Origin of the sequence: Shewanella sp. SP1S1-7, from assembly GCF_031932105.1 — a bacterium.
Classification (GTDB): Bacteria; Pseudomonadota; Gammaproteobacteria; order Enterobacterales; family Shewanellaceae; genus Shewanella; species Shewanella baltica.
On record NZ_JAUOEU010000009.1, the window covers coordinates 55,531 to 149,820 of the forward strand.

Sequence of the window (94,290 nt, forward strand, 5' to 3'; positions counted from 1 at the left end):
AAAAGTGATCTTTGATGACAAAATTAACATTAGTCATCATGCACTTGGCTTACATTCCTACGTCGCGCGAGTTCAAGGCAATAAAATCAAAGCTAAGAACGAAATTCGCATCTCTTCACGTTTGAAGCGTGTACCGGAACCCTTATTGCGTATGGTCGTTGTACACGAATTAGCCCATTTAAAAGAAAAAGATCACAACAAGGCTTTCTATAATTTGTGTACTCATATGGAGCCGGATTATCACCAGTTTGAATTTGATTTACGCTTATTATTGACCTGTATCGACGCCAACATATCCCCTTATTCCGCAGATAAAGCCGACACTTGACCTTAGTATATTTTTCGCTCACTTGACTGATAATAGTTTTCATTTAGAATATTGAAGTATCTCACGCTGCAGAATTCAGTAACGACAATGACGAAACAGAATATCGATAAACTTTTGAGCAAGTGGTGTAAAAAACAAGCTAAAAAATTACTCAAAACACAGGCGAGATCTGTTTCAAGTTCAGGAAAAGCGATTCCATCCTTATCTCATCTGAACACACTGACTGATAAATCTTTGACGAATAAAAAAGCTCAGCGCAAGCACCTCACCAAATTACTCACGAAGCACATTTCACAACAAGAATTTGCCCATAGCAATAAATCCGCACTCAAGAAACAGTTAAAACTGGCAAAGGCTACGTTTATTGCCGCTAATGATGCAACATTTTCATCGACTATGATTACTCGGCTCACTCCTTTACCCACAGAACACAGCTTTGCATTACGTCCTTTTAAAAAGTCTCCCTGCGGTAGCTGTCCAGCTCTAAAAGGTAAACTGTGTAAGTGTGCATTAAAAGTGATGCAAAGACGCCAAGCAAGCTGATAGACGCTATTTAACGCTAGGTATTTGGTTCTGTTCAGTCCCTAATAAAGCGTGCTAGTTACTTTAAAGGTCATCAGCTGCCAAATTGAGTCTCTTAACAGTCAAAAGAATAACTCGCTATCAGACCCTAACTGAAGCTCACCACATCCGCTCTATTTATCCCCTTCTGTGTATATCGCTATTACTAGCTTCCTTACAACTTGTAAGAATACTTGTGATAGCAGAAAAATATCTACAACAAGAAGAATGATGGAAACAAAAATGCCGATGAAATTTGCATTTCATCGGCATTGGTAAACTCTTCAAGAAAAGCCAGTACTCTCGTTTATTCAGACTTGGCGAAACTTAGTTCTATTAGCCAAGGTTCATCATAGCTTCACGACTCTTCACCATATTGGTAAATGTGCGTAAGTCTTGATTCGCTAACTTGCTAGACATAGGAATATCCGCTTTCAACGGATCAACAGGTTTACCATTGATATGGAATTCATAATGTAAGTGTGGGCCCGTTGAGCGACCAGTATTTCCTGATAAAGCAATAACTTGGCCTCGTGTTACTCGTTGACCTTTACGCACAAGCGACTTAGATAAATGCAGATAACGGGTACGATACTTACCGCCGTGGTCAATCACAATATACTTACCAGCGAACTGGTGATCAGTCACTAAACTAACAACACCATCACCTGGAGCAATCACTTTAGTGCCGATAGGCACTGAAAAGTCGGTTCCGTTATGGGGTGAAATACGGCCAGTAATTGGATGCTTACGATAAGGGTTAAAACGGGAACTCATGCGCGGTTGTTTAGCTAACGGATAACGCTGGAACGCACGTACTAAACTCTGGCCCTTGGCATCGTAATAACTGCCGTCTGTATATTGAAATGCACTAATTTCAGAACGACCAGTTTTAATACTCACGCCTAAAATTTGGCTACTGCCCGTCGCTTCACCTTCAACATATTGATCATTTACCAAAACAGAGAATTTATCGCCAACACGTAAATCACGCGCGAAATTCAATTTTTCTTTGAGTAAATCTTCAATCCGCTGAATGTCTGCCGCAGCTAAACCCATTTTTTGTGCAGAGACGTAAAATGAACCTTTAATGTCGCCAGATATAATACGATTTTGCCAAACACCTTCAACGTTGACTTCTTCAACATTAAAACTGCCATCTTCATAACGCGTAAACACCACTTGGCGAGCGGCGTTAAAATAAAGTTCTAATTTCTGTAATTGGCCTTCGTTATCGAGCCAAAATTGCATTCTGTTACCGGGCAATAAGGTATCGAGAGCCAAAATATTTAAATCAGCTTCTAACACCTTATACATGGTCTGCTGATCAACACCCGCTTTCGAAAATAACCCACTTAAGGTATCACCAGAAACGATAATTCGCTCAAACTGAGGCGCGTTATTAATAAGAGTCGCTTGGACTTGAACTTCAGGTTCAGAAACTTGAGGGAGAATATTTTCAATATCGAGGACAACTGGGATACGCTGAGCAGTAGGCACAACATGACCATTATTCGGCATTAGCATAGCAGCGCCAATCAACAAACCACCCATTAATAGAATGTTTTTTTGGGTCGATGATAAGTTCTGCAAACGGGTTTGCGATAAGTTGATAAAGTTGGGTTTGCCTGTCTGCAACGCTTTTCACCTTTCGTTAACTTTGCGTTTTATTTTTGAACCAGTCCCTATGAGGGAAGCCCGAATTTTTTCCAACTTATCCCAAAAATCCCATTATGACAAATGCTATTTCGTACTTTTACCTGACTATTAACAAGAAACATGCGTCAGTTGGCATTTTCAACTGACTTTGTGGACATTATCCTAATGTTAAACACGCAGGTGTCACAATAAATAACATATATAAAACAGAATGTTATTTATCGTACACAGAGAGAACGAGCGACTAAGGCAAAACTATCGTCATTTCGCTCCCATGTGAGGTTTTATTGATGTCGATGCGCGTATTTATCTGCTCTTTCATCTCAGAAACGTGCGAGATCACCCCGATCATGCGACCCGAAGACTGCAGATCCATCAAGGTTCGAATCGCCAATTCCAATGAATCCTGGTCTAAACTGCCAAAGCCTTCATCGATAAATAAGGTGTCGAGTTTTATCCCTCCCGCATAAGCTTGCACCACATCGGATAGCCCTAACGCCATGGACAAGGCCGCCATAAAACTTTCGCCGCCGCTTAAGGTTGCCACAGGGCGCACTTTTGAGGTGTAGGCATCTTCAACTTCTAACTCGAGCCCAGACGCCTTGTTACCCTTTGCTCTATCTTCCTTACGCAGCAAGCGATAACGTCCCTTACTCATCAGATGCAGCCTATGGCTCGCTTCGAGTAGCACATCGTCGAGCAGTACGCTTAATACAAAACGCTGCAAACTGATCTTATTGCCTGTTTTCCCATTCGCCACATCGGCAAGCGTGCCGATAACCGCATACTCATCCTCTAATGCCTTAGCTTTCGTGTCTGCAATACTCAATTGAGTTTGGGTTTGTGTGAGTAATACGCTGCGAGTGTGAAGCAACTGCCATGCCTGCTCTGCTGAGTGTAATGCTTGCTGCGCCGACTCAAGCTCGGCAGCGAGCTTAATGCTATCGGGCGGCACTTTATCCTTAAGCTTAAGCGCTAACTGTTCACACTGGGCCTTAGTCAAAGCGCTGCGCTGCTGGTAAGCCTCAATCTCGCTGGCTAATGCATGCAGTTTATCTTCATCTAGCATGGCCGCAAATAAGGCCAGTTGGTCGGTAAATCCCGCTGCGACTAATTGCTGATTGAGTTGCTGCTGGGCACGCGTTTGCTGGGCTAATGCCGCCTCAGCGGTATTTTCGGCACCATTCAATGCTGCTTTAGCTGCAACAAAGGTTTGCCCCGTTTGTTGCTGAAGCGCCCTCACCTCAGCAATCTGTTGTTTGATCTGGTTTATCTGTTGCTGGTTTTGCGTGATAGCAGCAGTTAATGCCTCAAGCGTTGAAAGCGCAGGCGGGACGCTTTGTTGCATGTGTGCTAACTGCCCCTGCAATAAATCCACTTTAGATTGCAGCGCACTATCTTGTGTTTGTCCTTGCTCCAGCTTTTGTTGCAGATGCGTTTCCTGCGCGTGCAACAAGACAATTTCTTGCTGTAACTGCTGTAAATCTTGATGAGCTTGCTCAGCTTGTCTGAGTGCGAAAGCGTATTGCGACAAGGTATGCGTATGTTCATCTAACGACATATCAACCGCAGTGCCCAATTGGGCCGCGAGTTCTTGCGCTTGTTGCTGCAAGGTTTCTAATTGAGTCTGTAATCCGCGATATTCCGCTCTGGCTTTGCTCAGGACTTCTTGGGCCGTTGTTTCAGCGTTTTGGGCCAATTGCAGCGCTTCATCGCTTGGGAGCGGCTCTTGGCTCTGTGCTGGCTGCGGATGAGTTTGGCTGCCACAAACAGGGCAAGGTTCATCTTGCTGTAGTTGCCGCGCTAAAATGGCTGCCTGTCCTTGGTGCCAAGTCATTAATAAAGCTTTATGTGCAAATTGTGCTTGCTGATGCTGGGCATTGAGCTGTTGTCCGTGCGCTTTTGCATTGGCAAGTTTTGCCTGTGTCGACGATACCCTTGCCGCCACTTGCTGCCATTGCTGATAAGTCGACAATAACTGCTGTTGCTGCTGGTGCGCCTGTTGCAATGAGAGGCGAGTGTCGCTGTTGGCCTGCAATGGTGGCAAAGCCAATTCCAATTCACGCCGTTTTTGAATGACTGCGGTTAACTCATTTTTACTGTTCTGAAGCTGTGCTTTAGCCCTAACTAACTGCGCTTGCTCTTGCTCGAGAGTTTTATTGAGTCTATCCAGCTCCCTAAGCTGCGGCCCCAGCGCATTCAGTTGCTGTTTGGCTTGTTCCAGTTCCAATAGCGACGCTTCCAATACGGGCAAGTCTTGCGCTTTGAGCTCGGCATCATCAAAGGCTTGCTTGGCCTGAGTCAACGCCGTTTGCGCATGACTAAAGGCGAGATTGGCGGCTTTTGCTTCCTGTTCACGAGCTAAAAACACCTCAACCATAGGCGCTAAACGCTGCGCTTGTTTGGCTAAGTTCAGCTTATGGGTTTGTGCAGCGATACTTTCTTGCTGCGCCTCGAGCGCTGCTGCGGTTTGAGTTAAGGTATCAAACTGCGCAAATTCAGCCAGTAGATGCTGGGCGGCATCGCTGGCTTTAATCACTAATTGCTGCTGTTGTAATGCCTGTTCCTTAGCACTTTGAGCGAGCGCAAGTTCAGGCGTGAGCTTAGCTAATTCACTGCTTAGCTCGTCATCGGATGCTAGGCCAGCACTTTGTAAAATACCATCGCGGCGACTGCGTTGATCTTTCACTAAGCCGCTAATATCGGCAGCCTTATTTTTTAAGGTATCTTCAATCCGGCGATAAATATGCGTTTGAAATAATTGACTAAATATCAGCTCACGCGCTTTAGAGTCCGCCATTAATAATTCGCGAAACTTACCCTGAGGTAATACCATCACTTGGCGAAACTGCTCCACATCGAGCCCAGTCAAAGCTTCAATCTCAGCGGTAGCCTCGGACACTTTGCTGGCAACTAATAAGCTTTCATTGCCATCGGCGTCAATTTTAAAGAGCTGCGCTTCAGGCTTTTGCACTGTCGAGCCGTCACCGCTTTTCTTAACTCTGTCTTGCTCTGGCACCCGGCGAATACGATAGCTGTTACTACCGAGCAGAAAACTGAAAGTGACTTCTGTTAGTAAACTATCGTCGGCCATATCACAGCGCATCTGGCTGCCTTCACGCTCATTACCTGTGGTTTTGCCATAGAGCGCAAAACAAATGCCATCGAGCAAGGTCGTCTTACCCGCGCCTGTAGGCCCGTTGATTAAAAATAATGGATTGGTTCCAAGGGCGGTAAAATCAAGTGTCTGAGTCGATGCAAAGGGGCCGAAGGCTGACATTGAAAGGCTAAGGGGTCTCATGCTTGGCGCTCCTCATTGTGTAGCTTAGTCAGGAGGTCATCCATCACGGCTTGCTGTGCTTGCGTTAAAGATTCACCAGACACTTGAGAGAAAAAGTCACAGAACATATCCATCTCGCCTTTTTTGATATGATCCCGGCTCAAGGCGACTTGCTGCTGCCCCGCCATCAAGCCTGTACGCTCTAAATGCAGCACATTCGGGTAGATCGCCCTGAGTTTGCCCATAGCGTCTAAAATGGCATGTTTATCGAGGAGCCTGACCATAAGGTAATCTTCACGCTTGATATCCGTTTTACCTTGGGCGAGTAAGGTGTCTAACTCCCCTTCTAAGATGCGAACATCACGCAGCGAGGTTAACGGCAATAAACGGATATCAATCGGCGTTTGCGCGCCTAGTTCAACTAAGGTCACCGATTTGTGTTGATGTTGTTCACTAAAGGAATACTTCAAAATCGAGCCTGAGTAGCGCACATGCTCGGCGCCTTTGTATTGCGGTCCGTGCAAATGCCCAAGGGCAACATAATCAAACTCAGTAAAGAGCTTTGGCGATATTTTATCGGCGCCACCAATACTGAGCGGCCGCTCTGATTCTGACTCACTGCCACCATCCAAAAAGCAATGGCTTATCACCACTTTGGGTAAGCCTTGGCTATCGTGCTGGCGCACTTTTTCCAGTAATACATCCATGGCCATTTCGTGGCTCGATGCCTCACACTCAAACACTTGCCGCACTGTTGCTGGTTCAGCGTAAGGCAAGGGATAAAAAACCACATCACCACTTGTGCTCGACAAAGTAATAGGATGAATGTCAGCACTCAAGGGCCCCACAATATATAAGCCACTTGCCGCCATTTGTTTTGCCGCAAACCCTAAGCGCTCGTGGCCATCGTGATTACCGGCAATCATAATCACTTGCAGGCCTAAATCTTGTACTAAACGGTTGAGTACATCATCTAACAGCGCAACCGCGTTTGCTGGCGGAATCGATCTGTCATAAATATCCCCCGCCACAATCACAGCATCCACCTTGTGCTCAGCTGCTAAGGCAATAATTTGCTCGAGCACAAAGGCTTGATCATCCAGTAATGACTGATTGTGTAACTGACGACCTATGTGCCAGTCCGAGGTGTGGATAAATTTCATAATCGCTCTTTTAAAGAAGTGGTAGCGCTAAACCTGAGCGCATGTGCCGGCACATCAACGCAAAAAAGGCAGACGAGATAGACACAGCACGCATGCAAATCGGGTTAAATCGTATTAAATAAAGACATAGCGTTTAAATGCACATAGAAAAATGAGAAGCCTAAAAAGTGCATTAAAATTGACAGGTTATACTATTCAAAAACCTTGAAAGAGTACACCTATTGCAAAGCAGGAAGAGGCGTTACGGTCATCTTTAGAGGATATTCTAAGCGATATCCACCTCAGCTAAACTTATGAGCCAAGGTGAACGTCACTGATAAGATAAAAATAACTTAAGCTTACGCGCGAAGATTAACTAATCCGCCGTTTAAGGCTGCGCTTATTGATAAGAAACAATCAATTAGAATAAGTGATATTGCGTTGCGAGGAGTTTAAAGCTCATGGCAAGGGACATAGTCACGACCAGTGGCTTGATAATCTTCGTGCCTTTAGTCACAACCAGACGAGAACCCAAAGTTGCGCCAATCGCTTGTCCTGCGAGCATAACCAACCCCAATAACCAAATCACTTTGCCGCCCAAGGCGAAGAAAATCAGCGAAGCTATGTTGGTTGAGAAATTAAGTAGTTTCGCGTGAGCCGTAGCCTTAGCCAAACCAAAACCTGCTAACGATACAAACGCCAGCGCAAAAAAGCTGCCAGTGCCAGGACCAAAAAAACCATCGTACAATCCCACACCTAAAGCAGCAGTAAAAGCAAATGCGGTAGGTGTCAGCACTTGATGCTTATCGTCTTCAGAAATCTTTTTCGAAAATAAGAAGTAACAACCAATTGCCAAAATCAAGAATGGCAACATTAATTCCAGCACTTTAGTATCGACGAGTTGAACGAGAATCGTGCCTAACGCCGCGCCGATAAACGCACAGAACAAGGCTAATTTAACGGATTTAAGATCCACTAACCCTTTGCGGACGAAATACAAGCTCGCAAAAAAACTACCACCACAGGCCTGTAGCTTATTTGTGCCTAAGGCAACCGCAGGCGGCAAGCCTGCCCACATGAGTGCAGGGATCGTCAACAAACCACCACCACCGGCGATAGAGTCGATAAAACCAGCCACCATAGCGACGGCAAAAAGTATCGCTGCGATTTGTAGAGTCAGTTCAAATTCCATAATGATTTATTATTCTTCTGATAAAAAAGGGAGTAATTGCTGAGCATTAGACTGCGTTTGCCAAATAAACGCAAAGGAGTTATTGTCGCCACTGCGTGAGCTAAACTCACGCAAAATCTATAATCCGGTTCGGATTTGCCCAGTTATAGGAGATAAAATGTTGACCGAACTGCCGCCACTCAATTCCCTCCGCGCTTTTGAAGCCGCCGCGCGCTTGCAAAGTATGACACTGGCAAGCAAGGAGTTGCATGTCACCCATGGTGCGGTCAGTAAACAAATCCGAGTATTAGAGGATTATTTGGGTTTTGCGCTTTTTGTACGCCTACATAAAAAAGTCAGTTTAACCGATGAAGCCAAGCGCTATTTACCCCATGTCCAAGCCGCGCTGCAAACCCTGTCAAGTGCAACGAGTGACCTACGTCGTCTGCCATCTAAGCCGCAGACCTTAGCCATCAATGTGCTGCCAAGCTTAACCATTAATTGGCTTATTCCAAGAATGGAGCAGTTTAAATCCCGCCATCCACACCTTTATGTTGATTTGTCGATTGGCGACTTTGCCGTGGACTTTAGTCAAGGCCGTTATGATATTGCGATTCGCAGCTGCACAGCCATTCCTAAGGGCGCGAATTATATCAAGCTGATGGATGAAGATTTGTGCTTAGTTTGCGCGCCATCGTTAGCGCCAAAACTGCAAAATATTGAGGATATCAATCACGTCACCTTACTGAAACACACGACAAGACCCGAACTGTGGGAATATTGGGCAGAAAAAGTGGGCTTAACACTCACTCAAGCGCAATCCTTTGGCGTCGAGCATTTCTACATGCTGAGCCAAGCGGCAGCCAGTGGCATGGGTGCAGCACTAATCCCGCGATTTTTTATCGAAGAGCAATTGGCAAACGGTAGTTTAGTCATCCCCTTCGACGCCCCTTTCACTAGCCCTTATCGATATTACTTACTCACGCCCAAGTCCCCTTGCTTGCCGTTAAAAGCCCAAACCTTTATTGACTGGTTATTAGAAGTGTTTGCCCCTTATCGCCATTAAACAATATTTGGAATTTCACCATTCCAGCAAGGTGCAATAACGCTATATGTGCCAAATAAAGCTATGGTGTGCAGCAAATGGGCGCAAAAAAACGGCAATAAAAAACCACCAAGAAGGTGGTTTCTTAGACTCAAAGGTCAAAGCAAATCAGCATCAGTGATTGCAATGAGCACCGTGAACATGCTCATGGTCATCATCTTCCATAAACTCGTCATCACCGTCTTGGTGTTGCATTACGCCCCAACCGTCGGTCATGCCACCGAATTCGGCAGCAAAATCATTCAACATGACTTCTTGCTCAACCAAAGTATCGTAATCAGGTACCATATTGAGGCAAACAATGATTTCCCACTTGCCCAGCTCATCATTCAGATTCAGCTCAAGCTCGCCTTGCAAGTCAGAATTTGTGAGTTCTTCTAACGCCGTTTCAGCATCACGTTGGTCATCAAAAACCAAAAAGAAATCAACATCTAACTCTTTTGTTAAATCGATTCCTGCTTCAGCCATTGCGGCCAGCATTTTACCATTGTCATCATCTGGAAATTGCATATCTTGCTCCACTGTTTCAGGCTTATTCTGCCGCAATGATTTGAACTGATTCACCATTAAAGCTGACGATATCGCCCGCAATAATTTTTTTACGCTTACGAGTTTCAACTTCACCGTTCACAGTGACTTGACCTTCCTCAATAAAATGCTTGGCTTCGCCGCCGGCATTGCTCATGCCCTGCACTTTTAATACTTTGTACAATTCAATGAAATCTTCGCCAGAATGCAAAGCCAATTGATTAATTTGCGCCACTTAATACACGCCTTCTAAAAATAAACCTGCGGCATTATACCAGCACCGCATAAAATCCGCTGAAGATAATTTGGCTAGAGACGTCTTTCATCGGCAAGTAAACCGAAGACCGATTCATCGAGCCAGTTTTCACCGACTTTGAATTGCTGCCTGAGTAAGCCTTCAAGCCTGAAGCCACACTTTTCAAGAACCCGCGCCGATGCATGATTATCTTTGGCGCAATGACCAACAAATTTATGCACATTAAAACTTAAGCAGGCCCAATCAATAACCGCCATTAAGCTCTCAGTCGCATAACCTTTGCCGTGGCCCTCTGCGGCCAGTAAGTAACCCACTTCGGCACGCTGCTCATCAAGGCTTTGGCAATAAAGGCCTGTTAACCCAACAAATTGGCCTGTATCAACAGTCTCAATTACTAGGGTGAGCCAATCGCCTGAACCGTAAAACCAAGTATTTGAGCGCTGCTGAAACTTACTACGGATCACCTCTTGCGACTCTGGCACTCGCACATAGCGATTAATCTCAGGATCGCTGTGCAACGCATAAAACTGTTCCCAGTCGCTATCTTGTAAGCTCCTGAGTTTCAATCTATCGGTATAGAGTTCCAGCATAGTGACTCCGTGATGAGCAGATAAAACAAAAACGGCAGCAAACGCTGCCGTAAAATAAGCTGTAAAACTTACGCGCGGCTGGTCACTTCAAGCAAATGAAAACCAAACTGCGTTTTAACTGGACCTTGCACTTCGTTTAATGGCGCGCTGAAGACAACTTCATCAAACTCTCTCACCATCATACCAGGACCGAATGACCCCAATTCGCCGCCTTGGGCACCTGATGGGCAAGAAGAGTGCGCGCGAGCAATTTGAGCAAAATCCGCGCCTTCCAATATTTGCTGTTTCAGCGCTTGACACTGCTCTTCGCTGCTGACTAACAAATGTCTTGCTGTTGCCTGGACCATAGTAAAACTCCTGTGAGGATCATGAGACATTTGCCCCAAATATCATTGATATTCCCATTAAAACATCCGTTTTAACAGGTTTTGAATCAACAGTATAAAAACTTTCTGTTGAATAAAAAAGTCTTAAAATGCCGTCATTCACATCAAAGTCAAATAACGGCATATTACGGGCTAAGCCTGTTTAGACGCTATCCAACGGTCAATTTTATTTTCCATAACCGCCATAGGTAATGAACCTGAGGTGAGGATTTGATCGTGGAACGCTTTTAAATCAAATTTATCACCCAAGGCTTTTTCAGCGCGGGCTCGCAGTGCCAGGATCTTCAGCTGGCCGACTTTGTAAGACAAAGCTTGACCAGGGATTGCCATATAGCGCTCCACTTCAGCGACTATGTCACTTTCAGCCATCGGCGAGTTATCTTTCATGTACTGAATTGCTTGTTCACGACTCCAGCCTTTTGAATGAAGACCGGTATCCACCACTAGGCGCATCGCACGCAGCATTTCATCGGAAAGCTTGCCAAAATACTGATAAGGATCAGTAAACAAGCCCATCTCAATACCTAAGTACTCAGCATAAAGTGCCCAACCTTCCTCGAATGCCGTATAACCACTAAAACGCTGGAACTCAGGCACACCAGTTAGCTCTTGCTTGATCGCAATTTGGAAATGATGCCCAGGAGCAGCCTCATGCAAAGATAAGGTCGTCATGCCCCACTTTGGCTGCGCCTTAAGATTATAAGTGTTGATATAGAACACACCTGGACGACTGCCATCCACCGCTGGTGATTCGTAAGAAGCACCCGCTGCAGATTGCTCTCTGAAACTTTCAACTGGCTTAACCACGTAATCAGCTTTAGGCATCACATTAAAGTAGTTAGGGAGCACTTGATTGATTTTATCTTTCAACACCATATAACCATCAATCAAACCTTGACGGTCGCTGTAGAAATACTGAGGTTCGGATGATAAAGAGGCGAAAAATGCCTTTAAATCGCCCTTAAAACCGACTTGCTCACGTACCTTATCCATCTCAGATAAAATTCGCGCCACTTCACTTAAGCCAATTTGATGAATTTCATCCACAGACATAGTGGTGGTCGTATGTGAGTTAGCCAGATGCTGATACCAAGCTTTGCCGTTAGGTAAACCAGACCAACCATCAGTCGCCCGCGACTTAGGTAAATAGGTTTGCTTAAAGTAATCACGCAAGTCCGTCAACGCTGGCACGATACGCTCGGCTATCATGGCTTGATAACGGGTGGTCAATTCGGCTTTATCTTGCTCAGAAAAACTCTCGGGGAAATGTTGAATGGGTGAGTAAAAAATACTCTGAGTCGCATCAGTCGTTAGCATAGCGTCTAACTGGGGAATAATGCGCTCTACTAACACCCGCGGTAGCACCACTTTACTTTCAATGCCTTGATTCATCCGATTTTCAGCAAGCGTTACCCACTTGATAAAACCATCAACCCTCTGTTCCCAATTACGATAATCATCGACAGTATTAAAAGGTTGCGCACTTTCGCCACTACCAAGCTGCACCATAGTAATGACAGTGCTATAGAACTGGCTTATCGGCATAAAACGTGAAGGGAAAGTTTCGTCAACTAACGCCATATCTCGGTCATAGACAAACAGGTCATAACTTAACTGTAGATCCGCGGGCAGTTGTTTTGGATCTATCGCGCGCACCTGGGCTAAATAGTGAGTGTTAAGATCATGGCGAGCCTTGAGGTAATCCTCGGTTAAATCACCGCCGAAATCAGCGTTATAGTCATTAACACCAACAAAAGTAGCGTAAATAGGCTCAAGCTTTAGGTAATCTTTAAAATAAGCATCCACTAGCGATAAATAGCGCTGCTCTGCTGTTTGTGTTTCGCCCTGCTCAGCAACGGCATTTGATTGACTGTTTTCTTGAACTGCCGTGGCTTCAGGCTTAGAACAACCTTGAAGGGCAAAGATTAACGCTATCGATCCTGCCAATAAACCCAATTTCATTTTATTATTTCTCCTTTTTGGCCCGCTATTGCAGAACTGTTTCTATACTTAGTTCAAGGTCTGCTATCGGAGTTAATCTATGATCTACTCGTTCCGCAACTCAGGTTTCAGGGATCCAGAAACTGGAGTCTATAACCAAACCTATTTCATGGAAGTATTCAACCGAGAATGGCATCGTCATATAAGAGAACACCAAAGCTTGGCACTATTGTATCTGTGCCCTCACATTCATGAAACCGTCAAACAACCCCATTTACTCGAATTCTTTACCAAACAAGTGCAAGAAGCACTATTAAGAGCAACAGATATGATAGCTAGACTTGATCATAATCACTTCGCACTGGGTTTATTCAACATAGATGAGGAGGGAGCTGAGGTGGTGTTAAAACGAATAGAACAACAAATTTCTGATTTCAATCAAAATTTTGGTAAAAATCATAAACTGACAATCGATTATAAACTGGCCGCCTGCATTTGCTTACCGACGCAAGAAAACAAAATCGAATCGCTCTTCAGCAATGTCAGCCAACTCTCACAAGATCTTGAAAAAAATCATGATCAATCTCAAGCTTTAATCCGCTTACAGTAAATTTTTGACATTAAATTACATCAAATAAAAAGCCCCTTACGGGGCTTTCAAATCTGATACAAAACTGCCAAGCACTTACAGTGTGATGTTATGCATACGTGCTTTCTCTTTGATATAAGAGATATAGCTTTTTGCACTCTTCTCAGTCTTTTTATCGTTGGCGGCTAATACTGCACGGTTATAAGCTGACTTGTACTGTTTCAAACTTAAATGAGCCAAAGCTAATTCGAAGTTTGCTTCGCCAGGATGATCAATACCCATAGATATGGCTTTTTCAAGCACAGGGATCGCTGCAGTGTATTGTTCATTCAAGTTCAGTAAGCGACCTTGTTTCAAGTAAGTCTTACCATCATTGCTGATAGCTGCAGCTTTACCATAATACTCAGCGGCTTGTTTAAACTCTTTTGCATTCTGATAAAAACCAGCCAAAATCTCTAGAGACTTAGCATCCTCAGCGATCAAGCCCGATTTCATATGCTTCTGATAGACTTTAGCGGCTTGATATGGAGCACCTTTCTGTGCCATCAATTGTGCTAAACGAGTAATGTTACCCGCACTATCTAAGAAACCATTTCTATAAGCTAAATCGTAAGTTGCAAGAGACTTGTCATAGTCTTCAACCATCAGATAAAACTGCGCTAATTGAACCCATAATCTGCCATCATCCGGGAATAATGGCACCATGACTTCTAACACGCCAACAGCTTTCTTATACTTCTTTTGATTGAAGTAAGAAGTTAGCTTCATCTGATATAAGCCTTTATCAGGAGTCTCAGCTAATGAAAGACCTTTATCGGCCACTTCAATCACTTTATCCCACTGTTTTAGCTCAGAGTGTGCAATACCAATACGACGATAAATTTGAGAGTCAGCTTTACAAGTAAAATCCATCCACTTGTAATAGTAAGGAATCGCTTCCTTAAATTTCTTCTCTTGTAACAGTAAATCCGCATAAAGACGCATGGTCGCAGCATGATCCGTTCCACCTAAAATATCAGCTTCAACAGCTTGTTTTAGGTACTTGATCGCAGTATCCATTTTGCCTTTCTCGGCATAAAAGTTACCTAGCATGCGTGCAACATAGGCTTTATCGAAATCGTTCTTTGCATTTGCTTCGAGCAAAATAGCAATGGCTTCGTCCAGCTGACCATTGGTATAAGCTTCAAACGACTTCTGAACTTTTTTCGCAGCGCCTTCACCTACAGCTTTAGATTGACGTTTATCGATCTCACACTTTTCAGCTGCTACCGCAGATGAAACAGATAATCCGCCACAAATAGAAAGCAATAATAGAGCTGCGATTTTATTAACATTACGCATCGTTATTTGCCTCCTTTATCTAAGGTAAAGTCCAGCTGAACCGTCTGACCTGGTTGCTTCAGTGGCTTGCCATCAACAATCTTTGGCTTGTACTTCCACTTCTTCAGTGCTCGGATCGCTTCTTTATCAAATAAACGTTTTGGCTCTGCTTGAATAACTTCAACGTCATCGATACCACCGAGTTCGTTGATAGTGAAGCGAAGTTGTACCCAACCTTCTTTACCATCACGAGCCGCAGCAATTGGATACTGTGGTTCGATACGAACGATAGGCGTTGCATCACCATCGCGAGTCATCATATTGCCTAATTTAAAACCGGTACTTGCACCACCAGCCTCTACACCACCCATATTGAACGACATTGACGTATCAATATTACTTGATGAATCAGGTGGCGTTGTATCAGGCTTCTGTGGTTGCTCTGGTGGTGGTGGTGGCTTAGGCACTACCCTTGGCTTATTCTGTGCTTTTGAATCCTGTCTATCCATAGTGATTTCAATTACAGGGGTCTCGGCCGATGTTTCGCCGCGCTGTGCGCCGCCACCGACCAAGAACGCCATAAAAGCGAACAGACCAAAAGTCACAGCAGCACCAATAATGATCGATACTAGTGCTCTTAGCATATTAATCGTTCCCCGCAGATACCGAAATTTTATCTATACCAGCTGCTTTCACTTGGTCTAGAACTTTAACAACTAAGCCGTGCATTGCGTCTTTATCAGCCTGAATCAATACAGCTGCTTCAGGAGCTTCAGCCAGCATACGCTCAACGTTTGCTGTTACACGTTCGATATCAACCTGACGGTTTTCCATCATGATCACGCCTGTTTTACTGACGCCGATAAAGATGTTAGCCGAAGGCTTTGAAGTCGCTTGTGAAGCTTTTGGTTTGTTGTAGTCCAAACCAGATGGTTTCACGAATGACGTTGTTACAATGAAGAAGATTAGCATGATGAACACGATGTCGAGCATCGGTGTCATATCAATTTGCGCTTCCTCATCTATACTGGAATGCTTTTTACGTGCCATGTTCAATCTCTCTCTAGTGGTGCGGCATGCTGTCTTTTAGCTTTTCTAAACTGATTTTCATTTTGGCATCGAGGCGAGTACTGAAGAATACTCCCGATAATGCTGCAACCATACCTGCCATCGTAGGCATAGTCGCCATTGAAATACCAGCCGCCATCAAACGAGCATTACTCGTCCCCTGAACTGCCATCACATCGAACACTGAAATCATACCTGTTACGGTACCTAACAAACCTATCATTGGACAAATTGCCACTAAGGTTTTAATAATCAGCATACGTGCATTCAAATCTTGCTTCGCTTGGGACATCCAAGCTTCACGGATGCGGTGTGCATACCAAGAGGTCGTTTCCTCTCTTGCGTCCCATGCAGCTATGATTGCTTTATGTTGCTTTGGTGATATCCAATTAAGATACCAATAACGCTCAAGCATCAATACCCACATTAAGAACAGAACACCCGCTACAAGCCAGAGGACGTCGCCTCCGGAGGCCATGAAGCCCCTGACGGAATCCCAAATGTCCATCAGGTATAGCGTCATTAGTCAGCCCTCTTCTCAGCATGTGCTGCGATAATACCAGCGCTTTGCTCTTCAAGGATCTGAACGATTGACTTACTACGGGCAACAACCACTGCATGCATTAACATTAACGGCAGAGCAGCAACCAGACCTTGAACTGTAGTGATAAGCGCCATAGAAATACCGCCAGCCATCAGTTTTGGATCGCCAGTACCAAATAATTGGATACTTTGGAAGGTTGCAATCATACCCGTCACTGTACCTAACAGACCCATCATAGGTGCGATAGCGGCCAATACTTTGATGATTGAAATACGCGCTTCCAATGCTGGAGTTTCTTTAAGAATCGCTTCATCCAATTTCAACTCTAACGTTTCAACATCAACGTCTTTGTTTTCTTGGTAAACTTTCAAGATACGACCTAAAGCGTTATTGCCAGGCTTATCGACGTTCTTACGTTGGCTATTCACGCGAGCACCAATAATCGTCATAGTGACAAGGCGTTCGATAGAGATTAATAAACCAAGTGCCAACAGAGCAATAATGATGTAACCGATAGTACCACCAGCTTCTAAACGATCTTCAAAGCTAGCTTTGTTGGTGAAGATGTTTAGCAGCACGCCGCGTGCAGGATCAACATAGAATGGCGCAGTACCCGAAGTGATTTTTTCCCAGTCAGCAACAGCGCTAACTTGGTAACCTTCTGGTTGTTGAGATAACTGCTGAATTAAACCTAACTCAGGGTTATAAACAACGTACTTGCCATCAGCAGTTAAGTTGTAAGCACCAACACGATGGATAGTCGTTGTTTTAACGCTACCGTCGATTCCAGTAACTGAACCTTCAAACTTAACAACCTTGCCAGACTCAGCCATTTCAAACAGCTGTTCTTGCCAAAATTGCTCTAGCTCTTCAATTTTAGGTAATTGTTTACGTGCACCTAAATCAGCGATGAATTTATCACGATTTGGGTATTGAGCACTGATGTTTGAGCTTGCCAGTTTACCAGCGAAATCACCGGCTTCACCTTTAACAACACCAAACATCTCACCCAAGTCACCTTGAGCAGTTTTCAGATCTTCTTCTAACTGAGCAATTTTACGCTCGTTATCTAAGAACGCTTGGTTTAAATCTTTGCCGCGTTGTTTTTCAGCCGCTAAAGCATCTTTCTCGCGCTTTAACAGTGCAGCTTTATCACCACGTTCAGCTTGGAATTCTTGCTCACGTTTACTGTTGATTTTGCCTTCTGCAGCACGTTCAACTTTAACTTGTTGCAATAATTGGTCAATCGACTTAGGCGCATCTGCAGCGCTAGCCATACCAGCAGTTAAAGAGAAACTTGCAGCCAACACAGCTGTAGTAATTAACTTCTTCATTATTGTGCAGTCTCCGCAGCAGGAATTGGTAACGCAAATAGATCTAGAGCACCTTGTTTACGGGCAATGCGGATACCTTTAGTCAGTTCACGCAAATAGCTGTCATCTAACTTATCCCAACCCTTAGATTCTGGGTTGTACATCCAGCCAGTCTTTTGATCTAAACTCTGTGCATAAAGAGCAACACGACCTAAGTTAAAGAAGTCAACCAACACTTCTTTACCATCTAGGTTTAACTTACCTTGGTTAACAGCAACCGCGCTACCATATTCACGCTCGATGCTATAAGCATCAAGGATTAAACGGTATTTTTCGGCTAAAGTCACTTCAGCAGTATTAAGAAGGTTTTTCAGCTCATTAACACGATTAGTACGTACTTCAGAGTTGAAAGGTAAATCTAATTGAACGAATTGTTCTAATGATTCAACCATTTTAAACATTAATGGCACAACACCTTGGCGAAGTTTATCAACACCATTAATGTCGCTTTGTACTGAATCCATTGTCTTTTGTTGATCAGCAACTAAGCTGGCAACGTAATCGTTATATGATTTCAGTGATTCACGCTCATCCGCGACAGAACCATACTCAAAAAGCATGTCTTGTGCTTGATCGAAATACTTATCAACATTCTTTTGCGACGCTGCAGCATCAGCATGGATCATACTATCCGCTTTCTGCACGTCGGTAAGAGGATCTGCAACCACGAAGTTGCTGCTCGCTAATGCCAGCACGCCAACAAGTGCAGTAGCGATTTTTGTTCTATTGCTTACCTTGGACATAGTTCCCAACCAATTTGAAGTGAATAAAAAGGTTTAACTTACCAGCAACAAAACGAGAAGCAAAAAATGCTCGCCGAAAAAATTACTGTAAGTTCGTCTTTCTCTTGTGATTCTTAGTTTTTTCTTCCCTTTCCTACGCCCTTACAGGCATAGACCCGCTGGCATCATTTCACAAAATGTTGACCTGTGTCAACATTTCGGCCGACTAAAAACTAGTGTAAAGAGGCGCTATGAATAAAAAATTTTACGAAAGGTGTTTTTTTAAACAAAATATCACCGAAAAAGTTAATTTAATTGAGAAGCCAAAATAAAATATCGATAAAAAACATTAAATTTCATAATCTTGAGATAAATCACCTTTGATCCAACTGATTTTATTAATTAACATTTTTCAACATGAAACGAACTCAAGCAGGTCATCTTTACTTGCTTATTGACTTTGGGATAGAGGATTTTGCAGAGGATGTAGAGCACGGATTCATTAATCAAGGCAACCTTTATGTAGCTGTAACCAAGGATAGCTTCTCTAACCTGAACTCTGGATAAGAAAATTTGAACTAATAGCCCTCCAAGTGTTCGGGTCTTTCGACCAAGAGAAACCCGATCACACCGGAGGGCCTATGCATAAATTAGTGGAAGTGTTTTGCGATGTCGATGATTTTTGCGCTGTTTCATTCCAGAATGGGAAAAAACGCTGTTAACCGATGGTACACGTAAGCGCCAACGTGCTGGCCGTATGACGATGAGCGAAGTGATGACCATCATCATACTTTTTCAGATGTCCCACCACCGTGATTTCAAGAACTTCTACATCGGTTATCTGGCTCATTTCTACAAATCCGCTTTTCCTCATTTACTCAGCTATACCCGCTTTCTTGAGATGATGCCCAAGGCTTTAGTCCCGCTTTGCAGCTACTTTGCCAGCCTCAAGAGTAACCCCACTGGCATCGAATTTGTTGATTCAACTAGCATCAAAGTGTGTCATAACCTGCGTATTCATCGCCATAAAACCTTGGCGGGACTGGCGTGCAGAGGTAAAGGTACTATGGGGTGGTTCTATGGCTTTAAGCTGCATTTGATTGTGAATCATCAAGGTGGAATAGTGGCGGCCAAAGTGACCCCTGCGAATTGTACTGGTCAACCCAAACTGGACACTTTTACTTGAGAATTTTCAAACTCTACAGGTGACAGATCGTCATTAACAGAATGCAGCCGCTCCAAGTTGTAATATTTCATGTAAGCAGTCACATCTTGCTTCATAAACTCCCTTGTTGGTTGATTAACTTTAAAAATCCAATCGTGTTTCAAGCTACCAAAGAAACGCTCAACAACGGCATTATCCCAACACGCCCCCACATCACCCATGCTGGCTCGGATACCATAGCTCGATAGCAGCCTACCGAATTGCTTACTGCCTCGGTCACTGTGGAATACCAGCCCTCGCGCTGGTTGTCGCAGGTTGTAGGCTTTTATTAATGCCTTAGATATCAAATCTGTGGTCATGCGTTTATTTATGTGCCATCCCACAATCCGGCGCGAATATAAATCCATCACCACAGCTAAGTACATCCAGTCTTCACCCGTCTTTAAATAGGTCACGTCACTCGCCCAGACCTGATTAGCCGATACTGGATTAAAGTTCATGTTTAACATGTTATCTGCCACTGCATCTGAGTGTTTCCGCTGCGTAGTCACCTTGTAAGCACCTCGCTGGGTTGCTTTGAATCGAAGGCGGTGCATAATTTTACGAACGAGATAGCGACCAAGCTGGTAGCCTTCCTTGCGCAATTTTTTCACCATTTCACTATTCCCTAAGCTGCCTCGACTTTGCTTAAATAACTGTCGAACAAGGCGATAAAGCTTCAGTGTTTCAAGGCTTATCACGTTTGCAGGGCGTTTATGCCAATCGTAATAGCCTGATTTACTTACACTCATTACTCGACATAACAGTGCTACGGGAAACAGGTTGGATTGCCGTTTGATGAAACGAAATTTTACTTCATTTCTTTCGCAAAGAAGGCGCTGGCCTCGGTGTGCCCCTTGGGTATTTTTAGAATTTCTTTCTCCATTCGTAATCCTTTGTTTTCTTTACGTAATCGTTTTAGCTCATCACGCTCAGACTCTTCTAAGGTGACACCTTGTTTCAGGGCTTGGTGTTTTTCCTTCCAGTTGTAAAGCAGGCTCGTGCTAACTCCAAGATAGTTTGCCGCATCGGCAACGCTATAACCTTGCTCTAGCACCATCAAGACAGCTTCATCTTTAAATGCCTGGGGATAACTCTTATGTGATTTCTTCAGACTCATATAGACCTCTTAATTTATTGACCATACTGTCTCAAAATTAAGTGTCCGATGGAATTAGACCAGAACACTTTGAATCTCGTGGGAAGCAAAAAACTTGATATTTCAATCAGATAAAGGCTGCCATCATACCAGCCTGAAATACCATCAGCGGCTGTGGAAATATCAAATCAGCCAGAGCATGAGCCGTCGCGGTAACTGCTGGGATAATGCGCCAATGGAACGGTTTTTCAGAAGTTTAAAAACGTAATGGCTCCCGATACAAGGCTACAAGAGTTTTAGCGAAGCTAAACAAGATGTGACCGATTACATCATTGGTTATTACTGTAAAGTCAGGCCACATCATTACAATGCAGGATTGAGCCCAAATGAATCAGAGCGATGATTTTGGGAAGATTCTAAAGCTGTGGCCAAATTTAGTTGACCAGAACAATTTCCGAGCAGTCGATCAATACGCTTGATATTATGTTTGGGGGCAACGTTACCAGTTATGTTCCGTCCTAACTGGTTTAACGAGAGTTGATTGCCATCGAGTAAAAACTCAGTAGCAAACATCAGAGAATTAAGGCGTTTTTGGTGTATTTGAGGGCATTGTTTTTTGAATAAATCGTGTAATATGTCGATATCATGCATGATGCTGGATCTAGTAGGTTTTTGGCGAAATTGATTAGATAAAACAGCATCATGCATGTCTACTTATTTGAATCCCATAGAATTTATCTGGGAATTCGCTAGAGCTAAACGTTCAGGTAAATCTCGCCAAAGGCAGCCAACACGAAGTCGATAAAGGCTCCCCTCCATAGTATTATGCTCACGCTTGTTATAAACTCTATCTTCAATCAGAATAGATTTTGGCGAAGTAAATTATACGAGATTGCCTTCTTCGTATAAAATTCGAACAAAGATCAACGGACCTTACTAAAAATATAAAATTCAATGAGAATCTTTTGAGAAGAAAACATACCAAGCCAATATATCTCCAGTATTGTTAACGACTTCCTCTACGGAGAATGTTGTGACAGCACTTTGATTTAAAATCTCCCTAAAGGTATCAATGCACTCGAAACTCATTGAAGCCTCAACTAACTCTGTTAATCTCTGCCTATATACTGTGATTTGTTTACTTACAAACGCAAGATATTCTAATTTTTTTTCAATAGACCAAAATAAACCGTTCCTAAAAAAAACATTAACATAACTCAAGATACCAGTTTCACTGAGCGATATCTCATCATAAGCTGCCAATTTAGAAAGTAGAGCATTTATTTCTATACGACTCTTTTCGCATATAGCGCAAGATCTTATTCTAATTAAGTCTTGCCTATTTATCATCTCCCCCATGTCATGAGCCATCACCTTCAAAAGAAACACTAACCTTTCAATTTCAGGATATTGCAAAAAAGAAAGTAGTTTACTATTGTAACGAATAACAACTGACTTTTGATGATGTATAACAGCATGAAATGTCCCCTGGTCTCTCAACACCCGTAAAACCTCAGGTACTGAAATAACCAAATCTGAGTACTCAATTCCAAACTGAGATATGACCGTATCGAATTCAAAATCTGAAAATGGCAAAGATTCTGCTGATGTATTACCCAGCAACTCAATAACCACATTTTTATTTATATGTGAGTTTACAAGAGGGACTAGGTTTATATCAGCATAATCCACCCCTTTCACATTCCCCTCAACACTTAATTTACTAAAATAATCTTGAATTAAAAGTGGTAAAGCCCCATTACCTGTTGCAACATCAAGTACTTTAAATCCCATTGGAAATTGACTAAAAATATTTGACCATATATCTTTCAATTGACCAGTATAATTCTTTTCATAATCGGAACCAAAAGATGTAATGTGTCCTTGTTTCCAATACTCACTCCAATGACCCGTCATCCCCCCCCCTTTATAAAGATTATCATAAAATTATAGTACAACAACGAAAAGATGGCTCATTCATTTATTTATTTATTTATTCATAAAATTAAACGCATATCTTACACTTTTGAAACCACAAAATTTAATAGTTAGCACCCGTAATTGAACTCTTTAAATTTACAATAGCTTATTTGAAGAATAAGTTAATTCATAATTTATTTTATCGATACTACAGACAGCTGTTTTCAATAATTAAAAAGCCAGTTTTAAAAACTGGCTTTTTTATTAAAACCAAATAAACTTAGAATTTAATTGTGTAGCTGGCACGATATTCACGACCATAGTTGTTGTATAGGTCTGCGTTATCATAAACACCTTCATTGAGAATTGGATCTTCATCAGTTAGATTATTAACCATTAAAGTAACTGAGCCAAAATCTCCAGCATTATATGTATAGCTAAGATTATGTATTAACCACGAGTCAAGATCGCCCTCTGGTACCAACACTAATCCTGCAGCATCAATAGCTTTGTCTTTAGCATAAGTACCAGCAGTATAATTCATATTCCAAGCAAATGTATGATCAGAAATTTTATAAGTTGTCGTGATCACGCCCTTATAATCTGGCTGACCTTCCCAACCAGCAGTATTTTGTGCATTAGCACCACCAATTTGTTCTGAAGTGTAATCCAGAACAAATGAGTTATTCCAATTTATTGAAAATTCACCGATTTGAGTTTCAACATTTCCAGTTAAAACTAGATCAATACCTTCAATTTTTAACTTATCACCATTGGCATAACCTGTTCCAACTTTGAGTGCTTTACCTAAAGTACCATCAGTAGTAGGTGCTCGCTCAACATAAAACGTATCATCAGGGGTCAATTGGCCATTTGCTATACCACGCATTACATTTGTAACACTTCGCTGCGCAATTGCATTATCAATATTTAAATTAAAATAATCTAACTTAACAGAAAATTGCTCTATTACATCCCAAGCTATACCAAAATTAATATATTGAGAAGTTTCAGCATCCAATTTATCATTCGATGATATATATGTATCAAACTGTTTTGTAGGGCAAGAAGCTGATGTATTCGAAACACAGAATGGATAATCTTTTCCGCTTTCAGCACTAAAAGTATCTGCCGCATTTAATTGATCTAACCTAGGAGCTCTAAATGCTTCAGAATAAGAAGCTCTAACTACTAAGTTATCTAATGCTTGCCATCTTACCGATGCTTTTGGAGATAAATTACTACCAAAATCACTATATTTATCATAACGTGCAGCTAAGTTAACTTCAACACTATCAACTACTGGTAACGCAGCTTCATAGAATGTAGCAAAAACTTGACGATCACCACTCGATGAGTTTCCAGCACTGCCACCGATTAAACCGGCTTCAGACTGAGCGTCATATACCTCAGAGAAATCTTGAGTAAAATATTCCATTCCAAAATAATGTGCAATCGCTCCGCCAGGCAGTTCAAATGCATCAAAACCTATCCCCCCATTATACTGATGAAATTCTGCACGACTTTGAGTCAGAGTCGTCGCTTTCATGTTTGCAATTCCTTCCTCAGAGCCTAAATCAATTCCATTGGCTATATTATGAGCTAAACCAGCATAACTTAGATAGTACTCACCAATACTTTTATTGTCAGCTTTATTATAGTGATAGTAAAACTCCCAAGAAGCATCATTTAATGATGACAAAGTACCACGTAAACCAGTTAAGTAATCTTGATTATAGTCATCAACATTACCATCACGAGTTCCAATCCCTACCCAACGCCAATAACCAGTTGTTTCCTCACCATATGGATTATTAGGATTATCTGCAGACATCTTATTCCATGCAGCAGCGGGTGGTGCATAGCGACCAAATGAATTATTTTGGGTAAACATTGTACGGCCAAACCACTCTACGTTTTCAGAAACCTCATAATTTGCATCAACGTATACAGTATTACGGTCTATTGATGCTTTATTATATGAAACGTTTGCAAACGCGTACATACAGTAGGTAGAACCTGGCCCCCAATCATCATCTGCAGCAACTTTCTTAAATACATCAGATCCATATTGAGCTGCAAGATCATCACACAATGGCGATGCTTGAGCTTCTGAAAAATCAGGTGATGCAACAGTTGCACCATAGATACTCCAACCTATGGTATCTGTATAAGCTTGAATTATTCCGTCACCATTATTATCAGTCATACTTGCAGCGGTATATGGACGGTCACCATCTGAAATACCTTTGCGGTCTTGATGGTCAAAAGCGAACGTTATGTTACCTTTATCCATCTGATAACCAGCGACAACAGAAAATTCTTTGCTAGTTTGGCCACCATCAGCCTCACGAGAACCACTTCCTACATTGAACTCAATACCTTGGTAGTTCTTCTTCATAATGATATTAACTACACCAGCTATAGCATCAGAGCCATAAGTAGAAGAAGCACCATCAGTTAAAATTTCAATACGCTCAACAGCAGCCATTGGTATTGCGTTTAAATTTGCGGAACCACCGCCTAAAGTAGGAGAACCAGGAAAACGTTTACCATCAATCAGAACGAGAGTTCGATCCGATCCTGCACCACGCAAATCTATAGTTGCTTGAGATTGAGCTGAACTACCAGATCTTTCAGAGAAAGAACCGAAAGTATTCAAATTACTGTTGCGCAAAGCATCTGCAACAGTAAGGTTTCCTTCCATTTTCATATCTTCTGATGAAATGGTTGTTACAGGCGATGCACCTTCTAAATCACTACGTTTAATACGTGAACCTGTAACCTCAATACGCTCAACTTTTGCTCCATCCTCAGCAGCCAAAACTGTAGGAGCATTTAATGTCGCAGCCGCTAAACCGCCAAGCAGAGCGTAACGCACTGAATTAGATAATAAATTGTTCTTGTACATTGTCTATCTCCCTTGATAAATCATGTTTTTCTTATATTTTGCATCTACATTTATGTATAGATAACGTAAATTGCTTTACTGCAACCTTGGTTGCCAATACGTCAACTTCAAGAGCAATAAAATCACATATAAAACACTAAATCAACAAATAACAAACAAATGACACATTATTACTCTAATAAAGATTCATTAGGATGAGAGAGTGGTGATTATTTATACAGAAAGTGATTATAGGAATGGAGATGGCACAACTAAGATCAGAATTGACGTGAGTTTGATTGTAATGAGAGAAAATGCTAAAACTTAAACCATTCAAGACCATATCATTGATTTTAAATACCTTTGCTAATGAATAAGCCCAAAGTTTTACACTTTGGGCTTTGAAGCAACACTTACAACTGGCACAATTCTAAACACTTAAACTTTTGTAATATACAAGGAAGAACTTAAAGTGTGTAACGGATACCGATTGCTACGCCATCAGATTCAGAAAGTGCCATTCTAGCTTCTTGGTCTTTATCTGAACTAGTGAAATCGCTGTAATCTTTACGGGCTTCTATGTACAGAACTGTATTTGGGTCCCATACAAAGTGTAAACCGACAACTAAGAACTGACGTTTGAATTCATCGTTAGGATCGGCATTGAAGTTAGGCTGGATAACATAGTCTTTACCCGCATCAAGCACGTTGTAAGAAATGAATGGACGCAGGCCATTGTCAAACTTGTAAGAAACTAAACTTTCAATACCATAGGCATCTTTGATCAAACGACCAATGTTGTCAGTATCATGGTTTTCTTGTCTGTTAAAGTTTGCAGCAGCATATAAACCATCGTTATCGAAGTTACCCCAAGTGATACCTGCACCGTAGATAAGATCAACCGCTGTAGTTTGTTCGCCGTTACCAAAACTCACATCAAACTCACCACGGTTAACACCCGCAGTTAAAGTCAGCATATCAGTGGCTTTATAGGTCAGCGCGCCACCATAAGTGTAGTTGTACTCAACTTGTTGAGCTGTACGATCACCACTGCTCCATAACTCTTCACAAGCTTGTTGAGTAATATCTTCTGAATCACAAGTATAGAAGCTGCTGTTTTTCAACTGCGCTTGAACTGCGAAGCTAACATCGCCAAAGGCGTTGCGATACTGGACCGTTTTATCACCACGACCCACGCCGTTTACCGCGCCGTCATCTTTGTTATAAGTGTAAACACCTGCAGTGTTGCCGTCCCACACAAAACCGTAGTTAGTGTTGTAAACGACATCGTACCAAGCACCCCACTGCTTACCGATAGTTAGTGTTCCATAAGTGTCATGGGACAGACCTGCGTAACCTAAACGGTTATAGAAGAACTCTTCTTGAACAGATTCGAAGCGATTGTTATAGACGATATCGCTGCTACCAACGGGGTTTACGCCCCACTCTAATTTAGCAAAGGCTTTCCAACCGTCAGTCAACTCACGATTAAAACCAAAATTAATGCGAGATGCACCGTTAACAACCTCAGTTTCCCCTTGAGTGTTGATCACGCGTGCATCAATAAAACCACCGATTTCTACGGCATTTTTATTATCTTTATAGATCTCGATAGCCGAGACTGATGGTACTAAAAAAATTGCTGCAAGCGCAGTTGCTACTAACGTCTTGTTCATTTGGTGCTTAACCTTTTTTTGTTTATGTTCTGCCAACGTCATTCCGTTGTTATATTTCCTTACAATTTCCGCTTAAAGGGTAGCAAATTTTCAATATCCCCTCAAAGCGAAACCTAAAGAATATGTCGATTAACATCACAAAAACAAACCAGTTAACCTCTACAAAACAGGTTAAAACGCTACATTCGCCACCTATCGCAACACATAAGGAACATTAAAAACACTATATTAACAGCAACTGCTTTGACGCAATATCCATGTAGTTTAGTTTCATTATCGAAAATACCGGTTCTGCAATAGGGCCAATTTGCTTATCAATGTAGTATTGGTAATCAATTGGTGACGTTCTGTACAGTAAGGGTTCCGGTCCATTTACAGTAATCAGGTAGTCAATTTGCGCCCCACGCTTGCCAAAAGAGACATCACCTGTTATGCCGCATAGTTGCTGGGCGACTTTAACATGTGGTGAAGATTTAGCTGTGTAATCTTCAATATTGCGCCGCATGCGTTTACGAAATACCAAATCATTATCCAACTGACCATCAAGCAGTTTTTCAAACACGCTGGCTAAATAAACACTGATATCCCTTTGGTTAAACATTCGCTCATAGAGTGACTCTTGGACTTTGCGCGCTAAGGGGCTCCAATCACTACGCACTTGTTCCATCCCTTTAAAGGTGAGCTCAAGTTCATCGCTCGCATTGCGCCACGCGCCAACATAACGTTTTTTACTGCCTTCTAATGAACCTCTTAAGGTTGGCATAAAGAACTGCTCGTAATGCCGCTCAAACTGTAACTCGAGAAAACTCTCAACTTGGTGATCAGCACAGATCTTAGCCTGCCACTTAGCATTGATATCCTGCGCCAGAGTGTTACCTAAGGCGTTAATGTCTGATAGATCAGGCTCGCTGCCAAGCCACACAAAGGTCGAATCCGTATCGCCGTAAATCACTTGATAGCCCATCTCTTCTATCCATGCGCGGGTTTGTTTCATGATTTGATGGCCGCGCATCGTGATCGAACTTGCCAACTTGGCATCATGGAACACGCAGCCTTGAGAGCCTAAAACCCCATACAGCGAGTTCATGATAATTTTTATCGCTTGGGATAACGGCGCATTGTGCTCACGCTTAGCCTTTTCGCGCTGCTCAGATAAGGTTTGAATTAGCTTAGGTAAAATAGGCTGTTGCCGACTGAAACGGCCACCGAGAAACCCCGCAACACATTCAGACTCGGGCAACTGCAAGCCTTCAATCAATCCCTTAGGGTCGATCAAAAAGGTGCGAATAATGGAGGGATACAGACTTTTAAAATCGAACACTAAGATGTGTTTATAAAGACCCGGCACAGAATCCATCACGTAACCACCAGGACTTTCAACGCCCTGACTCACAGGCTCTGCAGGAGCGACATATCCCGCGCGATGTAGATGCGGTAAATACAAATGATTAAACGCCGCCACTGAGGCCCCTACACGTCCCAGTTCTAAACCTGTCAGTTCAGCACGCGCGAGGGCAAAATCCCACAATTGAGTGTGAGTAAAAATATCCCATACTAGGCGGCTATCGGTAAGATTATAATGCGCTAAGGCTTGTTTATCGGTCTTAAACAGCTGGTCAATTTCTTCAACGCGATTATCGACGTTATGAATGGCCTTGCCTTCACCTAATAGTTGCCGCGACACAAATTCCAACGAGAAACGCTCAAAGTGGTAAAAAGCGGCTTTAAGCCAATCGATACCATCGAGTACCACACGGCCCGGTAAGACTAAGGTTTCTGGGCGAAACTTATTGTCAACTTTCCAATCGAGCTTAGCGCCACCGCGGCCAATAGTGAGCGGAATCCGGTGTAATAATGCACGGCGTGACAACAGCGCGAGATCGAAACTCACCACTGACCAACCGATAATAAAGTCAGGATCAAACTCATGGAACCACGCAATTAATCGATGGATCAGCGCCGCTTCATCGGCCACCCATTCAATATATTCGGGGGAGTTTGATTCAGCTTCGCCCACCATAATCACTTTTTCATAAGTCTGCTTGAGGCTGCCTTGCCCCACGTCTCGGCCACTGTCTTGACCATATAGCGCGACCGAATAGAGTAAGCCCTCAAAGCTGCATTCAAAATCCAGTGAGATACAGCGTAAATTCACCGCCGTTAAAGGGGCAATACTCTTAGCCCGCTCGGCGATAAACACGGGCAGCGAGTTAGCCTCAAGACTGTCGCTAGTCGGCGCAGAGAAATGCCCTAAAAATGCCACATCCAGCGCCACAAACCGCTCGATTAAATAACGCTGTTCAGGGCGAATATCCGCTTCAAATAAAGGGATATCGGCATCTTTTGCGATGCGCTGTAAGGTACGTAAGCTGTTGCTCGATTTAGCATAAACTCCACTGACGGAGCCGCCTTTAAAGCTTTTGAGCGCTAACGGCACAAACCGCAATGCTTGACCCGGCGTTTGTAACTGTAAAGCCGCCACATCCGTTTGATGACAAAAACAAATGTGTTCAGTGCCTTGCACTTCCACCAGCACAGGACCTTGGGCGGTCGCCAGATAATACTGCAACACTAAACTCCCATGACGATGAATCGCATGGCGTGTTAAGACTCGACCTTGTACACTAACGGCCGTTGTTGCCTCTGGCTTCATCGCATGGGTTCCCAAATCGTATAGCTACTCAATTTAAATGCCGCCAAATGGCAGAAAAGTTTCTTAGGCTATGCAATCACTGTTATTATGTACAGCATTAATTCGATAAAGTAGTGACGCATGTTACCTGACAATGTAAAAACCCAGATCCGCGCCATCTATAAGGATATCGCTACCGCCTTGCCTCATTTTAGGCCGCGCCGCGAACAAAACTATATGGTGGCGGAAATCTCTAAGACCCTCGCCGGCGACTATGACAAAGATAGACGCATCATAGTGGTCGAAGCAGGGACTGGTATCGGTAAATCATTGTCTTATATTCTCGGTACCATTCCACTGGCATTAGCGAGCAAGAAAAAAGTCTGTATCGCCACCGCGACCGTCGCCCTGCAAGAACAATTACTGCATAAAGACTTGCCCTTCTTCCTTGAGCAATCCGGCTTAAATTTCCGCTTTGGCCTAGTCAAAGGTCGACAACGTTATGTGTGTCTATCGAAACTGGCGATGCTCATCGGTGACGACAACAGTACACAAATGGCCATGTGGCAAACTAAGCCTGACAATAGCCAAGTGGCTATGATGCATGGCCTGTTAAAAGACTATAACGAAGGTCGCTGGAACGGTGAAATCGATACCTTAGCCGTGCCGCTGCCCGATCATCTGTGGCAACAAATCGCCTGCGACAAACACAGCTGTCATCGCCAAGTCGCCAGCCACAGAAATTGCCCGTTCCATAAAGCCCGTGAAGATGTCGATACCTGGGACGTGCTCATCGCCAACCACAGCTTGTTATTTGCCGATTTAGAATTAGGTGGCGGCGTGATTTTGCCCGATCCCGAAGACGTGTTTTATGTTATCGATGAGGCACATCACTTACCCATTGTGGCGCGGGATTTCTCCAGCGCACAGGCCACGCTGAGGGGTGCCTGCGACTGGCTCGAAAAAATTGGCAAAACCTGCGCTAAGTTACAAAACCAAATAAAGAGCAACAACATCATTGCCCCCGCGCAGGCGATGCAAGATCACTTAGGCGATCTTATCGCCCAGCTCAATCAAGTGGCCCACTACTGCGATACCCAGACAAAGCACTTTGCTAATCCTGAAAACCGTCTGCGTTTTGAGCACGGCAAACTGCCTGACTCATTACTCATTCTGGCTGAAAACCTTGCAGTGACCTCTAATCTTGCCCTCAAACAGTTTAATAAAATGCTGTCACTGTTGGCAGAGGCGATTAAAGATGGCGACATTCCTAAACATCAATCCGAAGCACTATTAGCCGAAACCGGATTTATGCTGCAAAGGCTCGAGAATCTACAAAAATTGTGGAAGATGATGGCCAAGGAAGATAAACATAAAGGTGCACCTATGGCGCGCTGGGTTGAGCTCATCACAGGTAAACAAGTGGATTATCTGTTTAGCGCCTCACCTATCGAAGTCGGCTTTATGCTGGAATCCATGCTATGGCAGAAAGCCGCGGGCGTAGTTTTATGTAGTGCCACGCTGCGCGCACTCAATAACTTCGACCATTTTGTGCATCAAGTCGGTTTATCACTCAACGATGGCAGCCGTTATTTAGCCTTACAATCGCCCTTCGATTATCCCAATAACGCGACACTTTATTTACCCAAAATGCGCACTGAGCCGACGGACGATGCCTATACGGCTGAACTTGCGGAGCAAATCGTCACTCTGATTGAAGGAGAAATGGCTACCTTAGTGTTATTCGCCTCCTACTGGCAGATGGAAAAAGTGGTTGAATTACTTGAAGGTAAACTCACCACTGAGCTGCTTATTCAAGGCAATGCGCCACGGCAACAGTTGTTAGAGAATCATAAAGCTAAGTGCGATAAAGGCGAACCGAGCATATTATTCGGCACCGGCAGTTTCTCCGAAGGCCTCGACTTACCCGGCGATTATCTGACGAACTTGATCGTCACTAAACTGCCCTTTGCGGTGCCAACCTCGCCCGTTGAGCAAGCCCATGCGGAATATGTCAAAGTCAAAGGCGGCAATCCCTTCTTGCAACTGACTATCCCAGATGCTTCACGTAAGCTTATTCAAAGTTGTGGTAGATTACTGCGTAAAGAGCAAGATTATGGCCGAGTCACCATTTTAGATAGGCGGTTAGTTACTAAACGCTATGGCAAGTCCTTGCTGGACGCCTTACCGCCCTTTAGACGTGTCATAGAGTAGGATTAAAATTTGGAATTGTTACTCGAGCCCAGTCATTGGGCCCTGTTGGCAGTTATAGGTCTTATCGCTGGATTCATCGATGCCGTTGTTGGCGGCGGTGGCCTATTGTCGATCCCCGCACTGTTAACCTTAGGCATAGCACCGCACACCGTATTAGGTACCAATAAGTTAGCCGCCAGTTTTGGCTCTTCAATGGCGGCTTGGACCTATTATCGTCAGCACCTTTTTAAACCCTCGTTTTGGTACATGGCCTTTATTGCCACCTTTATTGGCGCCGTATTGGGCAGTTTCTTAGTCTATTTAGTCGATACCCAATGGCTCGAAAAAGTCCTGCCGCTGCTGATCATTGGCATTGCCATTTACAGTTTAGTCAGCCCCAATGCGATATCGGACGTTAACTGTCAAGCCCCAACCAGCAAACCACCCGCCAAGCAACAATGGTTACAGGGACTTGCTTTAGGCACTTATGATGGTTTTGCCGGCCCTGGCATTGGCGCGTTTTGGACTGTCACATCCGGCTCTTTGTATAAACTGCCTTTACTGCACAGTTGCGGCCTCGCCCGTGCGATGACCTTCACCAGCAACTTGACCGCATTGACTATCTTTGGCTGGCTTGGGCAGGTAGAGTGGCAAATAGGTTTGTGGATGGGATTGTGCATGATGTTAGGCTCATTTATCGGCGCGCGCTGCGCGATTAAATTTGGTATGCCCTTTATTCGTCCACTGTTTATTTTGATCGTGCTAATGATTGCAGCGAATTTGGCATGGAGCGCATGGTTGTGAACACCCAACAATTACTGGTGATGCTGAAAAATCAGCTCAAAGCGCTAGAGCAAGAAGTACTGCAGCACGATAATCGACTCGCGCCGCCGCAACGTAAACTCCTGCAAGAAACGGAGCGCTTCAATCATTCGCTATTTGTCCAACACGGCGCTCAACTCGGCCCTTGTATTGAACAAATTCGGAGCAGCATTATACAGCTCGAAAAACAAATTAAGCTCAAACTCGCCCCCCAGACGATTGCCCTCAGCTGTGAGCGGATCCAAGACAGATTCACCGCCGTCAAACGGGCCTTGCTGACGACCTCTATCGACATTAAGTCCAAAACTCAGCAACGTGCCAGTAGCCGCGCCCGTTTTGCTCAGCGTCAGAATCAGTCTCACCAAGCCAGTGGTTTCGATTGGATCGCCAATAACGTGATGCAAAATAGTCACGAGATCTATGAAGAATTGAACAAACACCTGAATTGGGCGAAAAAATTTGAACAAAAAATTGAAGAAATGGAATCAAAACTTGAAAACTGTCATAGTGCTGACAAAATAAAATTGCAAAATGACATCCTTTTGATGCATCGTCGTCTAGGAAAATGCAGGCAAGCTATTAGTTATATAGAAGATCGCATTCAAATATTCGAACGTCCGTATCAGAGTAATAATCGTTAAGGAGTAACAATTGAAATCACTTTTGCCAATCAGCAGCCTGCTAGTATTACTCGGTTCTGCTTCAGCTTTCGCCGCAGATCTCAACATTCCGATGTCATTTGAGTACCTTGCACTAGATGGTAAAAAAGTCGAGTCTAGCGTGTTCAATCATAAAAGCAGCTTAGAATTGACACCTGGCACTCATAAAATCGCCATTCGTTACCATGAGATGGTTGAAGACGATTTTAGCGATAGCCAAACCTTTGTTAAATCAGCCCCTTTCATCGTGACCTTAGACGTTGATGGCGACTATCAATATTACCTCCAAGCCGCCGAAGGCAAAGTCGTTAAAAAACCCAAAGTTTACGCGCAAAACCCACAAATCAAATTGACCCGTGGCGATAAAGGCGATGTCAATTTCCAAGTGGTGAATACCAATTTAGAAGAAGAAAGCTTTGTCTCTCGTCTTTTTAGTGGTAATCAAGCCGTTGACGTATCGGGAACTGCCGCGGCAGCAACTGGTGCAGCAGGCGCAGTGGTTGCCGTTGCACCAGCACCCGTGGCAACATCGGCTACCGTTAGCGCGACGTCACTCACAGCTCCTGTAGACACTTCTAAAGCAACAGCTGCCAATCCACAACAAATGTTGCAATACTGGTGGTTACAAGCGGATGAGAAAACACGTAAAGAATTTATGAGCTGGGCAATTTCACAGCTATAACGACTTGCGATAACGAGGTTTAGTCAATATTGACTCTGATCCCACTGGTTTATCACGCCAGCTATTCCAAGCTGGCGCTTTCTCCTCACCACAGATTCCCCACGACCAAGTACGCGAATTTACGGCAGTACTTACTCGATAATCAGCTTGCCACACCAGCCCATTTCCACACGCCAACGGCGATGACAGCGCAGGATGTAATGCAAGTGCATCAACGCGAGTACGTAGAGCAGTTTATCGCGGGCACTTTGCCAACAGCGGCGCTTAGACGGATTGGTTTTCCGTGGAGTGAAGCCTTAGTTGAGCGCACCTTGCATTCTGTGGCAGGCACCACACTCACGGCTTCATTGGCCATAAATCAGGGTATTGGCCTGCACCTAACGGGCGGCTATCATCACGCCCATTACGATTTTGGCAGTGGCTATTGTATTTTTAACGATCTTATCCTCGCAGCCAGAAATGCCATCGCGAGCCAGCAAGTGCACAAGGTACTGATTTTTGATTGCGATGTGCATCAAGGTGATGGCAGTGCAACACTCAGCCAGCGACATCAAGGGATAATCAGTTGCTCGATTCACTGCAAAGAGAACTTCCCGAGTCGTAAGCAGCATTCCCACCATGATATTGAGCTAACCAAAGGCAGCGATGACAATCTGTATCTCGAAACCGTGGAGCAAACACTCGCCCTGCTCATTCGCATCCATCAGCCAGATCTCATTCTTTATGATGCTGGGGTCGATATCCATCAAAATGATGATCTCGGCTTGCTCAATATCAGTCAAGAAGGGCTGTTCAGACGGGATTTAGCTGTGTTATCAATGGCAAAATCGGAAAATATTCCAATTGCAGCCGTGATAGGCGGCGGCTATAGCAGAGACGCACTACAATTAAGCCAAAGACACAGTCAACTTTTTATTGCGGCAAACCATTTGTGGTAGCAAACTCAATGAAAACCGTCATGGAGCATAACGATGCAACTCGAAATCCGTAATTACTACGAAGTTCTTTTAATGGAAATATTGTCAGATGAAGGACTTATGGACGAGCTTCCTGAGGACTATCTCGCCGACTTATGTTGTGTGACCTTAAATCAACTGCCAGTGCGCTACATACGCCACCTCGTCGATACCTACTTCTTTGAAGACTATAACGAGCTGCAAGCATTAAAGCGTGAGATCCAAACCGCACTCGAAAAGTCCCGCGCCTTCCTTAAACAAAATCTGCAAAAAAGATTGCAGGAAGAAGCCGAAGCCAATCGTTAATCTCGCTAAGGTCTGACTTTTGAGGGTATTTTAGCCGTTGCAGTGGCAGGAAAGAGGCAAACAATGGATTATCCCATTGCGTATAAAGTATTCACGCTATAAATGATTAACGGCAGAAAACAGAAATAGTCAGTTAGCTAGTATATTGAATACAATAAATTGAGTAGATATACAGAAGTGAAACGAGAATAAAACAGAGGTATTGCAGAATTGGAGGTTCCCCTAGAGCCGACACCCCGGCACACGAGTCGCTTGCTGCGGTTGCTCCCTTCCGGGCCTGGCCGAGTTCACAAGTTATCATTGCGGGGGGACCCTAGGGTCACCATAACTTCGAGCATTGCTTTGAAAAATATAAACCAAAGTGCTTGCTTGAACGCTGAGGATTATCCCCCATGCCTCCTATGGGATCAAGCGCTAATCGACAAGATCTCTTAATATCCCGCCTAACTGCACAATCTATAAGCAAGTGAAGTGGTTGAAATGATAAAAGCCTGCAAATGCAGACTTTTATAGACATTTCCCTGAGTTTCACTGTGTCAAACTTGGCATATTAAAAATTCAACAAGAGTAAAACTCAATACATAATGCAACTCAATCATCGCCTGAGATAATTACAACTTAATCAAATGACGATTCTGCTCAATCAACTTAGCCCCAACACCCGAGACATTGGCTAAATCATCAATTGCATTGAACTTACCATTTTGGGTTCGGTAATCGACAATCGCTTGCGCCTTAGCGGCACCAATCCCTTTTAGCACTTGTAACTGCTCGGCTGAAGCCGTATTGATGTTGACTTGAGCAGCATCCGGCATAGCTTTCTTCGCATCCGATGCCATATCGCTCGCCTCGGTTTTAGCCTGAGTCTGCATTTTAGCGGCGGCTTTAGTCGGGGTGTCTGCGGCAATTGCTGGCGTTGTTAAAAAAGCCGTTAATGCCATGGCGCTCATAATCGCAGGTATACATTTGGTGATGTTCATAACTCTTCCTCTATTCCATGAATTGCGGCCTCTCTTCCTACTTCCGTGGCCTCAAATCAAAAATAGTCCAAGCTGTTATGAAATACCAAATCGGCGCCACAAATATTCACCCTAGCTAAACTTCACCCTAGCTAAACTTCACCTCTTAACCCGATGAACCTAAACTTAGCCATAGAAAAAGGGATGCTAAATCGCATCCCTTTTATCATTCAAATAGTTGGTGGTTTAAATTAGTGACACTCGTTAAGCTAAACGCGCTAACGCTTGACTCAAGTCAGCGATAATGTCGTCACAATCTTCTAAGCCAATAGAAATTCGCAGCAGATTATCACCAATGCCAGCCGCCGCTCTCGCCTCTGGCGTATAGGGAGAGTGCGTCATCGACGCTGGATGTTGAATGAGGGATTCTGCATCGCCTAGGCTCACCGCAATAGAGAACAAGCTTAAATGCCCCACAAAGGCCATAGCCTCCTCTAAATTTGCCGCCAGTTCAAACGCAATCACGCCGCCGGCACGTTTCATCTGCTGACCAATGAATTTATGCCCTTGGTGAGAGGCAAGTCCGGGATAATACACGCGGTTAATACTGGGATGTTCGGCCAAAAACTCGGCCACGCGCTGTGCACTATCGCAATGGCGCTGTAAACGCACATCTAAGGTTTTAAGGCCGCGCAAGATCAGCCAAGCATCGTGTGGCGATATCACAGCGCCAATATCTTTTAAGATTTCATACTTCACTTTATGGAGCTGTTCTTCGCTGCCACACACTATCCCCGCAATAACATCACCATGACCATTCAGATATTTAGTCGCACTGTGGATCACCAAATCAATACCAAAATCCAGCGGCCTCTGCAGTAATGGGGTCATAAAAGTATTATCGACAATACTGACCAACTGGTGACGTTTGGCAATAGTCGCTATTGCTGCCAAATCAAACACCTGTAAATGGGGATTCACTGGGGTTTCACAGAAAATGACCTTAGTATTGGATTTAATCGCCGCTTCTATTTCTGCTACCGATGAAAAGTCTACTAGGGACACTTCAATACCAAAGCGAGCGAACTGAGTCGTCATTAGCGCATAAGTACAGCCGTATACGGCATTGGATGCCACTAAGTGATCGCCCATCTGCAAGTTAGCCAGTAATGCGGCGGATACTGCGCCCATACCAGATGCGGTTGCAGCGGCAGCCTCTGCACCTTCTAAAATCGCCATTTTACGTTCAAGCTCGGCGGTTGTCGGATTACCTAAGCGCGTGTAAATATAACCCGGCTCATTACCCGCAAATCGCTCACCGCCTTGCTGTGCAGACTCAAACACAAAAGTTGCACTTTGATATAGCGGCGTCACTAAGGCGCCAAAGGCCTCACGCTCATGGCCGCCATGAATAACCTGTGTTGCCGCTTTCCACATCTTGCCTGACTCATCTTGCATACCTAGCTCCTTGTAATTGGCATTGAACTGATCCCTTCTTGATTGATTGTTCGTTTGGGATGCTCAATACCTGCGTTATGGATAATCCAATAGATAAGTTAATGAAACATTAGCCCTATCGAATAAGACCTACAGAATAAGCCCTACCATAACGCGACCAAGCACTTAAGCCAGTAGCATGGCGAAAATAGCAGCGCGCAAAGTGTAATTAACTTGTTACATAGCACTTTTTAGTCGCACTTTGCCATACTCGCTACCTGCAAAAAAACATAAAAAAATGCGCTAAGGAACCAGCCCATTAACGCATCTATGTTGACGACTTTAATCAGTCAATCATTTGATATTAAATAGCATTTACTCTCTAGACTTATCTTTAGTTGACTTAGGTACCTTGTCATCAACATCGGCGAACTGGCCTTTTAATGCGTCGCGGCCTTCCTTAGTAAACAGCTTGCCTGAAAGCTGCTTCAGTTCAATTAACAATTCCTGGTGCACTTTAGACAATTTGGGCCTTTGCTCCTCCCTAAACACAATCGGCCGACACAGTGCCATGGCTTGATATCCAAGGCGCGCAGTTAACATGCCGCCGCCTAAGCCTTGAGCCAAGCGAGCTGACAATTTACCTGTCATTTCAACTGATAACAGCTGTGTCCCTAAATCGGTAACTAATTCACTGGTGCCCGCATAAATAATATTGATGATGATACTGCGGATAAGTTTAATCCGGCTCCAATAACCCAGCTCTATGCCATAACAGCGGGCGACATCACGCAGCATACGTTGATTACGCCAAAGGATGATTGCCATATCGAGCACAGCTAACGGACTGGCCGCCAGTAACACTGCCGACTCAGCCGCATAGCGTCGCACCACTTTTTTGGCCAGTTCATCCCGCTCCGTCAACACTAAGTCCTCGAATAACAAGACTTTCTCGGCATCGTTATGCTCATCTTTTAATGAACGGCGAAGTTGCTGCAAACCTTGGCTGTCGCCATAGTGGCACACTATGTTATCGATAAAGCTGTCTGCTTCACCCATTTGCATGCTCTGCGCCAGCCTAGCGCCCGTTTCTTGGGTATCGGCGACCTGTTTAAGCCGCTTCAGTTTGCGGTACTCACTGACCACCCCTGCCAATGCCCACGCACTGACGACCCCAAGCACCGCACCATAAAAACTGAACAACCAAGGGCTCTCAAGCCAAGCATCCCTCAGTCCTAATCCCGTTTGAACCACCACGAGCAGCAATAAACTCACTGCCGCCATACGAGCAAGCCAAGACCAAGGGCGTGACTTGACGAGCTGAGGCGATACCGATTTGGTATCGATCATTTCTGGATGGGCAGACAGTGTCGCATCCATTAACGCCTCAACATCAGCTTCAATGTCTTGCACAGGCGCAAACGGATCAAAGGCTTTCGCCCCTTTGAGGTCCTCTTTACTGGGTTTAAGCGCCACGACTTGTGGGTCAAACAGCTGCTGCTTTTTCAGCGGCTTTTGTTTAATGGCCTGTTGTTTAACTGCCTGTTGTTCAATGGATTGTTCAGCTGATTGCTCAACCGAGCCTTCAGCTGTTTTGGCAGATGAATTGGCCGCCTGTTCATTTGGGTTATCCGATAGCTTTAGCGTCATTCCAACTTATCTCCCAGTAAGTACTGCAACAGATGATCGAGACGAATATGGTCAAAGTGCACTTGAGAGGGGTCAACATTCACATTGCTCGGCGGTGCAAAGCCGACAAAGTTAAACCCTTGGTCACGCCAAAAATCAGGCTCAGGTAAGCGAGTGGGCACTTCGCCTGGAAACAAGGTCAGGGCTTTGCCATTGAGTCCCGTCCCCTGCACGACTTCGACCTCGCCCTCTTGGGTCGTTACCATGCCATGGCGAGTCGCCTTGATGGCGCTAATCGCCATCGTCTCCACTTTACAACCATCGAAACTGGCAAAATGCTGGCTGTGTTTCAACATATCGGTCAGCAAGGACAAAACATGGCTCTGCTGATCGCGCGTCACATGGTCAACCTTGCTCGCGGCAAACAATAAACGGTCGATACGGGGAGAAAATAAACGCCGTAAATAACTCGATTGGCCAAACTGAAAGCTTTCCATAATGGCATTGAGCGCCGCGCCCATATCCTCAAATTGCTTTTTACCGCGATTCAACGCACTAAAGCAGTCAACTAACACGAGTTGCCGATCAAAACCGGCAAAGTGGTTTTTATAGAAAGGCTTAACCACTTTAGCGACGTATTCTTGATAGCGTTTTTCCAGGACGTGGAATCCACTGTGTTTATCGCTTTGCGAAAGCGCTGCGAACTTTTCATCATTGACCAATAACAGGGGGAAAAAAGCCAATAAGGGAGCGCCCTGCCATTCACCCGGCAATAACATGCGTCCAGGCTGCGCTTGGTAATAACCTTGCACGTGCACTAAATCATTGAGTAATAACTGATATTGATCGGCAATCCGCTTTAATTGCTGCTCATCGGCGCTAGCGGCTAAATCTAATGACATCAAAGATTGTTCAAACTCAGCATACAAGGGTGAGCTTTTAAGATTCTCGATGCGAACTTGTTGGGCACGGCACCAAGTAACGAAGTCTTGGCGCAGCATAGGTAAATCGAGTAGCCATTCGCCGGGGTAATCGACTATGTCCAAATACAGTGTGGCGGTATCAGAAAACTTGGCCAATAAGCCCTTTTGCGGTCGGTATTTAATCGCCAGTCGTAATTCAGAAATAGTGCGAGTGGAGGCTGGCCATGTCGCAGGATCGGAAGTGAGCGCTAACATGGCGCCTTGATAATCAAAACTGGCGATTTCCAGATCCGGCTGCATGGCACGCTTAACCCCGAGCAAACGCTGATCGCGGCTCACCTGCCACAGTGGCAAAGCGCTGTTGTTGCGGGCGTGGGGTAAGGTTGAGACAGGACCAGAATTAAGTAACTGATTGACTAACCCTGCGATAAACGCGGTTTTTCCCGCACCAGAAAGCCCAGTCACGGCCAAACGTAAATGCCGGTCCGCGGTGCGATGTAACAGGGATTGTCCCTTTTGGGTTAATTTATGGAGCGAGGCATCAAGCATTCCCATAGAGACTTCCCTTATGTCGAATGATGTTAACTTATGTCAAGTGATGTTGACTATATACTGGAGTGAAACAGAGATTAAGCAACAAGGGCGGACATGGCCGCCCTTTAGAAGGGTTACAAACTATTGATTTGTCTTTTTAAATCAAAGTTGTCAGAGGTGACGTGACGTTCTAAATTTTGTAGCCTGACTTCCAGACTTCGAAATTGACGACTCACGTCGCTCAGCGCTTGCTTTGCGGGTTCTCCCGACTGCCACGGCTTCTTCTTCACCTCGATATCGTCTCTATCGTAATGCTTTTGCGGCTTGATGTCTAAAATCACCCACAAAGCGACATAGATGATAAACACTACACCTGAGCCGCCGAGTAAGAAGATAGACACCGCCAGTACTCGCACTAACCAAGTTTCAATCGCAAAGTACTCGGCAATCCCTGCACATACACCCGCTATTTTGCCTGACTGGGGAATGCGGTACAAAGTACGGCCATTAGATCCTCTCATGTTTCCCCCTCCATTCGGGCGATTCTGTATCCAGAATGGCCTCTAAGGTCTCGATACGCGCCGCCATTTTATCGGCCTTGGATATCAAGTCATTGAGTTGTGAAAACTCTTCCTCAGTGAGTCCCTGGCTCACTTGTCGCTTACTGCGATAATGAAGAACTAACCATATTGGCGCGACTATCACCATGAAAATAATAATCGGCGCCATCAGTACGTCCATATCCATAACTCACCTCTGAATTGTTATTCTTTTGACTTAGTTGGCGCTTTACCTTTCACCTTGGCTTTTAGCGCTGCCAGTTCTGCATTCACAGAATCTTCCGCTTCTAGCGCCGCAAACTCATCGGCTAAGGTCTTTTTGCTGCCAAGATCGTAAGATTCAACTTGGGCTTCTAAGCCTTCTACACGGCGCTCATATTGCTCAAACTTGAGCATAGCGTTGTCGATCTTGCTTGAATCTAACTGCTTTTTCACTTCTAAGCGTGATGACGCTGTTTGAGTGCGCAAAATAATGGTCTTTTGGCGCGCTTTTGCATCGAGCAGCTTTTCCTGCAACATGCCCACTTCATCTTTCAAGCGTGCGATATGTTCATCGATAACGGCTAACTCTTGATTTAGCGTGTCTGTTAAACCGGTCGCTTTTTGTTTTTCAACTAAAGCGGCTTTCGCTAAGTCTTCACGGTCTTTGGACAGTGCCAGTTCAGCCTTATCCTGCCAATCTTGCACTTGCTCTAACACGCGGTTGATACGACGTTGCAGCTCTTTCTTTTCAGCTAACACTTTAGCTGAGGTAGAACGCACTTCAACGAGTGTGTCTTCCATTTCTTGGATAATCAGTCGAACCATTTTTTCTGGGTCTTCGGCTTTATCCAGCAATGCGCTGATATTAGAGTTAATGATATCGGCGAAACGAGAGAAAATTCCCATAATCCTATCCTCAAATTGATGTTGGTCTCGTATAAGGTAATACACTAACCGTGCCAACTTTAACTTCTCATTAAAATACAATAGGTTAAACAAAACATTAACTTTTACTTCCTTTTACGCTTCAAGCCACTTATTATCATTTTCACCAAATTTTAGCGCGAAAGACTAAAAAATATCGTGGATAATAAATTTCAGCAAGACAACCTTATCGGTCAATCCAACGCCCTACTCGAAGTGTTAGAACATGTGTCGCAAATAGCGCCGCTGTCTAAACCCGTACTGATTATTGGTGAACGTGGCACAGGTAAAGAGCTTATTGCCGAACGCTTACATTATCTGTCTAAGCGCTGGGATCAAAGTTTTATTAAGCTAAACTGTTCATCTTTGAGTGAAAATTTACTCGAGAGCGAATTATTTGGCCATGAGTCAGGTGCCTTTACTGGCGCCAAAGGCAAACACGAAGGTCGCTTTGAGCGCGCCGACGGCGGCACTTTATTCCTCGACGAATTAGCCAATACCTCAGGACTTATCCAAGAAAAGCTTCTGCGTGTCATTGAATACGGCGAATTTGAACGAGTCGGCGGCAGTAAAACCGTGCAAAGTGATGTTCGTTTAATCTGCGCCGCTAACGAAGATCTGCCCTCGCTTGCTGACGCAGGCGAATTTCGTGCCGACTTGCTCGATAGACTCGCCTTCGATGTGATCACTCTGCCACCGCTGCGTTGCCGCCCAGAAGACATAATGACGCTGGCGGAATACTTCGCTGTTGGCATGGCACGCCAATTAAAGCTGCAACTGTTCAGCGGTTTTAGTGCCCATGCGGTCGAGCAATTAATGACCCACGACTGGCCGGGCAATATCCGTGAACTTAAAAACGTGGTCGAGCGCAGCGTTTACCGTAATGGTGGTGAAAATCGGCCCATCGACCATATCACCCTCGATCCCTTTGCTTCACCCTATCGACCTAAAACTCGGATCAAGACCCGCGAACGCCAAATCACCTCAGTCGCGCCGACAACCCTTGCCAGTACGCCGCAATCTGCGCCGATACTTGAGGCTGAAGTACCAGTCAATACTGAGTCTTCGGTGAATAGCTTTAATTTTCCGCTGGATTTTAAAGAACAAACTGAGAAGTTTGAGATGGATCTTATCCAGCAAGCACTCTCAAGCAGCCAATACAACCAAAAGAAAACCGCCGACATGCTCGGATTAAGCTACCACCAACTGCGTGGCATCCTTAAAAAATACAATTTACTTGATAAAGCATAAGCAGATTGCCCATGGGGGAGATGCACTGCTAAAATAGCCGTTCATAGTCGATAAAATAATGATTTATAAATGAGTGTGCTAATTAGACGCCTGTGCCTAACAACTGCAGTTTCTTGCATGAGTTGGTTGTTGGTCGCGTGTGGCCCCCAACGACTCCCTTCCGGTTTGGTGTATTGCTCCGAAGGGAACCCTGAGTCTTTTAATCCACAATTGGTGACGTCTGGCACGACAATCGATGCCACCTCGCACCAAATTTATAGTCGCTTAGTGGATTATGATACCCAGTCAGGCAAGCTTGTCCCTGCCTTGGCGACGAGTTGGGCTATGTCCGATGATGGCTTAAGCTATCGCTTCACCCTCAGGGAAAACGTGCAGTTCCAGCATTCGAAGCGGTTTACCCCAACACGGCCCTTCAATGCCGACGATGTGTTGTTCTCTTTTAAACGTATTATCGATACCCAACATCCTTATCATTTTGTCTCCCGCACGGGTTATCCCTTCTTCCAAAGTATTGGCTTTTCTGAGCAGGTCAAAGGGATAGAAAAGATAAACGATCATGAAGTGGTCTTTTATTTGACCCGCAAAGACGCGTCTTTTCTGTCGAATTTAGCCACCGACTTTGCGGTGATCTTATCCGATGAGTATGCGCAGCAGCAGTTAGCATTGGGTCATCCTGAAAACGTCGACCACTTTGCCATTGGCACTGGGCCGTTCACCTTAGTTCAGTACGCGAAAAACGAATATATTCGCTATCGTCGTCATCCTGACTTTTGGGGCGAACCAGCAAAAATCGATATGCTCGTATTTGATATCACGCCCAAAAGTACCGTCAGACTCGCAAAACTGATCGCGGGCGATTGCAGTGTGTCTGCGCTGCCCAAAGCGGGTGAGCTGCCTGTTATCAAGCAACATGAAAAATTGAATATTGAGTCACAACCTGGACTCAACGTGGCATTTTGGGCCTTTAATACGCAAAAGCCGCCACTGAATGATGTCCGTGTTCGCCGCGCCCTCGCCTATGCGGTCGATAAACAAAATATCCTGCGGGCGGTTTATCAAAATACCGCCATTGAAGCCACAGGCGTTCTGCCGCCAGCATCTTGGGCCTACGACAATAACAAAGGGCTTGTAGATTACAATCCGCAAAAAGCGCGCGACCTGTTAAAAGAAGCGGGCATAAAAAATCTCAGTATTGATATTTGGGCCATGCCAGTCGCCCGCGCCTATAATCCCAATGCGTTAAAAACGGCCGAATTAATTCAATCGGATCTGGCCAACGTAGGCGTAAAAGTGAACATCGTCAGTTACGACTGGAGCGTGTTTAGTCAGCGGCTCAGCCGCGATGACTATGATTCTGTGCTGATTGGCTGGAATGCCGATAACAGCGATCCCGATAACTTCTTTACTCCACTGCTGAGCTGCGCCGCAATGCAGTCGAATAACAATCGTTCGCGCTGGTGTAACCCTGAGTTTGATGCCATCTTAGATAGCGCAAGGGAAGTATCAGATCAGGTCGAACGTAAAGTGATTTATCAGCAAGCAGAAGCCTTTTTGGCCGAACAAGTGCCTATGCTGAGTCTGGCCCATGCCAAACGTGTGGCGTTGACTCGCCATGATGTTAAAGACATGCAACTCACGCCTTTTGGTGGCATTTCCTTCGCCCACACTAGCCAAGCACAAGAGGAGGCGAATTAATGCTTAAATACCTACTGCGCCGCCTCAATTTGTTTCTGGCCACTTCGTTAGTCATGGTAGGTGTCTTATTTTACGCCACCGGCTTATTTCCGGTGGATCGCACCCACGCACTCACTGGCATACATACACCGACGGCGAGTCAACTGGTTCAAATCGAGCAAGACTACAAATTAGATAAAAACCAAGCGTGGCAATTTATCGCTTACCTGCAACAAAGGCTTAGCGGTAATTTAGGTATTTCAGTCACCTCACATCAAGAAGTGGCAGAAGAACTCAGTGCCGTTCTGCCCGCCTCTTTTGAACTCGCTGTAATGGCAGCCATTATTGCAATTTTCTTTGGCGTTCCCTTAGGTGTGCTTGCCTCCCAGAGCCAACATAAACTCACCCAGAATACCATTATGGCGATCACGCTGACTGGCTACTCTGTGCCCGTATTCTGGTTAGGCCTGTATCTTTCACTCTGGTTTGGTGTCGATCTCGGTTGGTTACCGATTTCCGGACAAATCAATTTGTTATATGAAATCAAACCCGTCACTGGCTTTATGCTAGTAGATACCCTGTTATCAGAGTCTGAATACGGCATGTCGGCATTTAAAGATGCGCTGCTGCACATCATTTTGCCTGCCACGACACTCGCCGTGTTACCTTTTACTGTGGTGGTTCGCAGCACTCGTTCGGCGATGATGAATGTAATGAATCAAACTTTTATTCGCGCCGCCGAAGCCAGAGGCATGCATACAAGTACAATTATACTGCGCCATGCACTACCCAATGCCTTGATCCCTGTGCTTAAACATTTAGGGCTCATGCTTGGCTCATTTGCCAGTTATGCCATAGTGGTCGAAATGATTTTCTCATGGCCTGGCGTGGGTTCTTGGCTGGTTTCAGGGATTTACCAACGGGACTACACTGTCATCCAAGGTGGTATTCTGGCCGTAGCCCTATTGATTATCTTCCTAAGTATCTTGATTGAAGTGCTGCACACAGTCTTTAATCCATTGAGCAGAAAAGACCTTTATGCCACCAGTTAAAATTTATCAAGAAGATCAAATTGCCTCCCCGACTATGCGGGTTTGGATTAACTTTTCGGCTAATCCTTTCGCCTTAGCGGGTCTATGGACGATTGCATTTCTGCTCTTGCTAACCCTGTTTGGCCCTATGATTGCGCCCTTTCCGCCAGAGGCACAAGATCCAAGAGCCTTGCTATTGCCACCCTCTTGGGACCCTTCAGGGACAGTGGCGCACTTTTTAGGGACTGACGATCTCGGCCGCGATATTTTCAGCCGATTATTACACGGCGCGCACTTGACCTTTGGCATGGCGCTGCTGATCGTAGTTACCGCTTTATTCACAGGCTTTATCATAGGGTCGTTGTCGGGCATGATGCGGGGCTTAAAATCCAGTATTCTCGGGCACTTACTCGACGCGCTGTTATCAATTCCCTCATTATTGATGGCCATTTTAGTGGTCGCTGTAATGGGACCAGGGCTTGAAAACGTGTTCTGGGCCGTCGGGATTGCCTTAACCCCACAATTTGTGCGCTCCATACACCAGTCAGTGCATGAAGAATTACAAAAAGAATATGTCACAGCCGCACGTTTAGACGGCGCGAACTCGATGCAAATTTTTTGGTATGTCATCATGCCAAACGTGTGGGAAGTGGTGATCATTCAAACCACACTTGCCATTTCGGCCGCCATTTTAGATATCGCAGCCCTCGGTTTTTTAAGCTTGGGGGCGCAGGCACCAAGCCCTGAATGGGGCGCTATGGTCGCCCAAGGTATGGATAATTTATTAACGGCGCCTTGGGCTGTAACTATCCCGGGCTTAGCGATTCTTTTCAGTGTGCTTTCCATTAACTTGGTTGGCGATGGCCTACGGTCGGCGCTTGCGCCCATCAGAAACTAACTTATGCCTTTACTCGACGTACGAAATCTCACGATTGAACTCGATACGCCCCACGGTAGAGTGCGGGCGCTCGAAAAAGTCAGCTTAACGCTCAATGCCGGCGAAATTCATGGCCTAGTCGGTGAGTCAGGCTCTGGACGAAGTTTATTAGCCAGAGCGATTCTTGGGATCCCAGGTCCCAACTGGACCATCACAGCCGATCGCATGATGTGGGATGGCAATAACTTGATGGCTATGAGCTCAAAAGAGCGCCGCAATCTAATGGGTTCAGACATGGCGATGATCTTCCAAGATCCATCGGGCAGCTTAGATCCGGCGCAAACCGTCGGCAGTCAGCTGATGCAAGCTATGCCTAAGAATCCCAATGCCTATTTTTGGCAAAAACGTCGACATGCACGGCTGACAGCGCAAAAATGGCTGCATAAAGTCGGGATTAAAAATCCTCGACAGGTAATGTCTAGCTATGCGTGGGAATTATCCGAAGGCGAATGCCAAAAGGTGATGATTGCGATGGCGGTTGCTAATCAGCCTCGCCTCTTGATTGCCGATGAACCCACAAGCTCGATGGAGCTCAGCACTCAAGCGCAGATATTCAGATTATTATCTCAATTAAATCAATTACAAAATGTATCGATTCTATTGATCAGCCACGAGCTTGAAACCTTAGCCCAATGGTGCGATCACTTATCCGTGCTCTATTGCGGTCAGGTTATGGAATCAGGGCCGACAGACGAAGTGATTAAGCAGCCTTATCATCCTTACACTAAGGCGCTGCTTGACAACATGCCCGACTATTCAGGCTCAGGTGGCCACAAGGCGATTATGCCTACCCTTCCAGGGTCTGCGCCTGCCTTACAGCATTTGCCAATCGGTTGCCGCTTAGGGCCTCGTTGCCCCGAAGCCCAAAAAAAATGCGTTAATCAGCCAAATTTAAGTCATATTAAAGACCGCTATTTTGCCTGTCATTTCCCTTATCACGGCGAAACCCACAATGACGACCCCACTGCTTAAAGTTAACGATCTTTATAAAAGATACGATACCGGTTATCGAGGCTTTTCCCGCCAATATAACGATGCATTAGCGCCCGTATCCTTCGAGCTCCAGCGCGGCGAAACCTTAGCCATAGTGGGTGAAGCGGGTTCGGGTAAAAGTACCTTAGCCCGCATTTTGGTCGGTGCTGAGCCCCGCAGCGGCGGCGAGATTTTTTTCGAAGGTGAAGCCTTAGACAGCCGCGATATCAAGCAAAGATGCCGCTTAATTCGAATGATTTTCCAAGATCCGAATACCTCACTAAACCCGCGTTTGACAATTGGCCAGTTGCTCGATGAGCCGCTGCGTTTTAATACCAAAATGTCGGCGCAATCGCGGCACACCCAAGTGGTCGACACATTGCGTAAAGTGGGCTTATTACCTGAGCATGCGGAGTTTTATCCGCACATGATTTCCGAAGGCCAGAAACAGCGCGTTGCGGTAGCGCGAGCCTTAATGCTCAATCCTAAAATTATTATTGCCGACGAAGCCTTGACCGCGCTTGACCTTTCAGTACGCTCACAAATTCTTAATTTGCTGCTGAAACTGCAAAAAGACCTCGGCTTGTCTTATATCTTCGTATCCCATAATCTCAATATTATTCGCCATGTTAGCGATAAAATCATGGTGCTGCACAAAGGTGTTATGGTCGAGAAAGCGCCTACAGAACAGATATTTAACTCGCCACAACATGAATATACCCAGAGGTTGATCCAAGAGCAAAGTCTGTTTGTCCATAAACGTTAAACTGCTCCAACCACTTAAATAATCAGGTGAATTGGCTAAAAATAGGTGCCATTTACCCGCCGAAATATTTATCCTATTGGTCATTTTGATAGAAGAAGCTTAAACATGATTATCAAACCAAAAATTCGTGGATTCATTTGTACCACTACACACCCAGTCGGTTGTGAAGCAAACGTTCAAGAACAAATCACGCTAACCAAAGCTAAAGGTAAAATTGCTAACGGCCCGAAAAGGGTATTAGTGGTTGGTTCATCAAGCGGTTACGGTCTGTCTTCACGTATCGCAGCCGCTTTCGGTAGCGATGCCGCAACGATTGGCGTGTTCTTCGAAAAGCCAGGTACTGAAACGAAACCAGGTACTGCGGGTTGGTACAACTCTGCCGCTTTCGACAAATTTGCTAAAGCTGAAGGCTTATATTCTAAGAGCATTAACTGCGATGCCTTTAGCCATGAAGCAAAACAAAAAGTGATCGAGCTTATTAAGCAAGATCTCGGTGAAATCGACATGGTCGTTTACTCACTGGCATCACCTGTGCGCAAACTGCCAGATTCAGGTGAACTTATCCGTTCTGCGCTAAAACCAATCGGTGAAACTTACACTGCGACTGCGGTTGATACCAATAAAGATTGCATCATTGAAGCCACCGTTGAGCCAGCAACTGAGCAAGAAATTGCCGATACAGTAACGGTTATGGGCGGCGAAGATTGGGAACTGTGGATCAAAGCCTTATCTGAAGCCGGTGTATTAGCGGATAACTGCAAAACCGTAGCCTATAGCTATATCGGTACAGAACTGACGTGGCCAATCTACTGGCACGGCGCCCTTGGCAAGGCCAAGATGGATTTAGACCGCGCAGCAAAAGCCTTAAATGAGCAATTGTCAGCCACTGGTGGCAGCGCTAATGTCGCGGTACTGAAGAGCGTTGTGACTCAAGCGAGTTCGGCTATTCCAGTCATGCCTTTGTATATCGCTATGGTATTCAAGAAAATGCGTCAGGAAGGTCTGCATGAAGGTTGTATGGAGCAAATCTATCGCATGTTCAGTGAGCGTCTATTCCGCGCCGATGGTGCTAAGCCAGAAACTGACAGCGACAATCGCATCCGTTTAGACGATTGGGAACTGCGTGAAGATATTCAGCAACACTGCCGTAATCTGTGGCCACAAGTGACCACAGAAAACTTGTCAGAATTAACGGATTACCGTGAATACAAAGCTGAATTTATTAAATTATTCGGCTTTGGTATCGAAGGTATTGATTACGATGCCGACGTTAACCCATACGTTGAGTTTGACGTTATCGAGCTCTAATCGACTTCGATAGCTAGTCACTGCTTATCACAACGTTAAACGCCACTTTTTAGTGGCGTTTTTATTTGCAACGCCCGAACTAAGATGCGCTACACTAGCTTTCACCAATCACTCCCTAATAATCCCTCAATAAGGAAAGACGATGAAAATTAGCGCAAGAAATACGCTCAGCGGTACGATCAAATCCATAGAAATGGGCGCGGTAAACAATGAAGTGACGATCGAACTTGCACCCGGAGTGGTATTGACCTCTGTGGTGACTAAAGCGTCCTGTGAGCGCCTAGGTCTTAAAGTGGGGGATTCGGCTTATGCACTTATCAAAGCCAGCAGCGTGATGATAGGCGTTGATGATTAGCACGACTGTAACGTCGCGCTTGATGTTATGGCGTATTGAGTCTGACTGTGTTGCTGTAACTTATTCACTGCACAATCATCGACATACTTCATCGCATTGAAAAACAAAAAGGCCAAGTGAAATCACTTGGCCTTTTTAATCGAAGTTTACAAGTAGGATAACCAGTTCAACGCGCTATCCTCGCTTAAATCATTCTTCTACAGGGTAAAGCACCTTGGCATTGGCTTTAAGTGAGTCTATCAAGCCACGGTAGTCTGCTTCGCTGTATTGTGCGTTCAGGCGTTGTTTAAGCGCATTCACCAGCTCATCACTCACACCCTCAGCAGCGTTGACTTTATCTAGCGCAACCACGGCATAACCATTTGCTAAACCCACGGTATCGACAACTGGAGAAGTACTTGGCGTTGGCATTTGGAACGCTTTGCCTACAATAGCAGCATCAACATCTTGCGCGCCGCGGCCTAGTTTTGCTTTAGCCACTAAACCAAGATCCATTGCACCGGCTTTAACTTGTGCCATCAGCTCTTGTGCTTTCGCACGGGCGGCTTCGTTTGCTTGATCTTGCTTCAAACGTTCGGCGATATTGGCTTTCACTTCCGCTAAGGCCAAAGTGCCCGCATCGTGATGTTCCTTCACACGAACCACCACCACGTGGTTAGGTTCAAGCTCAATCACTTCACTGTTTAACCCTTTCAGCATAACAGTTTCAGAGAACGCAGCTTTAACTAAGTCTGGCTTGTTCAGCGCAGCAGGAACGTTATCGCGAGAGAACAGTGGAGTCGTCTTAATATCGACGCCCACAGCTTTAGCGGTTTCAGATAATGTATCTGGCACTTCATAGCTAGTATCAGCCAATTTGCTTTGTAAGCTATAGAATTGATCAACCGCTTTCTTATCTTGCAATTGCGCCACTATCTTAGCTTTTACATCGGCAAAGGGTACAGTCACACCAGGTTGCACATCTAATAGCTTGATAATGTGGAAACCAAAGTCAGTTTTAACTACCGCTGAATGTTGGCCTTTGTTCAATGCAAATAATGCAGCATCGAAAGCGGGGTCCATCACACCTGGTTCAAACCAATCCAGTTTACCGCCCTGCTCTGCACTCAAGGTATCGTCAGAGTTAGCTTTAGCCAGATCAGCAAAATCGGCACCGCTGTCTAATTGCTTCGCTAAATCTTCAGCCTTGGCTTTTGCAGCCGCTTCATCGCTACCTGGCATAACCAGAATATGTGCGGCAAGACGCTTCTCATTAGACACGTATTGCGCTTTATGTTCTTCGTAATAAGCTTGCGCTTCTTCGTCAGAAACTGGGTTATTTTTAGCAAAATCAGCCGCATTCAGCTCAACATATTCTAAGCTCACCATTTCAGGGCTCATAAACTGCCCTTGGTTTGCGTCATAATAGTTTTTCACTTGCTCGTCAGTCACAACCGCTGTCGCTAAGAATGGCGCAGAATCAACGACTAAATAGCGCACATCGCGAGTTTGGCCTTGTAACTCAGCTAACTGCTTAGCTTCGCCAGCTAACACAAATTCAGTACCAACTAGCGCAGCCGTTAACTGACGACGGGTCATATCGACGCGCATCATGTCTCTGAACGCCTGTGGTTGATAACCTAACTGACGTAGAATCGCCTGATAACGATCGTTATCAAACTTGCCATCGGTTTGGAATGCGGGTTCAGTTTTAACGGCTGCAATGATCTGTTCGTCAGATACACGCAACCCCATAGCCTTAGCCGCTTGATCTATCAGTTTGTCAGCCACTAAGCGCTCTAATACGCTCTGCTTAATGCTTTGTAGATATTTTTCGTCAGCAGATAACGCAGCAAACATCTCACCTAGCTGTTGCTCCATACGAGAGCGCTCGCTTTGGTAAGCCTGCTCAAGCTCGGCTTTAGTGATTATGTCACCGTTCACTTCTGCTGCAGGCACATCAGTTGTAGAACCTAAGTAACTGCTGACTCCTGCAAATGCAAAAGATAAAATCACAAGTACGAGAATGCCTTTAGCAATCACGCCTTGCGAACCATCGCGGATCTTTTCTAACATCAGATTTCTCGCTTGTTGCGATTAACAAAATAAAAAGGCGCATCGGTTTGAGATGCGCCTTTCTGTAATTTATGGGGAATATTCAGACGCTACCACAGGTAAATTCTAAAACCCCGAGTAATGGTAGAAATTAAGCTTCATATTCCATTACTTTCAATTCGTAAAAAGCACTGATAAACAGTGCTTGTCATTACGAATGCCTTACAAAGGCTACGATATTAATGATTAATTAACAGCGTCTTTCAGTGCTTTACCAGCTTTGAATGCTGGAATTTTAGCTGCTGCGATTTTGATTTCTTCACCCGTTTGTGGGTTGCGACCAGTTCGCTCAGCGCGTTCACGCACTTCAAAAGTACCAAAACCAACAAGAGAAATTTTATCACCTTCTTTCAGACCTTCGGTCACAGCAGCGATAAAAGAATCCAGTGCACGGCCGGCAGCGGCTTTAGAAATGTCAGCACCAGATGCGATTTTCTCGATTAGTTCAGATTTGTTCATGTCATCCCCTTGAATGTAATTTTTTTGCGCCGCAACCAAATCCGTCTCTAGAGCGGTCTGCGGAGGCTTTTATAACAAGCTTGAATTCAAAGTTCAAGCTGAGTTCGAAAACCAAAGAAATAAAACTGGATACAGCTCAAAGCCAGTTGCGCCAAGGGCTTGGAGCAGCTGGCTCTCCACAGACCTAGGCTACCACAGGTCTACGCTTTGTTAAGCCCCTTTTTTCATTTTTTTTAACGTGATAGCGCAATTTCTTGCGTTATGCCAAGTTTTTAACCACTTCGAAGCCTTCAACCGGTCTTTCTAGGGCCAGTTTTAACACTTCATCGACCCAACGCACGGGACGAATTTCTAAATCGGCAATTACATTGGCAGGAATTTCTTCCAGATCACGCTCGTTTTCTTTTGGTATAAGCACTAATTTTATGCCGCCGCGGTGTGCTGCCAGCAGTTTTTCTTTCAAACCACCGATAGGTAACACTTCACCACGTAAGGTTATTTCACCTGTCATGGCCACGTCGCTACGCACTGGGTTACCCGTTAAGCTGGATACTAAAGCGGTACACATAGCCGCACCAGCCGATGGACCATCTTTTGGCGTTGCACCTTCTGGCACATGCACATGGATATCACGCTTCTCGTAGAAATCCGCATTGATGCCTAATTGTTCCGCACGGGCGCGAACAACTGTCATAGCCGCTTGAATCGACTCTTGCATCACGTCGCCAAGGGAACCGGTATAAGTTAATTTACCTTTACCAGGCACTGACGTTGCTTCAATCGTTAGCAGATCACCACCTACTTGTGTCCACGCTAAGCCTGTCACTTGACCGATTTGGTTCTTCGACTCAGCTTTACCGTAATCGAAGCGCTGCACGCCAAGGAATGACTTAAGGTTCTCTTGATTCACAGTGACAGATTTAACTGATTTATCGAGTAAAATCATTTTCACGACTTTACGGCAAATCTTAGACAATTCACGCTCAAGTGAACGCACGCCCGCTTCACGGGTGTAATAGCGGATAATGCCAACGATAGCGCTATCCTCGACTTTAATTTCAGCCGCTTTTAAGCCGTTGCGCTCAATTTGCTTATTCAGCAAATGTTGCTTAGCAATATTCAGCTTCTCGTCTTCGGTGTAACCCGACAAACGGATCACTTCCATACGGTCAAGTAGTGGCCCAGGAATGTCCATAGAGTTAGACGTTGCCACAAACATCACATCGGATAAGTCGTAATCGACTTCGAGGTAATGATCGTTAAAGGTCGCATTTTGCTCAGGATCTAACACTTCTAATAAAGCAGAAGCCGGATCGCCGCGCATGTCTGAACTCATCTTGTCGATTTCATCGAGCAAGAATAATGGGTTTTTCACGCCCACTTTAGCCATTTTTTGAATGACTTTACCTGGCATAGAACCAATATAAGTACGGCGATGACCACGGATTTCCGCTTCATCACGCACGCCGCCTAAAGCAACACGCACATACTTACGACCGGTCGCCTTAGCGATCGATTGACCCAAGGAAGTTTTACCCACACCTGGAGGTCCAACGAGACACAGGATTGGCCCTTTAAGCTGACGCACTCGGCTTTGGACTGCCAAATATTCCAAGATACGTTCTTTAACTTTTTCCAGACCAAAATGATCGGTATCGAGCACTTCTTGGGCTTTCGCTAAATCACGTTTGATTTTAGAGCGTTGGCTCCAAGGCACTGACGTCATCCAATCCACATAGCTGCGCACAACTGTGGCTTCTGCCGACATTGGCGACATCATGCGTAACTTATTAAGCTCAGCGAGGGCTTTTTCTTTCGCCTCGGCGGGCATGTTGGCCTCTTCAATCTTACGATTTAAGGCTTCAAACTCGTCATGACCTTCGTCTAAGTCACCCAGTTCTTTCTGGATGGCTTTCATCTGTTCGTTCAGATAGTACTCACGCTGACTTTTTTCCATCTGTTTTTTAACGCGGGTACGGATACGTTTCTCAACCTGCAATAGGTCGATCTCCGATTCCATCATCGCCATTAAATATTCCAGACGCTCGCCAACGTTGATCATCTCAAGCACAGATTGCTTATCTTCAAGCTTAAGTGGCATGTGTGCAGCCATAGTATCTGCCAGACGCGCCGCTTCATCGATACCCGATAAAGAGGTCAAGACTTCTGGCGGGATCTTTTTGTTCAGCTTGATATAACCTTCAAACTGACCAATAGCACTGCGCACTAACACTTCTTCTTCTTTGTCTTCCAGCGGTTCTGATTCCAGATACTCAGCCTTAGCCACAAAGAATTCTGTTTCTTGGGTGTAACGGGTAATACGGGCGCGACGACCGCCTTCTACCAACACTTTGACTGTGCCGTCTGGCAGCTTAAGTAACTGTAAAATAGAGGCAACCGTACCCACTTCGAAGATGTCATCTTTTGATGGTTCATCGAGTTCGGCATCACGCTGCGCCACTAAAATAATTTGCTTATCCTGCGCCATTGCGGTTTCGAGACATCGAATAGATTTTTCTCGTCCGACAAATAACGGAATTACCATATGGGGATAGACCACCACATCTCGCAGTGGCAGCACGGGGAGTTCGATATGCGCTTCACGCTCTTGGGTCATAGTTCGATTCCGTTTTGGTGAAATGGATTAATACTGGAGTATATTGGGACGCTTTATTGAGTTTCAATGGCTAATACGAAAAAAGGAGTCCATTGGACTCCTTGTTTTTCAGTTTATTAGCAATCAGTACAATTATTGCTCGCCAGAGGCTGCTTGGGCTTCATTGTGCTCATAAATCAGGATAGGTGCAGATTCACCTTTCACCACTGATTCATCGACAACGGCCTTCACAACACCATCGACTGAAGGAATATCGTACATAGTATCCAGTAGAATACTTTCAACGATTGAGCGTAAACCACGGGCACCTGTCTTACGTGACATCGCCTTGTGTGCTATCGCTTTAAGTGCATCTTCGCGGAACTCAAGCTCGACGCCTTCCATCTCAAATAACGCACTGTACTGCTTAGTCAGGGCATTTTTAGGTTGAGATAAAATTTGCACTAGGGCTTCTTCATCTAGCTCAGTCAGAGTCGCAACCACAGGTAGACGGCCGATAAACTCAGGAATTAAGCCATATTTGACCAAATCGCCAGGTTCAACTTGAGTTAAGGTTTCAGAAATCGTCGCCTTCTCTTTTTCGCCTTTTACCTGAGCACCAAAACCGATGCCCGAACCCACGTGTGCACGTTGCTCAATCACTTTCTCAAGCCCTGCAAACGCACCGCCACAGATAAAAAGGATCTTAGAAGTATCGACTTGTAAGAATTCTTGCTGTGGATGCTTACGGCCACCTTGTGGTGGAACCGCGGCAACAGTACCTTCAATCAGCTTAAGCAGCGCTTGCTGCACGCCCTCACCCGATACGTCACGGGTGATCGATGGATTGTCTGACTTACGGCTAATTTTATCAATTTCATCGATATAAACGATACCACGCTGCGCTTTCTCTACATCGTAGTCGCACTTTTGCAGCAACTTTTGAATGATGTTTTCAACGTCTTCACCCACATAACCCGCTTCAGTCAGTGTCGTGGCATCGGCCATAGTGAAAGGTACATTGAGTGAACGCGCAAGGGTTTCAGCTAACAGCGTCTTACCGCTACCCGTTGGACCGATAAGCAAAATGTTACTCTTACCCAGCTCGATACCATCTTTAGGCGACGCATTTTTCAAACGCTTATAGTGATTATACACTGCCACAGATAGCACTTTCTTCGCCCTGTCTTGGCCAATCACATAATCGTCTAAATGTGCACGCAACTCATGTGGTGTCGGTAACTTATCGCTATCGCGCTTTGGAGAGATTTCTTTAATCTCTTCGCGAATGATGTCGTTACATAACTCAACACATTCGTCGCATACATACACTGATGGGCCAGCAATGAGTTTTCTGACTTCATGCTGGCTCTTTCCGCAAAAAGAGCAGTACAGCAATTTACCGCTGTCACCATTATTTTTGTTGTCGCCCATTAATTACCTCATTTGCAGTCTGCTCTACTGCCTGTCTTAAATTTGCTTAACCTTTACAGAGCATAGCTCAGTCAAAAGCAAAAATCAGCCGCGTTTCGTCATCACAGAGTCAACTAAGCCATATTCGACGGCTTGAGTCGCGCTCATGAAGTTGTCACGATCGGTATCGCGTTCAACCACTTCGAGCGGTTGGCCAGTGTGCTCGGCTAACATTTGGTTAAGCTTATTCTTAATGCCTAAGATTTCTTTGGCATGGATAGCGATGTCAGAAGCTTGACCTTGGAAACCACCCAGTGGTTGATGGATCATCACGCGAGAGTTTGGTAAACAGTGACGTTTGCCCTTCTCACCACCGGCTAATAAGAAAGCGCCCATGCTGGCCGCTTGGCCGATACAGACAGTGCTAACATTCGGTTTGATAAACTGCATGGTATCATAAATCGCCATGCCTGCGGTGACTGAGCCACCTGGAGAGTTAATGTATAAAAAGATATCTTTATCTGGGCTTTCTGATTCTAAGAATAATAGTTGCGCCACGATAAGGTTTGCCATGTGTTCTTCAACTTGACCTACCAAAAAGATAATCCGCTCTTTCAACAAACGAGAATAAATATCGTATGAGCGTTCACCCTTAGCAGTCTGTTCGATCACCATAGGCACTAAAGCACTTTGTATGTCTGACGCATTATGCATTATTCACTTCCCTAAATAAAAATGGCTCGCATGAGGAGCCTCATACGAGCCATTATAAATGGCGAACAGCTAATCAAGTCAAGCTTAGCTTATGCGCGACCAGTAGCCTTGTTCATAAATTCTTCAAAAGCGACTTCTTTTTCGGTCACTTTGGCAGATTTCAACAGTGCTTCAACTGCTTGCTCTTCTAAAGCAACGTTGCGCATGTTTTGCATCAGCTCTTTGTTGCTGTTGTAATAAGCAACAACTTCACTTGGATCTTCGTAGGCAGAAGCCATAGAAGCGATCAAGCCTTGTACGCGTTCGTCTTCTGCTTTCAGTTCGTTAGTCTTGATGACTTCGCCTAATAACAGACCGATTTTAACGCGACGTGCAGCTTGTTCAGTGAACAATTCAGCTGGCAGTTCAGGCATGTTGGCCGTTTGATTGCCAAAACGTTGCATTGCTTGTTGACGCAGTACGTTAACTTCGCCATCGATCAGTGCTTTTGGCAAAGTGATGTCGTTGTTCGCTAACAGACCGTTGATCACTTGCTCTTTCACGTTAGCTTTTAACGCTTGCTCAAGTTCACGGTTCATATTTTTACGGATTTCAGCTTTAAGGGCTTCTAAGCCACCTTCGCTGATACCGAACAGAGCAGCAAACTCATCGTTTACTTCTGGCAGGTTAGCGGCTTGAACTTCAGTCAGCGTAATCGCGAACTTAGCGGCTTTACCTTTCAGGTTTTCAGCGTGATATTCTTCTGGGAAGTTCACGTCGATAACAAATTCTTCACCCGCTTTGTGACCTAAAATACCCGCTTCAAAACCAGGGATCATACGGCCGCTGCCTAATTGCAGTTCGAAATCGTCAGCTTTGCCGCCTTCAAATTCTTCACCATCAACTGAGCCAACAAAGTTCATTTTCACTTTGTCGCCATCGGCAGCTTCACGTTCAACAGCAGCGAAAGTTGCGTGTTGTTTACGTAGCGTTTCAATCATAGTGTCAACGTCAGCGTCAGTCACTTCAGCTTTTGGTTGTTCTACTTCGATTGCATCTAAGCCTTTCAGCTCAACTTCTGGATAGATTTCAAAGGTAGCGATAAATTCGAACTTTTCGCCATCAGTTGAACCAGGAACAAAAGTCGGTGCACCGGCTGGGTTTAACTTCTCAGCAATAATTGCTTCGATGAAGTTACGTTGCATCACTTCACCCATGATGTCTTGACGAATCGCTGCGCCGTAACGTTTGTTAATCACAGTAATAGGCACTTTACCAGGACGGAAACCTGGGATACGAGCACGCTTAGCTTCACGTTGTAAACTGTCTTTAACCAGCTTTTCAATTTGTTCAGCAGGAACAGAAATGGTCAGGCGACGCTCTAGGCCTTGGGTTGCTTCAACAGAAACTTGCATTGTTTTACCTCGAAATTTGTCTAACGTCCTTTGTAATAGCCGATTCATCAACTATTCAGGTATTCGTTTCTTGATCATTAAATTTGACTACAATGCCCACCACTACTGGCTTTAGGCACAGGTCGCTCATAGTTGATATCTATCAAGACGCGACATTATAGCCACCGTTTTCTGCAGAGTCGAGCCTCAACAGCCGAATCTGGGGTATAAAAAAAGCGACACAAGGTCGCTTTTTTTAATTTGTACTCAAAGTACTAAAGAATGGGGTGACTGATGGGGCTCGAACCCACGACAACCGGAATCACAATCCGGGACTCTACCAACTGAGCTACAATCACCACTGAAACTGGTACGCCCGGCAGGATTCGAACCTGCGACCACCCGCTTAGAAGGCGGGTGCTCTATCCAACTGAGCTACGGGCGCATGGTTTACATAACTTTCTGTATCCTAACCGATTTTGGAAAGCACTTAGCTAACCCTACCATTCGCTTATTTGAGTTCAAATTATCTTTAAATTCATTGAAGCAAACAATAATAAAGTGGTCGGTGATAGAGGATTCGAACCTCTGACCCTCTGGTCCCAAACCAGATGCGCTACCGGGCTGCGCTAATCACCGAAGGTCTTACATAACATTTTCAGTGCTAGATGAATACATCTGCCTGAGAACGGAGCGCATCTTATCCCCTCACTTTACAACCGTCAACGATTTTTTTATTGATTGACTCTAGGTGCTGAATTATCAGGCTAATCCGGTTTTTTTTATCCATTTGGCGACGGCTTTAACCATGACACAGTAGCTGTGCCCTGTTAAAATAGCCGCGATTGCCAATCTCTGTGTTAACTACTGTTTTAACCATCGCCCATATAAAGGATATCCTACACCCATGACAGCCCAAATAATCGACGGCAAGGCGATTGCTCAATCCATCCGCACTAAGCTCAGCGAAAAAGTCACCGCCCGCAAAGAGGCTGGACAGCGCATTCCGGGTTTAGCCGTAGTATTAGTGGGAGCCGATCCGGCATCACAGGTTTATGTTGGAAGCAAACGTAAGGCCTGTGAAGAAGTTGGATTTATTTCTCGTTCATACGATTTAGAAACAAGTTGCAGTGAAGATGAGTTGCTGAGCCTTATTGATAGTCTGAATGATGATCCGACCATCGATGGCATTTTGGTGCAACTGCCACTACCCGCCCATATCGAAGATTCAAAAGTCATCGAACGTATTCGCCCAGATAAAGATGTCGATGGATTTCACCCGTACAACGTTGGCCGTTTAGCACAGCGTATTCCGGTGCTGCGCTCTTGCACGCCAATGGGCATAATGACACTCATCAAATCTACCGGCGTTGATACCTATGGTTTAGATGCTGTCGTGGTTGGTGCGTCTAATATTGTCGGCCGCCCTATGACGTTAGAATTACTGTTGGCGGGTTGCACTACGACCACTTGCCACCGCTTCACGAAGAATCTTGAGCAAAAAATTCGTATCGCAGATCTCGTGGTTGTCGCAGTCGGTAAACCCGGCTTCATTCCTGGTGAGTGGATAAAGCCCGGCGCTATTGTCATTGACGTAGGCATTAACCGTTTAGATAACGGCACCTTAGTCGGCGATGTGCAATATGACGTAGCGGCGCAAAATGCCAGTTTTATCACTCCAGTCCCAGGCGGAGTTGGTCCGATGACGATTGCGAGTCTATTGGAAAACACCTTATACGCTGCCGAGCAATATCACGACTAAGTTCTAAGTTCTAAGTTCTAAGTTCTAAAGTTCTTCAGCCATAAAAAAACCTGCATGATGCAGGTTTTTTTATGGCTGAAGATTTCGTCTAGATGAGAGAAAACAACTAACTAAGCTTATTTCTTACGCCAAGTGGTGCCACTTGGGCCATCTTCGAGCTCAACACCTAACTCATTCAAACGGTTACGCGCCACATCCGCAGCAGCCCAATCCTTTTCAGTACGAGCACGGTTACGTTCAACGATTAAAGCTTCGATTTCAGCCACTTCATCATCACTACCGCCGCCTTGGAAGAAAGCCTCTGGCTCTTGGCTTAATAAGCCTAAAACATCTGCTAATTGCTTCAAGGTGACTGCTAATGCCGATGCCTGTGCCATATCGGTCAGTTTTAAACGATTGATCTCACGCACCATGTCAAACAGGACTGAATAGGCTTCAGGTGTATTAAAGTCATCATCCATCGCCGCTTTAAATTTCGCGACAAACTCTTCTGCTGGCGCCGCAGCGACAGTCAAGTCGACATCTTTAATAGCCGTATACAAACGCTCTAAAGCTGAGCGAGCTTGTTTCAAGTTATCTTCTGAATAGTTCAGTTGGCTACGATAATGGCCAGATAACAGGAAATAACGCACAGTTTCAGCATCATAGTGACCAAGTACATCGCGAATAGTGAAGAAGTTGCCTAACGACTTAGACATTTTTTCACGGTCAACCATCACCATGCCAGTGTGCATCCAATAGTTCACGTATGGGGTGTCATGGGCACAGCAAGACTGGGCGATTTCATTCTCATGGTGCGGGAACTGTAAGTCAGAGCCGCCGCCATGAATATCGAAATGTAGACCTAGATGTTTGCTGTTCATGGCCGAACATTCAATATGCCAGCCAGGACGACCCGGTCCCCATGGCGATTCCCACGTCGGTTCGCCAGGTTTAGACATTTTCCACAACACAAAATCCATTGGATTTTGTTTGGTTTCGTCCACTTCAACCCGAGCACCGGCTTGCAGTTGATCTAAATTCTGACCCGATAAACGGCCGTAATCAGGGTAGGAAGCCACGCTGAAAAGCACATCACCATCGCTCGCCACATAGGCATGGTCACGGGCGAGTAATAACTCAACCATGTCGATGATTTCGGCAATATGCAGGGTTGCGCGCGGTTCAAAGTCGGGGCGCAACATATTTAAGGCATCGAAGTCTTGATGCATTTCACCGATCAAACGCTCGGTTAAGGCTTCACAGCTTTCGTTATTCTCGTTAGCGCGCTTGATAATTTTGTCATCAACATCGGTGATATTGCGCTGAAAATTCACTTCATAACCCGCGTAACGCAGGTAGCGCACTATCATGTCAAAGGAAACAAAAGTACGGCCATGACCAATATGACAGAGATCGTATATGGTCACACCACACACGTACATCCCGATTTTTCCGGGAGTAATCGGCTTAAATTCCTGTTTTTGGCGGGTAATACTGTTGTAAATCTTCAACATCGATATTCTCTTCAATGATACATTCAGGTGTAAAATCAAGGAGTCAGTCTATCACGGCCTGACAGGTTTTGAATACTGCACTTTGCGCGCAATCCGAGATAAGTTAGAATCGCGCCACTATTTACAGAGAGTATGAAAACATGATCACATTACACACCAATTTGGGCGACATTAAACTGCAACTGAACGCTGAAAAAGCGCCGTTAACAGTGGCAAACTTCATGAAATATGTTGACGAAGGTTTCTTCGACGGCACTATCTTCCACCGTGTGATTGACGGTTTCATGATCCAAGGTGGTGGCTTCAACGAAGACATGAGCCAAAAACGTTGTAACGAGCCAGTAAAGAACGAAGCCAATAACGGTTTATCAAACCGTACTGGTACTGTAGCTATGGCGCGTACTTCTGATCCACATTCGGCCACTGCGCAGTTCTTCATTAACGTGAACGACAACACTTTCCTCGATTTTAAATCAGAAACCTCACAGGGCTGGGGCTACTGCGTATTCGGCGAAGTTGTTGAAGGCATGGATATTATCGAAAAAATCAAAGCAGTTAGTACAGGTAACCGTGGGATGCATCAAGATGTACCATTAGAAGCTGTAGTGATTGAAAAAGTCAGCGTTGCGGCATAATCCCTGCGAATGCGAACTTTATTTATAGGCGATCTGCACCTAAGTGCAGATCGTCTTGATATCACCCAAGCGTTCACTCGCTTCCTCGACACTGAACTCGATGATGCCGACGCCCTTTATATCCTAGGTGATTTGTTTGAAGTCTGGGTTGGCGATGATATTGCATTGCCTTTTGCCCTCGAACTCGCCGAAAAACTCAAGCAAGTATCGCAAAAGCTGCCAGTGTATTTCATCCACGGCAACCGTGACTTTATGTTAGGCAAGCAGTATGCGCGCGCCGCAGGAATGCAAATCTTACCCGAAGTGAAGTGCCTGAATTTATACGGCATAGAGACGGTTATCTTACACGGCGACAGCTTGTGTACTTTAGATAAAGCCTACCAGCGCTTTCGGAAACTGCGCAGTTTGTCACTGGCGCGTCGGCTATATGGTTGTTTATCCAAGAAAACTCGTCAGGGCATTGCCGATAAAATTCGCAGCAATAGCAAAAGTAGCAATCAGCAAAAAAGCTACACCATCATGGATGTGGAGCCCAATGCGGTCGATGCGTTATTTGCCAAGACCCACACTAAACATATGATCCACGGTCATACCCACAGACCCGCCATTCATCAACTTGCCAATGGCTGTCAACGTATTGTGGTGGGCGATTGGTATGAGCAAGGCAGTGTACTGAGTGTGAGCGCCGAAGGGATTAATTTGCAGTCCTTACCCTTCGAGCAGGCAACTTAAATTAGCTTGCTTTTATTAGCCTTGTTTCAGCTTAAAGAGGCTTCATATTAACGGTTCGAGCGAACCGTTAATCGTTTTAGCTATATCGACTTAATTCATCAATTTTTAAAAAGAAGGTGCTTCAAATCAATTTGCTAGCGGCGATCCACTATGGAAACGAAACTCATCATCCTGCGCCAGAATCAACTCAGCCTCTAACTCACCAAAGTACCTTACGCGCTCGCTAATATCCTCAGGTGAAACCAACTGTGCTAATGCAAGATAATCTTGATAGTGGCGGGCTTCAGAGCGCAGCAGTGACACATAAAACTTACTCAGCTCACCGTCTAAATAGGGCGCCAACTTAGCAAAACGCTCGCACGAACGCGCCTCAATATACGCCCCCACAATCAGCTTATCCCGCAGGATATCTTTCTCATGGGTGGTTACATAGCTCATCATGCCTTTGGCATAACGGCCTGCGCGAATATTACGATACTCAATGCTGCGTTTGTGCATCAATTCCAATACTTGCTCAAAATGATGAAACTCTTCTTTAATCAAGCGGATTAAAGGTGAAACCAAATTAGCGGCAAACTTAAAGTTTAGCTTAGGCATAAGTTCGGCCACCAGCTCATTCTTTTTCACATCGCGCGCCAGAAAGCTCTCCACATCATGATCTTGCGAATAGATAAACTCTTCATAGGGTTTAGCCCACGCCAACAGAGCTCGACCACTGTCTTTATCTAACGCATATTTTCGTAGCAAAAATATCGCCGTCTGGGCCGCTTTTAACTCACAGTTACAATGATCGATAAGCAACTCATCCAAGGAATCTGATTTTATCGCGACATCAATCCAAGTTTGCGGTGTTTCACAGCGAAGAAACGCGTGGATGGGGGCAAGAAGTTGCTGCATGGACTCACTCAATCTCATTCTGAATATCGCGCTATTTTACGCATATTTACTCATAAGCTATAGCATTAGGCTTCAGTAAACTTGACGCGCTGAACTTTTTGTTCAATAAATAATCTACACTCTAAAGAACTGAGATCCTGATCACACAGCCTCTCACTTCTGTATGTGTCACCAATCGTCAGTTAAAGGAACAGGACACCATTTTAACCTCGATTGTGGAGCTGTTATCAGCTCGTCTGACGTTTGGCGAGCCATTCATCAATGCTGAACAAGGATAATTATAATGATACTGAATCACTTAATGGGGCTATACACTCATCCTAAACAAGAGTGGCACACAATTGAGAAAAACCATGAGGCACTAAAAAGTAGCTTAAGTCATGTGGTGCTGATCGCTTTAATCCCAGCGATTTGCAGTTATATTGCTACGGCTTATATTGGCTGGAATCCAGGCGCTGGCGATCCTATTTACCTCACACCTCAAAGCGCCATGTTTATGTCAGCTGGCATGTATTTAGGCCTAATTGCGGGCGTATTCGCCCTCGCCTATTTGGCCTATTGGATGGCAAAAACCTTCGATGCAAACCCAACCTACACCCAAGCGTTAGAACTCGCGTCCTACACAGCTACACCATTGTTTATGGTCGGTTTAGCCGCCTTGTATCCAGTGCTGTGGTTTATCATGATCGTGGGATTGATTGGTCTGGCTTACTCAGTCTACTTACTGTACGCGGGTGTGCCGATTATTATGAATATCCCTGAAGAGAAAGGCTTTATCTATGCCAGCTCTATGGTGACCGCTGGTTTAGTGTTGTTAGTAGGGCTAATGGCAACCAGCGTTATTTTATGGAGCCTAGGTTTTGGTCCTATGTATCAATAACAACTCAAATTAACTGTAATTCACACCAGCCAATAGCTTTATCGCTGATTAATAAAATAAAAAAAGAAGGCCTAAAAGGCCTTCTTTTTTGGGTCTGATTAATGATCAGAACAACCTAGCTTAATTCAACTTAGCTTAATTGAGTTGAACTGTTTGACTCATTTCATCAAACCAATTCAATCAAGCTAATACTATCAAATCACTCGAAAGAATCACGCAGCGCTACGGTTAAGTTAAACACGAGTTTATCAGCTGATGAATCTTTGCTGTCAGCGCAGAAATATCCTTCACGCTCAAACTGATAAGCTTTTTCTGCTGGTGCATTCACTAGGCTTGCTTCAGCAAAACCGTGCACTACCACTAAGGATTCAGGGTTTAATACTTCGTCCACAGTCTCTGCCGCAGCAGGATTAGGATCGGTAAATAAACGCTGATAGAGACGGAATTCAGCTGGTTTAGCAGTAGATGCCTCAACCCAATGGATCACACCTTTAACTTTACGGCCATCAGCAGGATTTTTACCTAAGGTTTCAGGATCATAAGTGCAGTAAACCGTCGTGATATTGCCTTCGCTGTCTTTGTCACAACGCTCAGCTTTAATCACATAGGCATTACGTAAACGCACTTCCTTACCTGTCACAAGGCGTTTGTATTGCTTGTTGGCTTCTTCTCTAAAGTCAGCCACATCAATCAATATTTCACGGCCAAAGGCTAATTCGCGTGTCCCCATGCTCTCATCATTTGGATGAGCGGCCGCTTGAATATACTCAAGTTCACCTTCAGCATAGTTTTCGATGATCACTTTCAATGGACGTAATACAGCCATCGCACGCGGTGCATGTTCGTTCAATTCTTCACGAATACACGCATCTAACATGCCGACTTCAATCATATTCTCTTGCTTAGTCACGCCGATACGTTGGCAAAACTCGCGAATTGACGCAGGCGTGTAACCACGGCGACGCAGGCCAGCAATCGTTGGCATACGTGGGTCGTCCCAACCTGACACGAGTTTACGGGTCACAAGATCGTTTAGCTTACGCTTAGACATCAAGGTATATTCAAGATTTAAGCGTGAAAACTCGTATTGACGAGTACGATTCGGCGCTTGAAAATCATTCAAATTATCCAACACCCAGTCGTATAAACGACGGTTGTCTTGGAACTCTAAAGTACATAAAGAGTGGGTAATGTGTTCTAACGCATCAGAAATACAATGGGTAAAGTCGTACATTGGGTAAATGCACCACTTATCACCCGTTTGGTGGTGATGGGCAAAACGAATACGGTAGATGATAGGATCGCGCATACACATGAATGGCGACGCCATATCAATTTTGGCACGCAGCGCACACTCACCTTCTTTAAAACCACCGTCGCGCATCTTAGCGAACAAGGCAAGATTCTCTTCGACTGATGTGTCGCGGAAAGGACTGTTTTTACCTGGCTCTTTTAACGTGCCACGGTATTCGCGAGTTTCATCAGCATTCAAGAAACACACATAAGCCAAACCTTTGTTGATCAGTTCAACTGCATATTGATGTAACTGATCAAAATAGTTTGATGAATAGCGTACATCGCCATCCCACTGGAATCCAAGCCAACGCACATCCGCCTGAATAGAATTAACATAATCAATGTCTTCTTTTTCAGGATTAGTATCGTCAAAACGTAAATTACACAGACCGTTATAGTCTCGCGCTATCCCAAAATTTAAGCAGATAGATTTAGCATGACCAATATGAAGATAGCCATTAGGTTCCGGCGGGAAACGAGTCTGTACACTCGTGTGCTTACCGCTTTGTAAATCTTCATCTATGATATTACGAATAAAGTTACTCGGACGTACTTCAGTGTCCACATGACTCATGGAATTCCTCTTTGCGAACAATGGCAATTTTAAGAAAACCAGCATGATCCTACAGATCACTACTAGTTACAATGCCTAGTGCTAAAAACTATGGTTTTTGACCGGCTGGGTTATAACCGCGATAGTAAAACAATAAAAGCAGCCATGAAAGCTGCTTTTATCTTTGACCTAACTAAGCTGACATTTATTACTCAGTCATGCTGACTCAGTAAATCTTACTCTGTGATGATGCGGATCCCTGGAATGATCTGCTGGGTTCTTCTGCCCTTACGTTTCAGCCATTGATAAAAGGCCACTAACGCAAACAGGAAGAAACCAATCCACAGACTCGATTGTACAGGATGCTGTGTAAAGGTTGCCGCTTGATAGACCACAGTCGCTGAGCCATAGGCCAGAGAGAAAGTCCACGTAGCCGCAAATGTCGCCCAACGAGAGCCAAACTCATGCACTAAGGCGCCCATCGCCGCGACACAAGGGGTATACAACAAGATAAACAGCAAGTAAGAGAACGCCGCAATTTTGCCACTGAAACCAGCTTGCAGGGCACCAAAGGTCGATGTCGCCACGCCTTGCTCTTCCGCTATCGCTTCTTTATTAGTCAAATCACCAACCGACAGTTTTAGCGGATCTTCCAGATCAATTCCAAACAAGTTTGCAGGAATCGTCGCCAGAGCCGCATTAAAACTTTCACTCAATGGCGTAAGCTCTTCATCAGCGGGCGCTGCAGTGCTGTACAAACTGTTTAAGGTACCAACAACCGCTTCTTTGGCAAAAATACCTGTGATAATACCCACAGTTGCAGGCCAGTTATCCTGCTCTATACCCATAGGTGAGAAGACTGGCGTGATTTTTTGGCTCGCAACACTCAACAAAGATGCTTGGCTATCTTCATGGCCGAAGGTGCCATCAACACCAATAGCATTGATAAAGTTTAATAACGTCACCACCAGCACAATGGTTTTACCCGCACCTAAAATAAAGCTCTTAGTGCGTTTGCCAGTGCGGACCATAACAGCTTTAAATTTGGGCATCTCATAGCTTGGCAGTTCCATCACCACAGCACTGCTGGTGCCGGGCAACAGGGTGCTTCTGAGTAATAAACCCGTACCGATAGCGGCAAAGATACCAATAACGTAAAGCAAGAAGACTAAATTCTGTCCAGAATCGGGAAAGAATGCCGCGGCAAATAACGCATACACTGGCAAACGTGCACCGCAAGACATAAATGGCGCCATCATACCCGTAACAATACGCTCACGTTCACTGCCCAAGGTGCGCGTCGCCATAATCGCTGGCACTGAACAACCAAAACCGACAATCATAGGCACGAAAGCTTTACCGGGCAGACCGATACGGCGCATTAACCCATCAACTACAAATGCAGCGCGGGCCATGTAGCCAGAGCTTTCAAGGACTGACAAACCGAGGAATAAAGCAGCGATCACCGGAATAAACGTGGTCACGGTTTGAATACCTTGGCCAACACCACCAGCGAGAATAGTGACCAACCAAGCCGGAGAGCCCATGTTCGTCAAGAATGCGCCAAAGTGGTCGACAAACAACGCACCCGCAAACACATCGAAGAAATCGATAAAAGCGCTGCCAATATTGATGCTGAACATAAACATCAAATACATCACGAACAAGAACACAGGAATGCCAAGCACGGGATGCAATACGAGTTTATCTAATTTATCACTGAGAGTGAGGAATCCCGACTCTTTCACTGAACCTTGAAACACTTTCTCAACGAAATTAAAGCGCGTGGTAGCCACCATCACTTCAATATCATGGCCCTGCGAAGAGATAATCTGGGTACAGGTATTTACTTCATCCTGCAACTCAGCATTTTGGCAACTGCCACAACCTGAACCATTGCCTAACATAGCCAAGGCGCGGCCACGGCTTAATTGCGTGTCTTTGCTACAAAGCAACTGCACGCCAGCTTCAATTTGTTCATCGTAATGCAGTACTAATGGTGCTTCAGAGACTCGGCCTTGCAGTAAATCGAGTACCTGCGCTTGCACTTTTTCTACATCGGCAGGATCGCGTGAGCACACACCAATCACAGGGCAGCCCAACTCTTTGCTCATTTTCTTTAAATCGACTTTGATACCGCGTTTAACTGCAGAATCAATTTTATTCAGCACCACCACCATAGGGATCGCGAGTTCACGCAATTGGGCGGTGAGATATAAATGACGTTCGATGTTAGTGGCATCGACTAAATTGATAATGCCGTCGACACGTTGCTCGGCGAGATATTGCTGCGCAATTTGCTCATCGAGTGAACAATCGCAACTATTGCCCGCAGGCAGAAGATCGTAAATACCCGGTAAATCGGTCAGATAGACATCGGCACCGTTTAAGGTGAAATGACCAGTCTTTTTCTCGACCGTCACACCAGACCAGTTACCGACTTGTTGATTCGCGCCGGTTAGCGCGTTAAAGAGCGTCGATTTACCCGCATTCGGGTTACCGACTGTGACGCAATGAAACTGCTTAGTCATTCGCCTTTTCCACCTCAATGATGTCTGCCAAATCTCTGCGCATACAAAGTTTACTACCACGAATATCCAGTTCGAGACCAGAACCCATAGGTGCGTATCGGATCAATGAAAAACGCGTATTTGGCGTGATCCCCATGGATAACAACTTACGCTTCACGGTTTGTGGTAACACTAAACGCCCCACTTCAGAAATAATACCGCGATCACCGGGACTGAGTTCGCTTAACTTCATTACGTATTCCACCTTGCAACAGGTTCAGCTCGAAAAACTGCGCCCATTGTAACTGAGCTATGACCCTAATAACTTTACCTAGATCAAGATTTTTGACTGGTAACGATAATAGTTTTCAATTGTGTTGGGTATTATGTGACAAAAATACCAATGAATAAACGGCCAACTGAAAATAAAAATCCATACCTAAGTGCACAAGAGAATGATGCGATCGAAAGAAGTCAAAAAAGCTGTGAACAAAACCCTTACCAAAGCAAACGTGATCAAGGTCACGCTTCCTCTATATCACCAGTAAAATCATCCCTCTTTACAGTGAAAAGACGCTCAGATGTTAAGCGAGTGTCACACATTTGTTCTAATATTAATCAGCTTGAATAAGCTAAATTAGCAATATCGAAAGCGTAAAAATAACAAATATAAATGCACTCGGGAAAAGATGAACATGGAAATAAGGCTAAAGTTCAAAAGCATAGCTAAGGCTATGCTATGTATTTTGTTATCAATCGTGAGTATTTCGGCCTCGGCGACGCCTTGGGATGACAAAAAACCAGAGGACGTTGTCGCGACATTAGACAAAAAATTCGCCGAAGGTAAGTATTCCGCCAAAGGGGCTGACACTTGCCTAATGTGTCACAAAAAAAGTGCCGTGGTCATGGCCATTTTTGATGGGGTTCATGGTAATCCCAATGTAAAAGCTTCCCCCATGGCTGATTTGCAGTGTGAAGCCTGCCACGGCCCGTTAGGGAATCATAACAAAGGTGGCAAAGAGCCAATGATCACCTTTGGTGCAAATTCTCCTGTTCCCGCGCAAAAGCAAAACAGCGTTTGTATGAGCTGCCACAATGACAGCCAACGTATCGCGTGGAAAGGCAATCACCACGATAACGCCGATGTTGCCTGCGCAAGTTGCCATCAAATTCATGTTGCCAAGGATCCTATCAGCGATAAAGCCAATGAAGTCGCCATTTGTACCCAGTGCCATACCCAGCAAAAAGCCGATATGCACAAACGCTCGGCCCATCCATTACAATGGCAACAAATGGTCTGCAGTGACTGCCATAATCCCCACGGCAGTTTGAACGATTCAAGCCTGAAGCAAATGAGCGTCAACGAAAATTGCTATAGCTGCCACGCCGAAAAACGTGGTCCTAAATTATGGGAACATGCCCCCGTCACCGACAACTGCGCGAATTGTCACAACCCCCATGGCAGCGTAAACGACGCCATGCTGATCAGTAAGCCTCCTCAGCTTTGTCAACAGTGCCACGCCTCGGATGGTCATAGCAGCAATGCCTACTTTGGCAATCAAACCAATGCCTTCACTTCAGGTAATTCCTGTATGAATTGCCACGGACAAGTGCATGGTTCTAACCATCCTTCTGGCAAATTGCTACAGAGATAACAAGGGAACGATCATGCCAACAGCTAAACTATCTCACCCTAGTGCTTGCTTCTCACTCACGTTACTCGCATGGGTGATAAGCGGTGTTTTATCTCAGGCACATGCCGAAGGTTATGAGCTACAACAGGCGAATCGAAGTGGCATAAAAACAGAAGCATGGAGCTGCAAACAATGCCAATCTAAGTCAGGGCATAGTGGTGATGTCAGTGCCACCCTCGCTTACAACGATGGCGAGGACAGTCGTTTCGGTAACCGCACTGGGACAGATAACGATGGTATCGTTGCCGCCGTCGGTGCGGATATGCTGTACAAAACATCGTCGGGTTATCAAACTCAATTGATCGCGGATAAGTTAGGTTTTGATGCGGGCTCAGCTAAGCTCATGACAGGAAGGCCAGGGAACTATCAAATCAACTTAGGTTATAGAGGCTTAGCTAACTATAACCATAATCAACTCAAAAGCCCTTATACCTCATCGCAAGATATGATGTTGTTGCCCGATAACTGGATAACAGGTGGCACAACACAATCTATGCCTATGCTACAGAGCAGCCTTGTTGGCCAAGATTTAAGTATTCAACGTGATCGCTTTATGATCGGTGGTTACTACGCGGGCAAAATATCACCTGAAGGTGACAATACCAGTCACTACAAAGCATCATTAAACTATCAGCATGAAGACCGCAGCGGAGCCAAAAAGACCAGCGCCAATATACTCACCAATAGCGTTATGCTCGCCCAACCTATTGATGACAGTACCGATGAAATCGATGCCAGAGTCTATTTTAATGGCACAGGCTGGCAGGCTGGCATCAATAGCCAAGTCAGCCAATATAAAAATGATCACCAAGCCATGCAATGGCAATCAGCCTACACGCCCACCTTTGGCGCGGCATACTTAGGTCAAAATGCGGCCGACCCCGACAGTAAAGCCTATCGCGTTGCCGCAGAAGCCTCTGGGGGGGCGAATGGTCAGAATGTGCTAATGCACGCAGGCTTTAGCCGTATGACCCAAGATGACACTTTTATTCCAGCCACCATCAATGGCCCGTCACCTGTCCTGCCTGCGGATACCTTAGATGGCCAAGTGGATATTATTGAAATGATCCTTAAATATTCGGGCCGGATCACCCAAGATTTAAGTGTACAGGCAAGCTACAACTATCAAGACAAAGATAACAAAACGGCCAAATTAGACTTCCCACAAGTCATCACCGACAGTATTAACCAAGGCACTGCTCAAAATAGCCTTTATGATAAGCGAACCAAAAAACTCGAACTTAAAGGCAAATACCGTTTTACTTCAGCCGCCTATGCAGAAGCAGGCTACAGCCGTAACGAAAACGATTACACTGAACTCGACCGCCAATCCGTCGATGAGTCCGGCGTGTTTGCCAAACTGAGCTATCGCTATTCCCCTGCTTGGTCAGCATGGTTAAAAGGAGAAGCACTAGAGCGCGATGGCAGTGAATACGATCCAGTCACTACCACTCAAAGCCAAAGCAACCCTTGGCTGCGTAAATCCTACCTCGCCGACAGAAAAAGGCAAAAAGTCACCTTACACACTGATTATCAAACTGATATCGGCCTCTCGCTGGGCGCCAGCTTGCACAGTGTCGATGACGATTATCACCACACCCAAGTGGGTCTTACTCAAGTGTCCTACCTAGGTTATGACGTATCGGCCCAATATGCGCTGAGTGACGATCTTCATTTCAGTGCCTTTGTTAACCAAGATTGGCGCGATTCAGATCAAGCAGGCAGCAACCACTTTTCAACGCCCGATTGGTACAGCACTGCCGAGGAAAAATCGACTTTAATTGGGGCAGGTTTTAGTTATCAAAACCTGTTCGATAATCACCTCAACATTGGCTTGGACTACAGCTATTCCGATGGACAGAGTGATACCGAGATCGTCTACGGCATCACCAGTCCCTATGGCGATTTTTATGCCCGCAAACACAATATTAATGCCTACGCCAAATATAAGTTTGCCGACAGTATGTCGCTACGCGTCGATTGGTTATTCGAGAAGTATCAAGATGCTAACTGGCAAAACCAAGGCACATATTGGGACACGATTCCCAACGTACTCAGCTTTGGGGATATGAGCCACGACTACAACGCTCACTATTTAGGCTTGACCTTAAGCTACCAAATGTAACTTAGGCACTGACAGCGCATTCCAAGGATAGAAATATGAACAAGTTTGCAAAAATGAGCTCGAAATTCAGTCTGACGCTGGTCTTAGTCTCGCTATTAAGCGCCTGTGGCGGTGATAACGGCCAAGATGGTAATCCAGGCGAACCCGCAAAACCGCCCGCGTTAACCATCACTAGCCTAAAGGTCACGGTCGATAAAGTTGAGATGGCAGATGGTATTGCTCAAGTGGATTTTCAAGTGAGCAATCAAGATGATGAAGCCGTAATTGGTGTCCCATCGGCGACGTTTATTGCGGCGCAGCTTCTGCCGCAAGGTTATACGGGTGCGGGTAATAGCAGTGAATGGCAGCATTTTACCGCCGAAACCTGCGCGGCAACTTGTCCTGGCAGTCTCACAGACCATAAAAACGGTCACTACAGCTACACCTTCAGCGCACCGTTTAATGGCATGAATGGGGTGACGTTTATGCCCGAAGCGACCCAAAGAATGGTGGTCAAAATCGGCGGCGATAAGCTTGCTGATAACACCCCCTTACCTATTACCAATCAACATTATGACTGGCAATCTTCTGGGGATAATGTCGCTTACACCCGCAACTTAGTCACAGTAGAAACCTGTAATAGTTGCCACAGCAATCTTGCTTTCCATGGCAGTAAATATAATCAAATCGAAACCTGCGTCACTTGCCATAACAGCAAAAAAGTCAGTAACCCCGCGGATATTTTCCCGCAAATGATCCACAGCAAACATCTAACCGGTTTCCCGCAACCCATCAGTGACTGCCAAACCTGTCATGTCGATAAGGCTGAGTTAGCTGAGCAGCAAAATTGGCACAGAGTCCCAACCATGCAAGCCTGCGGCGCCTGCCATACACAAATCAATTTTCCCGCAGGCGAAGGACATCCAGCGCAGGCCGATAACAGTAACTGCGTGGCGTGCCATAATGCCGACTGGACCGCAAGCGTTCACAGTGATGAAGACAAAACCGCGGCACTGATGCAATTTAGCCCAAGCATCACCAGCGCCAGTATGGATGCCAATGGTACAGTCACAGTCGCGGTTAAATTGATGAACCCAGCTACTGGCAGCGTCTACAGCGAGAGTGCCGATAAGCTAAAATTCATCAATGATTTAAGGGTATATGCTAACTGGGGAACCAGTTTTGATTATGCCACTCGCTCTGCCCGCTCGATTAAGCTGCCGGAATCCACACCCTTATCAGGCTCAAATGGCATTTATACCTATACAATTTCGGGTCTTACTGTGCCTGCAGGCACTGAATCGGATCATGGCGGACTCGCGATTCAAGGCCGAGTCTGCGCCAAAGACAAGGTACTCGTTGATTGCACCACTGAACTGGCGGAAGTGTTAGTGATTAAAGCCAGCCACAGTTATTTTGATATGGCAGCATTAAGCAGTACGGGTCGTCGCACTGTTGTTAGTAATACAAGCTGCGGCAATTGCCATGGCGATCAAAAGCTTAATATCCACGGCTCACGCAACGATCTCGGTGGTCAATGTCAGCTATGTCATAACGCCAATATGCTGGCTAATGCGACGGCGGCAAATCCTTCCACCACGTCATTTGACTTTAAGCAGCTGATCCACGGTATTCACACCAGCCAATTCGCAGGTTTTGAAAACCTAAACTACCCAGGGAACATCGGTAACTGTGCCCAATGCCATGTTAACGATACAGCGGGGATATCTACCGTCGCCCTTCCTTTAAATTCAGCGGTACAACCTCTGGCCCTCGATAACGGCACTTTTACCAGCCCGATTGCCGCTGTGTGTAGCAACTGCCATTCAGATACCAGCACTCATAACCACATGGCTCAGCAAGGTGCTGTTTTTGCAGGCACAAAATCCGATGCAACCGCAGGAACTGAAACCTGTGCTTTCTGTCATGGACAAGGCGGAGTCGCAGACGTGTTAAAAGTGCATCCCATAAACTAAGCCTATGATGCTGGCCTAAAAAGGCCAGCAACTGCAGATATAAAAGGAACTCATACTATGCAGTCATCTACTTCTAAAGAAATAGTCAGATCTCAGTCACATTACCCACCTAAAGTGACTGATTAATACCAGTGACTTAGTTAGCCTTACAGATGGAAAACTAATTCCACACATCTTATGCGGGTAATGAGATTTATTCTTATCTACCAAGCGTTTGATGATGATTACAACTATTGCAGGGAAATATCATGATGAAACGGTTCAATTTCAATGCCGCAACAAAAGCGATGTTGGGTGCCGGTTTACTCTCTCTACTACTCGCCGGTTGCGGTGGTAGTGACGGTAAAGATGGTGAAGACGGTAAACCGGGTGTTGTTGGTGTCAATATCGATACAACGCCTACACTGAAAGCAAGTTTTACTAATGCCACTATCGATGCCGGTAAAGTTACGGTCGATTTCACATTAGAAAATGCGAATGGCGTTGCAGTACTAGGCTTAAATAAAACTCACGACATACGTTTTGGTATTGCACAACTCACCCATGTGACTGAAGCAACGGATGATCCAGCCAAACCCGCCGACCGCGGTTACCAATGGCAAGCCTACATTAATGCCAAAAAAGAACCTGGCACAGCGCCTTCTGGCGTGGATAACCTCAATCCATCAGCTCAATTTCAAGCCAACGTTGAAGCCGCTGCCAAGTGTGATACCTGTTTAGTGGATCATGGCGATGGTAACTATAGCTATACCTATCAAGCCAATATCGCCAATGTCACTGAACCCTTAGCGATTACTTACAGTGCTGAAGCGACTCAACGGGCAACATTAGAACTTGAATTACCACAGCTTGCTGCCAACGCCCATTTTGATTGGCAACCTTCTACAGGCAAAACTGAAGGTATTCAAACCCGCAACGTTGTTTCAATAACAGCCTGTTATACCTGTCACCAGCCAGAAAGTTTAGCGTTACACGGTGGCCGTAGAGTTGATATTGAAAACTGTGCTTCTTGTCATACGGCAACCTCTGGCGATCCTGAGTCAGGTAATAGCATTGAATTCACTTACATGATCCATGCTATCCACAAAGGTGGCGAGCGTCATACCTTCGATGAGACAGGAGCTGAAGTACCAGCCCCTTACAAGATTGTCGGTTATGGTGGCAAAGTAATTGACTACGGCAAGGTCGGTTTCCCATTAAAACCTGCAGCGGATTGCACAGCCTGTCACGTTGAAGGAGCGGGTGCACCAGCTAATGCTGATCTATTTAAAGCCGACTTAAGCAATCAAGCCTGTATTGGTTGCCACACAGAAAAACCATCAGCTCACCACAGCAGCAGTGATTGTGTCGCTTGTCATAATGCAACTGAACCATACAATGGCACAGGTAGTGCAGCTAAACGTCATGGTGATGTGCTTAAAGCTTACACAGAAACTAAAGCCATGGGCATTAAGTTCACTAATGTCGGCGTGAATGACACGGGCAAAATCACTTTTGATGTCCAAGTTGTTGACAAAGATGGCAATGCTATTGATAAAGCCTTCGTAAATCAAAGCTCACGCGTTGTCGTAGCATGGGATTCTGATAAAGATTACCCAAGCTATGCTGATGCCTCTTATAGCAATCGTCGTATCGCTTTAAGTGAAGGTACCTATAATGAAGCGAATAAAACCTACTCATTAACAGGCACTAAGTTCAGTTTACCCGCTGATGCAAATGGTAAAACATTCGAGCTGTGGTCAACATTAGAAGTGTGCTTCAACAATGGCGGTTATGGCGTTGCTGACGTAGCGATGACAGATTGCTCTGCTGACAGTGTAAGTAAAGTCGCGGTTAAACAAGCCCCATATCATTTCGTTTGGAAAGATACGGGAGTGGACAACACTGCCAAGGCAGCGACACGTCGCGACATTATTGATGCAACTAAGTGTCAAGGTTGTCACAATCAAGAAATCCACCACTATGACAACGGTGTAAATTGCCAAACTTGTCATACTTCGGATAAAACCTTGAAAAGTGATGCCAACTATCCTGGCGGTAAGATCCCAACTAGCTTTGCGTGGAAAGCTCACGAACGTGAAGGCCATTACCTGAAATATGCGGGTGTACAATCAGGCACTGTGCTAAAAACCGATTGTGCGACATGCCATACAGTTGATAAAGCAAACGTCATTACAGGTATTACCTTAGGACGTCAGCCTAATCGCACATGGCGCTACGGTGATATCAATAATAACGGTGCCGATATTTGGGTATCTTCAGATGCGGGTGCGTGTTTAAGCTGTCACCAAAAATATCTGAGTGATGCGACAAAATCTCACATTGAGACTAACGGTGGTATTTTAAATGGCAGTAGTGCAGCCGATGTGCAAACTCGTGCATCAGAAAGCTGTGCAACTTGTCATACCCCAGCTCAATTAAGTAAAGTTCACGGTAATTAAGCAGATATAACGCTCTCATTCAGAGCAATGTTTTATCGTTACTAAAGAGAGAGGTTTTTACCTCTCTCTTTATATTCTTGCCATTTAAAAATCCGCTGTTTTTTTGATCTGAAATCGTTTTTACCTCTCGCTTTAAATACCTCTTTAGAAATAGAAAGATCCAAGTCACACATTAGCAAAGGCCTTGGAGATTTTAAGGTCATGTTAGGTTAGCCTTTCCTTGGGGAATTCTATTTCCAGCATCCACTTAAGTCGCTTCTAGTGACCAAAAACACAGACATAGAATCTGTTGGCTCTAGAACACAGCGTTTAAGCAATGCCAAACCTATGCAGGGAAAAAAATGATGAACGCACAAACAACTAAAATCGCACTGCTGTTAGCAGCAAGTGCAGTCACTATGGCCTTAACTGGCTGTGGTGGCAGCGATGGTAATGATGGTAATCCCGGTGAACCTGGTGGCGAACCTGCTCCAGCGATTCAAACCCTTAATTTCACGTTTGATAAATCTGTCGTCACTAACGGTGTACCGAGTGTTGAGTTTACCGTGACTAACGAAGATGATTTACCCGTCGTTGGTCTCCAAAAAATGCGCTTCGCCGCAGCACAGTTGATCCCACAAGGTGCTACAGGTGCCGGTAATGCCTCACAATGGCAATACTTTGGTGATGAAACCTGTGATGTGGCAGCAACATGCCCAGGGACCTTTGTTGACCAGAAAAACGGTCACTACAGCTATACCTTCAACATGAACCTGACCGCTAACGCTAAAATCACCTACAACGATCAGTTAGCTCAAAGGGTGTTAATCCGCGCTTATAACACGCCGTTACCCGATGGTACTCAAGTCCCTAACAGTAACGCCTTTGTCGACTTTACGGCCGATACCGGTGCAGCACCGACATACAGCCGCAAAATTGTTGCCACTGAAAGCTGTAATACCTGTCACCAAGATTTAACCAATGTGAAACACGGCGGCGCGTACTCAGATGTTAACTACTGTGCAACTTGCCACACAGCAGGCAAAGTTGGCGTAGGTAAAGAGTTCAATGTTCTCGTTCACGCTAAACACAAAGACCTGACCTTAGGTTCATTGGAAAGCTGCCAAAGCTGTCATGCTGCAAACGATGCCGCGCCAGATTGGGGTAATTGGTCACGTATTCCAACTGCCGCTACCTGTGGAAGCTGTCATAGCACAGTGGACTTCGCCGCAGGTAAAGGCCATTCACAACAGCTAGATAACTCTAACTGTATCGCTTGTCATAACAGCGACTGGACTGCTGAGCTACACACAGGCAAGACTGCTGACAAGAAAGCCGTTATCGCTCAGTTAGGTATGTCTGCAACGCTTGCGGGTCAAGAAGACAATACTGCGGTATTAACTGTGTCTGTCTTTGACAAAGACGGTAACGCGATTGATGCGGCAACGGTTCAAGACAAGATTAAACGTTTAGAAACTGTCACTAACGTTGGCCCTAACTTCCCAATTATGGGTTACAACAAGAGCCCTGGTAGTGGTGCTGCGAAAATTGCTAAAGACTTAGTCAAAGATGGCGCACTGCAAGATGGCGTGACCTTAGTTGACGGCAAACTGGTTTTCACTACACCTGCCCTGCCTTTCGGTGCTGGCGATACAGATACGGCCTTTACCTTTATCGGTCTGGAAATGTGTAGCACTGGTACTAGCTTAACCGCATGTACCGCTGATAGCGTGACAACCAGTATGAAAGCTGAGCTCGCCTTTGGCACAAAATCAGGCAACGCCCCAAGCATGCGCCATGTTAACTCTGTTAACTTCAGTACCTGCCAAGGCTGTCACAGCGATACCTTCGAAATCCACAAAGGACACCATGCAGGCTTTGTAATGTCTGAACAAGTTTCACATGCTAAAGATGCGAACGGTAAAGCTATCGTCGGTGTTGATGCTTGTGTGGCTTGTCATACCCCTGATGGTACGTATGCATCTGGTGCAAACAAAGGTGGTTTCGAAATGAAACTGCACGTAGTTCACGGTGAGCAAGGCGTTATCAAAGAATGTACTCAGTGCCACAACGACTTCAATCTAGACGCGTTCAAAGTGAAGGGTGCACTGGCCACTTCTGCAGGTAAATACACCACGCCAATCACGGCAACTTGTACTTCATGCCACGCGCCAGAATCTATTGGCCACGGCTTAGAAAATATGGGCGCAATTGTGAATGGTGATTATGTTCAAGCTAACCAAGCGGCGCAGTCAGAAACCTGTTTCTACTGTCACAAACCCACACCAACAGATCACACTCAGGTGAAAATGTAATTTGCCCAAGCAGGGGGAGCTCGCTCCCCCTTTCTTGAATTTTTTTGGGACAAATTGGGAAGCCTATTATGAAGAACAGCTTAAAAATGAAAAACCTACTGCCGGCACTTGTCATCACCATGGCAATGTCAGCAGTCATGTCTTTATGCATCGCACCAAACGCTTATGCGTCGAAGTGGGATGCGAAAATGACGCCAGAGCAAGTCGAAGCCACCTTAGATAAGAAGTTTGCCGAAGGCAACTACTCCCCTAAAGGCGCCGATTCTTGTTTGATGTGCCATAAAAAATCTGAAAAAGTGATGGACCTGTTCAAAGGTGTCCACGGCGCCATTGATTCATCAAAAAGCCCAATGGCTGGCCTGCAATGTGAAGCCTGTCATGGTCCTTTAGGTCAACACAATAAAGGCGGCAATGAGCCGATGATCACTTTCGGTAAGCAATCGACCTTAAGTGCTGAAAAACAAAACAGTGTCTGTATGAGCTGTCACCAAGATGATAAACGTGTGTCTTGGAACGGCAGTCACCATGACAATGCCGATGTCGCTTGTGCCTCTTGCCACCAAGTACATGTGGCAAAAGATCCTGTGTTATCAAAAAACACCGAAATGGAAGTCTGTACTAGCTGCCACACTAAGCAAAAAGCAGACATGAACAAACGCTCAAGCCACCCATTAAAATGGGCTCAAATGACCTGTAGCGATTGCCATAATCCCCATGGGAGCATGACAGATTCCGATCTGAACAAGCCGAGCATTAACGAAACCTGTTACTCCTGCCACGCCGAAAAACGCGGCCCCAAACTGTGGGAACATGCACCCGTCACTGAGAACTGTGTGACTTGCCACAATCCTCACGGCAGTGTGAATGATGCCATGTTGAAAACCCGCGCACCGCAGCTGTGTCAGCAATGTCACGCTAGCGATGGCCACGCCAGCAATGCTTACTTAGGTAACACTGGTTTAGGTTCAAACGTCGGCGACAATGCCTTTACGGGTGGAAGAAGCTGTTTAAATTGCCACAGTCAGGTCCATGGTTCAAACCATCCATCTGGCAAGCTATTACAGCGCTAAGGAGACGAGAAAATGAAATTTAAACTCAATTTGATCACTCTGGCGTTACTAGCAAACACAGGTTTTGCAATAGCGGCCGACGGGTATGGCTTAGCCAATGCCAATACAGAAAAAGTCAAAATGTCCGCTTGGAGCTGTAAAGGCTGCGTTGTTGAAACGGGTACATCGGGCACTGTGGGTGTGGGTGTCGGTTATAACAGCGAAGAGGATATTCGCTCGGCGAATGCCTTTGGGACTTCAAACGAAGTCGCAGGGAAATTGGATGCTGATGTCACCTTTCGCGGTGAGAAAGGCTATCGCGCCAGCATTGAAGCCTATCAACTGGGCATGGATGGCGGCCGCTTAGAGGTGAATGCCGGCAAACAAGGCCAGTACAATGTCAATGTGAACTATCGCCAGATTGCCACTTACAACAGCAACAGTGCCTTAACGCCCTACTCGGGTGTGGGCAGCGATAATTTAACGCTGCCAGACAACTGGGTGACGGCGGGTTCAAGCAGCCAAATGCCATTACTGATGGACAGCCTGAACGCCTTAGAACTGTCGCTTAAACGTGAGCGCACAGGGCTTGGTTTTGATTATCAAGGCGAGTCGCTGTGGAGCACACATGTGAGCTACCTGCGTGAAGAAAAAACTGGCTTGAAAAAAGCATCAGGTGGATTCTTCAACCAATCTATGATGTTAGCCGAGCCTGTTGATTACACCACTGACTCCATTGAAGCGGGTATCAAGCTTAAAGGCGACAACTGGTTCACTGCACTTAACTACAATGGCTCGATTTTTAAGAACGAGTACAACCAGTTAAATTTCGACAGTGCATTTAATCCAACCTTTGGCGCGCAAACCACGGGCTCTATCGCCCTTGATCCAGACAATCAGTCACACACAGTCTCGTTAATGGGCCAATACAACGACAGTACCAATGTGTTATCGGCTCGCGTGCTTGCAGGACAAATGAGTCAAGACCAAGCGTTAGTGACTTCAGGTTATGGTTATCAAGTGCCAACTGAAGCCCTAGATGCCAAGGTCGATCTTATCGGCTTAAACTTAAAAGTGGTCAGCAAAGTCACCAACTCACTGCGCTTAAGTGGTAGCTACGACTATAACGACCGCGATAACAATACGCAGATTGAGGAGTGGACCCAAGTCAGCATCAACAATGTCAACGGTAAGGTGGCCTACAACACCCCTTACGATAACACCAGCCAACGCTTCAAAGTGGCCGCAGATTATCGTATTACCAGCGGCATGAAACTCGATGGTGGCTATGACTTCAAACGTGACGAACGTAATTATCAAGACCGTGAAACCACGGATGAGAACACGGTTTGGGCGCGTTTTAGAGTCAACAGCTTCGAAACTTGGGATATGTGGGTTAAGGGCAGTTACGGTCAACGTGATGGCTCGCAATATCAAGCCTCTGAATGGACATCCTCTGAAACCAACAGCCTGTTGCGTAAGTACAATCTGGCGAACCGTGACAGAACCCAAGTGGAAGCACGAGTCACTCACTCGCCTATCGAAAGCCTGACCCTAGATTTCGGTGCCCGTTACGCATTCGATGACTACACAGATACTGTCATCGGTTTAACTGAGTCAAAAGACACCAGTTATGATGCCAACATCAGCTATATGATCACCGATGACTTACTGGCAACCGCCTTCTATAACTATCAAATCATTGAATCTGAACAGGCGGGTAGCAGCAACTACAGCACCCCAACCTGGATGGGCTTCATTGAAGATAAAGTCGATGTTGTCGGCGCAGGCATTAGCTACAACAACTTACTTGAGAACAAGTTACGCATGGGACTGGATTACACCTATTCAGACTCCAACAGTAACACCCAAGTGAGACAAGGTATCACAGGCGACTATGGTGAGTATTTTGCCAAAGTGCACAACATTAACTTATACGCTCAATATCAAGCCACCGAGAAAATGGCGCTGCGCTTGGATTATAAAATTGAGAACTATAAGGACAATGACGCTGCCAATGATATCGCCGTTGATGGCATTTGGAACGTCGTAGGCTTTGGCAGCAATAGCCATGACTATACAGCGCAGATGATCATGTTAAGCATGAGCTACAAGCTCTAATCCTCAACGATAGACAATCCAAAAGCCCGCATCTTGCGGGCTTTTGTTTAACCGCGGCAGTCACATGCAAAGTCAGATGTAAAATCATTACATCAGCCCAGATAAAAGTAAAAATCTTGAATAAGATCAGACTCTGGCGCAAAAGTCTGCCCATAAAAACCTTATTCCTTGAGTTTTAGCTCACTTTAGCGGATCTTAATTCAATCTTTTGGTTAATCCTCTGAGCCCATGCGTATTTATTCTCCCCTCTGCCAATCTAAGTGCTTGTCGTCGCTTCCCGCCCTACTGGGGCTGAGTCTATTGCCCTTACCCGCCTTGGCGTTCGACCCCTCGGGCGGCACCGCCAGCCTGTTTATCATTCTCGGCCTCGGCGGCTTTACCTTAATCAATTTATTTTTGCAGGGTTTGTTCTTTTTTGCGGGTCAATATCGCAGCGCCACCTTTGCCAAACGCCATGTATTAAGCGCCTTAATCGTTCCGCTGATTGCCGTCGCCTTAGCCATCTATGATCACAGAGGTTGGAGTGATTTCGCCTTGAACTTAGGCATTATTTGTGTGGGGATTGGATTGATATTATTGCCACTACAACTGTGCCAAATCGATAAACCCAGCAATCGCAATGCCGATTGGATCATCAGCCTAGGGGCATTATTTATCCTCGCCTTGAGCTATGTGATTGCCCCACTAGCCTTCTTTACCCTTGTGCTGGCCCATATCTGTTTGGCTTCAAGCCCAAGTAGAGTGCCTAAACTATTAAGTTATATAAGCTTGCTGTTTGGCTACGGTCTTTTTGGCTACTGGCTATATCAAACGGCGATGATGTTCCAATCCTGATTGAAAATGAATGAGCGACCATGAATGAGCGATGACATTTATCATTAACCACGGGCACTGACTACTGACTAAGACAAATTTTGACTAAAACACATTGCACTAACGCGCCGGCGTCATCGCCGCTAAGCGAAACGGTATCGCAGCCCAGTTCTGCATCAATGACAGCGCTGCTGACAAAAATTAACGCCTGTACTTTATGTCAGGCTGATTTGCCCTTAGCGCCCAAACCGATATTGCAGGCCAGTAGCCAAGCGCGGATTTTGATTGCGGGCCAAGCTCCGGGCGTGAAAACGCACCATAAAGGGATCCCATTTGACGATGCCAGCGGTGAACGGCTGCGCACTTGGTTGAATGTCACCCGTGAGCAATTTTACGACCCTGCCCTTTTTGCCATTGTCCCTATGGGATTTTGTTTTCCGGGCAGTATCGAAAAAAACGGTAAAAAGCAGGGTGATAAACCACCGCGCCCCGAATGCGCCGCCACTTGGCATCAAGCCTTACTTGCGTTAATGCCACAAATTGAGCTAATCGTGATCCTCGGCCAATATGCCATCGATTATCATCTACCGCGTGAATCGTCCGTGGCCATAAACCTCACTTCACCGCTCAGCAAGGTCCAAACAACCAGCACGAATGTATCGTCCAGCACCAAAGCAAAAACCATCCCCAAACTGAGACCCATCACAGTGACCCAAGCGTGCGCGCAGTGGCAGCAATATTGGCCTAAATATTTTGTCTTACCGCACCCGAGCCCACGCAATAATCTCTGGCTTAAGCAGCATCCTGAGTTTGAACGCGATATGCTACCCAGATTAAGAATGCGTATTGCATCCCTGTTAAACCTTCAACCACACTAGGCACTCATATGTATCTGCTTGATTCTGCCATCGCTAAACAGATTGTGAGTCGCACAATGAAAATCATTGGCCACAATATCAATGTGATGAACGGCCAAGGAGTAATTTTAGGCTCAGGCGATCCTAAACGTATTGGTTCAACCCACGAAGGCGCGCTGCTGGCCATTGCCCAAAATCGCAATGTGGAGATAAGCCAAGAAGTGGCCTCTGGGCTACATGGCGTAAAACCTGGCATCAATTTACCCTTGCATTATCAAGGACAAATCATAGGTGTTGTCGGCATTACTGGCGATCCAAGTGAGCTTACCCATTACGGTGAATTACTCAAAATGACCGCCGAAATGATTGTTGAACAAGCCAACCTGCAGGATAAATTGCAGTGGGAGAATCGCCAGCGCGAAGAGTTTATTTTGCAGTTGATCAAAGCTGAAACCGACGATGAGCAGTTGCACCGCTGGGCAAAACAGTTAGAAATTGATATCAGCCTGCCACGGGTCGCGGCCATTATTGAGATCAGCGAGAAACACACCCAAAAACAACATTTAAAGACCGACGCCAACTCATCGGCCTTGTACTTAGCAGAAGCTTCCACTCAGTCCGCCGATGAACGCAGCCCCAGAGTCAGTGAAACCCTCAAACAAGTGCTGCATCTATTGCAATACCCTGACCGTGGCAACTTGATTGCCATGACCTCAATGTCGCAATTAGTGATCCTTAAACCCGCTTTTTTAGATGGTAAACAATGGGATCCTGAGCTTGAAAATCAACGCATCGATAAGCTGTTACAACGCTTACCCGCCCAAATGGATTTAAACTTTAAAATTGCCTTAGGCCACTTTTTCCCTGAAAAAGGCGGTATAGCGCGCTCCTATCAAACCGCACAAGAAACCTTAGCCCTAGGTAAACAGCGCAATGCAGAGGGTAATAAATACCTGTTCGAAGATTATTCCCTGCAAGTACTACTTGCGGGACTTAAACATGACTGGCGTGGTCAGGCACTAGCGTCACCCTATCAGCAACTCGCCAAAGCCGATAAAAACGGCCAGTTACGCAAAACCTTAGCCGCCTATATCACCCACTTTGGTGATGCACAGCAATGTGCGAATGCGCTGTTTATACACCGCAACACACTTAGATATCGCCTCGATAAAATTCAGCAAATCACCCAAGCCGATATTCAATCCCTGCATGGATTATTGAGCCTGTATCTTGGACAACTGCTTGATACTTCGGCAACCCCAAGATAACGGGTGTTATTTCCTATGCAATTGAGTCAGTAAGGCATTAATTAACAGATCGATTGAAAGATTTATACCGTATCCCCTTTCCTATAGTTTCTAATAACAATCTCGCGTCGACATGTCGAACGCTCGACCTAGACCATTGAAAGGAATTGCAATGACCCCATTCAAACTGACTTTACTCGCCAAAGCCTGCCTCATCACAGGCTTAGCGCTGACTTCACCGACATTAGTCGCCGCCGAAAAAACCATTCCAGAGCTGGTTGATGCCGTTAATGGCACGCCCGATGCGGCAAGTCGCGAGGCGGGTAAAAAGGTAAAACTGCGTAATCACACGAAAGGATTTTGCACCTCAGGCAGTTTTAAACCGGATCCGCAATTACAACAAACACTGGCGATTCCGTTTTTTAATCAAGATGCCATTAAAGTTACTGCCCGTTTTTCCCTTGGTGGCACAAATCCACAGATCTCCGATAAAACCGCTGGGCGCTTTATGTCACTCAAAATAGATGGCGATAAAGAAAACCTTAACTTTGTTACCACTAACGTCCCCGTTTTCTTCGCCAGTAATCTAGAAGACTTTTTTACCTTTCAGACTAAAGTGAAACAGGGCGCGGAAGGTAAACAGTGGCTTATCGACAATCAACCCCGCGCTAAAGCCTTTTTCGACTATGTCAAACAGCAGCCTCCCAGCCCTAGTTTTGCCAACAGCCGCTACTATGGCGTGAATAGTTTCCTGTTTAGCACCCAAAAAGGCGGTGCTCAGCAAGGTGAAACGGTTGCGGGAAAGTGGATTTTTGAACCTGTCGCGGGCACAGCTGCGCTATCAGCCAGCGAACTTGCTAATCTGGGTGACGATTTTTTAAAGGCAGAATTGCTCGAGCGCATTAAAACCCAGCCGGCACAATGGAACCTCTATATTCAACTGGCTGAAACGGGCGATGAGATTAATGACCCTACCGTGATTTGGCCTGAGACTCGCCAGCGTTTGCTGGTTGGCCAAGTGGTGATTAACGGTGAGCGAGATAGCGATCCCCAAGTGCAACAGTGCGATAAAGGCATTTTCAACCCGCTGTTATTACCTAAGGGCATTGCCGCATCTGCCGATCCGATACTCAATGCTCGCACCGCTGCCTATGTCGAATCTTTTATTCGTCGCCAATAAAACGACGAGTTAAGCCAAGTTCCTCCTATTTAAGGTTGGCAAATAGCCCTATTTGCCAACCCTTACCGACAAGCCCCCCTTATCGACAAAACGCCTCCTCTTACATTCGAATTCACCTAAGCATTTTTGTGCGTGAGCACAAAAATGGCGAAACATAACGCGGTAATTCCGTGGATTTAGCCAAAGCTATTCAAGCATGCCTGCACAATAATAGGATGATCTTAAAATAGGATAACCTTAAAGCAGCCCTCATTTGGACTCAGGCCCAAATAAGCACTGCGCCCTACAATATAAGTCAAAAAACTTACTCAAAAACTTCAGCCAAGAACTGAACGGGACATAATATGAACTTAGTGCTTATTCTTATCGGCGTGATTGCATTTATTGTTATCGCGACCTCAAAATTTAAACTCCACCCCTTTTTAACCTTAATTCTGGCCGCCTTTATCGCGGCTTTCGCCTATGGCTTACCGAGCGGAGAAATCGCTAAAACCATCACTACAGGTTTTGGCGGTATCTTAGGTTATATCGGCCTTGTGATCGTCTTGGGGACTATCATAGGTATCATTTTAGAAAAAAGCGGCGCCGCCATTACTATGGCTGATGTGGTGATCAAGGTATTAGGTAAACGCTTCCCGACATTAACTATGTCGGTCATCGGCTACCTAGTGTCTATTCCAGTCTTTTGTGACTCAGGCTTTGTGATCTTAAACTCGCTAAAACAATCGATGGCCAACCGTATGAAGGTCTCTAGCGTCTCCATGAGCGTTGCCTTGGCCACGGGCCTGTATGCCACTCACACCTTTGTACCGCCAACACCGGGGCCTATCGCCGCCGCGGGTAACTTAGGCTTAGAGTCGAACTTGGGCTTAGTGATTGGCGTGGGTCTTTTTGTGGCCGCCGTAGCCGCATTAGCAGGCATGTTATGGGCGAACCGTTTTGCCGATGTTGAGCCAGATGGTGAAGGCGCAGAGGAGCTTAAAGCGGAAGCGAGCGACTATGAAACCCTGAAAAAAAGCTATGGCACCCTGCCCAGCCCATTAAAAGCCTTCGCACCGATTTTTGTGCCTATCGTATTAATTTGTTTAGGTTCTATCGCTAACTTCCCTTCAGCGCCTTTAGGTAAAGCAGGGTTATTTGACGTACTAGTGTTCCTCGGTCAGCCCGTTAACGCTCTGATGATTGGCCTATTCTTATCCCTGTCGTTATTAAAGGGTGAGAATAAGATCAGCGAATTTAGCGAGCGCATAAGCCAAGGGTTAGTCACAGCCGCGCCGATTATTTTAATCACAGGTGCGGGCGGTGCCTTTGGTGCTGTCTTAAAAGCCACACCTATCGGTGACTTTTTAGGCACATCATTGTCGGCACTCGGTATCGGTATCTTTATGCCGTTCATCGTCGCCGCTGCGCTTAAATCCGCGCAGGGTTCATCGACTGTAGCATTAGTCGCAACCTCGGCACTGGTTGCGCCTATGCTCGGTGATATTGGCCTTGGCAGCGATATGGGCCGCGTATTGACGGTTATGGCGATTGGTGCCGGTGCAATGACGGTTTCCCACGCCAATGACAGCTTCTTCTGGGTCGTCACCCAATTTAGCCGCATGAGTGTGAAACAAGCTTACAAAGCACAAACCATGGCAACCCTTATTCAAGGTATCACCGCCATGTTGACTGTGTATGTGCTCAGCTTAGTCTTGCTCTGATAGTGATTAGTAATTAGTGATTTAACCTTGATTCAAGCTTGTCCCTTGGGCGCAAACCGCGCTCAAGATATCTTTGTTATCGCCCAAATAATTGCAACAGTTCAATGTGCCAGTGAAGGATATTAATACGTTTATATCCTTCAGTGTTTGCACAGGAAAGCTGTAGTACCCAACGTAAGTGGCATTGGGTTTAGTGTTCAACATTGAGCCCTGTTTTATCCCATTTAGCTGTAGGATTTTTAATGAAAATAGTTATCGCCCCCGACTCATTTAAAGAAAGCTTAAGCGCACTCGAAGTGGCCAACGCCATCGAGCAAGGCTTAAGACAAGTGATCCCCGACTGCGACATAGTCAAAATTCCCGTTGCCGATGGCGGCGAAGGCACAGTGCAATCTATGGTCGATGCTACGGGCGGCAGTATTGTCAGCCTAGAGGTCATGGGTCCACTGGGGCATAGGGTGCAAGCGCACTATGGCATTCTTGGTGAAGGCATTCTCGGCAATGGATCAAACTATGGCTCAAATAGTGATTCAAATTCTGGCTTAAACAGTGGCTCAGTCGCTGATATGAGTACTGGCGCGATTGCCGTGATTGAAATGGCCTCGGCCTCTGGTCTGCACCATGTGCCAAGGGAGCAACGTAATCCGCTGATCACCACCAGTTATGGCACGGGCGAGCTGATTTGTGATGCGCTTAATCGGGGGATAAAGCACATCATTTTAGGACTAGGCGGCAGTGCCACCAACGATGGCGGCGCGGGTATGGCCCAAGCGCTGGACATTTTATTGCTCGATAGCCAAGGTAAAACCTTGCCTTCTGGCGGCGCGGCGCTAGCGAACCTTGCCCAAATCGATGTCTCGAACGCTCATCCGCTGTTACGTGAGTGCAACTTCGAAGTCGCCTGCGATGTTGACAATCCACTGTGCGGTGAGCGTGGTGCCTCGGCAATTTTTGGTCCGCAAAAAGGCGCAACGCCTGCGATGGTTAAGCAGCTCGATACGGCGCTATCCCATTATGCCGATGTAATTGCCCGCAATGGCATGACAGATCACCGTGAACATGCGGGAGCAGGCGCTGCGGGCGGCATGGGCCTTGGCGTGATGGCTTTTTTAAGTGCCGAGCTTAAACCTGGAGTTGAAATTGTAATGAAAACCGTTGGCCTTGCTGACAAAATCCGTGGCGCCGATTTAGTAATCACAGGTGAAGGCCGCATCGACGGTCAAACCGTGTTTGGAAAAACCCCGATGGGCGTGTTAAAGCAAGCCAAACTGCAGGGTATTCCGACTATCGGTATCGCGGGCTGCTTAGGTGACAACGCCAATGCCATATTGGATCACGGTATGGCGGCTATCTTCCCTATTATCCCGCACTTAAGTCCGCTCGATGATGTGCTGGCCAATGCCAAGCTAAACCTTAGTAATACCGCCCGAAATATCGGCGCGGTACTCATGTTAGGCCAGCGCTAATTTTTAGGGCTAACATGAATTTTAGGACTCATGCTCAGGCTTAATGAGCGGCTCGTCGAGTTAAACATAAAGGCGCCATAACGGCGCCTTTGCTTATTTAGGCCGCAACGCTTTGGTAACACAAATTTTAGTGCTTGATGCCTAAAAGGCCTTGCAGTAAAGTGAGCTCCCTTTTTGGTATTCCGCTGATTGAACATTTTGAGAGTCACTGGTCCGTTATACTCTTCGAGCAAATTTGCGGTTTCACTATAAAAATTAATAGACGGCAAGCCCCATGACCCAGAAACTCCCTCGCCAAGCCACAGCATCCGAAGAAAGTCTGCTCCGCATTTTTACTGCACCGGAAGATGCAGGATCAACGCTGAGTATTATCGAGCAGAAGCTCTCCGAGGACTTAGCAGGCTTTTTGGGTGACAGTATCGCCGCGCTCGAAAAACCTTTGTCGGAAATTGAAACTGATTTTCAAGCCTTTGAGATCCCAACTCAGCCGCGTTTTGTTTCCGATTACACCGACGAAATTATGCAAAATCTGGTGGCGCATTCGGTACACACAGCGGCACCAAGTTTTATCGGCCACATGACGTCGGCACTGCCCTACTTTGTGTTGCCGCTGTCGAAAATGATGGTGGGACTCAATCAAAATCTGGTCAAAATCGAAACCTCGAAGGCTTTTACGCCGCTTGAGCGCCAAGTGCTCGGCATGATGCACCATTTGATTTACGACCAAGATACGGATTTTTATCAAAGCTGGATGCACAGCGCCAATCATTCCCTCGGCGCATTTTGCTCCGGCGGCACAGTGGCCAACATCACCGCCCTGTGGATTGCCCGTAACCAATTATTAAAAGCCGATGGCGAGTTTAAAGGCGTCAGCCGCGAAGGATTACTCAAGGCACTGCGCCACTATGGCTATGACGATTTAGCGATTTTGGTCTCGGAGCGCGGTCACTATTCGCTGGGCAAAGCCGTCGATCTGCTTGGCATTGGCCGCGACAATATCATCAGCATTCCCACGGGCAGCGATAACAAGGTCGATGTCGCGAAAATGCGCCAAGCCGCCCTTGAACTTGCCAGTAAAAATATCAAAGTGTTGGCGATTGTTGGCGTGGCTGGCACCACAGAAACCGGTAATGTTGACCCACTGACAGAATTAGCGGCGCTGGCAAAAGAGTTAAATTGTCATTTCCATGTAGATGCAGCGTGGGGCGGAGCAAGTTTATTATCCAATAAATACCGCCACTTACTCGCAGGTATCGAACTTGCAGATTCAGTCACCATCGATGCCCACAAACAAATGTACGTGCCTATGGGCGCGGGCATGGTGTTATTTAAAGACCCTGAGTTCGCCCACGCCATTGCCCATCACGCCGAATATATTTTGCGCCGTGGTTCAAAGGACTTAGGCAGCCAAACGCTCGAAGGTTCACGCCCTGGCATGGCGATGTTAGTGCACGCTTGCTTGCAGATCATCGGCCGCGATGGGTATGAAATCTTAATCAACAACAGCCTTGAGAAAGCGCGCTATTTTGCAGAGCAAATCAAAGCCCATGAGGATTTTGAGCTGGTCACTGAACCAGAACTGTGTCTGCTGACTTACCGTTATGTCCCCGCCTGCGTACAAGCCGCCATGAAGCTGGCCTGTGAGCAAGCAGACACGATAAGAGTCGCCCGCTTTAATGAGCTGCTCGATGGCCTCACTCAGTTTATTCAAAAGCACCAACGCGAACAGGGTAAATCCTTCGTCTCCCGCACCCGCATTCAGCCAGCCCGCTATTTTAGGCAAGCAACCGTGGTGTTTCGCGTGGTGCTAGCCAACCCCCTCACCAACCATGACATCCTCAATCAAGTGCTTGTTGAGCAAAGTGAAATCGCCGCACTAGATAACGAGTTTTTACCTGCGTTATTGGCAATGGTTGCTGAATAGCAAGTTTGGGATGATGAGTTTCAAATAGCGGCTTTCAGATAAAAAGTTTCTAATAGCAAAACAACCGCAAAGATTTTTGCGGCTGTTTTGCTATTAGACAATGAATTAGCTGCACGTTAAAGAGACAAAATTAAGTGCTTATTCATTGTCATTTGTACGCCGAATTCAACTGCCTCCGTGACTCGCCGTGAAGCCATCCATGGCGGCTCTACGATGACATCCATGTCATCGAAGGTCACGTCAGCATCTGAATTCGCCTTGGTAAATTTCTGCGTAATCTGCTGCAACGTTTGAAAAGATGGGAATTTAACTGTTGTACGCATGTTCTACCCTTAACCAATTAAACGGCGAATAGACAGGACGCGATTTGCGACATAGACAACGCCGACAGCAATCGCCACAAAAGGCAGGTATTTTTTAAGCATGGTTTTCCCCTTGGGATACGCTGCCTCACGGCGGGTTAACGTGCCTACGCTTCACAGCGTTGGCTAAGTGCGCTTATCGGTATACGGGGATTTTAAGCGGGAGGAAAGCGTATCCGTTAACGGGTACTTTGCTTTTTGCTTAGTTCAGAGTCAACTTTCTTTCCTAGTTCAGTTGAGAAATATACACCCTTTTCTGTCTTTTCAACCATACCAGTGTTAATCAATTCTGAAAGAGCAACCCTTAATTCACCCAATGAACATTTATTTTTAGGAAATAACTCAACAAGTTTACTCTGTAACTCAACAAGTTTACTCTGTTGTATTGGTGTTTTATTTAATATTTTGAAAACCTGATAGCTCAGAATGCTTGGGAAGTGCCTTTTGATAATGTCAGGTTCTACAACTATCAACTTTCTATTTTCATCTTCAGTCAAATAAGCGGAATTAGAAAACATGCTTTCACTACTTATAAGATCCCCAGCAAGCTCACGTAGGCCTTTTGCAGTAAAATGCAAACCTTCATCTACATTTATTTTTTCAATTTTGTTTTTCAAATTAATTATTTCAATTACTTGAGATTTATTGATATTTTCATGCTGAGCAAGCAATTCCTTTAATGAAAATATTTCTTCATCTTTATTAATTTTCGAAGTTTCAAAAGCCCCTAATTCACTCTTAGCACTTTCCAATTCATTAACAAGAAAATCAGCATGTTTCCGGCTATCAACACTAGCTTCCCTCT

Annotated in this window: 75 protein-coding genes, 3 tRNA genes, 1 other RNA gene and 4 pseudogenes (1 of these 83 only partly in view); 38 read left to right on the forward strand and 45 right to left on the reverse strand. The window is 45.4% G+C overall.

Annotated features, from left to right (window positions below; translation table 11 throughout):
• Positions 1-328 carry the 3' portion of a M48 family metallopeptidase gene (locus Q4Q49_RS09455; RefSeq protein WP_006081173.1) on the forward strand. The gene continues 197 nt to the left of window position 1, outside the view, so 328 of the gene's 525 nt are visible here — the last part of the coding sequence; the start codon falls outside the window, past its left edge; it ends in the stop codon at positions 326-328.
• Positions 329-415: 87 nt separating this feature from the next.
• Positions 416-871 (forward strand): hypothetical protein, encoded by a 456-nt coding sequence (locus Q4Q49_RS09460; RefSeq protein ID WP_261272672.1) that lies wholly within the window; start codon positions 416-418, stop codon positions 869-871.
• A gap of 354 nt (positions 872-1,225) precedes the next feature.
• On the opposite strand, the gene Q4Q49_RS09465 is transcribed toward Q4Q49_RS09460, so the two are convergent.
• From Q4Q49_RS09465 to Q4Q49_RS09480, 4 genes are all read right to left on the reverse strand, one after another.
• Positions 1,226-2,527: a peptidoglycan DD-metalloendopeptidase family protein gene (locus Q4Q49_RS09465; RefSeq protein WP_261272673.1), complete on the reverse strand. Its 1,302-nt coding sequence runs from the start codon at positions 2,525-2,527 to the stop codon at positions 1,226-1,228.
• 265 nt (positions 2,528-2,792) lie between these two features.
• On the reverse strand, positions 2,793-5,849 hold the full coding sequence (locus Q4Q49_RS09470; RefSeq protein ID WP_261272674.1) for an AAA family ATPase: 3,057 nt from the start codon (positions 5,847-5,849) through the stop codon (positions 2,793-2,795).
• Positions 5,846-6,991, reverse strand: coding sequence for an exonuclease SbcCD subunit D (locus Q4Q49_RS09475; protein ID WP_261272675.1), 1,146 nt, complete (start codon positions 6,989-6,991; stop codon positions 5,846-5,848). Before Q4Q49_RS09475 ends, Q4Q49_RS09470 begins: the two co-directional genes overlap by 4 nt.
• Before the next feature lie 400 nt (positions 6,992-7,391).
• Positions 7,392-8,162, reverse strand: coding sequence for a TSUP family transporter (locus Q4Q49_RS09480; RefSeq protein WP_106650169.1), 771 nt, complete (start codon positions 8,160-8,162; stop codon positions 7,392-7,394).
• A gap of 157 nt (positions 8,163-8,319) precedes the next feature.
• On the opposite strand from Q4Q49_RS09480, the gene Q4Q49_RS09485 reads away from it, so the two are divergent.
• Complete coding sequence (locus Q4Q49_RS09485; RefSeq protein WP_311999218.1) at positions 8,320-9,207, forward strand: LysR family transcriptional regulator; 888 nt, start codon at positions 8,320-8,322, stop codon at positions 9,205-9,207.
• A 153-nt stretch (positions 9,208-9,360) separates the two neighbouring features.
• Here the strand turns inward: Q4Q49_RS09485 and Q4Q49_RS09490 are convergent, their stop codons facing one another.
• The 5 genes from Q4Q49_RS09490 to Q4Q49_RS09510 all read right to left on the reverse strand — a co-directional run bounded on the left by Q4Q49_RS09490 (position 9,361) and on the right by Q4Q49_RS09510 (position 12,968).
• Entirely contained in the window at positions 9,361-9,756 is a 396-nt protein-coding gene (locus Q4Q49_RS09490) for a ribonuclease E inhibitor RraB (protein ID WP_011846490.1), read from the reverse strand.
• Between the two features lie 22 nt (positions 9,757-9,778).
• Positions 9,779-10,009, reverse strand: coding sequence for an RNA-binding S4 domain-containing protein (locus tag Q4Q49_RS09495; RefSeq protein ID WP_006081165.1), 231 nt, complete (start codon positions 10,007-10,009; stop codon positions 9,779-9,781).
• Positions 10,010-10,083: 74 nt separating this feature from the next.
• Positions 10,084-10,620 (reverse strand): GNAT family N-acetyltransferase, encoded by a 537-nt coding sequence (locus Q4Q49_RS09500; RefSeq protein ID WP_300482160.1) that lies wholly within the window; start codon positions 10,618-10,620, stop codon positions 10,084-10,086.
• 68 nt (positions 10,621-10,688) lie between these two features.
• Complete coding sequence (locus Q4Q49_RS09505) at positions 10,689-10,967, reverse strand: peptidylprolyl isomerase (protein ID WP_006081163.1); 279 nt, start codon at positions 10,965-10,967, stop codon at positions 10,689-10,691.
• Positions 10,968-11,138: 171 nt separating this feature from the next.
• Positions 11,139-12,968, reverse strand: a complete 1,830-nt coding sequence (locus Q4Q49_RS09510) for a DUF885 domain-containing protein (RefSeq protein WP_311905565.1) — start codon at positions 12,966-12,968, stop codon at positions 11,139-11,141.
• Between the two features lie 79 nt (positions 12,969-13,047).
• Between Q4Q49_RS09510 and Q4Q49_RS09515 the strand changes: the two genes are divergently transcribed.
• Positions 13,048-13,557: a diguanylate cyclase domain-containing protein gene (locus tag Q4Q49_RS09515; protein WP_006087408.1), complete on the forward strand. Its 510-nt coding sequence runs from the start codon at positions 13,048-13,050 to the stop codon at positions 13,555-13,557.
• 75 nt (positions 13,558-13,632) lie between these two features.
• Here the strand turns inward: Q4Q49_RS09515 and Q4Q49_RS09520 are convergent, their stop codons facing one another.
• The 6 genes from Q4Q49_RS09520 to Q4Q49_RS09545 are packed head-to-tail and all read right to left on the reverse strand — an operon-like array spanning position 13,633 to position 18,584.
• Entirely contained in the window at positions 13,633-14,877 is a 1,245-nt protein-coding gene (locus Q4Q49_RS09520; RefSeq protein WP_220592595.1) for a tetratricopeptide repeat protein, read from the reverse strand.
• A gap of 2 nt (positions 14,878-14,879) precedes the next feature.
• On the reverse strand, positions 14,880-15,500 hold the full coding sequence (locus Q4Q49_RS09525; RefSeq protein ID WP_012088830.1) for an energy transducer TonB: 621 nt from the start codon (positions 15,498-15,500) through the stop codon (positions 14,880-14,882).
• Position 15,501: 1 nt separating this feature from the next.
• Positions 15,502-15,906, reverse strand: a complete 405-nt coding sequence (locus tag Q4Q49_RS09530; protein ID WP_006081158.1) for a biopolymer transporter ExbD — start codon at positions 15,904-15,906, stop codon at positions 15,502-15,504.
• 13 nt (positions 15,907-15,919) lie between these two features.
• Positions 15,920-16,447 carry a MotA/TolQ/ExbB proton channel family protein gene (locus Q4Q49_RS09535; RefSeq protein WP_006087405.1) on the reverse strand — a complete coding sequence of 176 codons (528 nt, stop codon included), beginning with the start codon at positions 16,445-16,447 and terminating at the stop codon, positions 15,920-15,922.
• A complete protein-coding gene (locus Q4Q49_RS09540) occupies positions 16,447-17,802 on the reverse strand; it encodes a MotA/TolQ/ExbB proton channel family protein (protein ID WP_006087404.1) in 1,356 nt (451 codons plus the stop codon). Before Q4Q49_RS09540 ends, Q4Q49_RS09535 begins: the two co-directional genes overlap by 1 nt.
• Positions 17,802-18,584: a DUF3450 domain-containing protein gene (locus Q4Q49_RS09545; protein ID WP_220592594.1), complete on the reverse strand. Its 783-nt coding sequence runs from the start codon at positions 18,582-18,584 to the stop codon at positions 17,802-17,804. The genes Q4Q49_RS09540 and Q4Q49_RS09545 overlap by 1 nt, the downstream gene beginning before the upstream one ends.
• Positions 18,585-19,204: 620 nt before the next feature.
• On the opposite strand from Q4Q49_RS09545, the pseudogene Q4Q49_RS09550 reads away from it, so the two are divergent.
• Positions 19,205-19,713 (forward strand): annotated as a pseudogene (locus tag Q4Q49_RS09550) (IS982 family transposase); the annotation flags it as partial.
• 8 nt (positions 19,714-19,721) lie between these two features.
• Here Q4Q49_RS09550 and Q4Q49_RS09555 read toward each other — a convergent pair.
• Positions 19,722-20,887: pseudogene (locus Q4Q49_RS09555) on the reverse strand (IS3 family transposase).
• A 68-nt stretch (positions 20,888-20,955) separates the two neighbouring features.
• Between Q4Q49_RS09555 and Q4Q49_RS09560 the strand changes: the two are divergent.
• Positions 20,956-21,269, forward strand: a pseudogene (locus Q4Q49_RS09560) (integrase core domain-containing protein); the annotation flags it as partial.
• 47 nt (positions 21,270-21,316) lie between these two features.
• Here Q4Q49_RS09560 and Q4Q49_RS09565 read toward each other — a convergent pair.
• The 5 genes and pseudogenes from Q4Q49_RS09565 to Q4Q49_RS09590 form a co-directional block, all read right to left on the reverse strand.
• Positions 21,317-21,517: pseudogene (locus Q4Q49_RS09565) on the reverse strand (IS4 family transposase); the annotation flags it as partial.
• Between the two features lie 300 nt (positions 21,518-21,817).
• The gene (locus Q4Q49_RS09575; protein ID WP_311991200.1) at positions 21,818-22,783 is read right to left on the reverse strand and encodes a class I SAM-dependent methyltransferase; all 966 of its coding nucleotides are present in this window, start codon (positions 22,781-22,783) and stop codon (positions 21,818-21,820) included.
• Between the two features lie 283 nt (positions 22,784-23,066).
• The gene (locus tag Q4Q49_RS09580; RefSeq protein ID WP_311991201.1) at positions 23,067-25,697 is read right to left on the reverse strand and encodes a TonB-dependent receptor; all 2,631 of its coding nucleotides are present in this window, start codon (positions 25,695-25,697) and stop codon (positions 23,067-23,069) included.
• 446 nt (positions 25,698-26,143) lie between these two features.
• A complete protein-coding gene (locus Q4Q49_RS09585) occupies positions 26,144-27,352 on the reverse strand; it encodes a porin (protein WP_311999219.1) in 1,209 nt (402 codons plus the stop codon).
• 223 nt (positions 27,353-27,575) lie between these two features.
• Positions 27,576-30,005, reverse strand: a complete 2,430-nt coding sequence (locus tag Q4Q49_RS09590) for a DNA polymerase II (RefSeq protein WP_311999221.1) — start codon at positions 30,003-30,005, stop codon at positions 27,576-27,578.
• A gap of 120 nt (positions 30,006-30,125) precedes the next feature.
• Between Q4Q49_RS09590 and dinG the strand changes: the two genes are divergently transcribed.
• From dinG to Q4Q49_RS09620, 6 genes are read left to right on the forward strand one after another with little or no spacing between them, the layout of a single operon-like run.
• Entirely contained in the window at positions 30,126-32,198 is a 2,073-nt protein-coding gene (gene dinG, locus Q4Q49_RS09595) for an ATP-dependent DNA helicase DinG (RefSeq protein ID WP_006081149.1), read from the forward strand.
• 9 nt (positions 32,199-32,207) lie between these two features.
• Entirely contained in the window at positions 32,208-32,981 is a 774-nt protein-coding gene (locus Q4Q49_RS09600) for a sulfite exporter TauE/SafE family protein (RefSeq protein WP_006081148.1), read from the forward strand.
• Positions 32,972-33,640 carry a primosomal replication protein gene (locus tag Q4Q49_RS09605; RefSeq protein WP_264175268.1) on the forward strand — a complete coding sequence of 223 codons (669 nt, stop codon included), beginning with the start codon at positions 32,972-32,974 and terminating at the stop codon, positions 33,638-33,640. The genes Q4Q49_RS09600 and Q4Q49_RS09605 overlap by 10 nt, the downstream gene beginning before the upstream one ends.
• 10 nt (positions 33,641-33,650) lie before the next feature.
• Entirely contained in the window at positions 33,651-34,340 is a 690-nt protein-coding gene (locus tag Q4Q49_RS09610) for a DUF2057 domain-containing protein (RefSeq protein WP_006085379.1), read from the forward strand.
• A 29-nt stretch (positions 34,341-34,369) separates the two neighbouring features.
• Positions 34,370-35,278, forward strand: a complete 909-nt coding sequence (locus Q4Q49_RS09615; RefSeq protein WP_311999222.1) for a histone deacetylase — start codon at positions 34,370-34,372, stop codon at positions 35,276-35,278.
• A 33-nt stretch (positions 35,279-35,311) separates the two neighbouring features.
• Complete coding sequence (locus Q4Q49_RS09620; protein WP_006081144.1) at positions 35,312-35,602, forward strand: late competence development ComFB family protein; 291 nt, start codon at positions 35,312-35,314, stop codon at positions 35,600-35,602.
• Between the two features lie 219 nt (positions 35,603-35,821).
• Here the strand turns inward: Q4Q49_RS09620 and ffs are convergent.
• The 8 genes from ffs to pspA form a co-directional block, all read right to left on the reverse strand.
• Positions 35,822-35,919, reverse strand: an RNA gene (gene ffs, locus Q4Q49_RS09625) — signal recognition particle sRNA small type.
• Positions 35,920-36,213: 294 nt separating this feature from the next.
• On the reverse strand, positions 36,214-36,582 hold the full coding sequence (locus tag Q4Q49_RS09630; protein ID WP_311999223.1) for a ComEA family DNA-binding protein: 369 nt from the start codon (positions 36,580-36,582) through the stop codon (positions 36,214-36,216).
• 243 nt (positions 36,583-36,825) lie between these two features.
• A complete protein-coding gene (megL, locus tag Q4Q49_RS09635; RefSeq protein WP_107947050.1) occupies positions 36,826-38,019 on the reverse strand; it encodes a methionine gamma-lyase in 1,194 nt (397 codons plus the stop codon).
• A gap of 354 nt (positions 38,020-38,373) precedes the next feature.
• Positions 38,374-39,648: a TIGR01620 family protein gene (locus Q4Q49_RS09640; protein WP_311999224.1), complete on the reverse strand. Its 1,275-nt coding sequence runs from the start codon at positions 39,646-39,648 to the stop codon at positions 38,374-38,376.
• Positions 39,645-41,105: a YcjX family protein gene (locus tag Q4Q49_RS09645; protein WP_311999225.1), complete on the reverse strand. Its 1,461-nt coding sequence runs from the start codon at positions 41,103-41,105 to the stop codon at positions 39,645-39,647. Before Q4Q49_RS09645 ends, Q4Q49_RS09640 begins: the two co-directional genes overlap by 4 nt.
• A gap of 113 nt (positions 41,106-41,218) precedes the next feature.
• Positions 41,219-41,605: an envelope stress response membrane protein PspC gene (pspC, locus tag Q4Q49_RS09650; RefSeq protein WP_006081139.1), complete on the reverse strand. Its 387-nt coding sequence runs from the start codon at positions 41,603-41,605 to the stop codon at positions 41,219-41,221.
• On the reverse strand, positions 41,592-41,831 hold the full coding sequence (gene pspB / locus Q4Q49_RS09655) for an envelope stress response membrane protein PspB (protein WP_006081138.1): 240 nt from the start codon (positions 41,829-41,831) through the stop codon (positions 41,592-41,594). Before pspB ends, pspC begins: the two co-directional genes overlap by 14 nt.
• Positions 41,832-41,848: 17 nt before the next feature.
• A complete protein-coding gene (pspA, locus tag Q4Q49_RS09660) occupies positions 41,849-42,532 on the reverse strand; it encodes a phage shock protein PspA (protein WP_311999226.1) in 684 nt (227 codons plus the stop codon).
• A gap of 177 nt (positions 42,533-42,709) precedes the next feature.
• Between pspA and pspF the strand changes: the two genes are divergently transcribed.
• The 8 genes from pspF (at position 42,710) to Q4Q49_RS09700 (ending at position 50,844) form a co-directional block, all read left to right on the forward strand.
• Complete coding sequence (gene pspF, locus Q4Q49_RS09665) at positions 42,710-43,801, forward strand: phage shock protein operon transcriptional activator (RefSeq protein WP_012588023.1); 1,092 nt, start codon at positions 42,710-42,712, stop codon at positions 43,799-43,801.
• Positions 43,802-43,870: 69 nt separating this feature from the next.
• Positions 43,871-45,496, forward strand: coding sequence for an ABC transporter substrate-binding protein SapA (gene sapA, locus Q4Q49_RS09670; RefSeq protein WP_311987495.1), 1,626 nt, complete (start codon positions 43,871-43,873; stop codon positions 45,494-45,496).
• Entirely contained in the window at positions 45,496-46,527 is a 1,032-nt protein-coding gene (locus Q4Q49_RS09675) for an ABC transporter permease (RefSeq protein ID WP_311987497.1), read from the forward strand. Before sapA ends, Q4Q49_RS09675 begins: the two co-directional genes overlap by 1 nt.
• Positions 46,514-47,404: an ABC transporter permease subunit gene (locus tag Q4Q49_RS09680; RefSeq protein ID WP_105252931.1), complete on the forward strand. Its 891-nt coding sequence runs from the start codon at positions 46,514-46,516 to the stop codon at positions 47,402-47,404. The genes Q4Q49_RS09675 and Q4Q49_RS09680 overlap by 14 nt, the downstream gene beginning before the upstream one ends.
• 3 nt (positions 47,405-47,407) lie before the next feature.
• Positions 47,408-48,415, forward strand: a complete 1,008-nt coding sequence (locus tag Q4Q49_RS09685) for an oligopeptide/dipeptide ABC transporter ATP-binding protein (RefSeq protein WP_006081132.1) — start codon at positions 47,408-47,410, stop codon at positions 48,413-48,415.
• The gene (locus Q4Q49_RS09690; RefSeq protein WP_006085370.1) at positions 48,396-49,181 is read left to right on the forward strand and encodes an ATP-binding cassette domain-containing protein; all 786 of its coding nucleotides are present in this window, start codon (positions 48,396-48,398) and stop codon (positions 49,179-49,181) included. Before Q4Q49_RS09685 ends, Q4Q49_RS09690 begins: the two co-directional genes overlap by 20 nt.
• Before the next feature lie 105 nt (positions 49,182-49,286).
• Positions 49,287-50,489, forward strand: coding sequence for an enoyl-ACP reductase FabV (fabV, locus tag Q4Q49_RS09695; RefSeq protein WP_006085369.1), 1,203 nt, complete (start codon positions 49,287-49,289; stop codon positions 50,487-50,489).
• Positions 50,490-50,631: 142 nt separating this feature from the next.
• Entirely contained in the window at positions 50,632-50,844 is a 213-nt protein-coding gene (locus Q4Q49_RS09700; protein ID WP_006085368.1) for a molybdopterin-binding protein, read from the forward strand.
• A gap of 189 nt (positions 50,845-51,033) precedes the next feature.
• Here the strand turns inward: Q4Q49_RS09700 and Q4Q49_RS09705 are convergent, their stop codons facing one another.
• The 9 genes from Q4Q49_RS09705 to Q4Q49_RS09745 all read right to left on the reverse strand — a co-directional run bounded on the left by Q4Q49_RS09705 (position 51,034) and on the right by Q4Q49_RS09745 (position 60,132).
• The gene (locus Q4Q49_RS09705; protein ID WP_006085367.1) at positions 51,034-52,899 is read right to left on the reverse strand and encodes a SurA N-terminal domain-containing protein; all 1,866 of its coding nucleotides are present in this window, start codon (positions 52,897-52,899) and stop codon (positions 51,034-51,036) included.
• Between the two features lie 225 nt (positions 52,900-53,124).
• Positions 53,125-53,397 carry a nucleoid-associated protein HU-beta gene (gene hupB / locus Q4Q49_RS09710; protein WP_006081127.1) on the reverse strand — a complete coding sequence of 91 codons (273 nt, stop codon included), beginning with the start codon at positions 53,395-53,397 and terminating at the stop codon, positions 53,125-53,127.
• A gap of 259 nt (positions 53,398-53,656) precedes the next feature.
• The gene (gene lon, locus Q4Q49_RS09715; protein ID WP_071938997.1) at positions 53,657-56,014 is read right to left on the reverse strand and encodes an endopeptidase La; all 2,358 of its coding nucleotides are present in this window, start codon (positions 56,012-56,014) and stop codon (positions 53,657-53,659) included.
• Positions 56,015-56,146: 132 nt separating this feature from the next.
• Positions 56,147-57,427, reverse strand: a complete 1,281-nt coding sequence (clpX, locus tag Q4Q49_RS09720; protein WP_006081125.1) for an ATP-dependent protease ATP-binding subunit ClpX — start codon at positions 57,425-57,427, stop codon at positions 56,147-56,149.
• Positions 57,428-57,511: 84 nt separating this feature from the next.
• A complete protein-coding gene (gene clpP, locus Q4Q49_RS09725) occupies positions 57,512-58,120 on the reverse strand; it encodes an ATP-dependent Clp endopeptidase proteolytic subunit ClpP (RefSeq protein ID WP_006081124.1) in 609 nt (202 codons plus the stop codon).
• Between the two features lie 89 nt (positions 58,121-58,209).
• A complete protein-coding gene (gene tig / locus Q4Q49_RS09730; RefSeq protein WP_006085365.1) occupies positions 58,210-59,514 on the reverse strand; it encodes a trigger factor in 1,305 nt (434 codons plus the stop codon).
• Between the two features lie 262 nt (positions 59,515-59,776).
• Positions 59,777-59,852, reverse strand: a tRNA-His gene (locus tag Q4Q49_RS09735).
• 9 nt (positions 59,853-59,861) lie between these two features.
• Positions 59,862-59,938: transfer RNA gene (locus Q4Q49_RS09740), tRNA-Arg, on the reverse strand.
• A 117-nt stretch (positions 59,939-60,055) separates the two neighbouring features.
• Positions 60,056-60,132, reverse strand: a tRNA-Pro gene (locus tag Q4Q49_RS09745).
• Positions 60,133-60,400: 268 nt separating this feature from the next.
• On the opposite strand from Q4Q49_RS09745, the gene folD reads away from it, so the two are divergent.
• The gene (folD, locus tag Q4Q49_RS09750; RefSeq protein ID WP_011846463.1) at positions 60,401-61,255 is read left to right on the forward strand and encodes a bifunctional methylenetetrahydrofolate dehydrogenase/methenyltetrahydrofolate cyclohydrolase FolD; all 855 of its coding nucleotides are present in this window, start codon (positions 60,401-60,403) and stop codon (positions 61,253-61,255) included.
• 116 nt (positions 61,256-61,371) lie between these two features.
• On the opposite strand, the gene cysS is transcribed toward folD, so the two are convergent.
• The gene (gene cysS / locus Q4Q49_RS09755) at positions 61,372-62,751 is read right to left on the reverse strand and encodes a cysteine--tRNA ligase (protein WP_311999227.1); all 1,380 of its coding nucleotides are present in this window, start codon (positions 62,749-62,751) and stop codon (positions 61,372-61,374) included.
• A 140-nt stretch (positions 62,752-62,891) separates the two neighbouring features.
• Here cysS and Q4Q49_RS09760 point away from each other — a divergent pair, with 140 nt between their 5' ends.
• Both Q4Q49_RS09760 and Q4Q49_RS09765 read left to right on the forward strand, forming a co-directional pair.
• Entirely contained in the window at positions 62,892-63,386 is a 495-nt protein-coding gene (locus Q4Q49_RS09760; RefSeq protein ID WP_106650139.1) for a peptidylprolyl isomerase, read from the forward strand.
• A gap of 9 nt (positions 63,387-63,395) precedes the next feature.
• Positions 63,396-64,118 carry a UDP-2,3-diacylglucosamine diphosphatase gene (locus tag Q4Q49_RS09765; RefSeq protein WP_311999228.1) on the forward strand — a complete coding sequence of 241 codons (723 nt, stop codon included), beginning with the start codon at positions 63,396-63,398 and terminating at the stop codon, positions 64,116-64,118.
• 126 nt (positions 64,119-64,244) lie between these two features.
• Here the strand turns inward: Q4Q49_RS09765 and miaE are convergent, their stop codons facing one another.
• Positions 64,245-65,015 (reverse strand): tRNA isopentenyl-2-thiomethyl-A-37 hydroxylase MiaE, encoded by a 771-nt coding sequence (gene miaE / locus Q4Q49_RS09770; protein ID WP_311999229.1) that lies wholly within the window; start codon positions 65,013-65,015, stop codon positions 64,245-64,247.
• Between the two features lie 283 nt (positions 65,016-65,298).
• Here miaE and Q4Q49_RS09775 point away from each other — a divergent pair, with 283 nt between their 5' ends.
• Positions 65,299-65,895, forward strand: coding sequence for a Yip1 family protein (locus Q4Q49_RS09775; protein ID WP_006081117.1), 597 nt, complete (start codon positions 65,299-65,301; stop codon positions 65,893-65,895).
• Positions 65,896-66,094: 199 nt separating this feature from the next.
• Here Q4Q49_RS09775 and glnS read toward each other — a convergent pair whose 3' ends face one another.
• The 3 genes from glnS to Q4Q49_RS09790 all read right to left on the reverse strand — a co-directional run bounded on the left by glnS (position 66,095) and on the right by Q4Q49_RS09790 (position 70,507).
• The gene (gene glnS / locus Q4Q49_RS09780) at positions 66,095-67,765 is read right to left on the reverse strand and encodes a glutamine--tRNA ligase (RefSeq protein ID WP_006081116.1); all 1,671 of its coding nucleotides are present in this window, start codon (positions 67,763-67,765) and stop codon (positions 66,095-66,097) included.
• Positions 67,766-67,980: 215 nt separating this feature from the next.
• Positions 67,981-70,275: a Fe(2+) transporter permease subunit FeoB gene (gene feoB / locus Q4Q49_RS09785; protein ID WP_220776386.1), complete on the reverse strand. Its 2,295-nt coding sequence runs from the start codon at positions 70,273-70,275 to the stop codon at positions 67,981-67,983.
• Positions 70,268-70,507, reverse strand: coding sequence for a FeoA family protein (locus Q4Q49_RS09790; protein WP_012196862.1), 240 nt, complete (start codon positions 70,505-70,507; stop codon positions 70,268-70,270). Before Q4Q49_RS09790 ends, feoB begins: the two co-directional genes overlap by 8 nt.
• 436 nt (positions 70,508-70,943) lie before the next feature.
• Here Q4Q49_RS09790 and Q4Q49_RS09795 point away from each other — a divergent pair, with 436 nt between their 5' ends.
• The 14 genes from Q4Q49_RS09795 (at position 70,944) to panP (ending at position 93,123) form a co-directional block, all read left to right on the forward strand.
• Positions 70,944-71,909 (forward strand): DmsE family decaheme c-type cytochrome, encoded by a 966-nt coding sequence (locus tag Q4Q49_RS09795; RefSeq protein WP_311999230.1) that lies wholly within the window; start codon positions 70,944-70,946, stop codon positions 71,907-71,909.
• A 13-nt stretch (positions 71,910-71,922) separates the two neighbouring features.
• Positions 71,923-74,073, forward strand: a complete 2,151-nt coding sequence (locus Q4Q49_RS09800; protein ID WP_311999231.1) for an MtrB/PioB family decaheme-associated outer membrane protein — start codon at positions 71,923-71,925, stop codon at positions 74,071-74,073.
• A 35-nt stretch (positions 74,074-74,108) separates the two neighbouring features.
• Positions 74,109-76,028 (forward strand): OmcA/MtrC family decaheme c-type cytochrome, encoded by a 1,920-nt coding sequence (locus Q4Q49_RS09805; RefSeq protein ID WP_311999232.1) that lies wholly within the window; start codon positions 74,109-74,111, stop codon positions 76,026-76,028.
• A gap of 248 nt (positions 76,029-76,276) precedes the next feature.
• Complete coding sequence (locus Q4Q49_RS09810; protein WP_311999233.1) at positions 76,277-78,469, forward strand: OmcA/MtrC family decaheme c-type cytochrome; 2,193 nt, start codon at positions 76,277-76,279, stop codon at positions 78,467-78,469.
• A 341-nt stretch (positions 78,470-78,810) separates the two neighbouring features.
• Positions 78,811-80,763, forward strand: a complete 1,953-nt coding sequence (locus tag Q4Q49_RS09815) for an OmcA/MtrC family decaheme c-type cytochrome (protein ID WP_311999234.1) — start codon at positions 78,811-78,813, stop codon at positions 80,761-80,763.
• Positions 80,764-80,831: 68 nt separating this feature from the next.
• Positions 80,832-81,833, forward strand: a complete 1,002-nt coding sequence (gene mtrA / locus Q4Q49_RS09820) for a decaheme c-type cytochrome MtrA (protein WP_006081107.1) — start codon at positions 80,832-80,834, stop codon at positions 81,831-81,833.
• A gap of 12 nt (positions 81,834-81,845) precedes the next feature.
• Positions 81,846-83,933: an MtrB/PioB family decaheme-associated outer membrane protein gene (locus Q4Q49_RS09825; protein WP_311999235.1), complete on the forward strand. Its 2,088-nt coding sequence runs from the start codon at positions 81,846-81,848 to the stop codon at positions 83,931-83,933.
• Between the two features lie 228 nt (positions 83,934-84,161).
• Positions 84,162-84,767: a hypothetical protein gene (locus Q4Q49_RS09830; RefSeq protein ID WP_311999236.1), complete on the forward strand. Its 606-nt coding sequence runs from the start codon at positions 84,162-84,164 to the stop codon at positions 84,765-84,767.
• Between the two features lie 158 nt (positions 84,768-84,925).
• Positions 84,926-85,624 carry a uracil-DNA glycosylase family protein gene (locus Q4Q49_RS09835; protein ID WP_311999243.1) on the forward strand — a complete coding sequence of 233 codons (699 nt, stop codon included), beginning with the start codon at positions 84,926-84,928 and terminating at the stop codon, positions 85,622-85,624.
• Positions 85,625-85,632: 8 nt separating this feature from the next.
• Complete coding sequence (locus tag Q4Q49_RS09840) at positions 85,633-86,871, forward strand: sugar diacid recognition domain-containing protein (RefSeq protein ID WP_311999237.1); 1,239 nt, start codon at positions 85,633-85,635, stop codon at positions 86,869-86,871.
• Positions 86,872-87,022: 151 nt separating this feature from the next.
• Positions 87,023-88,030: a catalase family peroxidase gene (locus Q4Q49_RS09845; RefSeq protein ID WP_311999238.1), complete on the forward strand. Its 1,008-nt coding sequence runs from the start codon at positions 87,023-87,025 to the stop codon at positions 88,028-88,030.
• Positions 88,031-88,374: 344 nt separating this feature from the next.
• Positions 88,375-89,733 (forward strand): GntP family permease, encoded by a 1,359-nt coding sequence (locus Q4Q49_RS09850; RefSeq protein WP_012588046.1) that lies wholly within the window; start codon positions 88,375-88,377, stop codon positions 89,731-89,733.
• A gap of 242 nt (positions 89,734-89,975) precedes the next feature.
• Positions 89,976-91,199, forward strand: coding sequence for a glycerate kinase (locus Q4Q49_RS09855; protein WP_311999239.1), 1,224 nt, complete (start codon positions 89,976-89,978; stop codon positions 91,197-91,199).
• Positions 91,200-91,473: 274 nt separating this feature from the next.
• Complete coding sequence (gene panP, locus Q4Q49_RS09860) at positions 91,474-93,123, forward strand: pyridoxal-dependent aspartate 1-decarboxylase PanP (RefSeq protein ID WP_311999240.1); 1,650 nt, start codon at positions 91,474-91,476, stop codon at positions 93,121-93,123.
• 116 nt (positions 93,124-93,239) lie between these two features.
• On the opposite strand, the gene Q4Q49_RS09865 is transcribed toward panP, so the two are convergent.
• Positions 93,240-93,446, reverse strand: a complete 207-nt coding sequence (locus tag Q4Q49_RS09865) for a hypothetical protein (protein WP_311999241.1) — start codon at positions 93,444-93,446, stop codon at positions 93,240-93,242.
• Between the two features lie 218 nt (positions 93,447-93,664).
• Positions 93,665-94,290: hypothetical protein (locus Q4Q49_RS09870; RefSeq protein WP_311999242.1), on the reverse strand; the 626-nt coding region annotated here is incomplete at its 5' end.

Bases quoted from the DNA above. Each gene is read 5' to 3' on its own strand.
- Q4Q49_RS09460 (WP_261272672.1), top strand. From the start codon at position 416: ATGACGAAACAGAATATCGATAAACTTTTGAGCAAGTGGTGTAAAAAA.
- Q4Q49_RS09470 (WP_261272674.1), bottom strand. From the start codon at position 5,849: ATGAGACCCCTTAGCCTTTCAATGTCAGCCTTCGGCCCCTTTGCATCG.
- Q4Q49_RS09475 (WP_261272675.1), bottom strand. From the start codon at position 6,991: ATGAAATTTATCCACACCTCGGACTGGCACATAGGTCGTCAGTTACAC.
- Q4Q49_RS09480 (WP_106650169.1), bottom strand. From the start codon at position 8,162: ATGGAATTTGAACTGACTCTACAAATCGCAGCGATACTTTTTGCCGTC.
- Q4Q49_RS09485 (WP_311999218.1), top strand. From the start codon at position 8,320: ATGTTGACCGAACTGCCGCCACTCAATTCCCTCCGCGCTTTTGAAGCC.
- Q4Q49_RS09490 (WP_011846490.1), bottom strand. From the start codon at position 9,756: ATGCAATTTCCAGATGATGACAATGGTAAAATGCTGGCCGCAATGGCT.
- Q4Q49_RS09500 (WP_300482160.1), bottom strand. From the start codon at position 10,620: ATGCTGGAACTCTATACCGATAGATTGAAACTCAGGAGCTTACAAGAT.
- Q4Q49_RS09505 (WP_006081163.1), bottom strand. From the start codon at position 10,967: ATGGTCCAGGCAACAGCAAGACATTTGTTAGTCAGCAGCGAAGAGCAG.
- Q4Q49_RS09510 (WP_311905565.1), bottom strand. From the start codon at position 12,968: ATGAAATTGGGTTTATTGGCAGGATCGATAGCGTTAATCTTTGCCCTT.
- Q4Q49_RS09515 (WP_006087408.1), top strand. From the start codon at position 13,048: ATGATCTACTCGTTCCGCAACTCAGGTTTCAGGGATCCAGAAACTGGA.
- Q4Q49_RS09520 (WP_220592595.1), bottom strand. From the start codon at position 14,877: ATGCGTAATGTTAATAAAATCGCAGCTCTATTATTGCTTTCTATTTGT.
- Q4Q49_RS09525 (WP_012088830.1), bottom strand. From the start codon at position 15,500: ATGCTAAGAGCACTAGTATCGATCATTATTGGTGCTGCTGTGACTTTT.
- Q4Q49_RS09530 (WP_006081158.1), bottom strand. From the start codon at position 15,906: ATGGCACGTAAAAAGCATTCCAGTATAGATGAGGAAGCGCAAATTGAT.
- Q4Q49_RS09535 (WP_006087405.1), bottom strand. From the start codon at position 16,447: ATGACGCTATACCTGATGGACATTTGGGATTCCGTCAGGGGCTTCATG.
- Q4Q49_RS09540 (WP_006087404.1), bottom strand. From the start codon at position 17,802: ATGAAGAAGTTAATTACTACAGCTGTGTTGGCTGCAAGTTTCTCTTTA.
- Q4Q49_RS09545 (WP_220592594.1), bottom strand. From the start codon at position 18,584: ATGTCCAAGGTAAGCAATAGAACAAAAATCGCTACTGCACTTGTTGGC.
- Q4Q49_RS09575 (WP_311991200.1), bottom strand. From the start codon at position 22,783: ATGACGGGTCATTGGAGTGAGTATTGGAAACAAGGACACATTACATCT.
- Q4Q49_RS09580 (WP_311991201.1), bottom strand. From the start codon at position 25,697: ATGTACAAGAACAATTTATTATCTAATTCAGTGCGTTACGCTCTGCTT.
- Q4Q49_RS09585 (WP_311999219.1), bottom strand. From the start codon at position 27,352: ATGAACAAGACGTTAGTAGCAACTGCGCTTGCAGCAATTTTTTTAGTA.
- Q4Q49_RS09590 (WP_311999221.1), bottom strand. From the start codon at position 30,005: ATGAAGCCAGAGGCAACAACGGCCGTTAGTGTACAAGGTCGAGTCTTA.
- dinG (WP_006081149.1), top strand. From the start codon at position 30,126: ATGTTACCTGACAATGTAAAAACCCAGATCCGCGCCATCTATAAGGAT.
- Q4Q49_RS09605 (WP_264175268.1), top strand. From the start codon at position 32,972: ATGGTTGTGAACACCCAACAATTACTGGTGATGCTGAAAAATCAGCTC.
- Q4Q49_RS09620 (WP_006081144.1), top strand. From the start codon at position 35,312: ATGCAACTCGAAATCCGTAATTACTACGAAGTTCTTTTAATGGAAATA.
- Q4Q49_RS09630 (WP_311999223.1), bottom strand. From the start codon at position 36,582: ATGAACATCACCAAATGTATACCTGCGATTATGAGCGCCATGGCATTA.
- megL (WP_107947050.1), bottom strand. From the start codon at position 38,019: ATGCAAGATGAGTCAGGCAAGATGTGGAAAGCGGCAACACAGGTTATT.
- Q4Q49_RS09640 (WP_311999224.1), bottom strand. From the start codon at position 39,648: ATGACGCTAAAGCTATCGGATAACCCAAATGAACAGGCGGCCAATTCA.
- Q4Q49_RS09645 (WP_311999225.1), bottom strand. From the start codon at position 41,105: ATGGGAATGCTTGATGCCTCGCTCCATAAATTAACCCAAAAGGGACAA.
- pspC (WP_006081139.1), bottom strand. From the start codon at position 41,605: ATGAGAGGATCTAATGGCCGTACTTTGTACCGCATTCCCCAGTCAGGC.
- pspB (WP_006081138.1), bottom strand. From the start codon at position 41,831: ATGGATATGGACGTACTGATGGCGCCGATTATTATTTTCATGGTGATA.
- pspA (WP_311999226.1), bottom strand. From the start codon at position 42,532: ATGGGAATTTTCTCTCGTTTCGCCGATATCATTAACTCTAATATCAGC.
- sapA (WP_311987495.1), top strand. From the start codon at position 43,871: ATGAGTGTGCTAATTAGACGCCTGTGCCTAACAACTGCAGTTTCTTGC.
- Q4Q49_RS09675 (WP_311987497.1), top strand. From the start codon at position 45,496: ATGCTTAAATACCTACTGCGCCGCCTCAATTTGTTTCTGGCCACTTCG.
- Q4Q49_RS09680 (WP_105252931.1), top strand. From the start codon at position 46,514: ATGCCACCAGTTAAAATTTATCAAGAAGATCAAATTGCCTCCCCGACT.
- Q4Q49_RS09685 (WP_006081132.1), top strand. From the start codon at position 47,408: ATGCCTTTACTCGACGTACGAAATCTCACGATTGAACTCGATACGCCC.
- Q4Q49_RS09690 (WP_006085370.1), top strand. From the start codon at position 48,396: ATGACGACCCCACTGCTTAAAGTTAACGATCTTTATAAAAGATACGAT.
- fabV (WP_006085369.1), top strand. From the start codon at position 49,287: ATGATTATCAAACCAAAAATTCGTGGATTCATTTGTACCACTACACAC.
- Q4Q49_RS09700 (WP_006085368.1), top strand. From the start codon at position 50,632: ATGAAAATTAGCGCAAGAAATACGCTCAGCGGTACGATCAAATCCATA.
- Q4Q49_RS09705 (WP_006085367.1), bottom strand. From the start codon at position 52,899: ATGTTAGAAAAGATCCGCGATGGTTCGCAAGGCGTGATTGCTAAAGGC.
- hupB (WP_006081127.1), bottom strand. From the start codon at position 53,397: ATGAACAAATCTGAACTAATCGAGAAAATCGCATCTGGTGCTGACATT.
- lon (WP_071938997.1), bottom strand. From the start codon at position 56,014: ATGACCCAAGAGCGTGAAGCGCATATCGAACTCCCCGTGCTGCCACTG.
- clpX (WP_006081125.1), bottom strand. From the start codon at position 57,427: ATGGGCGACAACAAAAATAATGGTGACAGCGGTAAATTGCTGTACTGC.
- clpP (WP_006081124.1), bottom strand. From the start codon at position 58,120: ATGCATAATGCGTCAGACATACAAAGTGCTTTAGTGCCTATGGTGATC.
- tig (WP_006085365.1), bottom strand. From the start codon at position 59,514: ATGCAAGTTTCTGTTGAAGCAACCCAAGGCCTAGAGCGTCGCCTGACC.
- folD (WP_011846463.1), top strand. From the start codon at position 60,401: ATGACAGCCCAAATAATCGACGGCAAGGCGATTGCTCAATCCATCCGC.
- cysS (WP_311999227.1), bottom strand. From the start codon at position 62,751: ATGTTGAAGATTTACAACAGTATTACCCGCCAAAAACAGGAATTTAAG.
- Q4Q49_RS09760 (WP_106650139.1), top strand. From the start codon at position 62,892: ATGATCACATTACACACCAATTTGGGCGACATTAAACTGCAACTGAAC.
- Q4Q49_RS09765 (WP_311999228.1), top strand. From the start codon at position 63,396: ATGCGAACTTTATTTATAGGCGATCTGCACCTAAGTGCAGATCGTCTT.
- miaE (WP_311999229.1), bottom strand. From the start codon at position 65,015: ATGCAGCAACTTCTTGCCCCCATCCACGCGTTTCTTCGCTGTGAAACA.
- Q4Q49_RS09775 (WP_006081117.1), top strand. From the start codon at position 65,299: ATGATACTGAATCACTTAATGGGGCTATACACTCATCCTAAACAAGAG.
- glnS (WP_006081116.1), bottom strand. From the start codon at position 67,765: ATGAGTCATGTGGACACTGAAGTACGTCCGAGTAACTTTATTCGTAAT.
- feoB (WP_220776386.1), bottom strand. From the start codon at position 70,275: ATGACTAAGCAGTTTCATTGCGTCACAGTCGGTAACCCGAATGCGGGT.
- Q4Q49_RS09790 (WP_012196862.1), bottom strand. From the start codon at position 70,507: ATGAAGTTAAGCGAACTCAGTCCCGGTGATCGCGGTATTATTTCTGAA.
- Q4Q49_RS09795 (WP_311999230.1), top strand. From the start codon at position 70,944: ATGAACATGGAAATAAGGCTAAAGTTCAAAAGCATAGCTAAGGCTATG.
- Q4Q49_RS09800 (WP_311999231.1), top strand. From the start codon at position 71,923: ATGCCAACAGCTAAACTATCTCACCCTAGTGCTTGCTTCTCACTCACG.
- Q4Q49_RS09805 (WP_311999232.1), top strand. From the start codon at position 74,109: ATGAACAAGTTTGCAAAAATGAGCTCGAAATTCAGTCTGACGCTGGTC.
- Q4Q49_RS09810 (WP_311999233.1), top strand. From the start codon at position 76,277: ATGATGAAACGGTTCAATTTCAATGCCGCAACAAAAGCGATGTTGGGT.
- Q4Q49_RS09815 (WP_311999234.1), top strand. From the start codon at position 78,811: ATGATGAACGCACAAACAACTAAAATCGCACTGCTGTTAGCAGCAAGT.
- mtrA (WP_006081107.1), top strand. From the start codon at position 80,832: ATGAAGAACAGCTTAAAAATGAAAAACCTACTGCCGGCACTTGTCATC.
- Q4Q49_RS09825 (WP_311999235.1), top strand. From the start codon at position 81,846: ATGAAATTTAAACTCAATTTGATCACTCTGGCGTTACTAGCAAACACA.
- Q4Q49_RS09830 (WP_311999236.1), top strand. From the start codon at position 84,162: ATGCGTATTTATTCTCCCCTCTGCCAATCTAAGTGCTTGTCGTCGCTT.
- Q4Q49_RS09835 (WP_311999243.1), top strand. From the start codon at position 84,926: ATGACAGCGCTGCTGACAAAAATTAACGCCTGTACTTTATGTCAGGCT.
- Q4Q49_RS09840 (WP_311999237.1), top strand. From the start codon at position 85,633: ATGTATCTGCTTGATTCTGCCATCGCTAAACAGATTGTGAGTCGCACA.
- Q4Q49_RS09845 (WP_311999238.1), top strand. From the start codon at position 87,023: ATGACCCCATTCAAACTGACTTTACTCGCCAAAGCCTGCCTCATCACA.
- Q4Q49_RS09850 (WP_012588046.1), top strand. From the start codon at position 88,375: ATGAACTTAGTGCTTATTCTTATCGGCGTGATTGCATTTATTGTTATC.
- Q4Q49_RS09855 (WP_311999239.1), top strand. From the start codon at position 89,976: ATGAAAATAGTTATCGCCCCCGACTCATTTAAAGAAAGCTTAAGCGCA.
- panP (WP_311999240.1), top strand. From the start codon at position 91,474: ATGACCCAGAAACTCCCTCGCCAAGCCACAGCATCCGAAGAAAGTCTG.
- Q4Q49_RS09865 (WP_311999241.1), bottom strand. From the start codon at position 93,446: ATGCGTACAACAGTTAAATTCCCATCTTTTCAAACGTTGCAGCAGATT.